We start from the raw sequence: 115343 nt of genomic DNA, 5'->3' as shown, positions 1-115343 counted from the left end.
AGGTCGTCAAATCGGCGCGGGTCATGAAAAAAGCCGTGGCTTATCTGATGCCGTTCATGGACGCCGAAGTCGACGGCAGCGAACGCCAAACCAATGGTAAGGTGCTGATGGCCACCGTCAAGGGAGACGTCCATGACATCGGCAAAAACATCGTCGCCGTGGTGCTGCAATGCAACAACTACGAGGTCATCGACCTCGGCGTGATGGTGCCTGCGGAAACGATTTTAAAAACCGCCCGCGAGCAAAAGGTCGATGTGATCGGTCTCAGCGGTTTGATCACGCCGTCGCTGGACGAGATGGTACATGTCGCCAAGGAAATGCAGCGGCAAGGCTTCACGATTCCGTTGATAATCGGCGGCGCCACCACCTCGCGCGCGCATACCGCCGTGAAGATCGAGCCCAATTATCAGGCGGCGCCGACGATTTATGTCACCGACGCCTCGCGCGGCGTCGGCGTAGTTAGCGCCCTGCTCAGCGACGACTTGAAAGCCGATTTCGTCGAGAAAACCCGTGCCGAATATGAACAGGTACGCGAACGCCATAAAGGTCGGCATGCCAAAAATCCGCAACACAATCTTGAAGCGGCGCGGAAAAATAAATTCAATTACGCCGACCACCAGCCGGTTAAACCAAAATTTCTCGGCACCAAAGTCATAGCCAATTTTCCGTTGGAGACGCTGGTTTGGTACATCGACTGGACGCCGTTCTTCCAGACTTGGGAATTGTCCGGCAGCTATCCGGCCATCCTTAGCGACCACGTGGTCGGCACCGAAGCGACCAAGTTGTTCGAAGACGCTCAGGACATGTTGAAACAGCTGGTGCGCGAGGAATGGTTGAGCGCTAAAGCCGTGATCGGTTTCTTTCCCGCCAATAGCGACGGCGACGACATCGTGCTGTATACCGACGACAGCCGCAGCCAACAACGTGAAGTGTTGCATCATTTGCGCCAGCAAAACGTCAAGGCGCCGGGCCGGCCCAATTACTGTCTGTCCGACTTTATCGCGCCTGTGGGCAGTGGCGTCGCCGACTATTTGGGCGGCTTTGCGGTCACGTCCGGTATCGGTATCGAAACCAAGCTGGCGGAATTTGAAAAAGACCACGACGACTATAGTTCGATCATGCTGAAAGCCCTGGCCGACCGTTTGGCCGAAGCGTTCGCCGAATACATGCATCAGGCGGTGCGCCGCGATTATTGGGGCTATGCCGAAGACGAAGAACACGACAACCATGCCTTGATCGAGGAAGCCTATCAAGGCATCCGTCCGGCGCCCGGCTATCCGGCTTGCCCGGACCACACCGAAAAAGCCAAGCTGTTCGAGCTGCTCAACGTCACCGAGCACACCACGATCGAACTGACCGAAAACTTTGCGATGTATCCCACTGCGGCGGTCAGCGGCTGGTACTTCTCGCATCCGCAGTCGCAGTATTTCAATGTCGGCAAGATCGATCAGGATCAGTTAGAGGATTACGCGCGACGCAAGGGGTTGAAGATCGAAGTCGCCGAACGCTGGTTGGCAGCGCATTTACATCATTAAGATCAACATGCAAAAACGCGTCGAATATCTGCTGGAACGTACCATGTACGCCAGTCGCTGGATCATGGCGCCGATTTATCTGGGTATGACCGTGATTTTGATGGTGTTGGCGGTCAAGTTCTTTCAAGAGCTTTATCATTTTGTGCCGCATATCCTCGAGCTGCCTGATACCGACATCATCCTTAAGCTATTGACCTTCATCGATCTGGCCTTGGTCGGCAGCCTGACTGTGATCGTGATGTTCAGCGGCTATGAAAATTTCGTGTCCCGAATGGACATCGAATCGGATACCGAAAAATTGGAATGGCTGGGCACCCACGATTACGGTTCGCTGAAAACCAAGGTCACTTCATCGATCGTCGCCATTTCCTCGATTCATCTACTAAAAATATTCATGAATCTGCATGCTGCCGAAACCGACAAATTGCAATGGTATGTGATCATCCATCTAACCTTGGTGGTATCCGCATTTTTCATGGGCTATCTGGATAAAATTTCCAAACACTGATGGTCGATTTCATCCTGTTCGGCACCGCCGGTTGCCATTTATGCGAGGAAGCCGAGGCTTTGCTGACTGCGGCTGGAATTGGTTTCGACAGCAAAGACATCATCGACGATGAGCAATGCCAACAACAATACGGCTTGCTGATTCCCGTGCTGCTGCATCAGGCTAGCGGGCAGCAGCTCAATTGGCCGTTCGATCGGATACAATTGACTGATTTTGTCCGGCAAACCGGTTAGGCTCGGCCCGCGTCCTGCATCGCCAGCGCTGCCTGATACAACAGCTTCTTGCGTTGGCCGGTAATCTCCACCGCCAAGGCCACGGCGGTTTTGATCGAACATTCCTTTAACAGCAAACTCAAAATGCGTTGTTGCTCCTCGCTCAGATCGTCTTCCTTTGTGTCGATCTCCCGGCCGGCGACGATGACGACGAATTCGCCCTTGCGCATGTTCTCGTCGGTCTGAACTTTCTCCAAGACCTTAGCTAATTGGTCGTTGACGATGGTTTCGTGCAATTTGGTGATTTCCCGGGCGACGACAATTTGATGCTCGGCCGGAAATACCGTCAGCATGTCTTCCAAGGCGGCCTGGATGCGATGGCTGGATTCGTAAAACGCCCAAGTCGAACTGTCAGCCAGCTTGTGTTCGAAAAAACTGCGCCGAGCCGAGCCGGTGCGCGGTAGAAAACCTTCGAAACTGAAACGGCTGGTCGGCAGCCCGGCCACCGATAAGGCGGCGATCAACGCGCAAGCGCCTGGGATGGGGCTAACTTCGATGCCGTGCTGTCTGGCCAGTTTCACCAGCGGCAGGCCGGGATCGCTAATCATCGGCGTGCCAGCGTCGGATACCAGTGCCAGCGACTGGCCGTCGCGGATTTTGTCTACCAGGCCTTGCGAGGCATGGTCTTCGTTGTGCTGATGCAAGGATTGCAGAGGTTTATTGATGCCGTAATGTTGCAACAGCATTCTGACATGGCGGGTATCTTCGGCCGCGATTAAGTCCACCTGCTTCAATATTTCGACCGCCCGGAAGCTGAAATCGGCCAGATTACCTATTGGGGTGGCAACCACGTATAATTTTCCGTACATCTATTTCTCAGGCCCTATCTATGTCTGATCGCAAATTAGCCGCCATTATGCCGCGTCGTGTTTTAAGCTGCTGGTTTTTCGGCTTGCTGTTGTTAGCCGCTTGCAGTAACGAACCCACCAAAAACAAGGCACAGCTGGAAGTACGGCCGCAGGCCGCCGTCCGCAAGCCCAAACCCGTCGAACCGGCGCGCAGCTACCGGATGCCGGATAATCAAAACAGTCTGCATTTGCTGGACGCCGACACTCGGATTCAATCCGGCGACAGCCAAGCCGCGCAAAGAGCGCTGGACAAAATCAACCCCACCGAATTGCCGCCGGAACAATTCAGTAAATTCAAATTAATCGAAGCGCAAATTGCTTTGAGTATCGGCGATGCCGAACAGGCCCTGAAAAAACTGGAAGGTGCCCGTCCTGCCGTGTTGGTCGATGCCGATCAGATCAATTATTACCAGTCGCTGGCCTTCGTCCACGCGCTGCTGGGCGATGTGGTGCCCAGCGTCAGGGCGCGCCTGAAACTCGGCCGCTTGTTGCTCGCGCCGGAACAGCAAAAGCAAAACATCATCGCGATTCTCGACGCGCTTAGCATCTTGCCGCTGGAAAAACTCAGTTCATCCGCGTCTGTCGCCGACGAACTGAGCGGCTGGATGGCCCTGGCTAAAATCCTGAAGCAGAGAGAGTTACCCGGTTTCGATACCGCCGGGCAAATTCAGCAATGGCGGCGGACTTTTCCGGGGCATCCGGCTAATGCCGATTATTTGCAGGCGTATTTGAGCGCACCGCAAGTCGCCCCGCAGCCGGTGCCTGAGATGCCCGCACAAGGTCTGACGCCAACGCCGGGAGCGACTGTCGCGGTATTACTGCCCAGTTCCGGGCCTTACGCCACGGCCGCTAAAGCCATTAAGGACGGTCTACTGGTTGCGCACCGGCTGGCCGCCAGCGCCGCGCCGCAACTGCCTTTGAAGTTTTACGACAGCGAGAAGGCTGATGTCGCCAGCCTCTATCAGCAAGCGCTGGCCGATGGTGCCAAACAGGTGATAGGGCCGCTGGTGAAAGAGCAAATCCAAAGCCTGGCGCAAACCAGCGAATTAACGGTGCCGGTGTTGGCCTTGAATCATGTCGAAAACCTCAGTAAAGCCAATCTGTATCAATTTGGCTTGAGTCCGATCGACGATGCCGAACAATTGGTGCTGAAAGCCAGACGCGACGGCTACCAAAACGCCGTGCTGCTGACGCCGGACAGCACCCAGGGCACGCGAATTCGTCATTATCTGATGTCTGCCTGGCAGGCGGGTGGCGGCGCGGTAATCGGCATGGAGAGCTACGATCCGAAACAACACGATTTCGCGGCCATCATGAAAAGCTTGCTCGGTGCCAGCGTTAGCGTCAATGGCCAGAAACAGGCGTTGGCCTTGTTCGTCAGCGCCACGCCGGAATTGGCTCGGGAGCTGGCACCGCAGTTGAAATACCAGCAAAGCAATGCGTTGGGGGTGTATGCAATGCCCAACATCTACAGCGGCCGGCAAAATCCGGTGCGGGATACCGAACTGGGTAAGGTTCAGTTCTGCGATATTCCCTGGCTATTCGCCGACGCCTATAGCGGCCCGCTCAGCCAACAAGCCGTGCAACATACGTGGCAAGGCCTGAGCGACAGTCAGGTTAAACTGGTGGCCTTGGGTATAGACGCCTACAACTTGATGGGGCAACTGGGCCAATTGGCGAACGCGCCTTACGCCGGCGCCACCGGCCGTTTGTCGCTAAGCGGCGAGAACCGTGTCGCTCGCAAACTGGTCTGCGCCGAGTTCAAAGCCGGTGTGCCGGTATCGTCGGGTTTTGTCGAATAAGATGTTGTTTGGTAAAGCCAAGCCGGTCCATCTGCAAAAAGGCGATAGCGCCGAGCAGCAGGCCTTGACCTATTTACAGCAGCAGGGCTTGACGCTGGTGTGCAGCAATTTCCGCTGCAAAATGGGCGAGCTGGATTTGGTGATGAAGGATGGTACGGCGCTGGTCATCGTCGAGGTGCGCTTTCGCCAATCGGAGCAATTCGGCGGCGCGTTGGCTAGCATTACCCGGCAAAAACAGGCGCGCATCGTCGCCGCCACCCAACACTATGTCATAATCAACAAGCTGAGCAACGCCTCGATTCGTTTCGACGTGGTCGCCGTGTCGGGCGACAACCGCCTCAACTGGATTAAAAACGCTTTTCAAACCTGAGTATTATGAGTTTACAAGACCGCATCATCGCCCACTTTTCCGACAGCATCCAAACCAAGCAGGATGCGATGGCCAGCCTTTGCGAGCTGATTGAGTTTGCCTCGCAAAAAATTGTCGAGGCTCTGGTGAACGACAAAAAAGTACTGACCTGCGGCAACGGCGGTTCGGCGGGCGATGCCCAGCATTTTTCTTCGGAAATGCTGAATCGTTTCGAGCGCGAACGCCCGGCTTTGCCGGCGATTGCGTTGAGCACCGATACCTCGACCATCACCTCCATCGCCAACGACTACCATTACGACGAAATCTTCGCCAAGCAATTACGCGCCTTGGGTCAGGCCGGCGACATCTTGTTGGTCTACACCAGCAGCGGCAATTCCGGCAATATCATCAAGGCCGTAAAAGTGGCGCACGACCGCGACATGACGGTGATCGCGCTGAGCGGCAAGGATGGCGGCGTATTGGCCGGCGTATTGAACGAAGCCGACATCGAAATTCGTGTACCGTCCTTTTCCACCGCCCGCATCCAGGAAGTGCATCTATTGATCTCGCATTGTTTGTGCGATTTGATCGATCACCAGTTGTTTGGGGGGTAAGCGCGGCTAGGGGCGGCCAAATCCTACTAGTGAACAGGCCGGCTGAGTGCCTTGTTATATGCCATGAAGTTGGTTAAAAACTCGTAGTTTTTTAACAGCTTCTAAGGTTTGATTTCAATCTTGGCGCCGACATTAACCGATTGCCAAACTTTTTCCATATTGTCATTGGAGAGTGCTACACAACCCCTAGTCCAGTTGAAGTGCTGAACTAAGAAAGACGCCCAGCCGAAACCATTTTTCTGCCCATGGATCATGATATCGCCACCTGCAGAAACGCCTTTAACCCTAGCTTGGTCGATGTCTTTTGAGTTTGGATAGGAAATATGTAGCGCTTTGAAGTACGACGAGTTTTCGTTTCTCGCGTCTATTGTGTAAGCACCCTCCGGAGTACGGTTGTCACCCTGTTTTTCCTTGTGTCCAATCGGGTTACGGCCAAACGCCACAGGATAAGCGGCGAAAACTCGACCTTGTTTTTGCAAGTACAACACTTTTTCGGATTTACTAATCGTAATTAGGTCTGCAAACTCGGCGTGAGACAGCACTGGAATTGCAATAAGGAATATGGCTGTGGTCTTTTTCATGATGCAAACGCGGAATGCAAGTGGTGTGCCCTCGAAAACATTAAAGACGAGACATTTAATCAGCAACAGGCTAATCACCGCAAAGCAAAAAGCCCCCATCCACAAAGGCGCGGGTTATCGTCGATGGAAAAAAATGTGCCGAAGCAACAAGCTTCCTCCCAGCACGAGCATTACGGATACCGCGAAACAGGCGGCCAGCCACACTGCAAGTTCGGCATTTGCCGTGGTCTCGGCGCCTTCGAGTCTTAAAAACGCATAGAACGTATTCCAGGCGCTATTTGGTATGACGCGGAGTATGCGATTACCGATTTCGGTCGCATAAAGGGCACGGGCAAGGAGTAGCGTTCCTGAGACGATGATCGCGAGCTTCAGAATCCAGATGGCCAGCCCGATTGGATGCTTCACTTTGTCGCTACTCACAAATCAGGCAACCCTTGTAGCGCCCGGTCCGCTTGGGCGGTAGCGCTGGTCGAGCGTGTCGGTCAAATAGCCGACATCGACGGTTCCGTAGGTCCGGGTCTTGGTATGAGGAATATGCATGGTAGGCTGCGCCAGCAAATAAGTGCGCAGGGCATCGAACTCGCCATGGTATTCGATAGTGATGCAACCGAGGCTGATGCCGCGCGGTCCCTTTGGATGAAGTCGAAATTCACCACGTCGGACGCCTTCCACAAAGGTCGAGTCGTCGATCGTCCCGTCATCACGCCACAGCGCAAACCAAATATCACGGTCGGTGATCCAGTCCAAAATTGGTCCCAGCCTCCCGCCACTTTGACGATCAACGATATGGTAGCGTCCAGGCGGAATGGAGCCATCATTTGGGACATTGCCAGATGTGGGATTGTTTCGATGCGGTCCATTTCCTGAAAAGGCCGTGCAATGCACGCCATCATAGGTAAATTGGGTAAACAACTGACTATTCAAACGGAACATACAACTCGCAATGTGAGGCATGATTCTCTCCATATTTCAACTGATTACGCAAGCTAGCCTGTCCGAAAGAAATGCCACAAAATCTGGGCGGAAGCGGCCCGATTATTGCCTTTCGTAATCTCAATACGACGATACGCGGGCTTTCAGTCTAGAGCCTAACGAATAAGTAAAGTTTCCTTATATTATCCCTGATTACTTTAAACAACACACGCTGAGGATCGCCCTGAACTATTTGTTTTGATATTTCAATAATTGTTGTATAGTTGCCCAATGGATACCCAACTTGCCACCACCATCTTCGAATCGCTCGCTTCCGCTGTCAGGCTGGACGTGTACCGGCTGCTGGTTAAAAACGCGCCCGACGGTTTGGTCGCCGGCGAAATTGCCGCGCAACTGGGCTTGCCGCCCACCAATCTGTCTTTTCATCTCAAGGCGATGACCTATTCCGGCTTGATCAACGTCACCGCCGAGGGCCGCTATCAGCGCTATCGAGCTAATCTGCTGTTAATGCACGATCTGATCGCTTATCTGACCGCCGAATGCTGCACCGGCCATCCCGAGCAGTGCTTCGATGCCGATGCGGTAAACGCTTGCTGCGAACCGACACTTTCTCTTTCATCGACTCAAACGGACTCACCATCATGAACGTGCTGTTTCTTTGTACCGGCAATTCCTGCCGATCCATTCTCGGCGAAGCGACTTTCAACCATCTGGCACCGGCCGGCTGGCGGGCCTTGAGCGCCGGCAGCAAGCCCACCGGTCAAGTGCATCCGCGCTCGCTGGCTTTGCTGGAGCGGGAAGGGATTGCCACCGAGGGTTATTACAGCAAGTCCTGGAACGATTTGCCGGTGACGCCGGATATCGTGCTCAGCGTCTGCGGTAATGCCGCCAACGAAACCTGCCCGGCTTATCTGGGGCCGGTATTGCGCAGTCATTGGGGGGTCGACGATCCCGCTCACGTTACCGGTACGGAAGCAGAAATCAATGCCTCGTTCATGGCCGCTTACCGTATCTTGCGCCACCGCATCGAACAATTTTTAGCGTTGCCGCTGGACGAATTAAAAAACCGGCCAGCACAACTGAAAGCCGAGTTGGACAGGATCGGCGTTTTATTGCCTTAAACAGTCAGGAGCTTATGTTATGACCACGATTCAAGTATTCGACCCCGCCTTGTGTTGCAGTACCGGCGTGTGCGGCGTCGATGTCGATCAGCAATTGGTCGGCTTTTCCGCCGATGTCGATTGGGCCAAGCAACACGGTGCACATATCGACCGCTACAACCTGGCTCAGCAACCGCTGGCGTTTGCCGAAAACCAGCTAGCTAAAAGTTTTCTGGAGCGCTCCGGTGCGGAAGGATTGCCTTTGATACTGGTCGATGGCGAAATCGCTTTGGCGGGCCGTTATCCCAGCCGCGCCGAACTGGCCCGTTGGGTGGGGGTCGTCGATGCGGCGGAAAAGCCGCAGTCCGGCTGTTGCAGCGGCAGTAGTTGCTGTTAACCCGCCCATGAAATTCCTCGACCAGCCGCCGCGCTTCCTGTTTTTTACCGGCAAGGGCGGCGTCGGCAAGACTTCAATCGCCTGCGCCACAGCCATACAATTGGCGGATGGCGGGCGCCAGGTGTTGCTGGTCAGTACCGATCCCGCGTCCAATGTCGGTCAGGTGCTTGGCATCACCATCGGTAACCAGGTGACCGCGATTCCGGCCGTGGCTGGCTTGGCGGCATTGGAAATCGACCCGCAAGCGGCCGCGCAAGCCTACCGCGACCGCATCGTCGGCCCGGTGCGGGGGCTATTGCCGGAAGCGGTGGTGAAAGGCATTGAGGAACAACTCTCCGGCGCCTGCACCACCGAAATCGCCGCGTTCGACGAATTCACCGCTTTGCTGACCGATTCGGCATTGACCGCCGGCTACGACCATATCGTCTTCGATACCGCACCCACCGGCCACACCATCCGCTTACTGCAACTACCCGGCGCCTGGAGCGGTTTTCTGGAAGCCGGCAAGGGCGATGCGTCTTGTCTCGGCCCGCTCGCCGGCCTGGAAAAGCAGCGCAGCCAATACAAAACAGCGGTCGATGCGCTGGCCGATCCGGCGCGTAGCCGCTTGATTCTGGTGGCTCGCGCCCAAGCATCCAGCTTGCGGGAAGTGGCGCGTACCCATGAAGAATTGGATGCCATCGGCTTGTCGCGGCAATACTTGCTGGTCAACGGCATTTTGCCGGAAACCGAAACAGCGCAAGACGCGTTGGCGACCGCCATTTATCAACGGGAACAACGGGCGTTGGCGGAAATACCGGCAGCGTTGCGCGCCATGCCCGCCGATTACATCGAATTGAAACCGTTTAATCTGGTCGGTCTGGCTGCGTTGCGGCAATTGCTGACTCGCGCCGAGCCGGTATCGCTGCATAGCGATGCGATGACCAGCGCCATTCAGGCGCCTAACTTGGCAAAACTGGTCGATGAGATTGCCGCCGACGGTCATGGTCTGGTGATGTTGATGGGCAAGGGCGGCGTCGGTAAAACCACGCTGGCCGCCGCCGTGGCGGTGGAACTGGCTCGGCGCGGTCTGCCGGTGCATCTGACGACTTCCGATCCGGCCGCACATTTGAGCGAAACCTTGGATGGTGCGCTGGATAATCTGAACGTCAGCCGCATCGATCCGCAAGCCGAAACCGAGCGCTATCGCCAGCATGTTTTACAAACCAAAGGCGCGCAGTTGGATGCGCAAGGCCGGGCGCTGCTGGAAGAAGATTTGCGCTCGCCTTGTACCGAGGAAATCGCGGTGTTCCAGGCCTTTTCGCACATCATTCGCGAGGCCGGTAAAAAGTTCGTGGTGATGGACACCGCACCAACCGGGCATACCCTGCTGTTGCTGGATGCTACCGGCGCTTACCACCGCGAAGTCAGCCGGCAGATGGCGAGCGGCACGCATTACCTGACGCCGATGATGCAGCTGCAAGACCCCAAGCAAACCAAGGTGCTATTGGTCACGCTGGCGGAAACCACGCCGGTATTGGAGGCGGCCAATCTGCAAGCCGATCTGCGCCGGGCCGGCATTGAGCCTTGGGCTTGGGTGATCAATAACAGCATTGCCGCGACCGCGGTACATTCCCCCTTGCTGCGGCAACGCGCCGCCAACGAATTGCCGGAAATCGAGGCTGTCGCCCAACGGCATGCACAACGTTATGCGCTGGTGCCTTTATTGGCAGAAGAGCCGGTGGGTGTCGCCCGTTTACTGGTATTGGCCGGCGGCCATCGAATCGACGCATCAATATCCCATTAACCTGGCCGGAGCAATCGCCGTGAAACGCTTTCATATTCACATCGCCGTCGACGATCTCGAAAAAAACATCGCTTTCTACAGCGGCTTATTCCAGACCGAGCCGTCGGTGCGCGAGACAGATTACGCCAAGTGGATGCTCGACGATCCGCGCATCAATTTCGCCATCTCCCATCGCGGGCGGAAACCGGGACTGGATCATCTGGGATTGCAAGTGGACTCGGCCGAGGAGCTCGAGTCGGTGCAACAAGGCTTGGCTGCGGCAGCCTTGCCGATCGCGGCCCAAAAACAGGCCGCCTGTTGTTACGCGACGTCCGATAAATACTGGACGGTCGATCCGCAAGGCATAGCCTGGGAAGCGTTTCACTCTTTGAACCGCATTCCGATGTTTGGTGAAGACGATGTGATTCAGCTCGAATCGGTCTCGTCCTGTTGCCAGCCATCGGATAATACCTAAAGGTTCGCCGCCACCTCGCAGGAGACCACCATGACCCCGCCAAATTGTGCAAAAACCGGCCTGTCCTTTCTCGACCGTTATTTGACCTTGTGGATTTTTATCGCGATGGCTGTTGGCGTGGCTATCGGCTTTGCCTGGCCGGCCGCAGTCAATCAAATTAATAGCGCGGTGTCGGTCGGCACCACCAATATCCCGATTGCCATCGGTCTGATCGTGATGATGTACCCGCCGTTGGCGAAGGTGCGTTACGAGGAACTGGGCGATGTGTTCCGCAATTGGCGAATACTGGGGATTTCCTTGTTGCAAAACTGGATCGTCGGCCCGCTGTTGATGTTTGCGCTGGCCATAATTTTCTTGCGCGATTATCCCGAATATATGACCGGCCTGATTCTTATCGGTCTGGCCCGTTGCATCGCGATGGTGATCGTCTGGAACGAACTGGCGCGCGGCGACAACGAATACGCGGCCGGCCTGGTAGCGTTCAACAGCGTGTTTCAGGTGTTGTTTTACAGCGTTTATGCCTGGCTGTTTATCACCGTGCTGCCGCCGCTGTTCGGGATGCCAGGCAGTTTGGTAGACATTACCATAGTCGAGATCGCCAAGAGTGTCTTTATTTATCTGGGTATTCCTTTCATTGCCGGTTTCACCACGCGTTTTGTGTTGGTGCGCGCCAAGGGACAGGACTGGTACGGCCAAAAATTCGTACCGAAGATCAGCCCGCTGACCTTGATCGCCTTGCTGTTTACCATCGTGGTGATGTTCTCGCTGAAAGGCGATTTGATCGTGCAACTGCCCATGGATGTGGTACGGATTGCTATGCCACTGCTGATTTATTTCGTGGTGATGTTTTTGCTGAGTTTTGCGATGGGTAAAGCCATCGGCGCGGATTACGGCAAGACCGTCACGCTGGCGTTCACTGCTGCCAGCAACAACTTCGAACTGGCGATCGCGGTGGCCGTGGCGGTGTTTGGTATCAATAGCGGCGCGGCTTTTGCGGCCGTGATCGGGCCGTTAATCGAGGTACCGGTGATGATAGGGCTGGTGAATGTCGCATTTTGGTTTGGCGGGGGATTGCCAAAACCGTGACCTCTAGCAGATATTTCAATTAAATCCTGGGTGAATTCCCACATAACTTGTCGTCTTGTTTTGAGTTTGCATGGAAACTAGCTAAAGTATCGACGCCAGACCGATTCGGCAACGTCGATACCCCGAAAAGAGGGTAGATTAAAGTCCAACCAGGAATTTTTACCACCTTGCCACTCATGCCAAATTCCCTGTTACTAGTTCGCCCCCGCCTGGTCTTGGCTATCGCCTTGCTAGTATTGCCCGGATTGCCCCATGCCCAGGAAGATGGCGAGCCATCCTTCGAAGCGGCCGATGAACAGGCTTTGTTGTTCGGCGAGTTGCCCTCGGTATTCAGCGCTTCGCGTCACGAACAACCGGTGACCAAGGCACCGGCATCGGTCGACATCATTAGCTCCGAACAAATCAAACGTTACGGTTGGCGTACCATGGCCGCGATACTGGGCAGCCTGCCCGGTTTTCTCAATACTTACGACCGCGCTTATAACCATGTCGGTGTACGCGGCTTTGCGCCACCGGGCGACTACAACACCCGGATATTGGTGATGATAGACGGTCATCGCGTCAATGAAAGTTTGCAGGATTACGCCGGCTTGGGCCGCGATTTTCTGGTGGATGTGGAGAATATCGAGCGGGTGGAAGTGGTGCGCGGACCGGCTTCGTCTCTATACGGCAGTAGCGCGGTATTCGCAGTCGTCAATGTGATCACCCAGCGAGGGCGCGACTTGCAAGGCGCTCGGCTCGGCGCCGAAGTAGCGAGTTTCGACAGCCACCAAGGACAGGTGAGTTACGGACAAAAGTTCAGTAATGGCATGGAAGGTCTGTTGTCGGCCAGCGTTTATCACAGCGACGGTCACCACACGCTAAATTACGGCGATTTGGGTAACGTTAACAATCTGGACGGCGAACAAATCGAACGCCTGTTCGGCAAACTGGCCTGGGGCGATTTCACGCTCAGCGGCGCTTACCTGCAACGCAACAAATACATTCCCGCCGGTAGCGTCGGCGCCGATCTGGGCGTACAAGGCAGCCACTACCACGACCGGCGGGCTTATGCCGATCTGAATTACCGGCACACTTTCGCAGACGATTGGGAGCTGACCGGCCGTCTGTTCTGGGATGGCTATGAATTCGACGACGATCTCAATAGCATGATCTCCGCACAATTACTGACCAACCAAGACTATTGGCAAGGTAATTGGTTCGGCGGCGAGCTGCTTTTGAGCCACACCTTTTTCGAGAGTCATCGGCTAACGCTGGGCAGCGAATATCGGCGCAATTATCACCAGCAAATGCTGAACTACGATATTCAACCCTATCAAAGTTGGGCGGATAATAAGCTGAACAGCAGCATTGCCGGCATTTTCCTGCAAGACGAATGGAGCCTGCTGGACAACCTGAGTTTGCACGCCGGTGTGCGTTATGATCGCTACGATAATTTCGGCGATACCGCTAACCCGAGGCTGGGCCTGATCTATCAACCCTATGCCGACACCACCGTCAAACTGCTTTACGGCACGGCCTTTCGCGCGCCCAACGCTTTCGAAAGCGTTTATACCTGTTGCCAAGGCGCGTGGCTAGGCAACCCGGCCCTGAAGCCGGAGCGGATAGAATCCTATGAAATCGTGCTGGAACAAAAGCTCAACGAGTATATGGATTTACGTCTCAGCCCCTACTATAACCAGCTTAGCGACCTGATCAACCAAGTCAGCGACGGCGGAACGACCCAATTTCGCAATTTGGGAAACGCCGAAGCGCATGGCCTGGAAACCCAGTTGCAGGGCCGTTTTCGCAATTTCGAAGGTCGTTTCAGTTACACCTATCAGCAAACTCGCATCGCTGGCGCCGAGCAGGCTTTGAACTCGCCAACCCATATGTTCAAACTAAATATTAGCGCGCCATTGTGGCAGGATAAATTGTTTGCCAGCGTTGAAACGCAATATGTGACCGCTCGTGCCAGCGTCGGCGGCAGCAGTGCCGACGATTATGTGCTGACCAATCTGGTACTGCTTTCCCGAAAATGGCTACCCGGCGTGGAATTGAGCGGCGGCCTTTATAACCTGTTTGATGAAGGTTACACCGACCCCCGTTTCATTCCACCCAACAGCAGCAAACCTTTGCCAAATTTAGTGCCTCAGGACGGACGCAATTTTCGGGTCCGAGCCAGTCTTGAATTCTGATGAAATGCAAAGTCGCCAAAGCAGTCATCAGGGACTCGCTTGAGCCGAGAGACTGACATTGAATAAATACCGCATATCCATCGCTACGCGAATATCCGGCAGCCGGGGCGGATCGGCTGGGGCTGGCGTGTACGCCAAGGTCCATGCCGGCCGGCCGACGTTGGCGGGCCGGAGAACCGATGCGGTCACGGCTGCAGGTATATGGCAAATGCTTTTTCGGCGCCGGCTGGATTTGATCTGTGCGGTGTTGATCGGTTGCGGTTTTTCCGCTCGAACCTTGGCTGCAACCGATATTCTAGTATTCCAAAGCCACGACAGCCCACCTTATCAACAGACTTTAGACGGATTTAAAGCAGGCTTGGCCGCGCGCGGCGTGGAGGCCGATTATCAAATCCATATTTTGCATAACGACGCGGGGACGGAAGCCTTTTCGCAACCGTTGCAAAATCCGACGCCGAAACTGATCGTCACGCTCGGCACGCCGGCCACTCGGACGGTGCTGGCCAATGAGCGAACCATTCCGGTCGTCGCCGGCTTGGTGCTGGACACCGAGGAATTGCGGAAAAACCAGAATGCCTGCGGGGTGGGCTTGAATTTTCCGGCGGCCTTGCAATGGAATTGGTTTCATCGCTTGCTTCCGGAGGCAAGACAAATTGCGGTGATTTACGATCCTCGGCACGGCAGCGCCTTGTTTCAAGCGCTGCAACAACAAGCGCGCGCCGAAAATGCCACGCTGATCGCGGCGCCGGCCATGGAACCCGAGGATTTGCCGTCTTTGTTACAAAGCCTGCCGCCGCAGCTGGATGCGATATGGGCGGCGGACGGCACCGCGCCATTCAATTCGGCGGCGGTGCGGGAGTTATTGTTGTATTCCTTTCGTAATCGCACGCCGCTGATCGGCCTGTCGGCACAGTGGGTTAAGGCCGGCGCGTTTTATGCGTTGGACTGGGATTATGCCGATTTGGGCGATCAAGTCGCGGAATTGGCGTCGAACGTGCTGCGCAAAGGCATGTCGCCCGCCGCGCTGACGCCGCAGGAACCGCGCAAGGTGAGGGCCGTCATTAACAGTAAAACCGCCGAACACATGAAGTTACCGCTCTCCGAGCGCTGGTTGCCGGAAATCGCCGAGGTATTTCAATGAAGAGAGTGCTTAATGCCTTACCGATGGCTGCCCGCTTCAATCTGCTGAATACGGCCTTGGTGTTGGTGACGGCGTTGAGCGTGGGATTCATCGTTTCTTACGTGCAATTGGCGCGGCAGTTCGAGGCCCGCCATGAACAAAGCCTGGTGCTGGCCAGCTTACTGGCGGAAACTAGCGAGTATGCGGTTTACACGCGTCAGGGTGGCGTGTTGGACCGCCAGTTGGCGCGCATGCGCGACGTGCCGGGCCTTGCCTATGTGGAGATACTGGACGAACGCGACCGGCAATTGGCGCAAATGAAAGTGTTGGATGTGCCGCTCACCTCGCCGCCGATCCAGGCTCAAGGCCCCCTGACCCTTTGGCAGTGGTGGACCGAGGCCGGGCCGCAAGCTCTGGTGGAAATCGTGCACCCTATTACCAGCAGCGGTTTTCAGGAGGAAGGTGCGCTGTTTTTGGATGTGTCCGCCGATCCTAAAATCATCGGCCAGGTGCGCTTGGCGATGAGCCTGACTTATTTCGAGGAAATCGTCCGGCATTCCTTGTGGTTGGGGGTGGCGGTCGCACTGGCTATTTTGATCATCGGCCTCGGCGTTTCGCTGGCCATGACCGCCCGCATCACATTGCCGCTCAAGAAATTGGCGTTGGCCGCGCATGGCGTGATTCAAGGGCAGGTCGAGCCGGTCAACTTAAAGAGCGGCGGTCCGGAAATGCGCGAACTGGGACAAGCCTTTAACTTGATGACGACCTGGCTGGGCGACTATCGGCTCAAGGTCGAGAGTTATCAGGCCATGCTCGAGCATCAGGCGTATTACGACGAGTTGACCGGCCTGGCCAATCGCACGTTGTTGAAGGATCATCTGCGCCTGACTTTGACGCAAACCGCTCGCCGGCAATGTAGCGCGGCGCTGTTATTCCTCGATCTCGATCGCTTTAAATACGTCAACGACACGTTGGGGCATTCCTTTGGCGATCAATTGCTACAGGAAGTCGCGCAACGCTTGCATCATCAGATCAGGGCGTGCGACACGGTAGCCCGGATGGGCGGCGACGAGTTTGTGATGATACTCAACGATTTGAGCGGCGACCGCGATCAGGCCGAGCACGATGCCGGCCAGGTGGCCGAACAAATTGGCCAGGTGCTGAGCCGGCCGTTCGAAATCAGGGGCCACGAGATCAGCACCAGCTTTAGCATCGGTATCGCGCTGTGCCCTCACGACGCCGACGATAGCGAAGCACTGATCCGCAACGCTGATTGCGCGATGTACGAAGCCAAGACTCGAGGCCGCAACACCCACCGCTTCTACAAACCCTCGTTGCAGCAGCGCGGCGCCCGGTTGCTGACATTGGAAACCGGTCTGAAACGCGCCTTGGAGCAAAACGAATTGGTGTTGCATTTTCAACCCAAATACGATTGCCGCAGCGGCCGGCTGGTCGGCGCCGAGGCTTTGCTGCGCTGGCATTTCAAGGACATGTGGATATCGCCGATCGAATTTATCCCGTTGGCGGAAGAGACCGGTTTGATTCTACCCATCGGCGAATGGGTGCTGGAAACCGCGTTGCAGTGTTTGAACGAATGGCGGCAAACCGGTGTCGTCGATGCCGATTTCCATGTCGGCATCAATGTGGCGCCGCCACAGTTTTGGCATCCGGATTTTGCCCGGCGCACCTTGGAGACCGTTGCCAGGCTGCTGCCAAATGCGCCGGGTGCATTGGAGTTGGAGCTGACCGAAAGCTGTTTGTTGCGGCCCAACGAGGATATTCAGCGCACCTTCGCTACCTTAAGCCAGGCCGGAGTCCGTTTCGCTATCGACGATTTCGGTACCGGTTATTCCAGTCTCAGCTACTTGAAACAATTTCCGCTGGATGTGTTGAAGATCGATCAATCTTTCGTGCGCGATTGTATCGACGACCCTAGCGATGCCACCATCATCCGCGCGATCATCGCGATGGCGCGCGGCTTGGGATTGGAAGTGATCGCCGAGGGCGTGGAAACCCAGGAACAAGCGGCGTTTCTGAAAGAAGCGGGTTGCCATCTGCTGCAAGGCTATCTGCTCGCTAAGCCGATGCCGGCCACGGATTTCGCCGATTTTTGCAACAACTTCCAACATCACTCGATTCCCTGGAAGCGCTAATCCGTGGCTTGGTTGGTCAGCGCTATTCAACTAGCGGGGCCGCCGGGCATGAAATCAGTCCTTGGTCGCCTCGACTTGAATTAATACCTTGACCTCGTCGGCAACCGCCGGCGTATATTTGTCGATGCCAAAATCGGAGCGTTTGATGCTGGCCGTGGCATCGGCGCCGCAGGTGTATTTCAAGCGGATGACATTCATCCCGCAATAAAAGTGTTCGACGTTGAGGTGTACGGGTTTGCCGATGCCGTGCAAGGTCAAAGTGCCGTCGGCGCCGACCAGCTTATCGCCTTGAAAACTGAGTTTGTCGGACTTGAAAGTCATCGTCGGATATTGGCTGCTATCGAAAAATTCCTTGCCGCGCAAATGCTCTTCCAGCTCCGTCAAGCCGGTACTGATCGAAGCGGTATTGACGCTGATGGCTATGCTGCCTTTAGCTGCCGCCGCATCCAATGTCACCTTGCCGCTGGTTTCATTAAAGCGGCCGCGTTGCGTGGAAAATCCCAGGTGGCCGATTTCAAAGCTGGGAAAGGTGTGGTGACTATCGATAGTGTAACTGTCGGCGGCCAATGCGCTAAAGCTCGCCAGGCTGGCGGCAGTTAAAGTACTCAGCTTTCTGATCATGATGATCTCCTGTATCGGGTAAAAATCGGGCAGCACTGCATTATTGCAGAGACTTTGTGATAATAGATTAGGTTTCAATTCTTTCACTCTGGCCATTAGCCGCTCTCATGCAACGAATCCACTACTATTACGCGGCCCTGTTCGGCTTTTTCGGCCTGTTTATATTATTGATGGCCTGGCACACGCTGTTGTCGCCATCGAGCAAACTGCCCACGGCATTGCTGCTGCTAATCTCGGTCGGGCCTTTATTGTTGCCGTTTAAAGGCTTGTTGAATCGGAATCTGAAAAGCTGCACCTGGATGAGTTATTTGAGCCTGCCTTATTTTGCCCATGGCGTCGCCGAAGCCTATGTCAATCAAAGCGAGCGGCCTTATGCGTTGCTGGAAGTGCTGTTCAGCCTGCTGCTGTGTTTCGGCGCCGGATTGTATGTTTATAAGGCTGAAAAGGCCTGAGCGTTAGCGGCATGCAAGTCCCCTTACAGTTCGAGTTTCAGAGCGATCAGACCTTTGCCAGCTTTTTTCCCGGCAATAACGCCGAGATCGTTGCTCAGTTACAGGCATTGGCCACGAATGGTGGCGAACAGCAGATTTTTGTCTGGGGCGACGCCGGCAGCGGCAAGAGTCATTTGCTCCAGGCTTGTTGCCAGCAGGCCAAGCTGGCAGGTAAAGATCCCTTTTATTTGGCGTTTAACGCGAACAATTTGCCCGCTCCAGGTTTATTGGAAGGTCTGGAAGACGTCGAACTGGTTTGTTTCGATGATATTCAACTGATCGCCGGCCACCTCGACTGGGAACACGCGCTGTTCGCTTTTTATAATACGCATAGACAGAACAATCATAAATTGCTGCTGGCCGCCGATTGCCCACCGAAGTTTTTAGGGTTCGATTTGCCCGATCTGAAAACCCGGATGGCTTGGGGGTTGACCTTAAAAATTCAGCCCTTGCGCGACGATCAGTTGATCGAGGCGCTGACCTATAAAGCCCGTTTCCTAGGTTTCGATATTTCGCCGCAAGTCGGCCGCTTTTTGCTGAATCACTATGTCCACGATTTGTCGGCATTATGGTTGTTGCTTGAAAAAATCGACCGTGCCACGCTGGCCGCGCAGCGTAAGCTGACCGTGCCGTTCTTAAAACAGATTTTGGCTGACGAAACATGAGCGACAAGGTTCTGGTGGTTGGGGCCGGTGCGATCGGCGGATTTTACGGGGCATTGTTGGCTAGGGCCGGCGCCGAGGTGGCGGTGGTGTGTCGCTCGGATTACCAGGTGGTCAAACGGCAAGGGTATCGAATCGAAAGCCATGCTTTGGGCAATTGGCAATTCATGCCCGGCCAGGTGTTGCGGGATGTCCGCGAATACCAAGACCAAGCCGATTATTTGCTGTTGTGCACCAAGCTGACGGCCGACATTGATCGGGTTGGGCTAATCCGCGCCGCTGCTTCGAAAAATACCGCGATTGTGTTCATCCAGAACGGCGTCGAGATCGAACCAGAGCTGCAACAAGCTTTTCCCGATAATCTGTTGATCAGCGGCTTGGCGTTTATCTGTTGCAACCGGGTGGCGCCAGGCGTGATTGATCATTTGGCTTACGGCAAATTGGTGCTCGGCAATCTAGCGGACCGGGACGAGCCGGAAACGCCGCATTTGCGCGACTTATTCCAAAAAGCCGGGATCGAATGCGAGATCGGCGCCGACATTGTCACTAGCCGCTGGCAAAAATGCGTCTGGAATGCGCCGTTCAATCCGCTGTCGGTGCTGTCCGGCGGCTTGGCGACTCAGGCGATCTTGCAGAATCAGGAAAATTTTGTTCGCCGTGTGATGCAAGAAGTCTGTAGTATTGCCGCAGCTTGCGGGCATGCCTTGCCGGCTGGTATCGTCGAAGCCAATATTGCCCTGACAGGCGATATGCCACCTTACAAAACCAGCATGCTACTGGATTTCGAACGCGGACACACGATGGAAACCGAAGCTATTCTCGGCAACGCGGTGCGCGCCGCGCAACGGCAAGGTGTAGACTGTCCCTGCCTGCAATCGCTTTACGCATTGATGCAACTCAGGGAGTTGCAAATCCGTTCCATTAGCCCGCTTAAATAAATCACACAATTGACATTCTGTTTTTTTTGATTTTTCGGTTAGAATGTGAAGATTTTCATTGACCTTGTCTTTGAAGAAGCCGTGTGAATTTCGCCTCAGACCTTGCAAAGCGAAGACCGGCCGCATACTTCGCTAGGCTAGCAGCTATGTGATCCACAACCAACCGTGGCAATGGTGCTGGGGTTTAAAAGTTTTTATGTCCATTTTTAGAGTATAACCATGACTGATCTATCGCTTTACAGAAACATCGGCATCTTCGCTCACGTCGATGCCGGTAAAACCACCACCACCGAGCGGATTTTGAAGCTGACCGGAAAAATCCACAAAATCGGCGAAGTGCACGATGGCGCGGCGACTACAGACTTCATGGTGCAGGAGCAAGAGCGCGGCATCACCATTCAATCGGCTGCCACCACCTGTTTTTGGCCGGGTAGCACCAAGCAATTTGAACCACACCGTTTCAATATCATCGACACCCCAGGCCACGTCGACTTTACGATCGAAGTTTATCGTTCCTTGAAAGTGTTGGACGGCGGTATCGGCGTATTCTGCGGTTCCGGCGGCGTTGAACCGCAATCCGAAACCAACTGGCGCTATGCGAACGACTCCAAAGTCTCTCGCGTCATCTACGTCAACAAACTGGACAGACTGGGCGCGGACTTCTACCGCGTCGTCAAACAAGTCGAAGAAGTATTGGGTGCCAAACCCGTTGTGATGACCCTGCCTATCGGCACCGAAGAAAACTTTGTCGGCGTGGTTGATTTGCTGACCCGCAAAGCCTGGGTTTGGGATAACTCCGGCGACCCATTGAAATACGAAATTAAAGACGTGCCTGCGGACATGGCAGAGCAAGTCGAAGAATGGCGCGCGAAACTGATCGATCAAGTGGCCGATCAAGACGACGAAATCATGGAGAAATATCTGGAAGGCGAAGAGCCTACCATCGAAGAAATCAAACATTGCATCCGCAAAGGTACCATCGCGATGGATTTCTTCCCGACTTTCTGCGGTTCGTCTTTCAAAAACAAAGGCGTGCAATTGGTGCTGGACGGCGTTATCGAGTACTTGCCGAATCCTACCGAAGTCAATCCGCAACCTGAGACCGACCTCGAAGGCGTTCCAACTGGCGAACACGCGATTGTCGATGCCGACCGTCCATTGCGCGCGCTGGTGTTCAAAATCATGGATGACCGTTTCGGCGCTTTGAACTTTGTCCGCATCTACTCCGGCCGCATCAAAAAAGGCGACACTCTGTTGAACACCTTTACCGGTAAAACCGAGCGTATCGGTCGTATGGTGGAAATGCATGCCGACGACCGCAACGAGATCGAAACCGCGCAAGCCGGCGACATCGTGGCGTTGATCGGTTTGAAAAACGTGCAAACCGGCCATACCTTATGCGACCCGGACCAACCGGCCACACTGGAACCGATGGTATTCCCGGACCCTGTTATCTCGATTGCGATTTCGCCAAAAGACAAAGGCAGCAACGAAAAAATGGGTATCGCGATCGGCAAGATGGTACAAGAAGATCCGTCTTTCCGCGTCGAAACCGACCAAGAATCCGGCGAAACCATCATCAAAGGTATGGGTGAGTTGCATCTGGACATCAAAGTCGACATTTTGCGCCGTACCCACGGTGTAGATGTTAACGTTGGTAAACCACAGGTAGCTTATCGCGAAACGATTACTCAACGCATCGAAGACAGCTACACCCACAAAAAACAATCGGGCGGTTCCGGTCAATACGCGAAAATCGATTACATCATCGAGCCAGGCGAACCAGGCAGCGGTTTTATATTCGAATCGCAAGTGACCGGCGGTAACGTACCTCGCGAATACTGGCCTGCGGTTGAAAAAGGCTTTAAAGCCAGTATCGACAAAGGTGTTCTGGCAGGCTTCCCTTGCTTGGACTTCAAAGTTATCTTAACCGACGGTGCTTTCCACGCGGTTGACTCCTCGTCCATCGCTTTCGAAATCGCCGCCCGCGCCGCGTATCGTCAATCGATCCCAAAAGGTAATCCACAATTGCTGGAACCCATCATGAAAGTTGACGTATTCACCCCGGATGCGCACGTCGGTGACGTGATCGGCGACTTGAACCGTCGCCGTGGCATGATCAAATCCCAAGATGCAGGCATTACCGGTGTGCGTATCAAAGCCGACGTACCGCTGAGCGACATGTTCGGTTACATTGGCGATTTGCGCACCATGACCTCCGGTCGCGGCCAGTTCTCGATGGAATTTTCACACTACACCGCTTGCCCACGCAATGTGGCGGAAGAAGTGATTAAAGAAGTTAAAGAACGTAACAAAGATAAATAAGCAGTACATGGGCTGACCATGTTCGGCCCTGACACTACTGAGTATTGCCGATCAGCCACCTGCCGCGTTAAGCGGCAGGTGCATTTTTAACCATAAAGTTTTCGCCATGCACGAAAACTTGTTCATTTACCTAACCTTGGAAGAACAATATGGCTTTTGTAATCACCGAAAACTGCATCAAATGCAAATTTACCGACTGTGTTGACGTTTGCCCAGTCGATTGCTTTCATGAAGGTCCAAATTTTCTGGTTATAGACCCCGACGAATGTATCGATTGCACTCTGTGCGAACCCGAATGCCCTGCTAACGCTATCCACGCCGAAGACGAATTGCCCGAAGGTCAAGAACACTTCGCGGCGCTGAACGCGGAACTGGCAAAACAATGGCCTATCATCACCGAAGTGAAAGACGCGCTGCCGGATGCCGATGAATGGAACGGCAAGTCAGGAAAATTTGCGTTATTGGAAAAATAAAGTCTGCTCCCAACAGACGCATTGAGCCAACGTTTTCTTTATGAAGATCGCGTTGGTTCAACTCTCCTCCTTTAGGCAACGTTAGTTGCTACCCGCGCATCAATTCAAGCGATAGCGCTTGCTTAAACCAATTACCCTTCAGATTAGAATTTCCCTGGTTTACTTGAAATAGACCTTGAGGGCATCTCTGCGCAAAATCTATTGATAATCTGACGCGGCAGGGGGCGTGCGCTTTTATTGAAGGGGGTGCGCTTGGGCGATATCTTCCGCGGTTTTGGGGATGGCAGGCGATAAACTGGTCGTGAGTAGCGAGACCGAAACGTCGCGGGGAAAATAGCGAATTGCGATAAATCATCCCTGCCTGGATAAAAGCGTTTTGTGCGCGCTTTTATCCAGGTATTCCCTGGCCTCATTGTTTTCCATGTTCACGGGGGAGAGAACTTAACATCCTTGATGCCGGCCATATTATAGCAATAGGCGTGCCAATGCATTTAAGGTAGGCAATTCAAGGGATAGGCAAGAGGGGAATGGCAGGACTTTATTAAACTATGTTAATTAAATTAATCTAACGGATGTTTTGAGTTATATGCCGCATACCCAGGTAATTGGTAAAGGTCCGATCGAATCGAGGATAATAGCCACATTTCACAACGCCTTTATCGACCTTGAAGCACTCTCGTCATCCGGCTCGCTATCGCCAATTATCGCTCAGATCTAAATCCGGCATTTCATTGCCGCACGTCTTTAAACGTGGCCTGACGTATGCCGTGTTGTTTTTTGTGCTTAGTTCGTTGCTATTGGTTGGAGTATTGCGATTTATGCCGACGCCGACTTCGGCTTTCATGCTGCATCAGCATATCGACGATCTGGTCGAGGGTAAGAGCTATCGGGGTGTCGAGCAACGCTGGGTTAGCCGCCAACATATTTCGCCGCATGCCTTTGCCGCAGTGATCGCTTCCGAAGATCAATTGTTTTATCAACACAACGGCTTCGATGTCGATGCGATCGGCAAGGCTTTTCGTCAGTATCTGCGCGGCGGCAAACTGCGCGGCGCCAGCACGATTAGCCAGCAGGTGGCGAAGAATCTGTTTTTGAGTCCGGCTAAAAATTTCGGCCGCAAGGCTCTGGAAATCTGGTTTACGCTGCTGATCGAGACCCTATGGAGCAAGCAGCGTATTCTGGAAATGTATCTGAATATCGCCGAATTCGGCGATCATTTATTTGGTATAGAGGCGGCCAGTCGCCGCTATTTCGGTATTTCCGCCCGGCAATTGTCAGCCAGTCAGGCGGCGCTGTTGGCCGCTACCTTACCGAACCCGATATTGTTGAAAGCTAATCAACCCAGCGCCTATTTGCATAAGCGCCAGAGCTGGATTTTGGGGCAGATGCGGGCACTGGGGGATTAATCGTCTGCGCCCTCATCGTTCCGCTCGTCTTCCTCAATTTGAGGCAAGCCGGCTGCATCGGCAATCAGCTCTTTCAGATATTTGTATAGCAAGCGCGCTGACTTCGGCGGCTTGGCTTCCTTGGCTTCTTTTTGCGCGTTGCGTTGCAATTGGCGGACATGCTGACTGTCTGCGGCCGGATATTCTTCGATCAGTTGCGTTAGTTGTGCATTGCCGCTGTCGGCCAATAATAGATCGCGCCAGCGTTCCGCCTGATGATGTTCTCTGACCGCATGAGCACTGCGGTTTTTCATCCGCGCCAATTTTTCCTGGATAGCTTCGGTATCCAGCTTTCTGAGTTGGGCGGTGATGTATTTCAACAAGCGCTTCCTGGCGGAATTTTGGCCCATTTTGCCGGCGTCACGCAGTGCTTGCTCTATATTTTCCGGTAATTCGAATTCGGCGATATGGGCGGGTGATAAGCTGCAAATTTCCTCAGCTATCGCAAAAATCGCGGCAATTTCTTTTTTAATACGGGTTTTGTTGGGGCGTATCGCGTAATACTCGACTTCCTCACCCTCGGTTTCGCCCTCTTCGCCTTCGGTTTCGTCGTAATAATCTTCTTCTTCGTATTCGTCTTGGTAGTCTTCTTCTTTCATGTCAAACCATTGCTATTAAAAAAAGCACGAACATCACGACCATCAAAATAGGCACGATGACGCTGGGCCAATCGGACGGTGTTTGTTTGCTACGTGCTAGTGCGGCTTTAATGCCGGGCTGCATCCAGAACAAAAGCAGCAGCGCCAGGGCGCCGAGTATCAGGTTTTCCCAGGTTGACAGCATGATTGGCCCGCTTTGTTGTGAGTGAGGTGGTGGTCGCCGAAGCGGCCATGCGGCATTTTAACAAACCTTGCCGACCAACAAGGCATTGCTTATTGCGACAATTTAAAAGTTTTTCTCGGCATTGATCGCTAAGCGTTTATTGTGACTGGAAAAAAACCAGTTAACCACAGAAGCTGTGGATAACTTTGTGGATTAAATGTCGAAAGTCGCTGTCATTCCCCGGTAATACTGGCTTCGGCTTAAATTGTATAAGATTTAATCAGACTGATTATTTTTTATAAAACAATGACTTATATTAATCCCTTTCTTTTCAATAAGTTATTGTGTCAAGGGTTTTTATAAATTTTCCTCAACTTTTTTATTGTGCATAACCTGTTTTGCCTCAGAACAAATTTGCGGTTAAACCGGCTTTTTAACGAAGCTCTGCATGGAGCAGGTTCTACGGGGTCAACAAATTTGCGATAATAGGCGGTTTTTAAAAAGAGTCGTTTCATGTGGTTTAAAAATCTTGCCGTCTATCGCTTTTCCGAGCCGTTCACCCTGACCGCCGATGGTTTGGAGCAAAAACTGCAACAGCAGCCGTTTCGCCCTTGCGGAAGTCAAGACGAATTCAGTTTCGGTTGGACTTCGCCGCTAGGCAGGGCTTCGGATGCGTTGGTTCATGCCAATAACGGTTTCCTGATGCTGTGCGGTAAAAAAGAAGAGAAAGTCGTGCCTGCTTCGGTGATCAACGAGATGCTGCAAGAGCGAATCAGCGAAATCGAAGAGCGCGAAGCCCGCAAATTGCCGGCTAAGGAACGCAGTCGCATCAAGGATGAATTGATATTCGAACTGTTGCCGCGGGCGTTTTCGTTTTCGCGTAAAACCTATGCCTATATCGACAGCCAGGGCGGTTGGCTAGTGGTGGATGCGGCGTCGGCCAAAAAAGCCGAAGACTTGCTGAGCCAATTGCGTAAGTGCTTGGGTTCGCTGCCGGTCGTACCGCTGACAGCCACCGCCAAACCGGCTAGCGTGATGACGCAATGGCTGATCGACAATACCTCGCCCAAAGACATCCTGATCGAAGACGAGTGCGAGCTGCGCTCGCCGGAAGAAGAAGGTGCGATTATTCGATGCAAGCGTCACGACTTGGCTTTGCCGGAAATTAAAAATCATCTGGATAGCGGCAAACAAGTCATTAAATTGGCGATGAGCTGGGCCGAACGTATCTCGTTTGTGCTCGACGAGAGCCTGGCTGTCAAGCGTCTGAAGTTTCTCGATCTCATTCAGGAACAATCCGCCGACATCGAAGCATTCGACGAAACCGAACAGTTCGACGCCGATTTTTCTATTATGACCGCGGAACTTGCTCAGTTTTTGCCGCGTCTGCTTGAATTATTTACTGCCGAAGGTGATGCCTGATGAAAACCCGATTGTTATCCAGTCTGTTACTGAGTGCCAGCACCTCGGTATCGGCGCTGACGTTGGCGCCGCCGGATCGGCCAGGCGATAGCCTGATCGGCAATCCGCCTCACGAGGTTAAATATGTAGCCGCCAAACAGGAAGATACGCTGATCGATATTGCGGTGAACTTTAGACTGGGGCAGGACGAAATTGTATTGGCTAACCCTTTTGTTGATCGTTGGTTGCCACGCGAAGGTACGCAGGTCAGAATCCCGAGCAGCTTTTTACTGCCCAATGCTCCACGCCAAGGCATCGTGATCAACTTGCCGGAAATGCGTATTTATTATTTTCCCGACCCTAGCAGGGTCGTAACCTATGCGATCGGTATCGGCCGGGAAGACAACTGGAAAACGCCGCTAGGTAAAACCCATGTGGCCGCTAAAACCGAAAATCCTTCGTGGACCCCGCCGAAGTCGATCATCGCCGAGCATTTGGCCGAGGGCGATGTATTGGAGCCTTATTATCGGCCAGGTCCCGATAATCCGCTGGGTTTGTTTGCGTTTAAACTCGGTATCCCGGGTTATCTGATTCACAGTACCAACAAAACCAATGGTGTTGGCATGCGAGTCAGTCACGGCTGCATTCGGATGTATCCGGCCGATATCGAGCAGTTTTTCCCGATGGTTAAAGTCGGCACACAGGTCAATATCGTCAATCAATCCATTAAGGTTGGCTGGTATCACGACACGCTGTATATGGAAGTTTATCCGGAAATGGAAGAAACGCCGGCTACCTATGAGCAGCGCTTGCATTCGGCGCTGAGCTTGATCGAGCAGGCCAATGGCGGACAAATGCCGGTGATTAAAGGGGCGGTGTTGAAAGCGGCGGTCGAAAAAGCCACCGGTATTCCCGTGGCGATTTACGAGCGTCCAGCTCAAACGCCGCCTGTCGTGCAAAGCCAGGCAGTTCCAAACTAGCGGCAATAAAAAAGCCCGTGGCCTTTCGGCTCACGGGCTTTTTAAAATCAACAACAGCAGTAATGCTTATTTATGTTGTGATTTTTTGAACATACGGTCCAATTTGCTGTTGGTATCTTGAGCATATTGGGCAGCACGGTTTGCAGCAGCTTCAGCAGCAGCAGCTTTAGCAGCAGCTTCAGCAGCAGCAGCTTTAGCAGAAGCAGCGTCAGCAGATGCAGTAGCAACTTTACCTTCCAAAGTGCCTACTCTTGCGTCCAAAGCTTCCAGGTCTGAAGTGCTTGCGCAACCGGTTGCCAAAGCTGCAATTGCAACAACTGCTGATAATTTAATAGCTCTCATCATGGTTTTCCCCTTGATTGTGGTTTCAAAAAATAAAAAATGAAAAACGGTGGTAATTGTCCAACATTTTTTTGGATTATACCAACATTATTTCACTGTTACGAGTGTCCCTTTTTCTACCCATTGGCTTAACTGATCGATTTGATCGTTAGTCAACGCGATACATCCATGTGTCCAATTCATGGATCTGTGGATGGACAGACTACCGCTGCCCAAACCATGAATACCGATTTGCCCACCGAGATCGGTATTTTGCGGTGGAATTTGTCCAGAGGAATGCGCTCTGGCAATCGCCTCGTAAGTATCGAGATCGATTTTGCCTTTCTTCAAGGCATTGTCCGCGTTATCGACGTTGGGATAAGTCAATCCGAAGAACTTCCGAAAAGCACTTCTCTCGTTAATCCAACCAATTCGATAGTTGCCTAACGGTGTGATGTCGTCGCCGCGATGATTTTTCTCGCCGGCGCCATTACGGCCGATAGCAATGTTTTCTAATACGGCGACGGTCTTGCCACCTTTTCGGACTTCCATGCTCTGCGTTTGCGTATCGACTAACAACCAAACGTCTTCACCGGCAACGCTACGCGCCGATACAGCACAGCCCATCACAATCAAAACACCTAATAATTTTTTCTTTAGCATCGCAATCTGTAAATAATCAAAGTTTTGGTGTAATTTAACCCTTTCCAAACGTGGTATTACAAAGGGTAGCATATGACAAGAACAATCACCAAAACCACTCCCTACGACGATCAAAAACCTGGCACATCGGGTTTGCGTAAAAAGGTTAAAGTCTTCCAACAACCCAAATATCTGGAAAACTTCGTCCAGTCCATCTTCGACAGCCTGGAGGATTTTCAGGGCCAAACTCTGGTGATTGGCGGCGATGGCCGCTACTTTAACCGCAAAGCCATCCAGATTATCATTAAAATGGCGGCGGCCAACGGTTTCGGTGAGCTCATTATAGGTCAAAGCGGCCTATTGTCCACTCCCGCCGCATCCAATATTATCAGGAAATACAAAGCCTTCGGAGGCATTGTTCTATCGGCTAGTCATAATCCCGGCGGTCCCGAAGAAGATTTTGGTATCAAATACAATATCGGCAACGGCGGACCTGCTCCTGAAAAGTTTACCGATAAGCTTTACGAGAACACCAAAACCATCACCGGCTATAAAAAAGCCCGCTTCGGTGACGTTGATCTGGACACGATCGGCGAAGTCGAGAAGGGCGGCGTGAAAATTCGAATTATCGATTCGGTCGCCGACTACGCCGAATTGATGGCCAAGATTTTCGATTTCGAGTTACTCAAACAAAGCATCCATAACGGCTTTATCACGCTACGCTTCGATGCGATGCACGCCATCACCGGTCCTTATGCCAAGCATATTTTGGAAGACACTCTGGGCGCGGCACCGGGCTCGGTGTTTAATGCGGTGCCGCTGGAAGACTTCGGCGGCGGTCATCCCGACCCGAACATGGCCCACGCCCACGAGCTGTGCGAGATCATGTTCGGCGCTGACGCTCCCACTTTTGGCGCGGCGTCCGACGGCGACGGCGACCGCAACATGATCATGGGCGCCAATATATTTGTCACTCCCAGCGACAGTTTGGCGATCATGGCCGCCAACGCCAAACTGATTCCGGCATACGCCAAGGGCATCAGCGGCGTGGCTCGTTCGATGCCGACCAGTCAGGCGGTCGATCGGGTTGCCGACAAACTGAGTCTGCCTTGTTACGAAACCCCAACCGGCTGGAAATTCTTCGGCAATCTGTTGGATGCCGACAAAATCACCATCTGCGGCGAAGAGAGCTTCGGCTCCGGTTCCAACCATGTCCGCGAAAAAGACGGTTTGTGGGCGGTATTGTTTTGGTTGAACATGATTGCCCGCAAACGCGAGTCCGTGGAAGACATCGTCCGCGGACATTGGCAAAAATACGGCCGCGATATTTACTGCCGCCACGATTACGAAGCTGTCGATTCGGAGATAGCCAACGGCATTGTCGAACATCTGCGCGCTCAGTTAAGCGGCCTGCCTGGCAAAAGCTGGGGCGATTACGAAGTTAAATTCGCCGACGAATTCAGTTATACCGATCCGGTTGACGGCAGCGTCAGTAGTAACCAAGGCATCCGTATTGGCTTTGTCAACGGTTCGCGTATCGTCTTCCGTTTGTCCGGCACCGGCACGGTCGGCGCCACCTTACGGATTTATCTGGAGCGTTACGAGCGCGATGTACGCAACCACGATCAGGACGCGCAACAGGCATTGGCTGAATTGATAACCATTGCCGAGCAACTGTGTGAAATTAAAAAACGCACCGGCAGAACCGAGCCTGACGTAATTACTTAATCCATACCCAGCCATACAAAGCCGTTGGGCCTAGCTTAAATGCTTGACCTAACGGCTCTGCCCGTAAGCATCCCGCAAAATCTGCTCCGCACTGCGTCCGGCCTCAGCCAAAGCTTGGGCGCGCACTATGGACAATCCCAAACCATGTCCGGCACCGATGCCTTGAAACCCCCACGCCTGGTTTCCGACGTTTTGCACGGTATCGGGACAGGACGGTAGCTTTAGGGTGTTACGGAACACTTCGCAACTAATTGCTTCCTCGTTGTCCGGATAAGTCAGCCGGATGAACAATGCGCCATCCTTTCGGCGCTCCCGGCGAATCTCCAGAATCTGATTTTCCGCAAAGATATGCTGCAACTCGTTGGCCGAAATTTGCCGTTGCCAGCGTTGATCGCCGCCGTTTGCGAACGGCAACCAATTCAGTCCCGTTTCCACTGCTAATTTGTCCAGCAGCTGCATTAACTCAATATCGATACGGCTGCTACGGCGCGGCTTATCGCTAGGCAGTTCGCCGAGAAACACCATACAGTGAGTGGTATCGCATAACGATCCCGAATCGGCGTGCCTGTGACTGCCATGGCTACCGTTCCAAGCGATGACGGCGCGCATCGCTTCGCGGCCGCTGCCGGTCAGGTTTTGCGCTTCGGCCGCCAATACGCTATCGACATAAGTCTCGACATCGGTTTCCAATACCGTTGGCCCATTCCCGGCTGTCTGCCGCAAGATGCCGCTGACCAAACGCTCGGAACGGCTGCCGCGCGCGGTAGACACAATATGAAATTGCCCGCAAAGCGTAAAACGGCCAAGCGAGCCATCCAGTTCCGGACAATCGGCTCGCGCTTCCCAGCTGGCGGGATCAGTGGGCGTCAATAATCTAACCCGAACCGTAGCAAAGCGCGCCGGATAGTTTTGTTGCCAGCTTTTTAAAACGGGCGCGGCTTTACTCAACACCGCCGCGCCGCTCATGCCACGCTGGCGAAATATCGCCAGAAACACCGGATGCGTTGCCGGCCAGGCCAGCAATAGATGGCCGACCAAGGGTTGGCCGTCACTCGTCGACACCGTGCCGGTTTTCGCCAAGGCTTGCAGTTGCCGCAGCAGTTTTTTATCCGCTGCGTTTTGGCCGAATAAGGTTGAGCTGGGCGCTAGACCGTTTTGGCTTAGGCCGCGGAAATATTCGGGCTTGGAAAGCAAGGCCGCACGCATCGCCAGCGCCAATTCCGGCAAACTGGATTGCAATGCGAAATCGCCGTCGGCGTTTCGTTCGCCCAAATAGGTTCGCCAAGTTTGTCGATCAGCAGGCGTAGTCTGAACGGGAAGTTTTTGTTCCCGGAACGGCGACAGTAATAATCGATAACGCTCGGTTTGAAAATATTCGTGGCGTTGCGCCAGCTTGTCGGTATCGCTAGCGGCCAATTCCGAGCTTAATACTTCAGGATTCGCGTGCTTCAAGGCTGCCGCGTAGGGGATTTTCAATAAGGAGCCGGGCGGCTGGCGGCTGTCGATATCACCGCCGCGTTCCAATATCCGGCCGGACAATAGGCTCATCAGCAGATAAGCGTGGCCGCCTGCTTGGTCAAACGCCCCTCCCAGCAGCTCGCTGAGTTTTGCCGATTGCGAGCACGGCTCCTTAGGCCAGCCGGCATCGACCACCAAGCGTCCTAACAAGCTTCTGTCGTTAGCATCCAGTTCGGCGCCGTGGCTGATACGGGTTTTCATACCTTGCAGCTCCGCGTCGCTCGGCCAAGCACTGGGTTCCAGATCGGCCAACTCGCCGCTGAAATGCATCGCGGCGGCCTCTTCTGCCCAGCCCGGCATACGGCCGCCGCAGCTGCGATGGCTAACTTCATGAAACAACTCGTGGCGAAGATAGATGGTTTCGCTTAGAGCGCCTTGTGGATGTTGGCGCAGGTAAATACTGCCAGGTCGCCAGCCACCGGCATGATGGCCGCTGAAATCGCCGCCGGTCAAAGCCGGGAACACCCGCACCGGATCATCTTCGCTAGGTATCCGATAGCCCTGCGCGGCCAATTCGCTGAGTGCGGTTGTTGCGGCTTGCGGCAATTCGGTTTGCTGCGCGAACACACCGAAAAACAGAACGGCGGCGCCGATGTCAAACAGGCGCAATGATCTGCGGCGCAGGGTTAATCGCGTAGACATACGGATTTTTGGTGGTTAACGAAGGGCATATAAACCTTTAAGCTTGCGATCCGACGGCATATGTGAGGAGGGAGTTGAAGGGATTTTACGATTTAGTTTGACAATCGGTCGAATCAGCCTAGAATGGGTTCCAGCTAGAAAATACGATTTACCCTTTGTTTACCAGCTCGATGTCTCTTCTGTAGTTCTTCGTCCTTGTTTTTCATTAAGTAATTTCCACATTTACCAGCGTTACCCGCCTTACTTTTGCTAAGGCTTTATCTAAAATTTTTATAGGACTTATTATGTCTACAATGACAACTGGCGTCGTAAAATGGTTTAACGCAGACAAAGGCTTCGGCTTTATCGAACAAAAACAAGGCCCTGACGTTTTCGTACATTTCAAAAACATTCTGAACCCTAACAACAGCTATAGAACGCTGGACGAAGGTCAGCATGTGCAATTCAAATTGGGCCGCGGCCCTAAAGGCCCACAAGCCGAAGAAGTAACCATTATCTAATAACTTCTAGCCGTGGTCGTCATCCGACACCCACGGCTTTTCTGTTAGATACAGTGGAAATCGTATCACGGTTTCCACTACCTCCGCTTCGGTGAGGTAGGCGTTAAAAAGCCTTTGCATAGGCCGTATTCTTTTTTCCCATCAACACCGCTTCCTATATCCCTTCCAGCTTTGCTAGAATACTCAACTGCCTTAACCGGTAGCTAAATCGGAGTGTAGCTCAGCTTGGTAGAGCACTGCCTTCGGGAGGCAGGGGCCGGAGGTTCGAATCCTCTCACTCCGACCAACTAATAATCTTACGGAATCCAACAAAGCGCTGAAGCCCACAAGAAACAAGGCTTCTCGGGTTTTTTATTGTCCAGTAACATCTCTCAAAAATCAGTAACAACTTGCTTTTTACGCAGTAACAATTACAGTAACCGCCAGAATTACTGTTTTTACTGCCGGAGTTACTGCAATGGCAAAAGAGTTACTGAGCGACGTTACTGTTCGCAATGCCAAGCCCACCGATAAAAATCAACGCCTTAACGACGGTAGCGGCCTCTATTTGCTGATCAAACCCAACGGGGCCAAGTGGTGGCGATTTGATTACACATTCGCCGGCAATCGCAAAACCTTGTCGTTAGGCGTCTACCCCAAAACTGCACTATCCGATGCCCGGAAAAAGGCGACCGAGGCGCGCAACAATGTTGCAAATGACATTGACCCTAGCGACAAACGCAAAGAGAAAAAAACAAGTCCAGCAGATCGAAAACGAAAACCAAAAACGCATCGACGCCGGCTTGCCGGTAATCGGTTCATTTGGCGAAGTTGCGCTGGAGTTCTTCGAAAAGAAAATGCAAACCAAGTCAGACAGCCACCGGAAACGCACATGGCGAGTTATTGATAACGATTTAATGCCCTGGCTCAAACATAGGCCAATTAATGAAATTAAGGCCCCGAAGTTACTCGACGTGCTGCGACGAATCGAAACCCGTACCGTTGAAATGTCGCATCGCGCATTGCAAGCCAGCGGGCAAATTTTTCGTTATGGCGTTGCGACTGGACGTTGTGAGCAAGACATTACCCAGTCACACAAGGGCGCATTAGCCAGCAAGCAGACCACACATTTTTCAGCGCTCACCGACACTAGACAACTTGGCGGCCTACTTCGCGCGATTGACGAATACAGCGGTTCATTTGTCGTTAAGTCGGCGCTGATGCTCGCACCTTTGGTGTTCGTGCGGCCTGGCGAACTGCGCGGCCTGGAATGGCAGCACATCGATTTTGATACGGCTGAGTGGCGTTACTTAGTCACTAAAACCGATACACAACACATTGTCCCTTTATCGAGGCAAGCGGTTGATGTATTACGCAATCTCTACCCATTGACCGGCGGCGGACGCTTTGCCTTCCCTTCCGCCAGAACGCCCAACGGTAGCCGCTCCATCTCGGACATGGCGCTTTTGGCCGCTTTGCGGCGCATGGGCTTTGATAAATCTGAAATGACCGTGCACGGGTTCAGAGCAATTGCGCGAACACTGCTCGATGAAGTTCTGGGCTTTAGATTGGATTTTATCGAACATCAACTGGCCCATGCCGTGCGCGATCCCAACGGGCGAGCCTATAACCGAACGGCCCACTTGGAAGAGCGGCGGAAGATGATGCAAAGCTGGGCGGATTACCTGGGCAGCTTGAAGGCTGGCGCGCAGGTTATACCGTTTCCTGCAACGGCTTAGCGGCGAGAATCGTCATGCCGTCGTGGTTATTATTCGTGCTGATCGGTACTTTGGGCGGCGTTGCGTCCGGCTTGTTTGGCGTTGGCGGCGGCATAGTGATTGTTCCTGCGCTTATTTACTGGGCCGGATTTTCGCAGCACATGGCGACAGGCACCAGTCTGGCGGTCTTATTGCCCCCGATAGGATTGGCGGCAGTGTTTGAGTATTACCGGCATGGCAACGTCGATGTTCGCGGCGGCGGTTATTCTGGCCGCCATGATGTTTGTCGGCGCATGGTTTGGCGCCTATCTCGCCAACCACATATCAGGCCCCCATCTGCGCCTGATGTTCGGTATTTTCATTTGCTGCCTTGGCGTCTATTTGATTTACGGCGCCTTGAAGCGATTGGGTTGGCTATATCGAATTTAACCGGATAGCCCGACGGGGCAACAAGCGGGATTCGTCCCCCGTTTCCGGTTAATCCTTTCTTTGACGGCAATACTTTTGACGGGGTGTTAATTGAAGCCATTAGATCGCTGGAAATTTGTTCACGAAATCAGTTTGCATGAAGCGACAATGCTGATACTTGATATTGAGCCACATCGATTTGATGAACCAGAGGATAAATTTAGCTCAGAAAGATACGATCAAATTCGGGGTGCATTACAAAAGGATATCGAAACTGGAAAATTGCAAAATAACAATCCTGCAAAACCTCATAGCCCTAACAGTTTTGAACCATTTATTTCACTTAATAATTTGAAGTGCTGGATAGGTCAAAACGATATTACCGCCCCTTTTTTTGAACGACTCCGAACCTCAAAACCTGTAACCACTAGCGACTTAATTAGCCTGGTAACGCTGTCAAAAGCTATTGCGTCATGGTACACAATGAAAATTTCAGAGGCATGTGACTGGATTCTTAACACTATTACCGAATTATCTATCTACGGGTTGTGGCCGTCGTCTCTTCCTGAAAAGTTAGAACAAACAGGTAAGTTGAGGGATATTATTCTTGAATTGATAAACTCGAGATGGTGGGATAATCCGGAAAATATGCATATAAGATTTACTGGCTATGACATTACCTTAAATGAAATTGCCGTTCTGAAATCCGAGGCTTTTCTTCTGTTTGACTTACCATTTCCAGAAATAAACGATCTTTTACAAAAGATCGAACATGATGAAAACCAGTCAGATATTGGTAATGCTGATGTTTATGTTTCCAACATCAAGCTAGTGCTTAATTGCATAAATTAACGATTGTATTTCTTAACTGAGCACCTTTGACTTCGCGTTTACGCCAAACAAAAGGGTTAGCATTGTTATTGTAGACCGCAACAAAATCTTTGATGGCTTGCGTCAACTGTTCAATGCTGCTGAAACTGGCACCGTGCAGGGCTTTGCGCGACATGATGCCGAACCAAATTTCCACTTGATTCAACCAGCTGGCTGAAGTGGGCGTGAAATGGAAGTTCACATTGGGATGCGCAGCAAGCCAATCATCGTTTTTCTTGTGCGTACAATAGTTGTCAAGAATGATATGGACCTCTTGAGAGGTAGGCACCTCGGCGACCACTTCATCAAGAAACTCCTGAAAATCTGGTCGCTTCTTGGTGGCGGTTGTTTTGGATTGAATAGCGCCGGTCGCAACGTTTAAAGCGGCAAAAAGATTGAGGGTGCCGTGGCGCTTATAGGTGCTTTTTAAACCGCGAACAATCTTGCCGCTGCTGGTATGGACAAAACCACTTGGCCTTTCTATGGCCTGAATTGACGGTTTTTCGTCGATGGAAATCACCAGCGCGTTACAGGGCGGATTAAGATATAGCCCGATTATATCGGCCGATTTCATGGCAAACTCAGGATCGGTACTGACGCACCATGAACGATGGCGCTGGAGTTGGATGCCTTCTTTGCGCAATAGTCGCCAGACGGCATCATCGGAAACACCCAGCATTTGCGCCAACGATCTTCCATCCCATGTGGACAATCCAGCCGGTGGCGGCTGTTCAAGTTGCCTCAGCAGCCGGGTACGTAATTCTGGTACGGGGTATCGTGGTGGCTTCCCAGATCTTTGCCGATCACGAAGTCCTTTCATGCCTTCAGATGCAAACCGTTTGCGCCACACAGCCACCGTCCCCGCCCTGATATTAAGCTCAGCAGCAATTTCGTCATTGCGCTTCCCTTCAAGACAGCGCGTCACAATCTTTGCTCGCTCTATCATGCGAATCTCATCGGTTCGGCTGTTGATTAATCGCTCCAACTCTCGGGAGCCTCGAAATACCGGCAAAATTGCCGCAGGTTCTGGGTATTCAGTTTATGCTCAAAGCAGAAAACAGATTTGGCGCCTTATTTTCGCCCTGTTTGGGGCTGTTTTTATCCTGAAATCGCCATTTTTGACGATTTCAGGCGCACTTTGCCCGTCAGAAGGCAAAAGCAGGCTTAATGCCGCCAGTCCTTAAACTGCAGAGGCGACGTAAATTATAAGTGGCCACCTTGAAGTTCAGTTGTAACGTGGCGCGAGCTAGCCCAATACTACGCAAGCCTTTGCCACCCATCTGTTCCAAGCTGGCAAACACATGCTCAACCCGTGCACGGGTTTTGGCAATCCGCGTATTGCGCCGCTTTTGGCAGTCGGATAGCGGTTTGCCTTTGGCCGCCTTGCGTTGGATATGCACCCGAAGACCTGACGCTTTGATTCGCGCTTCACGTTCTTTGTCCACATAGCCTTTGTCAGCATACAGTTCGCGGCCGGTATTAAAAGTGTCCAGCACCTCATCCAGATGCAAGGTATCGTGCTCGCTGGCCGTGCTGACTTTAACTTTACGAACCAGTTTGTATCGCTTATCCACGTTGGCTGACAACTTGTATCCGAAGTACGATTTGCCATGCTTTTTTGTCCACATCGCATCGATGTCTTTTTGCCGACGCTTGGCAGGTGACCAGTCGATAGGCATGGCCTGCTCTTCGATCAGGGCTTTCTCGCCTTTAGGCCGATGCTGCTTGGGCGCGGGCACGATGCTGGCATCAATCATTTGGCCACCACGCGCCAGATAGCCGTGCTTATCTAGAGTCTGCTCAGTAAATCAGCTGTGGCAATGACGAGCAAATCGGGTCGGCCAAGTTAGAATGGGTGCGCAGATTCCAAATCTTTTGTTTCCAGGCGCGCACGATCATTTGCAGTAACCCGACCAGGCGGCATTGACCGAGGGCAAAAAAGATCCCTTGCAGGACCAGCAGGTTCATCACCAAGAAGATGGTGTTGATCCAGGCGAACGAGGTGTTGGCGCGCTTGGCGCGGATGTCGGTGAGACGATAGCCGTTTTTACCTTGGCCGAATTTGCCTTCGATGGGGATGCGCTGCAGGTATTCCTGCCGGCGCTGTTCTTTGTCGTGTTTGAGTTGCTCCCGGTTGGCCTCGGTTTCGCGTTTGGGGCGGCCGAGCGGTTTGCCGGCAAAGCGGATACCGTGTTGCTTCAGGTAGTCGCGGTTGGCGCGCGTGCCGTAGATCGGATCGGCGAGCACCCGTTCCGGATAGTGGCCGTAGCGCGCCAAGTACGCTTCGACTTGCGAGACCAGATCCAGTCCTTCGTGAAAGGCATCCCATCGCAGGTGATCGACATGAGCTAGGCCTTCGCCGCTCAGGCTGACGCTGAGTTTGGCGCCGAATTCGACCGGCTTGTCCAACTTGCCGCGCACCATCGGCCGCACATAGGGTTGACTGATACTGACGATGCGGCGGTCGCAGCGGCGGGTCTGGTTTCGATACATGTCCCATTGTTGCTGGTACAGATGCTGAATCACCCAGTAGCGATGCAGCAGCCAACCCGGCAACGGCAGCGGCGAACCCTGAGGGATGGGCGCCAAGAGTTGTTCGATGTGGCTCAGGTTGCGGCGCAGATATTGCCACTGTTGCTTGATGCCTCGGCGTAGCACTTTCCGGCCGGGGCGCTTTTGTTTGGCGACGGCCAGATACGCACTGCGGGCTTTGTGGCGATAAGTCCTGGGTTTGTCCGTGACCTTCAGGCGCTTGCACAGGGTGTCGATGATCCGTTCCGTTAATTCCCGCGCTTCGTTCAACAGGCTCAAATCGGTGGGAAAGCGGATGGCTTGTTCGACCACGGTGGCATCCAGAATCAATTGGCCGCGCGGGGCGGCCGGTGCTTCCGGCTCCGGTGCCGATGGGACACCGTCTTTATCGGCAAAATCCAAGGCCGCTTCGGCCGCCTCGGGCTGAACCTCAGCTTCAGGCGCGGTCACGCTAGCCGCGGCCTTCGGCTCAGACGCAGCGGGCGTTGCCGCGGCCGGCGGCGTTTCCAGTTTGGTCGGGGTCGGCTTTTGCCCCTCGTGCGCCTCGATGATGGCGCGGTGAAAGCCTTCGAACACGGCTTCGCCCATGCGCTTGCGCACTTCGACCAATAACGACGGCGCAAACGGCGCCGCCGCTTGGTAGCCGGGCAAGCCGACGAAGTATTGCAGGTACGGGTTTTCCTGGATTTGCTGGACGGTTTCCACGTCTGACAAACACAGTTTGTGCTTGATGATCACCGCGCCGATTACGCGCCGCGCGTCTTTCAGCGGCCGGCCCCGGTCCGCCCTCATCCCTTGGTAATAGCATTCCGCCAGTTCGTCCCACGGGATGCACTCACTCAGTTTTACCCAGCGATTGTGTTTATCCAGGGCTGTCTCGAACGGCCAGTCGAATTCAGCTATCGTCAGTTGTTTTGAGCTCGTGGTTCGAATCATGGCTGCACGGTTTTTGAGGCTAATGGCATGTTTTTCGTGCAGCAATTATACCAAAATTCCTCAATAACTACGCTTAATCAATGGGTTATATTTTCTGAGCAGACTCTATCTAATTCCCGATTCGCGGCTTCAAAGATCGTTTCACTGGCTCCCGCCGCCATCAGTCGCTCACGGAATGTCCAGAACGTGGTGCGATCGGGGATCTGGCTGCTGTGCCTTAGCCCGGCAAACCGTTGGAAACTCAAACGATCCAGCAATTGAAATTCCAGTTGTTCGTCGCTGAGGTTGTACAGTTGCTGCAATAACAACGTACGAACCATGATTTCGGTCGGAAACGGCGGACGACCGCCGCGCTCCCGACTGGGTCGGGGTGCCGCTGCATCAATCGCAGCTGCTAAGGCGGCGAAATCAACATGCTCTTCCAGGATTTGAAGAACATCACCTAACTTGTTCAGCTTGGTTTCTCGTTCTTCGGCGGCAAACAGGCTTTCTTTGATCATGGGCTTTAGAATCCGTTGGATGATGCGACTATTTTCTCATGGGTGCCGGTTTTTCGAGGTGCCCTCTCGTCGATCTTTGTCTGAGCAACTGATCGATATAGCTACCCGCGCCATTGCTTACTCCGTTTTATGTCGATAACGGAGTTAGTATATTAAAATCGATTAATTATGCAATTAAGCACTAGATGCCACTGCCGAGCACATATCCAATGAACTAAAAGTACTCAATAAAGCGGCTTTTGAGTTTTGGAGTTCTGCCGATCCGGACGACAAAACTACCCACCCAACAAATGAAGAAGTTTCCAATTGGTTAAAGCGACAAGGCTTTTCTGATATTTCTGCTAAGCAAGGGGCCGTAATTATTAGGCCCGAATGGGCAGCAAGCGGCAGGCGGCCAACAAAATAGCTACACCCTTTAAACCCAGTAATAGCATGGCTTTGAGCTAATAGACACAGCAGTTTTTTGCAGTATTACCTGAAACCATTTCAGCTATTCAACACATATTGCACCCAATAAGCTAACCCCGTCATTCACAAGATGGAGTTAGACAAAATGCAAAACCCACAATCCGCCATCGTTTTTGGCTATCTGAGAATCTGGCAAATCGTCGGCGATCGTAAACGCGGCATTGAGCCGTTATTGCCGGTTGGCCGCTCAACCTTTTTGGCCGGCGTCAAATCCGGCAAATACCCCAAACCCGTCAAACTAGGCGAGAGAACCACCACCTGGAAGAAATCGGATATTCTGGCATTGCTGGATAGCGTGGACGGTGCAGCATGAAAGGGGATATTGCTAACACTGGTTCCAATACCCTAGGCCTGATCATCGATGGTGCAACCCATCAAATCAGCGTGGACAGTCGAGTCATTGCCAAGGAGTTTGAACGCGAGCATAAAAGCGTACTTAGAACACTTGATGATTTAATCGCCGACGGCACCGTCTCACAGCACGAATTTGTGCCGCGAAATTATCAAAAACGCGGCAAGGAATATCGCTGTTTTGAACTCAACAAAGCCGGCTGTTTAAAAGCCATGCCGTTTATCGGCGGGCGTAAATCGCGGGAAGGTCAAAAGCGGCTGGTCGATGAGTTTTTGCGATTGGAAAATCAACTGAATCGGCAAGCCAAAGAGCGCGAAACCCTGGCCTATCAGGTGGCGCGACTATCTGGCAAGGACAGTCGCGGCATTCTGACCGATGCCATTCAACAGTTTGCTGACTATGCGCGCGAGCAAGGCAGCCAGAATGCCGACCGCTATTTTGCCAATATCACCCAGGCCATTTACAAGGCGCTGCTCATCATCGAACCGCAGGCGACCGAAATCAGAGAGCTATTGACGGCGGTGCAGCTCAAAACCTTGGAACTGGCCGAGCTGACCGCCGCCCAGACCTTGACCGAAGGCATGGAGAGCCAACAGCCTTACAAAGCCATTTACCAAGCCGTGAAAGCGGCCCTGGATGGTATTGTCGGTGCTAAGGTTAAGGTTCTGGGCGGTTAGGCATGGCGGCGAGGCAGTCTAAAAAGCCCTACATCGCCCAAAGCGTGGAAATGATCCGTTCTGCCGCTTACCTGGATTTAAGCGGCAATGCGGTGAAGTTGCTGATCCTGATGCATACCCATTGGCGCATGTACGAACCCATCGCCTACAGCATCACCGAAGCTCAGAAACGCATCGGCTGTTGCCGTGGCAAGGCGCACGAAGCCTTTAGAGAACTGGAAAGCCACGGCTTTATCAAGCTGATGCTGGAAGGCCATTTCAGCAAGCAATTAGCGAGAAAATGGCGGCTGACTTTCCGCGAGTTCAACGATCACAAGCCAAGCGATGAGTGGCGGAACTGGCAGTCACAAAATTGATTTGCTTATTCATAATATGAACGCTTCATGCCGTATGCTGAACAAGTCATGCCGTATAGTGAACATGTGTTCATAATATGAACGAAAAACACCAAAAATCAATAACTTAGCTTGTTGAAAAACAGCCTTGGGTGTTCACTATGCGGGATGTATCTATTATTTAGAGTCTGCTCAGTAAATCAGCTGTGGCAATGACGAGCAAATCGGGTCGGCCAAGTTAGAATGGGTGCGCAGATTCCAAATCTTTTGTTTCCAGGCGCGCACGATCATTTGCAGTAACCCGACCAGGCGGCATTGACCGAGGGCAAAAAAGATCCCTTGCAGGACCAGCAGGTTCATCACCAAGAAGATGGTGTTGAACCAGGCGAACGAGGTGTTGGCGCGCTTGGCGCGGATGTCGTTGAGACGATAGCCGTTTTTACCTTGGTCGAATTTGCCTTCGATGGGGATGCGCTGCAGGTATTCCTGCCGGCGCTGTTCTTTGTCGTGTTTGAGTTGCTCCCGGTTGGCCTCGGTTTCGCGTTTGGGGCGGCCGAGCGGTTTGCCGGCAAAGCGGATACCGTGTTGCTTCAGGTAGTCGCGGTTGGCGCGCGTGCCGTAGATCGGATCGGCGAGCACCCGTTCCGGATAGTGGCCGTAGCGCGCCAAGTACGCTTCGACTTGCGAGACCAGATCCAGTCCTTCGTGAAAGGCATCCCATCGCAGGTGATCGACATGAGCTAGGCCTTCGCCGCTCAGGCTGACGCTGAGTTTGGCGCCGAATTCGACCGGCTTGTCCAACTTGCCGCGCACCATCGGCCGCACATAGGGTTGACTGATACTGACGATGCGGCGGTCGCAGCGGCGGGTCTGGTTTCGATACATGTCCCATTGTTGCTGGTACAGATGCTGAATCACCCAGTAGCGATGCAGCAGCCAACCCGGCAACGGCAGCGGCGAACCCTGAGGGATGGGCGCCAAGAGTTGTTCGATGTGGCTCAGGTTGCGGCGCAGATATTGCCACTGTTGCTTGATGCCTCGGCGTAGCACTTTCCGGCCGGGGCGCTTTTGTTTGGCGACGGCCAGATACGCACTGCGGGCTTTGTGGCGATAAGTCCTGGGTTTGTCCGTGACCTTCAGGCGCTTGCACAGGGTGTCGATGATCCGTTCCGTTAATTCCCGCGCTTCGTTCAACAGGCTCAAATCGGTGGGAAAGCGGATGGCTTGTTCGACCACGGTGGCATCCAGAATCAATTGGCCGCGCGGGGCGGCCGGTGCTTCCGGCTCCGGTGCCGATGGGACACCGTCTTTATCGGCAAAATCCAAGGCCGCTTCGGCCGCCTCGGGCTGAACCTCAGCTTCAGGCGCGGTCACGCTAGCCGCGGCCTTCGGCTCAGACGCAGCGGGCGTTGCCGCGGCCGGCGGCGTTTCCAGTTTGGTCGGGGTCGGCTTTTGCCCCTCGTGCGCCTCGATGATGGCGCGGTGAAAGCCTTCGAACACGGCTTCGCCCATGCGCTTGCGCACTTCGACCAATAACGACGGCGCAAACGGCGCCGCCGCTTGGTAGCCGGGCAAGCCGACGAAGTATTGCAGGTACGGGTTTTCCTGGATTTGCTGGACGGTTTCCACGTCTGACAAACACAGTTTGTGCTTGATGATCACCGCGCCGATTACGCGCCGCGCGTCTTTCAGCGGCCGGCCCCGGTCCGCCCTCATCCCTTGGTAATAGCATTCCGCCAGTTCGTCCCACGGGATGCACTCACTCAGTTTTACCCAGCGATTGTGTTTATCCAGGGCTGTCTCGAACGGCCAGTCGAATTCAGCTATCGTCAGTTGTTTTGAGCTCGTGGTTCGAATCATGGCTGCACGGTTTTTGAGGCTAATGGCATGTTTTTCGTGCAGCAATTATACCAAAATTCCTCAATAACTACGCTTAATCAATGGGTTATATTTTCTGAGCAGACTCTAGGTAGGTGCCATTTAATTTACCCCGCTGAAAATCTTGGAAACGGAACGATAGCGAAGTGAAGATTTTTAGTCCGCGATAGCCGTAGCGCCGGGCGGGTTTTCGTAGTGAAGCGGAGAAAACCTGCAAGGCATCGCGAAACGGCGTCAAGTCATGCGAGAGCCAATGTTTCGACCCCTTGTTGGGTCGAAACGAGGTGGCGCGGACGAATCGGGGCCGCCGGAGGCATAAGCGGTCGCGTAATTTTTGCCGCTTGATTGGGCTGGGATGCCCAAAACAAGCTTTCGCAAAAATAGCGACTCCCCGAAAATTGGGCAGGTCAGTTTCCTCTGGACCTTGCTCGTCATCGTGTTATGCCTTTGAATCGCGTCCAAACATGCTGGGTTGCGGTATGTAATGCAAAAAAGGCTAAACCGTAACTGATCGGCCGCAAGGGAACGCTATAGCGAGGAAATGGAGCGCCGATGATGTGTATAGCGATGAAATAAAACGTCACTACGGCCAACAACATTGCGGTTGTATTCTTTCGGGCCTGGAAAATGGCGATACAGGCGCCGATTACCCCCAGAAACATCAAAAAAGGATGAAATGCCTTGGCAACCGTATGGGTGATAGCGAATAGCTCTTGGTCGAAATAAGGCGAGTAGGTCGGAGCGAATATAAACGCATCGCCGACGCTTTCCGTGAGATTCCAGGAAAAAAATTGAATGGGCTTACCAATCAAAAGCCACGCTAAATATCGTCTAGGTTCTTGCTGAAATTTTTGGCCAATTATTTCCAGGATCTTGCCTGTATTACCTTCTATTTCTTGATTGGCCGGATCGTAGCGATAAGGATAGCCATACGTTTCTGGATGATTTTCGTACATCATGTTGATGTACATGCCATGCTGTAGAAAGTTTGCCGTCAGCGCAGGATCCGAAAAACGACCGGTTTCCACGACATTACGCGCGGACCAGGCGCCGGCCGCCAATATCACTGGCAACACCAAGTAGGCCACGCATTTCCAGTGTGGGCGAGGTACATAGCGAAACCACGCCAAAAGCGCCGCCAGATAAGCCAGGATCAAATATTGGCTGGTCGGGCGTACCAAAAAGCTAAGCGCTAACAGCGTACCAGCTAGAAGCGCCCAGCGAAAATGTGCCGATCGCATGGCTCGCTCTAATATCAGTAAATGGGCGCCGAGCAGAAATGTGAATAGCGACTCGGTCAGAAGGTAGACCGAAGCATTGATTAAATGCGGGCAAATAGCGGTCATCAAGCCGGCGGCTAACGCCCATCCCGTCGGTAAAAACCGGCGATATAGCAATACATAGATAATGACAGTCAAGACGCCAAGTGCTGCTTGAACAAACAACACCTTGGCTATGGGAAAAGTCTCGTTGTCCGTCCCCACAAAAAGGCTTAGCAAAAATGGATAACCCGGTGCGCGCAATGCATCCGGGGCTGGTGCTGCCGCTGCGGCCTCGGGCCAGATATGGGAATAGACCCCATAGGTTTTTAGGTTAAAGGCATAGGCTAAATAATCCTTGGTATCGCCCCGGATGAGACCATCTATGCTGGTTTGCGATACGACTTGAAAAAACAGGATAGTGGAAAGAACGGTAATGCCGGTCAGGCCAGCCCACCAAAACGGTTTGCATCGATTGCTAAATAAAGACATGTCGCCTATTGGTTTCAAAATTGAAAAATATCGCTGTCGGAAACCCAGCGGCCAAACCAAATTAGATTCCCGGTAACCGAAACGAATACGAGGTTAGCAAGAAAAAACGAGAATGATTGACGTAAGTCGACTAAGGGTACGATTCTTAGTATTGACAAATAGCCAGTCAAATCAGCCTGTTTGTAAATTGCCCCGCTTTGCAACAAGCTAGCATAGCGAAAAGATCATGCCTTCGCGGGCGAGAAGCATTTCAAAACTTAGGGGGCTCGCATGACTACATATATCCAGAAAAATCGCCTCCAGCTCATCATCACTCCGCGTCGGCTCATGGTGCGTCAAAAACAACTGCTTAACGCCCGCTTGCGCCGCGAAATTCATCGCCGAGTGATAAGTGCCGTGGCCCCAGCCGTGTTTGCCGGCGTACTCGGCATCGGTGTAGGAACTATCCATGATCAATGCGTCGACGCCGGCCATTGCCGCGATGACTTCTTCGCGCTTTTGCTCGATTAGCTCTTGCATGGCCGGATAACCCGGATGATTGGCCTGATAAGGATTCAGCGGCGGTTCGTAATCGCCGGTAAAAAACAAGGAGCTGCCGTCGCTGTCGTCGATCCGATAACCGAAGTTATATACCGGGTGATTCAAGACTGTCGGCGTCACGCGGACGCTGCCGACACTAACCGTCTGGCCGGCTTTTAGCGTGAAATAACGCACCTCGGCCTGCAATTGCGCTTCACTGATCGGAAAATAGCTATGCTGCAATTGCACATGCATGGCCCGCTCTATGCCTTGATGGGTCAGGGGTTCCAGGCCTCCGTAGATATTGATGCAATTGCCGGCCTTGAACATGGGCAGAAAAAACGGCAAGCCCTGGATATGGTCCCAATGGGTATGGGTGATTAGGATATGCGCCGTCAGCGCTTGTTTCGGCAAACTTTGCGCGAGTGCGTGAATGCCGGTGCCGGCATCGAGAATGATCAAATCGCCGGCACTGCTGGTGATTTCGATACAGGTCGTGTTGCCGCCGTATTTGACGGTACTCGGCCCCGGCGTGGCGATCGAGCCCCGCACTCCCCAAAATTTGAATTTCATTGCTCGATAATCCTGTCGCCTGATTAGTGCGCTTCGTCCCAATTCTCGCCGCTACCCACTTCCACCAGCAATGGCACATGCAGTTCAGCGGCGCCGGACATGATGCCGCGGATGGTTTCGACGTGATCCGTCAGCTGCGCTTCTGCCACTTCGAACACCAGTTCGTCGTGTACTTGCATAATCATCTTCACATCCGGGCTATCGGCAGTGATCCAGGTATCGCAAGCCAGCATCGCCCGCTTGATGATGTCGGCGGCGGTGCCCTGCATCGGCGCGTTGATAGCAGTGCGTTCGGCGTATTGGCGCATCGCGGCATTACGGGAGTTGATCTCCGGCAAATACAGGCGGCGGCCGAAAATGGTTTCGACATAGCCTTGCTGTTTCGCCAGTTCACGCGTGGTGTCCATATACTGTTTCACGCCGGGGTAACGGCTGAAGTATAGATCGATATACGCCTGGGCTTGATTGCGCGGCAAGCCCAATTGCTGCGCCAGACCGAACGCCGACATGCCGTAAATCAAACCGAAATTGATGGCCTTTGCAGAGCGGCGCAAATCGTGAGTGACTTGCTCCAGTTCCACTTCAAACACTTCCGCCGCGGTGGCGCTATGCACATCCACGCCTTGCGAAAACGCTGCCAGCAGGCCGGCATCGCCGGATAGGTGGGCCATGATGCGCAGTTCGATCTGCGAATAGTCGGCGGCGACGATTTTATAGCCGGGCGGGGCGATGAAGGCCTGACGAATCTTGCGGCCTTCTTCGCTACGAATCGGAATGTTTTGCAGATTAGGATCGGACGACGACAAGCGCCCGGTGGCGGCTACGGCCTGATGATAGGAGGTATGCACCCGGCCGGTGCGGTCGTTGACCTGCTGCGGCAGTTTGTCGGTGTAGGTGGATTTGAGTTTGCTCATGCCGCGAAAATCCAGAATCAGCTTAGGCAAGGCGTAATCCACCGCCAGTTCTTGTAACACCGATTCGTCGGTGGAGGGCTGACCTTTCGGGGTTTTCTTCAATACCGGCAGATTCAAACGGTCGTACAAGATTTCCTGAATCTGCTTGGGTGAACCGAGGTTGAACGCGGAACCTGCCAGATCGTGGGCCTGCTGTTCGATGCCTATCATCCGGTTCGCCAATTCCAGGCTCTGCTGGGCCAGCATCGCGCTGTCGATCAGCACGCCGTTTTCCTCGATCCGCGCCAACACGCTGATCAGTGGCACTTCGATCTCGTTGTACAAAGCCCACAAGCGAGGATGTTGTTGCAATTGCTCGGACAAGGTTTGATGCAGGCGCAGGGTGATGTCGGCGTCCTCGGCGGCGTATTCGCTGGCTTGTTCGATGGCTACTTCGGCGAAGCCGATCTGCTTGGCGCCCTTGCCGGCTACGTCTTCGAAATGAATGGTCTCTACGCCCAGATAACGCTTGGCCAGATCGTCCATATTGTGTTTGGTCGCGGTACTGTTCAACACGTAAGACTCCAGCATCGTGTCGTGTTGGATGCCGCGCAGCGCGATGCCGTGATTGACCAACACATGGCTATCGTATTTCAGGTTTTGGCCCAGCTTGGCTTTGTTTGGGTCTTCCAGCAATGGCTTTAAAGCGTCCAATACGGTTTGCCGGTCAAGTTGGGCCGGTGCGCCGGGATAATCGTGCGCCACAGGCAAATAAGCGGCCTGGCCGGCTTCGACTGCAAACGACACGCCGACGATTTGCGCATCGCTGTAATTCAGACTGGTGGTTTCGGTGTCGAATGCGAACAACTCGGCTTGTTTGAGCTTATCCAGCCAGGCATCGAAATCGGCTTGGCTGAGGATGGTTTGGTAATCCCTCGCTAGCGCAGCTTTCGGCTCCTTCTCTCCAACGGGAGAAGGCTGGATTGAGGATTCCGAAGAATCGTTTTTTGCATTTCCCCTCACCCCACCCTCTCCCTCTGGAGAGGGAGTTGAGCCATCGCCGTTCAAGGTTTTCAGCCAACTGCTAAAGCCCAAATGGCCCAGTTGGTCTTTAAGGGAGGCAATGTCCGGTGCCTTGCGCTTTAATTCGTCCAGACTGTAATGCAAGGCCACGTCGCATTTGATGGTGGTCAGCTCGCGAGACAGCGGCAACTGGCCCAAGGCTTCGCGCAAATTGTCGCCGATCTTGCCCTTGATCTCGTCGGCGCGGGCGATCAAATTGTCCAGCGTGCCGTATTCCTGCAACCACTTGGCGGCGGTTTTCGGCCCGACTTTCGGTACGCCGGGAATGTTGTCCACCGCATCGCCCATCAGCGCCAGATAATCGATGATCTGCTCCGGCTTTACGCCGAATTTGTCCTGCACACCCTGAATATCCATGCGGGTGTTGGTCATGGTGTTTTCCAGGGTGATTTGCTCGTTCACCAACTGCGCCATGTCCTTGTCGCCGGTGGAAATTATCACCTCAAAGCCTTGTCGAGCGGCGTTCTGCGCCAGGCTGCCCAGCACGTCGTCCGCTTCCACGCCGTGTTCGATAATCAACGGCAAACCCAGCGAGCGAATCAAGTCGTGCAAGGGCGCAATTTGCACCCGCAGATCGTCCGGCATCGGTGGTCGATGGGCTTTGTATTGATCGTACAAATCGTGGCGAAAAGTCTTGCCCGGCGCATCGAACACCACGGCAAAATAGGGCGTGCCGTAATCGTTGATCAGCTTGCGCAGCATGTTGGAGACGCCGTAAACAGCGTTGGTCGGCTCGCCCTGCGCATTGGTCAGCGGTGGCACCGCGTGAAAGGCGCGAAATAGAAACGACGAGCCGTCGACCAGGATCAGTTTGTTAGGAGCGGAATCGGACATGGAGAGTCAACAAGCAACAGTAGGGTTGGCGCAACGATACAGGGCCTGGCAGCCTGCTGCAAGCGCCGATGAATATGTTATTTGACGGCGACATGAACCGCTGCAGCGAGAGATAGGCAGCATGCATGCGGATTCAAAATCTACCGGAACTCTTGCTCTCAAGGGCTTTTGTTTTAGTTATTACGCTACTGCCTGCCAGTCTGGTCCCGTTCGGGCTGATCGACCAAAGCCGCGATCACCAAGTCGCCGCTGACATTCAATGTGGTGCGGCACATGTCCAGAAAGCGATCCACGCCCAAAATTAAACCCATGCCTTCGGCCGGGATGCCGACCTGCTGAGTCAGGATCATAATCAACGGCAGCGAACCGCCTGGCACGCCGGCCGTGCCGATCCCGGCCAGTATCGACATCAACACCACCTGTACCTGCTGCGCCAACGTCAAATCGATGCCGTACACCTGCGCCAAGAACAACACGGTGATGCCTTCGAACAGCGCGGTGCCGTTTTGATTGGCGGTGGAGCCTATCGTCAGCACGAAGCGCGCGACTTCCGGCCTAAGATTTAATTCCTGTTCGGCCAGTTCCAGCGAGCGTGGCAAAGTGGCATTGGACGAGGCGGTGGCGAAAGCGTACAGATAAACCTCGCGGCATTGCCGAAAAAAAGCCCAAGGCGCGATGCGAGTGAACAGTCGTAACAGCAGGGTGTAAACCACGCCCTGCTGTATCAGCAGGCCGGTGACCACGATCAGCACATAAAAACCCAAGGAAAATAATATGTGATGACCAAATTTGAAGGTCGATTGAAACACCAGCGCAAACACCGCCGCCGGCGCGAACTTCATCGCAGTATCGACCACCAGCAGGCAGGCGGCATAGGTTTCTTCCAATAACTCTACCCAACGCGACGGTTTGCCTCCCGTGGTGACGGCCAGCGCCGCGCCGAAAGCCAAGGAGAAAAACATCAAGGACAGCATCTCGCCTTCCAGCGCCTGAGTCGCGCTGGCAAACGGATTCTTGGGAATAATCTCCAGCAAGGATTGCACCACCGGTTTGGCCTGAGCGACGTTTTGCTGGATTTTATGCACGCCTGAGCTGTCGCCCAGCATCTGCGAAATATCCAGACCATTCCCCGGCTGAGCAATATTGACCAGCGAGATGCCGATCACCACCGACGCCGAACTGGCCAGCACGGTAAAAAGCAAGGTGCGCTTTGCAACCCGTGCCAAGCCGTGATGATTGCTGAGCTGATAAACCCCCAGTATCAGGCCGCTCATCACCATCGGCACCACGATCATGAAAATCAGCCGCAAGAAGATTTGGCCGATGGGCCCCATCAAATAAAGGTTAAATAGTTGCAATGCTTCCGAGTCGGCGAAGCCATGACAAATTAGCCCGGCTACGGCGCCAAGCACTAGACTCAGCAGTAATAGATGATGGTTTTTCATGGTGAATGTGGAAGAAGTTGTCTTAATCGTCTCGATCTTAGGTCTTTTCCGAGGATTTTGGAATTTTTCGGCGTGATATGTTCGGCAAGTGGCAACTGGATACCGAGTTGAATGATTGGTTCGATGCGGATAAATCGTATCGACTGAATCTTGGCTTACGCATTACTGCAAACCGGGGCTTGGGAATGCAAAACCGCTAACGCCGCATCGCTCGTTGCGCCTTACGCTTTTGCAACCAGCGGATCACTCCGGTGACGAACAGCGCCGGGCAAGCCAGGCCGGCAATAAATACCAGAATACGCCCGGTCATGCCGAAGGCCTGGCCGGAATGCAGAGGCCATTGCCAGTGAGTGAATACCTCGCCAGCCGTGGCTGTCGGCAGACTGGGATCGTCCAGATCCAGAATCTTGCCTGTATAGCGGTCGATGACGGTACAGCGGCGTTGCAAGATGCTACCGGGCGCATCGACGCCATCTTGGCATACCATATAGGTTTTAGTCGGCTCCGCCGCTCCATAAATCCAGTGCGGCCGGCCATCCGGATACTGTTGCCGTGCGATAGCCACTGCTTGATCCATGCCAATCGCCGGCGCATTCTCCGCGGGCGGCGTGGAATGAAACCAGTAACGGTAAGTTACTGGCGAGAATAGTTCGAGTACTGGCACCACATTGTGCGGCAATACCATATAAACGCCGGAGAACAGCACCGGTATCATTACTAGAGCGGTGTAAAAGCCGCTGACCTTGTGCAGGTCGTAATTGAAACGCACCTTGCCGGCGCCGGCCTTGAAAACTAGCGCCTGGCGCCATTTTCCGGTCAGCGGCCACCAGACGATCAGGCCGGTCAAAGTGGAAATAATCAATAACGCCCCGGACACGCCGACCACCACCGTGCTGACCTCGTTGGGCAGCAGCAAGGCGTAATGCAATTCAAACATCAAACCGATAAAGGTGCTGGGCAGCCAGTCGCTGGAACGGCCCTGGAGCTGTTTGCCGGTGACTTGCGTCGTGTAAGGATCGACCGCCACCAGCCAGCGTTCGACGCCATCCGCACTCGAAACGGTAAAGTTCAGCTTGAAGGCGGCCTCAGCGTTGCGCGGATACGTGGCGAAATTATGCTTGGCTTGTGGCGGCATCGCTTCCTTGCCAGCCGAGAAAATCTCCGCCAGTGGCCGATATTCTGCATGCGCCGTTGGCTTTACGGTCAGCATATCAGGATGCAGCCATTCGTCGATTTCCGGATGAAACACCAGAATGCTACCGGTGATGCCGTAGATAGCCAGTAGCAGGCCCAGCGTCAGTCCTAGCCAGAGATGCACGGTCAGCCAGCGCTGGCGGCGGAGTTTTAAACGGGGAAGGCTAGGATTTTGCGGTTCTTTTCGAACCGTGGAAGCAGGTTGATAGAGATTTGTGCTCATGCTTGTAGCCCGAAAGGAACCTTGAAAGTTAGGAAAATAGAGTTGGCTAAGCCGGCCGCAACTTTGCCCGGAAAGCCTCTTTGTTGAATAAGACGTTCCGGCACCGAAAAATCCCACACCGGCTTGGTTGGCCGGACGGGATTTGTAATCAATGCCGTTTAAGGTATACCCAAAGGCACAAGAGTCGCTGCGCGTAAGGGTGACGATAGGAACCTCAATCCACGTGGGCTAGACTTCACGGCTTTGGATTTGCAACCCAAGGCCGATCCGTGAAACTCGATCGGATGAATTCGAAGTCTTTATCCCTCCGAATACGCTTCGCTATTCGGAGCTACAATGTCTGAACCATCCGGACGCTAGAATTCCAAACGGATCGAACCCATGAAATTGCGCGGTGCACCCGGCTGAGTCAAATAACCGTTGAATGCAGATGTTTCATAAATGGTCTTGTCCAGCAGGTTATTGACATTAAGTTGCGCCGTTACTTTTGACTGCCCCACGTTCCAGGCATAACCGATCAGGGCATCGACTCTGACATAGCCCGGCATTTGCCAATTATTCAAATTGTTGCCTTGGCGCTCGCCAACCATATACGCGCCGGCGCCAACATTCAGGCCACGTAAAGCGGGATCTTGAAATGCGTATTTGGCCCAGAAGCTTCCTGAATTTGCCGGAACGTTCCAAAGTTTGTGACCTTGATTGCCTCTGTTATCTTGAGTGATGACAGCGTCGGTATAGGCGTAGGTCGCAATCAAATTCAGGCCTTCGGTAATCTGCCCCGATACATCCACCTCTATACCGCGGCTGCGGGCTTCGCCGGTTGACACGGAAAACCGGGGGTTTACCGGGTCCTGCGTCGCGATGTTTTGTTTGGTCAACTCGTAAAAGGCAACGGTGGTCATCAGCCGCTTATCGAACCATTCGGTTTTGAATCCCACCTCGTGCTGCTGAGCGGTTTCGGCATCGAGCGGTTTGCCGTTTGATGCCAACGCGCTATTCGCCCCGCCTAGAGATTCGACGTAATTTCCGTACAGCGAAAGCCAGGGCCAGGGTTGATAGACCACGCCCACGCGCGGACTGAACGCCTCGTTTTTGACTTCGGTCTCATTGTTTCTGGCGGTTTCGATGGAAGTCGAGGCCGCACCGCTGCTGCGCGTTGCCCAATCGTAACGTCCACCGCCCATGATATGTAACTTATCGAACAGAGTAATCTGATCCTGAAAGTAGGCGCCGTACCAATATTGCTCTAAGGTGCTGAAATCATTGAAACCCTGGCTTGCGGCGGATGGAACCTGTCCGTAGACCGGATTAAAAATATCGACCACAGGCCTATGGCTGGCGGGGGCAGGAGCACCGAAAAAGCCCTGCCCTTCGAAGTCTTCCCAAAAGTAATCGAATCCCGCCAACACTCGATGCTCGGTCCCTAACAGCTTGAATTTGCCGGTGAGGTCGACATTTGTCGCGACGGTATCGGTAATGTCGATCGGCCTATCGGACACATTCCGTACCGCAGTGCGATTATTGGCGGGATTAACCCGACCGGGAAAAAAGGATGAATTATTTATTTGGTAATCCAGTTTGTAGTAGTGAAAGCGATGCTGGATTTTCCAATCATCATTGAATTGATGAGACCAATCGAACCCGATCAAAAACTTGTCGAATACCGATTTTTCATTGTCCGACCCAAACCCATAGTAGCGGCTTATAGGTACATTGGCAGGACGATTGCCCAGCACGGGCAAGCCGGTGTAACTGGTGCGCTCGTCGTAGAGATATTCCAGGTTCAAATTGATTTCGGTGCGGTCGCTGGGTTTCCATGCAATGGATGGCGCGAAAAACACCTGTTCCTGATCCGTTTTGTCGATAAAAAAGTCGTTGTTTTGGTAGGCCAAATTGACTCTGTATAACAAGGAATGGTCCTGGTTGATCGGCCCGGTCGCGTCCGCCGTGGTACGAAACATATCGTACGAACCAAACTGCTGTTCCAATGCGTAATAAGGAGTATCCAGCGGTTTTTTGGTAACAATGTTGATCAAGCCGCCGGGTTCGATCCGACCATACGCAGCCGCGGCCGGACCTTTAAGAACTTCCAAGCGTTCCAGATCGGCAACCTCCTGCACGGCACGCCGGATGCGTAATCCGTTACGATAAACCGTGGTCGCGCCATCGGTCAGAAAGCCGCGTAACTGAAAGCCTTCGTACATCGGGTCGGTCGACCAGTTTATGCCGCTGACGTTTTTCAGCGCATCCTTGAGACGAATCGCCTGCTGGTCTTTTAATATTTGCTTGGGGATGACCTGAATCGACATTGGCGTCTCCATAATCGGCGTGTCGGTTTTTGTGGCGGCGCTGGTATTGGGTAGGCGGTAATCGGCGTTATACGGATTAGCGGGATCGTCAGCGGCATGGCCGGTCACCGTCACCGCCGGCATGGTCGCCGCCGACTGCGGCTCTACCGCTGTCATTTTCTGTAGCGTTACAGTGTTGCCGCTATTGAATTGATATGAGATTCCGGAACCCGCCAGTAGACGTTTCAGCGCTGCTTCCAGCGAATATTGGCCGCTGACACCCGGCGAATTAAGCCCCTTGACTAGTTCCGAGTTGTAAACGAATTGCACGCCGGACTGTTCGGCCAGCGCGCTGAGCGCGGAATATAAAGGTTGTGGAGCGATGTTGAAGCTGCGGCTTTCGCTGTTGGCGGCGCTGGTGCTTTCGGCCTGGAGGGGTAATGGCGCGGTCAATGTCATTAACCCCAAATAAAGCGGCAGCGTGGTAATGCCAAGCGAACGGCTAAGCCGGGTTTTGTCTGTTCCGATGACTGGAATTCCTGTTTTTCTCATATTTTTCTGTCCTCAGTGATGATGTGTTCAAGCTGAGAACGTCTGGCGGCAGTCGAAGCCGTACAAATGATGACGCGGCAAATTGTCGCAGGTTGGGCGATTCGCCTCTATAGGGGGCTCAGCATTATTGGGTAACAATCAGGACTGCAAAAACACAAGTGGACCCGCATGGATGATCTTGATAGGCAACGTCTGTTGCAACGCCTCCAGCCAGGCATCGATTTGTTTGATGTCGACGGCGATGTTGACTTCCCGTTCCGCCAGTTTGTCGTCCAGCAGCTTGATCTGACCACGGCGGTAGCGGTTGATTTCGGCGATGACCTGTTTCAACGGCACGAAGTTCATCAGCAAGCGGCCCCGGCGCCAGGCGTCGGCGTTGCTTAATTCCACTGATTGTAGATTACCGAGCGATTCGGCATTAAAAGCCAGCTGTTGTCCGGGCTGTAAGGTGGCGCTGTCGGTTTGCGCGCCTTCGGACGAAGGCCGGCTGGTGCGGACCCTGCCTTGTAAAAGAGTCACGGCGCCGGCCTTGCCGTCGTAACGGACGATGAAGCGTGTGCCCAGGGCTTCGGTTGTCGTCGAGCCGGCGCTTACCCGGAACGGCCGGCTACTGTCGTGGGCGACCTCGAATTCGGCTTCGCCGCGCAGCAGTTCGACCCGGCGCTCGTTACCGCTAATCGACACATCGATGGCGGTGTCGGTATTCAGATGCGCGACGCTGCCGTCGGCCAGTGTGATCGAAGTTTGTTCGCCGATGTGGGTGCGGTAATCGGCCAAAGGATGCGTCAGGTAATCCGGATAAAAACCAGTAACCACCGTTAAAGCCAGCGAAGCGGCGGCGGCAAGTCCCAGGCCGCGTCGCGCGATTGTAGTACGGCGACGTTTCGCGGCAAGTTCCCTGCGGCGTTGCCGGTCGGCCAGCAACGGGGCGGGCAGTTGTTGCCACAGCTTGGCGATGTCTCGATAGGCTTGTTCATGCTCCGGGCTTTGCCGCCGCCAGTCTTCAAACTCGATGGCCGCATCGGGTGCTACTACCGCACCGGACGTCAGGCGAACATGCCAGGCAACTGCTTCTTGCCTTATCTGTTCGCGGATTTGCTGTGTGGATTCGGTCATCGGCGGCTTGATGAGTGGGCTCGGATAATTACTATAACGAACAGGAGGGCTTGAAGCCACACTATCGATCGACGAATAAACGGCAATGATTCAAGGCCCGGGCCAGCTGTTTTTCCACCCAACTGGTGGAAATTTTAAGCTGCCGGGCAATCTCGGCGTGGCTCAAGCCTTCGACTCGGCTCAAGTAAAGGATTTCGGCGCACTGGTCGGGCAATTCCGCCAGCGCCGATTGCACTTGTTGCAGTTGATCCTGAGCCTGAGCAACTTGCTCCGGTACCGCAGAATGGTCGATTTCTGTTTCGTCGCCCAGATATTGATCAAGCAGTTCGCTACGGCGCTTTTGGGTGCGGATATGATCGATGGACAGATTGGAGGCCACGGTAAACAGCCAGGCCACAACCTCGTTCTCGCTGCTAGGTGGCGGCTTCAGCAGCATCAAGCGCAGGTAGATGTCCTGAACCAGATCGGCAGCCGTATCCTGGCAACGGATGCGCTGATGCAGAAATCGCTGGATTTGCGGGCGGCTGGTTAGAAAAATCTGGTAAATGTCGTGTTCTGAAAAAGCCATGCGCGGGTAAGTCAGGCTAGGATCGGCGTTAATTGTGGCAATCAGTACAGCAGGATTTGTGCCATAACCGGGCTTTTCTCGCTGTGTAACGCTTCGGTCCTTGAAAAGTAGAGGCTAACCGCAAGAAGAATTTAATAAACTGTGTGAAATGCCGCATACATCGTTCCCACGCTCGGGGTGGGAATGCAGCCTGAACCGCCCTGCGGTTCGAGACGCTGGAGCGCCTCCTAACTGGGTTCCCACGCAGAGCATGGGAACCATAAAATTGGTTCCGTGCAGGTGTGTTACCGAGTGCTGATCTGGGACTGGCATTCCATTTCTAACATACCCGGAAACAGCGAGGATTAGGTAAATGGATTACGAGCCCCGACCGACTCATGGATTTTTTGAGTAAACCTAGCTTAAAACTCAAGCCGAATCGAGCCCAACACAGTTCGCGGCGCGCCTGGATAAATGCCATTGCCTGTGCTGTTTGAAGCACTATCGTAGTAGTTTTTATTCAGCAGATTGTCGATGTTAAGCTGGGCGGTGAATTTGGTTTTGCCAATGTTTAGGGTGTAACTGGCTAACAGATTGATGGTCGCATAGCCCGGCAGTTGGAAAGTATTCGAGTTATCTCCCTCCCGTTGGTCGCGAACCAGCACACCACCGCCGAATTTAAGTCCACGCAAATCGCCGCCTAAAAACTCATAGGTATTCCAAAGACTGGCTATGTTGCGCGGCACATTAAACAGACGGTGTCCTTGGTTTCCAAGGGTGATGTTGCCATTAACATCCTGCCCAGTGTCCTTGGTGATTTGGGAATCAATATAAGAATAACTGCCGATGACATTCCAGCCAGGTAGCACCTCGCCCGCTACATCCAGTTCTATCCCCTGATTGCGAACTTCGCCGACAGCGGTTTGAAAACCACGCAGTGCATTATCAGGGTCAGGATCGGTGACAGCGATGTTTTGTTTAGTAATATCGAACCAGGCGAGGGTGGTGGAGAGGCGTTTGTCGAACAGTTCGGTCTTGATGCCCGCCTCAAATTGTTGCGCGGTGGTGGCCGGCAAGGCGATGCCATTGGCATTGATACCGTTCGTCGAACCAAAGTTCTCTACATAATTTCCATAGACACTGACTTCGGGTATGGGTTGATACAAAATACCAAAGCGGGGATTGACCGCTTCCTGTTCGGTGTTGCTATAGGTATTGGTCTGGTCTCCAGATGAACTGAAGGTTTGTGACTCTGTAAACCTTGCCGTGTCGTATCTGAAACCCGCCAACAGATGGACATGGTACGGAAGCTCTATCTGATCCTGTGTGTAGAATCCTCCCCATTCTTCCGTAAAAGCATTGTGTCCAAAATTGAACGGGTTGTTAATGCTACCGCCGAATCGGCCGGCGTTCAGGTCTAAGCCCGTGTGCTGCGGATTGTAGGCGTCAATTTGTAAATACGGTGTAAAGAAAAAGTCAGTGCTGTGGTCAAGGCGCTGATAGTCTCCGCCAATCAGCACTTCGTGTTTAATCCCCCAAGTACTAAATTTTCCGAGCATATCTAAGGTGGTGTAATAGTTATGGTCGTCGCGCTCATCACGAAAAATCCCTCGGTTCACTCGACAGCCTGCGGGGGTGCAGTTACTTGGATTTACGGGACCATTGACGTTAACAGTAGGCAGCGTATTGGCCTTGGGCAGGAAAATAGCATCGAAACGGTGACGTAGCGTCCAGTTGTCGTTAAACGCATGCGACCAATCAAAGCCCACATTGAAGGTTTCACTTTCATCCCATTGTCCCTTTTCTCCCAGATTGCGCTCACGCGGCAAATTGACCGGACGGTTGCCTATAGCAAACAGCCCCATGTCATGGGGATCCTTGCTGTGTTGGTATTCCATGTGGAAGTTTGCCTGAGTCTGGTCGCTGATCGTCCAATGGAAGGTCGGGGCAAAAAATACCCGGTCGTGCTCAAGGAATTCCCGGAACGAACCGCTATTTTCATAAGCCAGATTGACACGGTACAGCAAGGACTTATCGTCTGTCACTGGGCCCGTGGCATCCGCCGTGGTGCGGTAAAAATCAAACGAGCCAAATTGCTGTTGCAAGGAATAATAAGGCGTATCCAATGGCCGCTTGGTGACGATGTTGACCATACCGCCAGGCTCCATGCGTCCAAAAAGTATGGAGGCCGGCCCTTTGAGCACTTCAACTCGCTCGACGTTGGCCATTTCGCGCGGGCCATTGACCACAAAACCACCATTGAACTTGCCGCCGTCACGGTAAAACTCAAAAGTTTCAAAGCCGCGTACAAACGTGGCGCTTTGTCCGCCAAATCCACCAGATGCCCGGCTGGAATACGTACCGCTGACATTTTCGATAGCCCTCTCCAATCGCACAGCCTGCTGGTCTTGCATTACCTGCTTAGGTATGACCTGCACGGAAAAAGGTGTTTCCATGATCGGCGTGTCGGTCTTGGTGGCGGTCGTGGCGTTGGGACGGTTGTAGTCGGTGTTATAGGGATCGGTGGAATCATAGACTGCTTTGCCGGTTACATTAACTGGAGCTAATGTCGTCGCCGATTGAGGCTCCACGGTATTGGCTTTTTCCAGCGTCACACTGCCGGACCCCGTCTTTCTCGGCACGAGGCCGGTGCCGCTCAGCAATTTTCGCAAGGCCTCTTGCGCGGTAAGCTGGCCGCGCAACCCCTGGCTATCCAGACCACGCACCAAGTCGGCATTGAACAGCACCTTCTGGCCACTGGTTTCTGAGAATTGCAGCAACGCATCGGATAACGAGCCGGCGGGAATCGAAAAGTGGAGCGATTGTTCGCTTGCCGCGTTTTCCTGCCCGGCAAGCGTGGGTTGCGGATTGGCAGCCAGCAGCAGAATGCCGGCGCAGATGCCGGAAATGGCAAAGCTAATCGGCCTATGCTTGCTGATTAATATTGCCGAGGCTTGTTCTGGTTCGTGGCAATCAGCGTCCGCTCGGGCTACTGTGGGTCTGCTTATCATCTGTTCTCCAATTATCGAGTCCGTGGAAAAGTTGGCTTCCTTCTATTTGCTGACGCAAATCAGGTTGCTTGGAGATAAAGACGACGTAGCTTAGGCAGGGTATCCATTCCCTGCTGAGATTTTTTTGCTGGTTGGCTTGATTCAGGGCGGGCGAATACCCTAAAGGGTTTAAGTCAATGTGCCCGTACAGCAATTCGCAATTGCCGGCGAAAATTATTTCGCCGACAGCAACTCGGTACGGCGGATCGTTGGTATGGTGGATTCGCGATAGCAAACCGCCATAAACTTAAAGGTAACGGCGGTTTGCGATCGCGAAATTGCCCCACGCCACTGAGGTATTGGAGTTAGGTTGACGATCCTTCCCACGTTGGGGCATGGGAAGGATACGTTATTCACTTCAGTAAACGGACACCGTCGCCGAGGCCCGCAGGCTTGGAAGCGCCGAAGGCATTTATTACACTAGCCTTGCCGTCGTGAGGAAAGTCGTCGGGAGGGAGCTTGCTCACGGCATCGATCCACACTTTCGGTTGGGGGCGGTTGTAATACCAGCCGAACATCGAAGGACTAAATACCTTATGCAAAACCGTTCGTTCGGCCTTCATCAATTCCCGCAATATTCGCGCATCCAGCTCAGGTTCCGTAAAAAAATACAGGGCGACGATCGCACCAAGGCAAAGTTCTTGTTGATCACTATCTTCTAAAGGGCAGCTAGAGACGATGGTTTTTAGTGTTCGATCCAAGGCCTTGTTCGGCTCCACTGCCAGCAACCGCCGCTTGCCATCCGTCGCCTTTGCAACAAGGTCAAGGCAAGTCTTTACCCGATTGCTTTCGCAACGATGGAGTTCCTCTTCGCTAGTCGGGAAATCCACCGCGTATTTCGCCAAATAAATGCGTCTATAAGCATCGTCCAGCGAATCGGTTTCACAGGCGAAAACCGCGAGCAATCCTACTAATGCCAGAAGTGTGGCTAGGCTTGATTTCTTGACTGGGTTCACTGGCGGCAACCTCAAGGGTATTTGGTCCAATCGGGAGCACCTCTGGGTGTCGGCGTGGTCTCCAGACGGGTGATTACAGCATCTGGCGCACCGAAAATCCCCGCAAAAGTGATGCTTGATTTCGCCCCTTCGCTAGGTACTGCGAAGGTAACATGCCATGAACTTGCGAAATCAGCCGTTGCACAGCCATAGAATTTGGACGGTCTGTTTGGATCGGCGATGAACCTATCCTTGATCGCCGTTTGTTTCGGAATGTCCAGCGTCAGTACCGTCGACTGATCCGTCCAACTCGCTTCACATTCGGAATTGTGAGTCAATTGCAAGATCAGTCCTCCAGGCGTTGCGTGGCCCGAATACCACACCCTACTGATTGACTTCGAGGGAAAGGAGGCCAAATAGTCCCAAAATTCCTGAGGTTTATTGATGCCCTTATAGGTAATTCCGTATCCTCTGGCGAGGTTCTTAATACGCTCAACGTAGCTGGAGGCTCCTTTACTGATCACGTTATCGGCTGCTTTCTTCCTGACCTTGTGCAAAGCTTTACCGGAGAGCGCCTCTTGCGCACCTTCCCAAAAAGTAATCTCGGAGTCATCCAACCAGCGCACACTATAAGCCGGCTCGTACACCACCCAATGCACATTCTCAGCCCTTTTGTGGTAGAGGTCTTTCTCGGCGGCAATCTGGATGGGATAGAAATAGTTGAGCCAGATCTTGTCGTGGCCCGGGTCGCAAGACTTAAATGTTCCTGGACCGCCTATCAAAATTATGAAATTTTCCACGTTTCTACACTCTTCTCACTTTGGATCGGCCATTTCGGGGTTGGGGGTTGGGGCGAGTGGTTTCGGTGAAGCTGGTGTCAGTTGTTGGTGCGATTCTCGATTTCATGTATGTGACGTAGGCCTTCCTTACGGAAATAGTGCCCAAAAACGAATGCAACTACCAGGAGCACCAAAAAGACGAAGTACGAAGGGCTACGCATGAAGTTCCAGATATCCGCAAATGAAGCATTTTTTCCAGTTCCATCAAGCGCGCCTTTCAGCAGGAACGTCATCGGCGCGATAGTGAACAGAAGCATGATTCCCTTGAATATTCCGACCCCAACGTCAATTAATGACTTGCCGAAGGCCTCTCTTGCTTTGGGGTTGTACTCTTCTGGTTTCATTGTGTTTCTCCGCGTGATGGATGAGGTATGAAGACAGTGGAACACCTATCGAATGATTGGGCCCACACAGCTTGATACTTAGCTACTAAACTAGGATTATTTGCCTGTATATCCAGTTTGCGCATCAGTATAGAAACTAACCTGGGTGTGTCAAGCCAGCGCTTTGTCCAACGATACATGAGCCCGAAGAGAGGGGTGTATATGGCGGCAATGCCGTAAGTGACGCGCACAAATCGAGACCGATGCGTCCCCATTTCCTATAGCACATCACCTTATCGAGTTTCATCAATCGTTGGGAGGCTAACAGTCTATTTCCGCTTGAAAAAAATTTTCAATACGGTGAATTTTTTTGTCGGGATGAACCATGTGTTGGTGAAATGAGAAAACCACCGACGGCGAGCTGTGTGTGGGAGAACCGCCCGCACGGCTCGGAAGGCTTTTGTCCTTTCGACCCCTAGCATCTGTTAAAGGCACAATTTATTTCGCCGACAGCAGCACCAGATGGTCGGTGATTTTTCTAACCTTAACCGGCAAACTTTGTTCGATGGATTGCAGTGCGACGTCGGTATCGGCGATGCCGAATACACCGGTGATCGGCAGGTTTTTGAGCGCATCGCCTACCATGACGATTTTGCCGGGGTGGTAGCGATTCAGCTCGGCGACGATTTCCGCCAGCGGTTTGTCCTGAAACACCATGCGCTGCTGGTGCCAGGCGGCGGCGCGTTGTAGGTTGACGTGGGTCGGGGGGCTGATGCCATCGGCGCTGAACTGCAGTTGCTCGGCTTCCGCCAGTCTTTCCTTGATCTCGCCGCTGGCGCTGGTGACTTTGACGGCGTGTTCGAACACCGTGACGCTGGCTTGCTGATCCTGCAGTTTAACGTCGAATGCGGTGCCCAAGGCTCGCACCTCGCCGGCGTCGGTTTTCACCACGAACGGCCGCTTGCTGTCGGCGGCCACCTTAAAAAAGGCCTCGCCTCGATGCAAGGTAAGCAACCGCTGCTGTTCGGAAAAATCCACCGATACCGCGCTGGCGGTATTCAGCAATACGGTCGAGCCGTCGGCCAAGGCGATTTGCCGTTGTTGGCCGGTGGCGCTGCGATAGTCGGCCAGATAAAAATCCAGTTGTTGGTAAGCGATGCTCAGCGTCAGCAACAACGATGCGGCCAGCGCCAAGCCGGTCTTGAATGTGCGTCGTGGCGGTTTGGATGCATTGGCTCGGCTAAACGCCAGCACTTCGCCCGATTCGGCGCCGATATCCGCCAGCGTCAGGCCATCCAGGCCGGTCCAGAAGCTATTGACCGCCTGCCAGGCCGCGGCATTTTCCGGGCATTCGGCCAGCCAATCCTCAAACTCGCGGCGCTGTCGGTCGCTGAGCAGATCGGAGCTTAACTTTGCCTGCCAAAGGATGGCTTGCTGTTCGGCCTGATGTTGTGGGGTATCGGATATGGAGTTGATCACGCGGGTTTTACGATGAGACGTTGCAGCCCTGTCTTAATATCCATTCCAAGTTTGGCCTAAGGTATTGTGAACGATTGTCGGGCATACGGCCAGCCGGATTACGCCTGGTGGTCATTGGCGTTTTCCAGTTCCAGCATGCGCCGCCGGCAATGTTCCAGGGCCTTGACGATATGCTTGAGCACGGTATTTTCGGCGATGCCCAGCTTGCGCATGATCTGCGAATAGGAATAGTGTTTGAATTTGTGCAGGATGAACACTTCCCGGCAACGCGGTGGCAATTCCGAGATGGCCTGTTTCAGATGAGCAAGCTGTTGCTGGCTGTAGAGTTGCCGTTCTACGCCGGGCGTGGCGTCGGCATGGTCGAACAGTTCCTCCTCGTCGGCATATCTTTCCTGCTCGCGCTTGGTTTTGCGCAGATGATCGATCGCCAGGTTGCCGGCCACCTTGTACAGAAATGCGCGAGGGTTATTAATGCGGTTTTCCGATTCGAACTGCGTGAGCCTGAAAAAAGCATCCTGCAGAATGTCGGCGGCGGTCTCCGGGCAGTTGACGCGATGCACTAAAAAGCCCAGCAATTCGTCGCGATGCTGCTGTATCAAGTCTGTGGCAAAATCCGGGGAAAATTTGAACACTGGCCAAACGCCTATGGTTGCGATCGTCATCTAACAGCAAATCCGATGCCATTGCTTGGCAAGCATAGGTTTGGCCAAAGGCGCATGACGTGGAGGTCAATTTGGCAAGCAGGCTCGGCGCAAAAAATAAGGCATATCACGCAGTTGATTATGAGATATGCCACACCAGTTCCTGCTTCAAAATAGAAACTTCCCATCCCGGCTTGGTATCTCGCAGGCAAGTTGGTGGCTGGAGTCGTAATGCTCCGCAACCCAGAAGATAGGCGACGTGGCCGTTTCAGCGGCTACGGCACCTATCCAAGCCAATGACTAAGAAAATATCAGAATCGGTATTCCACGCCACCAAACACCGAGCGGGTTGCGCCGGGATTGAACTGCTCCAAATCGGCGCCGCCAGCATTGCCTAGTACCCAAACCGAGGACGCATAATGTTCGTCGGTCAAATTTCTGCCATCGACGAACAACTTCCAATGTTTGCCGTCGTCCCATCCCATCCGCGCACCCAACAATGCATAGGGCTTGGCGGCCAGGGTGTTGGCGAAGTCCGCATAATTGGAACTGACGATGCGGGCGTTGGGGCCGATGTAAAAGCCGCTGGGATGCTGGTAAAGCGCTTCGACGAAGGCATTGTGCTTAGGTATGCCGGGCAAGCGGTTATTGCCAAGCGCGGGGTCGTTGTCAAACGTAAAATCATTCCATGTGTAGTTTCCGCTGAGTCGCAGGTTGTCGCCGGATGCCACCAGATTTAGCGGCAAAGTGGTTTCCAAGCCGAGTTCGACACCGCGATGCAGCGTCGTACTATCAGCGTTGGTGGAGGAAAACGCCGTTGGATTTCTGGGATTGGAAACAATCAAGTACTCGTTGTTGACCCATGCCTGGTAAAAAGCCAAGTCCCATTTCAAGCGCTGGGCTTGCCCGCGCGTGCCGATTTCCACGGTGCTGGCGGTTTGCAGATTTCTCTCGGGTTGGAGATAAATATTGGCAAGATCGGCCATTTTTGGCGGTTCGGAGCTGCGGCTGACATTGCCGTAAATTTGCGCTTCGTCGGTGGCTTGCCAGGTAAAGCCCAGTTTAGGATTGGCTGTGAAAAAATCTTGATTGGCCTGATTGCTGGGTCTGGCGGCACTGGCTACATAGCCCTCGTAACGCTCGTAATTCACGTCGCGATAATTTAATTGAATGCCGGCTATCAAGGTAAACGCGTCGGTCAAACTCAATTGATCTTCCATAAAAGCTTCGACATTCAGCCAGCGGTCGCGCTCCGCCGTCAACAACGGTCCAAGCTGCCTGCCAACGACGCCGTAGTTTTTATCGTTGATAAATTGCCATTGGGTTAGACCACCCCATATCACCCGGTTTTTTAAACCCAATAATTGACCGTTGAGTTCATGCCGCCAATTGAAGCCGACATCCTGCCACTGGTCATGATTGCCGCTATCGGTATAGTCGTAACGATAGTTATTGATCGAATAATAAGTGCCGATATCGAAGCGGTCGCCGCCATTCAATTTTACCGAATGTTTCAGATCGAAGCGGTAGGATGAAAAGCCGTTAGGCAGGGACCAATCGTTGGCGTTTTGTTGCGGATTTTGGTCGATTTGCCGCTTGCTCAGCGATGCCGGCCATAAAAAATTATGGTTTTGCGCATCGAAATACAAACGGGTTTCGTGATTTTCGTTCCAGCGATAGCCGATATTGCCATGTCCCAAAAACTGCTCTTGATGATTGTTTTCCCGGGGCGTATCGGTATTGACGTAGGAAAACGTGCCGAAAACATCCAGGCCGTTTTCAAACGCTTTGCCGCCGCTGAAATACGGGCGGTAATAATCGTTAGTCCCCCCGACAATCCCGATTTTCAGCGGATCGGCGGTATATCCGGTCGGCGTGATGTAATTGATGGCGCCGCCTAGATTGCTGCCGCCATATTCCAAGGCATTGGCACCGCGATAAACCTCTATATGATCGATGGCGTAAAGATTGAGCGCCTCGACATCGAAAGTGCCGTTGGCGTGGGTAAACGGCATGCCGTTGCGCAGGACTTTGATCCCGCGAATCGGCGAAATATCGGAATTGCCGTCCGAACCGCGGATGGAGATGCGCGATCCGCCGGTCGCACCAGCGCTAATATCGCCCACATAAACACCCGGCGCCGTCGCCAAGGCATCGCTGACCGACAATGGCGCGCCTTCCGTGATCCGTTCGCCATTAATCACCGTCGTTCCACCGGACACACGATTCAGTTTGGCTTGTGATTCTTGAATGGATGGCGTGGTTAAGCTGGGGCTATCTACACCAACGGTTTGTCCGATCACCGTCATAGCCGGTAACGTGGTAGCGCCGGATTGCGGCCCGATATCAGGCGCTTTTTCCAGTGTCACTGTCTTGTCATTGCTGTAACGGTAATTCAAGCCGGAGCCATGCAGTAGTTTTCGCAAAGCCTGTTCCGCCGTGTAACTGCCTTTCAGTTCGGGCGTTTGAATTTGTTCGTCGATGTCGCTTTCGTACAATACCTGCAAGCCGGTGGTGGCGGAGAAGCGGGTCAGCGCGCCGGCCAACGATTGAGCGGGAATGTTGAAAGTGATGGTAGCCTGCTCGCCCGCGAGGGTAATCGCGGGAGCCAGCAAGCCGGCGGCCGCCAGCAGCATTAAACGGCCTGTGATCGGGAAATGCATCGGTCATTCTCCTTGATTGATGAACAGTGTCATCAACCAAGACGATGCGGTCCTGAGCTTACCCTTAGCGGCAAGGAAAATAATTTTAGGCGAAAGGCGAAAGGCGAAAGGCGAAAGGCGAAAGGCGAAAGGCGAAAGGCGAAAGGCGAAATTTCAGCTTTCGTCTTTATTCGAGCATCTCACTCAATACAACAACACCAAGCCGCCCGGCACGTTGACTGTTTGCGCATGCAGCGTGGCTTTCAGCGCATCCACCACGGCATCGGCATCGCCGATGTTGAACACACCGCTGACGATGCGTTCCGCCAGGACCGGTTTGACGGCGACGATACGGCCATTGCGATAGCGATTGACTTCCGCAAGCACTTCAGCCAATGGCTGACGCGCGAAAACGACCTGGCCGCGACGCCAGGCGAAGGCATCGTCGCTATCGACTTTATGTACGGCCTGAATTTGGCCATCCCGGTAATCGACTTGCCGACCGGCATTTACCAATGTCGATGCGCTGTCTGCACTCACTTCAACCGTGCCTTCATTGACCGAAACCCGTAAATCGTCAGCCCGTTTTGCCACGCTGAACGCGGTGCCCACGGCGCGAGCGTCGGCGCGGCCACCGTCGACGATAAAAGGCCGGGCCTTGTTGGAGGCCACCTCGAAATACGCTTCGCCGCGTAGCAATTCGATACGGCGCTGCTGGGGGGTAAAAGAAATCACCAAAGCAGTATCGGTATTTAGTGTCAACCGCGAGCCGTCTGCCAGGCTGACCTTAAGTTGCTGGCCGGGAGCGGTATGGTAATCGCTTTGCCAATTTTGCAACTGTGCCGGTAAATACCAGGTTATCGATAGCCACAATAAACTCAGACAGGCTAGGGTCGCAATACGCCGGGTAAATCGTCCTCGCCTGCTGGCCGAGCATTTGGCTTGATGGGTAAGCGCGGGTTTTAAACGATGAGGAAAGAGAGGATTTGGTTCTGGGTTCAGTTTCGCAAGATCGTTCCCTTTCGGATCGGTGGATGCCGGCGTTTCGGTCTTTAAACGTTCCTGCACCCGCTCGGCCGGCAATTGCAACACACTCCACAATTTGCGAGTGCTCTCATAGGCATTGGCGTTTTGCGGATCAGCCCGATACCAAGCCTGAAAATGACTGCGCTCTGCATGGCTGACATCGTCGGCCTGCAAGCGGACAAACCAGGCGCTGGCCTGATCGGAAACCGACGTGGATGATGTTGGGCTGGGCTGCTGCTGGGACATGAAAAAAGATCAAACCATTAAGCGCGAGCAGCCATGATGCCACGTTTTAAACAGCTGGGTAAGATGATTCATAGGGGGTGAATCAACACAATTCGATGCGTTGTTTCAGCAGTTTCAAGGCCTTGTGCATGTGACTTTCCACCGTGCGCGGTGAAATATTCAACTCGGCGGCAATTTCCGAGTAACTTTTGCCGTCCACTCGACATAGCAAAAACACGGTGCGGCACTGCGGCGGTAACGCGTATATAAAGTTTTCGAACAATTCCATTTGTTGTTGCCCGGCCAGGATGCGGTCGGGTTCCGCTTGCTGACAAACAATTTCCTCGCTGAGCGAGCCGCCGTCGCGCTTATCGCGTCGGGTCATGCTGCGTAAATGATCCAAAGCTAGATTATCGGCAATCCGGAACACGAAGGCGCGCAGGTTGACGATCTCGCCATCGCCGGGGTGGCGGGCCACGCGCAGATAAGTCTCTTGAATCAAATCGGCGGCCGTTTCCGCGCAACTGACTTTATAAGTCAAAAATTGCAGCAGTTCGTGTTGATGACTTAAAAAAGCTGTCAACAAATGGTGTTTGCCGGTGGTGGTCATCCGCGGGAATAAAGACATTCAAGAATCGACTCTTCAGCAAATTGCAGACCAGCAAGCCAACGCCACTCTGTACGGCAGTCGTTATCGGTTTTGGAGCAGACCTAGAGCGGTATGTAGGCAAGCGTCGCGATGAAAAGTTAGGCGATATGCCGTATTGAATGCGTCATATCGCCTATTTTCCGTAGCCATGAAATGCGGCAGGTTGGCGTTCGGTGCGGATTGAAAGCGTGATAGTTATCGCCAGGGGGGCGTCGCCGGCCTGGACCGCAGGGCTTTCAGTCGCGAACAGGGTTTAGGCGAGGAAGTAAGCTTTTGGCTGGCATGAATCTGGCTGTGTTTTTAGTTCCCAACACACGGCAATAGAGCAAGCGCGCAGCATGAGCCTGGATATTAGTACGCTGTATCAGATGCACCACAAGGCGTTATTGCATCATTTGCTACGCATCGTCAAATGTCCGGAAACCGCGCAGGATCTGGTTCAGGAAAGTTACATCATCCTGACGCGTAGCGCCGCGATTGGTATCGAGCATCCGCGCGGCTTCTTATACCGCACCGCCAGCAACCTGGCGCTAGATCATCTACGTCACCATAAAATCGTCGAACGCCACCAGCAGGTCGCGCAACTGGACGAAGAACCCGAACATGCAGGCGCGGAAAGCGAGATAGCCGACCAACAATGGCGAACGTTACTCTATCAGGCCATAGACGAGTTATCGCCGCGCAGCCGCGACATCTTTATTCTCCACAAGATTCGCGGCATGAGCTATCGGGAGGTGGCGCGGCTACTGGATATTTCCGAAAGCGCGGTGGAAAAACACATCGTCAAGGGTTTGATGCATTGCCGCAATCGCTTAGGCGAGCATTCTAGCCGTCCTTATCAGTCTAACTGAGGTGTTTTAGGGCATTAAACGTCTTATCGATATTCCCGCCGTTTTGCGCGGTTGCCGATTTATAATGCCCCATGACTGAAAACGCCTCTTCATCTGCGTCAACCGACCCGGACGCCATTGCCGAACAAGCCATGACCTGGTTTGTGCGCCTGCGCGCCGATACGGTAACGGCGGCGGAACGCAGGCAGTTTCAGGTTTGGTGTCTGGCCAATCCGGCGCATCGTCCGGCCTATGATGACACCGCCGCCTTTTGGGATGACATCTATTTTAGCCAGACACTCGCCGCGACCGGATTGTCACCGCAGACCCAAGCCGTGCTGCCAGGGCGGTATTCCCGTAGCCGGCGTATCGTGAAACCGTTGCTGGCCATTGCGGCCTGTATCGTACTGATTGCTGTCGTTTATCGGCCGACCTTAGACTGCTGGCAGACCGATTACTGCACCGGCGTCGGAGAGATCAAGACCGTACATTTGGCGGATGGCAGCCAGGTGACGCTGAATTCGGCCAGCGCCATCAACGTCAATTTACGCAACGGTCTACGCCAGATTCAGCTGACGCACGGCGAAGCCTTCTTCGAGGTGCAACGCGATGTTCAGCATCCGTTTCTGGTGGAAGGGCATTACAGCAATACCAAGGTGCTTGGCACTCGGTTTGTCGTCAGGGAAGATGCCGGCAGCGACAGCGTCACGGTCGTTAGCGGCATGGTGGAAGTCAGCCGCAACCGGCAAAATCCGGCGATATTGAACGCCAATGACAGCATCACCGTCGATGCCGAGCGCAGCAGCGAAGTACGTCAAGTGTCGTTTAACAGCGCCACGGCCTGGATGAAAGGCAATGCCTTATTCGACAATACGCCGCTAAGCGAAGTCGTTGCCGAGCTTGGTCGTTATCGGCGCGGGAGTGTGCTGATCAAGAATGAATCTTTAAAAAACCTGAAAATCAGCGGCCGTTTCGATATCGCCGATACCGACAAGGCGCTGGAGTCGCTGCAACAAACCTTGCCGATCCGAATTTATAAGATCACACCATGGCTGGTGGTGATAAGTTGATTTATCCAAAAATCGCTACGATTTTATAACCATCACGCCCATTGCCAATTCGATCAAATAAAAAAATTTCCGTCCAAGCTGAGGAAAAATTCTAGTCGCCCGTCTCCATTGCAACCCCAAGGTTTAGGGACACGTTTCATATCAGCAATGGAGAAGTTAATGGCACCTCGTTCATCCCGCAAAACCTCTATCGGCAACCGGCATATGTCCATCAAGCTCTGCCCTTTGTCGGTGGCTATGATCTCGGCGCTCGGTACGCCCATCGTGATCGCCGCCGAGCAAAACATCGCCTTCAATATCCCGCCGCAAGCGCTGGGCAGCGCGCTGAATGCCTATGCCGATACCGCCAATATCCAACTCAGCTATCCGGCCGACCTGACGGCCGGCCTTAAATCGCCGGGCGTTTCCGGCCAATACACCACACAGCAAGCCTTGCAAAAGCTGTTGATTGGCACGGGAATCGTCACCCGTACCACGGCAAACGGCACGATAACATTGCAAAAATCGCCTGACTCGCAAGCCGATGTCTCAACGCTGTCGGCGGTAACCGTGTCCGGCGATCGCGCGTACAGTGATGCCGCTGACCCTTACAGCAAGGACTATGCGACGACCAAGGCGTTTGCCGCCACCAAGACCAATACGCCCATCATCGAAACCCCAACTTCGATTCAGGTCATAGCAAGAGCCGTGATGGATGATCAGAAATCCTCGCGGGTCAAGGATGCCTTGGAAAACGTCAGCGGCGTGCGGGCCCAACCTTCGCTGGGCAGCAGCGTCGGCTATATCGTTCGCGGCTTCAGAACCGGTAATATTTATCGAAACGGCTTGTTGATGAGCGAAGGTACTTTCGGCGACCTGGACTCGGCCAATCTGGAAAACATCGAAGTGCTCAAGGGTCCTGCACAGCTTTACGGCCGCACCGAGCCGGGCGGCCTGATCAGCCTCACCACCAAAAAAGGTCTGGATACGCCTTACTATTCTCTGGAGCAGCAGTTCGGTTCTTACGATTTGTACCGCACGCAATGGGATGCCGGCGGTCCGCTGACCGACGACAAATCCTTGGTATACCGTTTTTCCGGCGCCTATCAAAGCAATGATTCGTTCCGGGATTTCGTATCCGTGGACCGGATGGTATTCAACCCCAGCATTACCTGGCTGCCCAGCGCTGCCACCGACGTAACGATCGATATCGAAGGCACCGAAAAAACCGCGCCGGCCGATTTTGGCATCCCCTTCATCGGTAACCGTCCCGCGGCGATTCCAATCAGCCGCAATCTGGGCGATCCGAACACGCCGCTCGGCGAACAATCCAGCGTCAAAATCGGTTCCGAAATCAATCATCGCTTCAATGACGACTGGGCGATACACAACCGCTTCCTGGCCAGCCTATCGGACGGTACGACCACGTTCGTCAATCCGGCGCCAGCGTTCAATGCCGCTGCGGCGTTGAATCAAACCACCGGACTGATGCAGCGCAATATCTTTCAACAAACCAGCGAGCAGGAGCATTACGCGACCAACCTGGACCTCACCGGCAAATTTCGCACCGGCGACCTCAAGCATGATGTGCTGCTTGGCTTTGATTATTACCGCAGCTTCGACTCCTATGGCGGCAACGGCAAATGGAAGGAAGCCGACCCTGCTCTGGCAATCAATATTTATAACCCATATCCCAGCTACGGCATTTCGCGGGCCGCGTTCGATAATTCATTGCTGACTTCCAATACCTTCGGCTCGCCTGCCAACGGCGGGATTGGCAATCGCGCCAAGCTCTTCAACAGCTGGTATGGGGTTTATTTTCAAGACCAAACCACTTTCTGGGACAAGTTACACATCATGGGCGGCGGCCGTTACGACTGGACCGAAACCGGCCGCGGTAATGGCTTTAATTTTTCCGACGCCGCCGGGCGAGTGAACGAGTTCAAAAAGGAAGATCAAGGTTTCAGTCCGAAAGTGGGAATACTCTACGAAGCGATGGATGAACTGAGCCTGTACGGCAACTGGACTACCTCGTTCGGCGCCAACAATGCGCCATCCGCCGATGGTAAGACCTTCGATCCGCAAATTGGCGAGCAATTCGAGGCGGGCATCAAGACCCAGTTGTTCGATCAGCGGCTGCTGGCTACCTTGGCCTATTATCATTTGAGCAAGGACAACATTCTGGTCAACGATCTGAGTACAGCCGATCCTTTCGACAAAATCGCCAACCTGCAACGCAGCCAGGGCATAGAGCTGGATATGACCGGCTATCTCAGCAACCATTTCAGCCTGATCGGCAGCTATGCCTTTACCGACGCGCGCATCATCAAGGATTACAGCGGCGGCACCCAAGGCAATCGCCTGAACAACGTGCCGGAGCATTCCGGCAGCCTATGGCTCAAGTACGACATGAACGGCTATGCGGCTCGGGATGGTTTCAGCGCAGGCGTTGGTGGCGTTGCCGCCGGCGCGCGCGAGGGGGATAACACCAATACCTTTCAGATGCCGGGTTATGTCAGGATGGATGCCTTCGTGGCTTACAAGCAGAAAGTCGGTGGATCGCGGGTCACCGCGCAATTCAATATTCGCAATCTGCTGGATAAACGCTACTACGAATCCACCGATCCCGATTCCAACGTTGCCCCGGCCTTGGGTGTCTATCCCGGCGCACCGGTCACGGCGATAGGCTCGATTCGGGTGGAATACTAATCGGCATAGCAGCCTGCCCTCATCCCGACTGGGGGCAGGCATTTCCATCCATAACCGCATTACTGTTAAGCCAAATTATCAGATGAGTTTTTTCACCCGACCCAAGGTCAATCGATGAATAATATCGGAATTTTATCCAAACTTGTCGCCGGACTTTTTCTATGCGGCTTGCACGGCCAGGCTTCATTTGCCAAGCCGCCGCATCCGTTTTCGGCGCGAGAATTATCCTTACCGACCACCGGCATCAGCCAGCAACACCATCTCGCGCAAACAGCAGACGGGCAGTTAATCGTCAGTTGGGTGGAAGCCGACGGTGAAACCAGTACCGCCAAGTTCACCATTCTGGAAAAACAGGGCTGGTCGCTGCCGTTAACCGTGGTCAAGGTGGACGGTAAGTTGGCCGATCCGCCGGTGGTGCTGGGGCTCAGCGACGGCAGCCTGGCGGCGGCCTGGATGCCGTATATCAAGGATGCGCCGGACCGCTACGCGGCGGACATCTATCTGGCCAGATCGATCGACGGCGGCCTAACTTGGAGTACGCCATTAAAACCCTACGCCGATGCCGCGCGCATCTACGACGCACAAATGTCTTTGGCCGCCCTGCCGGATACCAGGATAGCATTGGTCTGGACCGACATGCGCAACGCCGGCCATGGTCCCGAGCACAAACAAGACAACCGATTCCAATTAATGGCGACCGTGGTCGACAAAAACTGGCGCGCCAGCCCGGAGATTATTCTGGATAACGATGTCTGCTCCTGCTGCCGCAGCTTTACCGACGCGCAGGGCGAACAGCTGGTGACGGTCTATCGCGACCATGCCGCCGGCGAAATCCGTGACATCAGCGCGGTGCGCTGGCAAGCAGCCGGCAATCCGCGAATCGCCGGCGTTCATGCCGACGGCTGGGTGATCGGCGGCTGTCCCAGTAACGGGCAGTCCGTCGATATGGCGACGCACGGCACAGTCGTCGCCTGGTTTACCGCCGCTGACGGCAAAGGTCGGGTAAAAACGGCTTTCTCCAACGACGGCGGCGCGCATTTTGAGCTGCCTATCGAACTGGATGCCAATGCCAGCGGTTATGCGAATGCTCTGATGCTGGACGACGGTTCCGCTCTGGTCAGCTGGCGCGGCCGCAATGGGCCAGAAGATGAGCTACGGGTTGCCAAGGTGACAAAAAGCGGTTTGGTTAGCCGGCAAACCACGGTTTATCGAGGGGGCTTTCCGAAATGGCCCAGCAAATATCTGGGCATGGTCCGCGTGGGAAAAGAAGCCTATGTGGCTTGGACCGATCCGGTACATAAAAAAGTGAGACTGATGGCTTTAACCGTCGAGTAGGGATATTGGTTATCGACTGTAGCCAATATTCGGATCGTTCAGACTAAAAGATGCCGAGCCGGATCGATACGCCAGCGCGAGGGCGCTTCAAATGTGACGATTCGGTCTATGCCGTCGGCTTTGGATAAGTCGCAATCCCGAGGCGGAATGTAGCTATGCGTCTTGCTGTTGAAGATCAACCTGACTTTGGGGTGCAGCAAATCATCATGATTTTGCTCGACCACGACCGCCAAATAACCGCTTTCCAGACGCACCAGGGTGCCGACCGGATAAATGCCGATGGTGCGGATGAAATGGTGGACCAGCGGCGTATTGAAGTGATGTTCGCTCCATTCCAGCATCTTCTTTAGCACTTCCGTTGGCTCCATGCCGCTGTGATAAACGCGATTGGAGGTCAGTGCATCATAAACATCGACGATAGCGGCCATCTGGCCATAGAGGCTGATGGCGTCCCCTTTGATTCCCAAAGGATAGCCGCTGCCGTCATGCCGCTCGTGATGTTCGGCGGCGATGCTGATCGAAATCGGCGATAAGTCGGGGGTATTTTCCAAAAGCGTGCAACCGTAATCGACATGCTTTTTCATGATGGCGAACTCGGTTTCGCTGAGCTTGCCGGGTTTGTTCAAAATCTGCTCCGGCACTTTCATTTTGCCGATGTCGTGCAACAATCCGCCTATGCCGACCAGTTCGATGCTGGCTCGATCGATCTCCATCGCCCGACAGAAACTAATCAACAGCGTGCTGACCGCAACCGAATGCTGAAACGTATATTTGTCGGCCTGTTTGATTTTCAGCAGGCTGACGATGGCGTCGGGGTTACGAAAAATCGAGCCGGTAATGGAGGCAATGATGGGTTCCAGTTTTTCTACTTCGACTTGTTTGCCCATCCGGCAATCGAGCAGAACGGTATTCACGATGGCGCTGGCTTCGCTAAAGATGCGCCGGGCCTTGACCAGCTCTTCCGGCATGGCCACCTGTTTCGGAGCGGTGGGTGTCAGGCTTTGGCCCAGGCTCTGCATTTTGGCTTCCAACTGTTGATGCACTTCTTCGGCGCTGAGCGCTTCCGGCATATCCAGTCCGCGACTGGTATCGATGTAAACGTAGCGTATGCCGGCAGCGATTATTTTTTCGATCTCGCTGCTATTTTTCACCAAAAAACTGTTGCGCAAAAACGTGTGTTCCATCCAGCCGCAATTGAGGTCATGGATGTACATGTCGGGGCAAAGCTCGGAAACATCGATTTTTTTGATCATCAGTCTGTTTGCTGCCGATATGGGAAAGGAGGCAATAAGTTTTCTATATAGGCTTTATTGTGCCCTACGGGATTCTTCCGGTCTATAAGCGCCGGGCAATGGTGGCTACCGACCCGATCTCGAGTTTCGAAAAATTAAACCCGGAAACGTTCGGCGCTTTTATCGGCATGAACGGCGATTTGATAGCTCGCCTCGCCTTCGACATCGGTGGCGCGGAGCTTGATGAGCTTGATCGATTCGCCGGCGTTGTCGGCGATAGTTAACCCCCGAAACCGACTACAACGCCGGCTTATCGTCCTTTAACATGGGCAATAAGCCGGCGGCATCGGTTTTGAATTTATTTGTTCCGATCAACAAAACGATCGCGTCGAACTGGTTGATGGTAGCGATCGATTTAAGGTCGGCCTTTAGCCGTGTGCGGCGCCTTCTTTGATCTGTTTTTCCAAATTTTCGTGTGCGCGTTCCAACTTGGCAAATACCCTGAGGATATCGGTGGCTGACAAAATACCTACCAATTTGTCCTTTTCCACCACGGGTAGCGCACCGACCCGATGTTCGGCCATCATCGCCGCCGCTTCCGATGCGGGCGTTTCCGGGGTGACGGTGTAAACGCCGCGATGCATGATATGGACGACTTTTTGCGAGACGACATGCAGTTGCGTGTTGTCCTTACTGGTCTCCACCGCGTTGGAATTGCTTTTGGGTCCCAAGGCCTTGTACAAATCACGATCGGAGACGATACCGACCAGTTTGCCCTTTTCGACCACGGGTAGATGACGAATTTTCTCGTAATGAATTAAAAAAAACACCCGATCGATCAGATCGTGTGGCTCCACGGTAAATACTTTGGTAGTCATCAACTCTGCGACATGCATGGTGTTCTCCCATAAAAATGGCTGTAAGAAAGTAAGTAAATTCTGACGTCATAGTCGAACTATCGCCGGGCAAAATCAAGCAATATAAAACCGCGTATTCAATTTTTGGGGAAATTGCTGATAAGGCTGGCGCAGGCCAGGTTTTCAGTCGGCATCGGCCTAATAAAGCGTTCCGCCCAAATCAAGGTAAGTCAGATAAAGCCGCATATCGAACTCCAATTGGTGGTAATCCGGCTCCATGTGCTCGCATAGTTTATAAAAGGCCTTGTTGTGCTGTTTCTCCCGCAAATGCGCCAGTTCGTGCACGACGATCATTTTTAAGAATTCGGCTGGCGCAATTTTAAAGATCGATCCGATGCGGATTTCATTTTTCGATTTTAAATTGCTGCCCTGAACCCTGGATACAATCGAATGTAATCCCAAGGCCTGATGCAACACATCGATTTTGTCGTCGTAAACGACTTTGCTGAGCGGATTGGATTGACGCAGAAATTGATTTTTAAGGTCCATCACATAAAGGTAAAGTGCTTTATCGGTCTTTATGTCATGAGGCGAAGGGTATTTTTTCAGCAGTACCGCAGCCAGTTTATCGCTATCGATAAGCCGGTGCACTTGCCCGGTGATGTTGGGCGCATAGCCGGCAAGGTATTTTAGAGGGCGCATTGGCGGGTGCCGAACGCAAAGATTTGCACAAGCCGGATGTTTAATCCCATGGTGGCTCGTTGCCATCATAGGCGATGAAGTTTTTATCGCTGGATCGGGTGGTCCCGCCAACCTCGCCGTTGCCGGAAGGCGTTTGCGCCGCCGGTTTAAGTGGGGATTTAGACGGTGCGACCAAAACCACTGCGTCGGTTTGCCATTTGCCAAAAAGCGCTATGTCCTTATTGGCAGGAGCATACCATTTCTTGTTGGCAGCATCCCAGCGTGCGCCGAGCGCTTTTGCCGCATCCTTTTCGGCGTAGGGTACATTCAGGTAAGTCTTCGCGTCTGCCATTTACTACAGTCTTGGATCAAAATAGATTTCATGCATCCGGGTATTGTAAATCATTGCTTACGCAAGCGAAGCGGATAATCTGGCTTTAGCTGGCAAAACACTCGGCTCAAAAGGCTCGGCGCCTTGCAAATGGTCAACCCAAACGCGCGGAAAAAATCAGTTGTCGTGGTTTTTCCGGTTCACATTGATGTTGCTGGCGAAGGTAGTCGCCGCAAATAATGCCGATGAAATAATAAACTCACCCGATATAAAGCCGATAACGCCCGTCACAAAGGTTAGGCCCGTCAAAATGTCTCTTTGTAAGTTAGTCATTTTCGATTCCCGAAGTAATTCACGGACTTAGACTATATGCTAGATTTTATTTATTAACAATAATGCAAAAATGACATTTATTGATCGCTATAAAGAAACAATGCGGGGTTGCCTGGATCGCGTAGGCTGCCGCTTACGCAGTTGAGTCATTGACTCGCCAAAACACCGCAACGCAATTTATCGACAAGGAGTCTGAAATCTGCGCCAATCTTCAACGGTATCGACATCCCATTGTTTGGGAAGCTGATGCAGCTTAAGCCCGGCTGCTGTTGACCGAAGCCGGGTTTCTGCCATCACGGCATCACTGCCCCATGGCATGTTCGCAAATAATCCGGGTTGAGGCTGGTTCATGCCGATCAATACATAGCCGCCATCTTCGGCAGGTCCGAGCACTAAATCAGCGCCGTGGCTCAACACTTCAAAAGCCTGCTGTAAATCTGCGCCGGTCAGACTGGGGCAATCGCAACCTATCAATACGGCATGCCGATAATCTCGCAATGCCTCGACAAAAGCCGCATGCATTCTTTCGCCCAAACCGGCGCCGGATTGCAAGTGCAAGGTCAGCGGGTAATCTGCCGCGCATTGTTGAAAAAAGTCATGCTCAGTATCCGGCGCACAATATAACCGTACGTCGCACAGGGCTTGCCGAAAGGCCCGATCCAGGGTGAAGCGCGTTAGTACCATATGCGCGGCCATGGCCTGTTCGGCGGTCAACGCCGGTTGCAAGCGGGTTTTGACTTGACCTGGTTGCGGTGCTTTACAAAAAATGAGCAGCACGCAGTCGGGAAACAGAACGCTCATGTTGCTTAACGGTCGCGTAGACGTCGAAACGGCAATACCAACAAGCCCATCAATCCCAGCTCGGCGTTGTCGCGAAGCTCGTATAAACCTATCGTCATCTCGGTCTGCGGCGATTGCGCCTGCGGGCAATAGGTTTTAAACAAGCGGTCCCAACAAGATAGCGAGAAGCCGTAGTTACTGTCGGTTTCCTGGCGCAGCGCGGAATGATGAATGCGGTGCATGTCCGGCGTCACCAGTCCAAAGCGCAGCCAACGCTCGACCACAGGCGGCAGCCCGACATTGCCGTGATTGAATAAGGCGCAGCCATTTAAAATAACCTCGAAAGCAATCACCGCCACAGGCTCGGCGCCGAGCAAAACCACCAGCGCCACTTTGTAGAACATCGACAGCATGATTTCCAAGGGATGAAAGCGTACGGCGGTGGTGGTATCGAATTCCAGATCGCTATGATGTACTTGATGCAAGCGCCAAAACCAGCGCCAGCGATGCGCGGCGATGTGTTGGGCATAGATCGCCAGGTCCAGTAGCAACAGGCTCAGTGCTATTGATAGCCACTGCGGAACCGGCAACGCATGGAACAAACCGAGCTGTTGCTCGGCGGCCCAATTTGCCGCCAACCAGGCCGCCGCGCCGATGCTAATGCGCATGACTCCGACATTCAGCACCGCCAGACCGAGATTGACCGGCCATCGTTGTTGTCGGCTCAGGCTTAAACGGCGCTTCGGGCGGTAAAGCTCCCAGGCCGCCATCAATAAAAAAATCCCCAGAAACACGGCAAAGCGGACGATTGCTTCCATCATTGTCTCCGATAATAACTGGCCGCCAACTGGTTGGGGTCGGCGCCGAAAAAGTAGCGTAACCGCAAGTCCCACATCAACAGGATAGTCTTCAGGACGCCATGTTGTTGCCAACGCCGTGCCGAGGTGGTGACTTTCGCTTTTGGACAGCAGGGTTTACCCAGTTTTTTCAACGCAGCGCTGATCGCAATATCTTCCATCAGCGCGATTTCCGGAAAACCGCCTGCCGCCTGGAAGGCGCCGCGCGTGATGAATAGGGCCTGATCGCCGGTGGCGATGCCGGTCAGCCTGGAACGCCAGTTCATCATGAAGGCAATCAATTTAAAAATGGCTTGAGGGCTATCGAATTGCACATCGAAACGTCCCCACATGCCGCCCGCGTCTATCGCCTTTAATATCAGCTCGATGGCGTTGTCCGGCAGTCGGGTGTCCGCGTGCAGAAACAAAAATACCTCGGCCGCGGCCCGGGCTGCGCCGGCGTTCATTTGTCTGGCCCGGCCGCGTGAGCTATGAAAGACCTTATCCACTAGGGGGTTGGCGATGGATGGACTATCGTCGTCGCTGCCGCCATCGACCAGTAACAGTTCGCAATGCGGTCTTAAAGGCTGTAAGACTTGCAATTTACCAGCGAGTTGTTCGGCCTCGTTGACGACAGGAATGATAATGCTCAGCGCCGGCTTCATCGGCTATGCGCATCCAGAGCACCACCGCAACTGCTGCCCTGGCCGGCGGTACAGCCGTAGCAATGCGCGGCCGTGGCAATCGCCTTGCCGTCCAATGTCGCCCCATTCAAGTCGCCGATGTGCGGCCGCGCAGATGACCATGCGGCCAAGGGCATGGCTAGCATCTGATTAAAATCGCAGTCGTAGACATAGCCTTGCCAATCGATGCTGATGGTATTCAAACACATCAAGCCATCGAGGTTTTCGACCCGGAAGCTATTGCGGAGCAGTTGCAGATAGGCATCAAATCGGCCCTGGCTGATCAGCGTGCTGCCAAAACGCTGGATTGGCATATTGGCGATGGCAAACAAACGGTTAAAGACAATGTCGTAATTCTGGTTTAGATGTTTTTTGTAAGCCTGTTCCAGATTGTTTTGATCCGGTGGCAATACCGCATCCTGCGGGTTAAAGACCAGATTCAGCTGCAATGAGCTGTCCGGTCGGCCGTAACCCAGCCGGTTCAAATGTTGCAACGCCGCCAGACTATCCTGGAAGACCCCCTTGCCGCGCTGTTTATCGACATTTTCCTGTAAATAACAGGGCAGCGAGGCAACGATCTCCACTTGCTGTTCGGCTAGAAATTCCGCCAACCCTGCGTAAGCCGGTTCTTCCAAAATCGTCAGATTACAACGATCGATGACTTTGATGCCCTTACTGCGCGCTGTCGCGACCAGAGCGCGAAATTGCGGATGCATTTCCGGCGCGCCGCCGGTCAAATCCAGGGTTTGAATCTTGGCGGTTTCGGCAAAAGCCAAGACCTGCTCCAGAATGGCCGCGCTCATCGACTCGGTGCGCTTCGGCCCCGCATTGACATGGCAGTGCACGCAACTGAGGTTACAGAGATAACCGAGATTGACTTGCAGAACTTCCAGCGGCTTGCGGAAGATGGCCGGGAAATCGCTGTCGGCCAAAAACGGACGGGTGTCGTGCATGTTTAATCCTTAGAAAACCAGATGTCGCCATAATAGGCCAAAGCCTGACCGTTGCTGTTGTCGGTATCGGTCATCAATGCCACCGCATCGATGTGGCGGATGTCTTCGCCAAACAAGGTTTGCAAATCGGCCCTGATATTCCGCTTTTCGTGAAGCCAGACCTGCAACGGTGCCTCCGCACCGCGCAGCGCCAGCATCATTGCATGATCGCCGGCGAAAGCATTGGGCCATACCGTATCTTTTGCCGTGTTGCCGGCCCAGACATAATTCACGGCCTTGGTTTGCCAGAATGCCCAACTACTCTTGACCACCACATAAATGCGCGCAGCGTAATCGTCGCCGGCCTTGCTTTGTTCGTTCAGCCCGCTCAAACGCTGATCGATACGCCAGGACCAGTTCAGAAACGGGGTTTGTTGCAGGTAGATGCGTCGCTCCTTGAACATCCCGGAACCGGCCGCCCGGCTTTCGGCTTTTAGCGCGACGATGCCATCCACGCTCTGTAAGCGGTATTGGGTTTGGCCTTTAAAACTTTTCTGTTCCCAATCATCCAGACGATGGGCGCTGAATTCGCCTATCGGTAAAGTGTCTGCAGCCAATAGCTGACCACTCCATAACGCTAAGCCGAGCATTATTAGTAATTTCACTGTCAAATTCCCATTAAAACTGCCGGCTTAATCGCCAAACCGATGCGGCTGCAAATGTTTCGACAGCACCGGGATCAAGGACAAGCCGCCCAGCAAGCTCAAAGCCAGCAGCACTTGCCAGGAAAACAGCTGATCCAGCCTGTCGATATTGCCCAGCGATTGACCCAAATTGGCGAAGATGAAACTGCCCGGCATGATGCCGATGAAGGTGGTTACGACATAGGTGCGTAGCGATATGGCGGTGAATGCCGGCGCCAGATTCACGAGCCAGAACGGGAACAGCGGCACTAGGCGCAGGAACAGCAGATAGTTGAATGCGTCTTCGTGAAAACCAGCCAGCAGTTTTTGCGATAGCGTGTGCCCTTGCAAACGCTGTCTAGCCCAATCCGCGAATAAATAGCGCGCCAACCAGAATATCGCTGTCGCCCCCAGCGTCGCGGCAATCACGATCAATAGCGTACCGATCCAGCGCCCAAACAGGAAGCCTAGCAACAGCGATAACGCCGTGCCGCCCGGCAGGCTTAAGGCGGTGGACAGGGTGTAAACGAGTCCGCAAGCCAGTAACATGGCCAGGTAATGCCGGCCGGTAAAGTCGGTGAGCGCTTGCCGGTGTTCGCGGATATTATCCAAGCTTAATAGCCGGTGGCCATCGAACAAAAAAAACGCGATTATGGCAAGCGCCAGCAGCCAGAGTAGATGTTGTTTTTGCATGTCCGTTCTCCTTAGAATGAATGGGAATGCGGTTTGGACGTGTTCGGTGGGCATTCGTTCTGCCCGATGATTATCGCCCACCGAATCGATGCCGCTACGCTTATCCCCGCAAGCCGAAAATCCATTTAAGCCATTGCTTGCGCTTGGGTGTCAGCGACTCTTTGAGCCGTTGATCGGCAACCCGGCGATTAATCTGCGCCAGCGTCGGGTAAATATGAATGGTGTTGCTCAAATCGGCGGCCTGCATGCCTTTGCTGATCGCCAACACATATTCGGCAATCAATTCTCCGGCTTGCGGGCCGACGATGCAGGCACCCAGCAGTTTGCCGCGCGGTGTGGTGACGATCTTGGCCAGGCCGGCGGTTTCGCCCGCCGTCACCGCCCGGTCGATGTCGGCGAACGGAAAGCGATAGACCCGATGTTTGATGCCTTGCTGTAAGGCTTCGCTTTCCGATAGCCCGACGCGGGCCAGTTCCGGATCGGTATAAGTACACCAGGGAATGTTGCGGGTCTGAACCTTGCTCGGCCAATGAAACAGCGCGTTTCTCAAAACCACGCCGGCTTGGTGTTCGGCCATATGCGTGAACAAATAAGGGCCGGCGACATCGCCGCAGGCATAAATGTTTTTATTGCTGGTGCGCAACCGGGCATCCAGCACTAAGCGGCCATTTTCCAGCGCGACGCCCGCCTGTTCCAGCCCCAGGTTTTCCAGGTTCGGCTTGCGGCCCGCTGCGATCAATAAATGACTGCCGCTCAGCCAATATCGACCGTGTTGGGGATGCTCCAGCAGCACGCGGGTTTCGCCATTCTCGTGTTCGAGTTTCAGGACTTGAATGCCTAGATGCAGCTCGATGCCGTCCTGTTTAAACTGATGATGAATCACCGCGCTGACATCTTCGTCCTCGCGTGGCAGCAATCTGGGCGCCAGATCGAACAATGTCACCCCACTACCGAGTCTGGCCAAGCTTTGCGCCATTTCGCAACCGATAGGCCCGCCGCCCAGAATCAGCAAATGCCGAATCGGCCCGTTCACGGCAAACAAGGTTTCGTTGGTCAAATACGGCGTATTTTCCAGGCCTGGCAAGGCGGGGACCGCCGGGCGGGTGCCGGTGGCGATCACAAATTTTCTGGCACGCAAGGTTCGAGCATTGACGACAAATTCATCGGCACCGGCAAATTGACCGGCACCGAAAATTACCTCCACGCCCAATGCGGCAAAGCGTTCCGGGCTGTCGTTAGGCTCGATCTGTTCGATCACACTTTGCACCCGTTGCATCACCAGCGACAAATCGATGGCCGGCGTGTGTGCGGCGATGCCGAAGCGGTTGGCATCGCGCATGGTTTGCGCCACCTTGGCGCTGTGAATCAAGGTTTTGCTTGGCACACAGCCGTAATACAGACAATCGCCACCCAGCGCCCGTTTTTCCACCAATGCCACTTTTGCGCCCAGCGTCGCCGCGCCGGCGGCTACCACCAAGCCGGCCGCGCCACCGCCGATGATGCATAAATCGTATTCTGTCGCGCTGGTCACGTTCGCCTCCAGTGATGGGTTATGGCTGTTGGTCGTGATAACCTGGAAAACCTTTCAGGCAATTTAGAATTGGGTTCGTTCCCGAATCCCAAGCGATTCAGATCGGCAGGGTAAATTGATAAATCAAAAACTGTTCGTCACGAGTCCAGCCAGCAGCTTGATAGAGCGCTTAGCGGTATTGCTCAACGCAATCAGTGCGCCTGTTTCGCGCCGGTCTCCACCAAGGCGGCCATAGACTGTAAACCACTGGCCTGCAAGCCGGCAATCAGGCTGGCCTGATTCTGCGGCGGTTGATTCTGGCTCACCTTCCATTTGCCGGTTAGCCGGGTGATGACCATTTCCACGCCGACAATAGCCGCTAATAAACTGTCGGTGAATTCGGCGGGTGCATCGGCCACCGCCCATGGCTCGGGAAACGACGCTTCGTTATGCCTGGTCAGCATCTCAAGTTGCGCGCGCAACCAGAGCGTGTCGTCCACGACACGTACGCAACCATAGGCGTGCACCACGCTGTAGTTCCAGGTCGGCACGACTTTTCCGGTTTGTTTTTTGGTCGCATACCAAGAAGGGCTAATGTAGGCATTGGGGCCATGGAAAATGGCCAGAGTCTCGGTCGTACCGGTAAAGTCAGCCAACACCGGATTAGCGCGGGCGACATGGCCGCGCAGCGTACCAAACGGCCCTGGCGACTCGGATAAATGCAGCGGAATGTGATTGGCGTTCAAGCCGTCCGAGGATAATGTGACCAATGTGGACAAGGGCTGCGCACGGATCAGTTCGTGCATCGTCTCAACGCTCGGTTCCTCGAATTGTTTGGGGACGTACATGCTCATATCTTGGCTGGCGAATAGTATCCGGGTCCTTCGTGCTTTGCTCTACAGGCGAATCATGGTGGGTTAGCGCGCGGTGACCTGGTTCGAGCGATGCTGCTCGATGCCATGCACGATCACGCTGTTGCCCCACAACGCCGATATGATGGCGCTCGCGTCATCGGCCGCTGCACTTGAGATAAATCTGGCCGCCGCCGGGCTGCTGCGAAGCGAGGATACGCGCTGGTCTCCAAGACGCCGCGCCACTTCCTTCGCCACTGCGGTGGCGGGGTCGACGATGGCAACGTCCGGGCCGGCGATCTCCCGAATGAGTTTGTTAAGAAATGGATAATGAGTACAGCCGAGCACCAGTGTGTCGGCTCCGGCTTCCAGCAGCGGCGAGATATAGCGGATCAGAAGGGCGCGGCTGGTATCGCTGGTCAATTCAGCTTTTTCGACCTGCTCCACCAATCCTGGGCAGGGCTGTAACAGAATTTCAATGTTTTTACCGTGGGCTGCGCAGAGCCTGGCGACGCTTGGGCTTGCCAGTGTCTGGCTGGTGGCCAGTACGCCGACCACGCCGGACCTGGTGCGTTGTGCCGCCGGTTTAATGGCCGGCTCCATGGCAACCACGGGTACCGGACACCATGAGCGAAGTTTTTCGATAGCCACCACGGTGGCCGTGTTGCAGGCGACCACCACTGTCTTAACGCCATATTCGAGCAGAAGCTCGGTAATCTTGGTCGCCCGATCCGCGATAAAACCCGCATCCCTGTCGCCGTAGGGCGCATAGCCGGAATCGGCCACGTACAGCAAGCTTTCCGCGGGGAGTTCGTCGCGGATTGCGCGCAGAACGGATAATCCTCCTACACCTGAGTCAAATACGCCAATCGGGGCGTCGTTGCGAAGGCTTTTCATGGTTTTTGCAGTCTGTGAATGTTCGGAGCGATTAGTGATTAATTCGCGAATGGCTATATTGCGCTGCACTATATCACTATCGCCGCTTATCATTCGATACAAGGCTGGCAGATCAGGGCTGGCGACTACGCAAATAATTTTCGTTAAGGCGACTGGCTTCCTGGGCTGCCGGCCGCGCGTAAACTCGCCCCACATAGTCTTCAAACAGCGGACGTTTTTCGATGGTGCCAAACATCATGCCCCAGCCCAGCTGCGAACCCACATACACGTCAGCTGCGGTAAATTGCGCGCCGCAAATATAAGGTCCGGGCACCAGCGCTTTTTCGACCGCGGCGATGGTTGCGTCGTAACTGCCAAAGCCGACGAAACCGCTCTTGCCCTCGGGCACCTGCCAACTCAGCGCCTTGGCGGTAACGGCCAGTTCCAGCGGGCCCGCCGCGAAAAACAGCCAGCGAAAATAGTCGGCACGTGCTGGATGGTTGGCCGTAGGCATCAGGTTTGCCTTCGGAAAACGATCAGCCAGATAAGCACAGATGGCGGCAGTTTCCGTGACCAAAGCATCGCCGTGTTTCAGGGCCGGCACCTTGCCCATCGGGTTTACGGCCAGATATTCGGCGCTTTTCATGGCGGGTCCGAATTCCAGCCAAACTGTTTCATACGGTTCGCCGATCTCTTCCAGCATCCAGTGGGCGATACGCCCTCGTGATTGTGGATTGGTATAAAACACCAAATAGCTCATTGTGTGACTCTCCTTGGCTGAATGAATTGCGCTAATCGGAGATAGGCGGATCTTTTCGTTTGCTCACCGATTCCCAAAATTTACGATTTTTTGTCCAACCGGGTTGGCAAGTCGTCAACATATCGGCGGGCGGCCTTGCGGATGAACCGGGTTTGGGATTGGAAGTTGCGGCAGCGGGAACACATCAGCAGATGCACAGCAACCGCCAAACGTTCGGTCAATCTCAATGGTTTGTCCAGTGCCTGGGACACCAAGGCGGTAATTTCTCGACAACTACGCATGTTGTTTATCCTTATTTGGCATGATTGAACCAACGCAATTCCAGACATTCGCGCAATCTCAATCGGGCCCGATGCATACAAACCCAGTAATTGGCTTCGCTGATTCCGGTTTCCTGACAGACTTCCTCGGCTGCCAGCCCAACCAACTCCCGCAACATGAAGATTTTGGCCAGTTTCGGCGGCAGATTGTTATGGCAAAGCTCGTAGACTGCCCAGAACTCCTGCTGCTTTAACGCCGCTTCCGGGTCGGACCAGACCTTTGGGCCGCCGTTCCAGTGACCGTCGCCGATAAAAAACGCGTCGATGTCCAAATCTGCATCGTCATCATGGCTATCCACCGGCTCGAATGCGGAAATAGTGGTTTCCCGGCCCTGTCGTCGCCAGTGATCGGCGATTTTATGCTTAAGAATACCGATCAACCAGGTTCGCAAGCCGGAATTGCCTTTGAAATTCGATGGTGATTGCAAGGCTGCCAGCAGTGTATCTTGCACGGCGTCGTCGGCCAATGTGCTGTCGCGTAATTGCAATAGTGCATAGCGAAACAGTATCGGTCGTTGCGCGGCCAGGGTTTGTTCACGCAAACGGTCGCCAGTGCTGTGCGCCACCGAATTCAACAGCAGGCACCCTCGGCAGCCACCGCTTCGCCGCGCGGCGCCGGTGCACAATCGAACAAGCCGAAATGCCGGGATTGATCGCCCAATACTTGAAAGTGCTCGGCATAGCGGGTGGCGGCCAGCATGTCGGCGGTATTGCCGCACACCCGCAGCGGCCGGCCGGTTTCGAAATGATGATGGTCGTCCAGATCGAAGGCATGCGGATGTTCGGCGATGCTGCCCAGATAGCAAGCCACCTGGCCATAATCCTCGCAGCGGTCTTCCAGCTCCAGTTTGAAGGCGCGCACCGTCACCGATTTGAAATTGACCATGCCGATCTTGGCCGCCACTTCCGGGTCATCCAGGCTGATGGCGTTTTGTTTCACAACCCGCACGTCTGGGCAACCCAGGTTCTGCAAAATCCTTCTAAAGTCTTCCCAATATAAGGCCCCGCCCAGACACTCGCCCAGCAACACAGGGTCCTGGCGCAATTCGGCCGGAATCCGCCGGTCGGCGAACACATCTGAAAAATACAACTCGCCGCCGGGTTTCAAAACCCGGAAGATTTCCGCCAGCACCTTGGGTTTTTCCGGCGACAGATTGATCACGCAGTTGGAGACCACCACATCGATGCTGTTGTCGGCGATGCCGACGGCCGCCAGATTTTCGATATGGCCGTGCAGAAATTCGACATTGGAGTAACCGAATCGATCGGCGTGCCAAGCGCGGTGTCGCACCGCCACTTCCAGTTGCTCGGGCGTCATATCCACGCCTATCACTCGCCCCTGCGGGCCGACCAGTTTCGATAGCAAATAGCAATCGCGGCCGCTGCCGCAGCCCAGGTCCAGCACGGTTTTGCCAGGCAAGGCTGGCGGCAGCGGCGAACCGCAGCCGTAAAAGCGTTCCAATACTTCCGGATGCAAGCCGGCTAATAATGCTTTCAAATAACCGGGCATCGCGTCGATCGTGCAACAGGCGCTGGTTTTCAGATCGTTGCTGGATTGCAGCACTTGGCCGTAATAATGACGAACCGATTCGCTGATCTCGATACTGGTGTCCATGAAATCCTCTGTCAACTGAAAATATTAAAACCCGCTGGTAGCGGAATAGATAAGGGCTGCGCATAGCGCCGCGCAGGGCAGCGTCAATAGCCACGACCACAGAATCGACACGATCGTTCCGCCATTGGCCTGACCACCGGCCAAACCGATGCCGAACAAGGCGCCGACCGAAACATGAGTGGTCGATACCGGTAGACCCAGATTGCTGGCAAAAAGCACCAGCGCGGCGGTGGTCAGATTGGCCGACAGGCCTTGGTCGTGACTGATACGAGTAATTTTATGGCTCATGGTTTCCGCTACCCGCCGGGCATGCAATAAACCGCCCAACATCATCGCCACCGCCACAACGCCGATAATTGTCGGCGCATGGAAGCCGGGCGCCAGTAACAACAAAGCGGCAATTTTAGGCGTATCGTTCAAGCCTCGGGCAAAACAGACCGCGCCGGCGCCGCAAAAATGCAAGGTATCGATCAGCCCGCGGGTATCGATGCCGATGAGCGGCACGGCATTGCTTTGCCGACAGTCATTCTGTCTGCCGACCAGGAAGGCCGGCGTATTTAGCGCTACGGCGCTAGCGGCAGCATGCGATACCGGCTCATTGACGGGTTCAAGGCACAGGCAAATAGCATCATCGCCGGCCGTGCCGGACCGCGATGCCATCAAGCCGCGAAACAGCAAGGCGGCCAGCAACAGGGCCAGTACCGGACTTAGCAACAAGGGCAGTACAAACTGTTTCAGCAAGGGCGCGAAACTGATGTCGCCGCCGGTTGCCAGTAAACTGCCACCCAACATGGCGCCCAACAAGGCGTGTGTGGTGGACACCGGAAAACCCAGCCGGGTCGCCAAAATCACCGTGCTACCAGCGCCGCCGGCCACGGCCAACATGAACGGCGGTGCTTGAATCAGCGCATCGGGCGCCAGCCCTTTTCCGGAAAATTTGATTAACAATGTCTGCGCCAGAAACAGCGCGCAGATCGAGCCGGCCAAAGTCGTCAGCGTGGCCCAGGCTAAAGCGGTTCGATAGGTCGCCGCGCCGCTACCGAACAGCGACGCCACGCCCTTGAAATTGTCGTTGGCGCCGTTGGCATAAGCCAGGAAGCAAACGGCGCTCAATAGTAGAACCAGCATCATCGATGACCTCCTTTGCAACATTATTTGCTTGATGAGTCGAACGACGCCCGTAATCCTTACAGAACATTTGATAGTTTTATCATTTAATGCCGGAGAAGAGAATGAAAACCGGTCGCGGTTCTTGCTTGCTGATTCGACCAGGGCAGTCTGACGGAAAATAGCGGTTAAACCAGTTGTTCCGGCCCGCTCGGTAGGCGCCTAGGCTTCCGGTCCGCCGTACCCGCACCCGGATTTATCGCTTGGCATAGCGCCAGGTCAGGCAGCATAGCCCGGCGTTGCTGCCAGTTTCAGTCCCAATCAGCTGGTTATGGCGATGCTGGCGGCTGTTGGTTACGCCTGTAGCGTTGCCATATCGATCACGAATCGATATTTCACATCGCTTTTCAGCATCCGTTCGTAAGCGTCGTTGATCGCTGGCATCGCGATCAATTCGATGTCGGAGACGATATTGTGTTCGGCGCAGAAATCCAGCATTTCCTGGGTTTCGCGGATGCCGCCGATCAAGGAGCCGGCCAATGTCCGGCGCCGGAAGATCAGGTTGCCGACATTGGGCGACGGATGCGGCTCGGACGGCACGCCGACCAGACACATCGTGCCATCGCGCTTCAGCAAGCTCAAATACTGATCCAAATCGTGCGGCGCGGCGACGGTATTCAGGATGAAGTCGAAGCTTTGCAAATGTTTAGCCATCGCCTCGGCGTTTTTGGAAATTACCACGTCATCCGCCCCCAGCCGTCGGGCATCGGCTTCCTTGCCCGGCGAGGTGGTGAACAGCACCACTTCGGCGCCAAAAGCATGCGCAAACTTGACGCCCATATGGCCCAAACCACCCAAGCCGACGATGCCGACTTTGTCACCCTTGCCTACTCGCCAATGCCGTAGCGGCGAATAGGTGGTGATGCCGGCACACAGTAACGGCGCGACCGCCGCCAGATTCAAGTTGTCGGAAACATGCAATACAAAGCCTTGGTCGACGACGATTTGGTTGGAATAACCGCCATAGGTTATTTTGCCGGTATGTTTGTCCGGGCTGTTATAGGTGAATACCGTATCGGCGCAAAATTGTTCCTGATGGTCTTGGCAATCAGGGCATTCGCCGCAGGAATCGACCATGCAACCCACGCCGGCCAGATCGCCGATCTTGAAACTGGCGACTTGCGAGCCGACCTCGATGACCTTGCCGACGATTTCGTGGCCCGGCACGATCGGAAAGGTGCTGCCGTTCCATTCGTTACGGGCCTGGTGCAAATCACTGTGGCAGACGCCGCAATACAGAATCTCGATGCGCACATCGGTCGGGCCCGGCTCGCGGCGTTCGAAATGAAAGGTGCGCAACGGCGTTTGGGGGTTGTAAGCGGCATAGCCGTAGCTTTTCAGCATCTCGGGTTCTCCTGGCGTGAATGATGTTAAATATGAAGGGCTTGCCGGCTACTCGCAGCCGCGCATGACCGTCGAGGCGACTTCATGCGCGGCCCCTCGCTTTAAGATACTGTCGTAAAAGGTAAGTTGGGCTGAATACAATGAAGCCCAACATTTTGATTTTGTTGGGCTTCGCTCTGCCCAACCTACATTTGACTTTTACGACAGCCTCTCTAATAAAGAGGGGGTAGAGGGATTTATTTAAACAAATTCCCTTCAATCCTCTTTATGCCCTGCGGGTACTTTTACAAAGGGGGAAGTGAATCGGTGCTTCATTTTTACCACAATTCGACTGCTTTATTAAACCGATGCGCACCGGTACCCGCCCGACGCTGTATATAGTTGCCGGTGGCGGTATCGGGTGGCACGGTCTTTTATCGCTGCGATGAAAGGCCTAGAGTTTTCGGAAATATCTGGTTGGCCCTGCCCCGGCCTGGGCTACAGCATTTCGGAAATACGTCCGGCCGCTCTTTTTACATCAAGAAAGATCAGTCCCAACTTGGCGGAAGCCTTGGTCAGAACGGTGAGTACCCCTTCCGTACCGGCATACGTCATTAGCACATAACCAGAGGCGCCTTTAATCAGCACCTGCTCCAACTCGCCTCTTGCCAGTTCCTGCGCGGTACGGTCGCCCAAGGATAACATCGCGGCGCTCATCGCTCCCACTCTGTCTTCATCCATTGAAGCCGGCAATACCGAAGCCATCATCAAGCCATCGGTGGATATTACGCCACTGGCTTCAATATCGGCCGATGAGCCATTTAATTCCGTCAAAATAGACACTAGTAAATCTGAACGCATGGTGAACTCCTTATTTGTCTCTGTAGGCCAAGGCCAGATTGGTGAACAATGTGCGACTCATGCCGGAAATCTTCAAAAACTTTTCCAGCTCTTCCGCCAAGCTGGAGGCTTGATAGGATTGCTGCATGACCAATAAGGAAAATCCGGTTACCGCATTAACGGCGGCAATGATTTGCCCGCAACGTTGTTTGTCATCGCCGAAGGTGTCGACGATCAGGCTGAACAGCCGATTATTGATTAAGGTCATTGCCCCAGCCATGAATTCGACAGGCAACTTAACTTTGACGTGCACATCACCGACCTTGAACATCTGCGCGGTGAAATTTTTATCGAATGGACCTGTAAATAGACCTTCCATCCATAGGCCATGGGTTTTTTTCAAACTCTCAACCCGGCCTGCCAGAAACGTGGACGCTTCCGATATGTTGAGCAGCTGTTGATAGAACTCGTCGGTAACGGCTCCCAAATGCGGTTTGATTTGCGGCCCTATCTCGACTAACAAGGCTTCCTTGTCAGCCGTCAAACCACTAAACGATTTACCATATACGGTAAGCTTCTCAAAATCCTGCGACATTACACACTCCCCTCATGAACGTGAAGTTAATGTGGCCGGCTATGAGTTTATTGTTTTTGCCCCGGCCACATGGTCTTGCTAACGTAAGCCAGCGCCACAAGCATATACCAAGTCTTTTAGTCGGTATTTTTCGTCATTGCTTATTTATGGGTTCTGAGAATTGCTTCGCAATGTAGAATATTTACCTTGTTCGGGGCCACAAAACGAGATCGTTACTGGCTTTGCGCCGAATATTGCCTGATCTGCGCACTGGACAAGCGCATCATTCGCCTGATTGTTCGCCGCTTTGAAATTGCTAGAATCCGGGAAACGATTAATGAGGTAACAGCTCATTGCACGATAGACTCTGTTATGCTCGTTTTTAAATTTATAGCCTCTTTGTAAGCCTAATGAATCACGAAGTCATTGCCTCTCGAATGGAACACATCGCCATGGCGACCGGTATCGTCGCTGGTATATCAGCTGCCGCTGCATCGGTCGCCACGCCGACGGGGTTAACGGCTTTTGGTGTATGGTTGGGCTTGGTAGATGAGCCTCTCATTGTGACAGTCGCCCCGGTCCTCGATAAATTGGCCACCGTAAGCGGCGTGATTTCCGGTATTTCGTATTTTTTTGCCAGGCGGAAAAATACGAAACTTGAGAAGCGGGCAAGGCCGGATAATTCGGCGCAGTCCGACTGAATCAGGGAGCAGAGCTTTGTCTCTGAATTGCCTCAATACTGCTCCCAAAGCTCCGGCCTTTCTTGGTTCGTTGGTAGACGATTTCGCTTTCAAAACTTGGATCAGGTATTGAGGATGGCTCTTTTATCCGTCAAATATACCCAATCCTGGTCCTCCTTGATTTTCAAAGCCGTTAGCTTTTTCCCCGCGCAGATTTCGCTGATGGATTCCCCGCTAGCCGGGTCGTAGCAAATGCTGTGCATGGAACATTGCAAATAGCGCCCCGATTCGTCGAATATGTTGCCATCCTCACAATCCAAAGCCTTGGGCATGTGCGCGCATTGGTTCAAATAACCATAAATCGTCCCTTTAAAGCGCACCAGGATTGCCTGTCGCGTCTCGCCTCGATATTGGACGTTAAACGAAAACTTACCCAATTCGGCGATTTGTGCGGTTGGACAAATGGGAAAATGTTGCTTCACAGTCATGACGATTATCCTCCATCAGCCCAGCAAGCAAATGGCGCACCATAAAAAGCTTGGTACTCAATAAAAACTGATTTGCCGAGACGGGTACTTTGGTGCTCGGCGAGTCAGGCTAAACTCCCTACGCCATTCTGACGGTCATCGGCGATGGCAGGGAAGTGGTGGCCATCCTAATTGGCGACGAGGCAATGCGCCACCGCGCGATACCGGAAGGGATCATGAAGGGGATGATATGTTGCTCGTTATCTTAACCGCCATCGGTTGCGCGACAATCCAACACTAACCAGCCTCTGCCGCCAAATTGGGGTAATCCGTGTATCCCGTCTTAGCCGGCTGTGACCCAGCACCATAGAAAGTGTCTGTATGATAGGGGTTCAATGCCAAATTGAGTTGCAAACGTCGGACTAAATCAGGATTAGATATATAGTCTTTACCAAACGAAACAGCATCCGCTTCGCCGGCTGTGAGTACCTGTTGGGCTGTTTCCCGATTGAATCCTTCGTTGGCAATCAGCACGCCACCGAAACGTTTTTTCAAGGCCGGACTGATGCGGTTTTCCCCAAGCGATTCGCGGGTGAAAATAAAGGCAATGCCACGCTGGCCTAGTTGTTCTGCCACATAGCCAAAAGTGTTCAAGGGGTCGGAGTCGCCCATGGTATGTGCGTCTCCCCTGGGAGCGAGATGAACGCCGACTCGCCCCTTGCCCCATACCGAAATGGCTGCATCGGTGACTTCAAGCAACAAGCGGGCGCGATTTTCTACCGAACCGCCATAAGAGTCATTTCTTTTATTAGTGCTATCCTGCAAAAACTGGTCAAGTAGGTAACCATTGGCGCCGTGAATCTCCACGCCGTCAAAACCTGCTCGCTTGGCGTTTTCCGCCCCATTACGGTAACGCTCAATGATGCCGGAAATTTCAGCAATCTTTAATGCTCTTGGCGTTACATAGTCCCGCAAGGGGCGCAGCAGACTGACATGTCCCAATGGCGCGATAGCACTGGGGGCAACGGGTAGTTTGCCGTTAAGGTAATCTGGGTGAGACACTCGCCCAACATGCCAAAGCTGTAGAAAAATTCGCCCGCCGGCGGCGTGAACAGCGCGAGTCACTTTGGTCCAGCCTTCGATTTGCGCATCCGACCAAATACCCGGCGTATCGGGGTAGCCCACACCTTGCGGGGTAACACTGGTGGCCTCGCTTAAAATCAGCCCGGCATCCGCTCTTTGCGCGTAGTATTCGGCCATAAGGGCATTAGGCACTCGTCCGGTGCTGGCGCGGCAACGCGTCAAAGGCGCCATCACAATCCGGTTAGGTAATATTATGTCGCCCACTTTGATAGGGCTAAACAAACTGCTCATACATTCTCAGTGAGCAGCAAGAGCTTCGTCGATAGAAGAGAGAATCTCGTTCTGATCAAATTGTTTGTTGCGAATTTTCACCTTTTCCGTCACTAGGTCTGCTAAATGCAACTGAACTGCTTCATCAACAAAGTTGGAAATATCCCCTTTTTTCATCCCTGTTCCAGCAAGATAGGTTCTTAGCGCAACATCAGTAGATTCAGGTACGACAACTGACCATCGGACGCTGTTCATTGTAAGCACCTTATGTTTAGTTTAGAGCGATGAACTGATTATATGAGCTTATGTGTTTATACGCACAATGCTTTTGAATTGCAGCATCACAATTTTTAGGACTTTAAGTAACACAATAGTATTCTGTAACATAGCAAGTCATTGATACCGCAAGCCAAGGGCGTGGTAATAAACGGTACGGATGTAAAAGCCGGCAGCCTTGAAAGCCAAATTGCTAATGGCTTTCCAGTTTTCTTAAGGCGCCAGTAAGAAACCCGAAATAGAGTGCAGGCTCCCTAAGCCCTTGAAGATGATCGTAATGGACACTACACCCACCATACCTGCTAATCAAAAGCCCAAGTCGTCAAAACAAATCTACATTGCGACCGACGGGTCGTTAAAGTCTTGCATCACGGGGCCGTTACTTGAGCTACCCTTCGACTTTCGAGAGTGGCCGAAATCGGATACCGGCAACGTTGTCCTGTTGTTCAACAAAGCCGCTTAGGCACGCCGCAAAAAGGTTTTTTCGATCCGTTACTGCACGGATGCTTGATTGACGATGGTGATGTGCACGCCGATAGAGGCTGCAAGTGCTTAATGGCCTGATTGAGTTGTTCTGACCCGATAATGCAAGTAATAGCCGTCATACAAGCCATTTTTGTGGCGACCTTAACTTCCAGACAAAGCTACTGCCTGTCAGATCAGGTTTGAAGTTTTACAGCAAATACACCGTTTTCCCGGATTAGAAAACAGCTCGAAATCAGTGAGAAGATGGCATTTCAGGGCTACGCCACGCTTCTGCGACCATTTCGATCAGTTCGCTCGCGAAGAGCCGTATGAACTGAAAGCCAGCGATCAGCAATATGGCAGTAGAAAAAAGCAAAGTTAGTGCGACTAGTAAGACTTTCATATGGCCCTCCATCAAACTCGTAATGTTGACGATGGCGCATTTTTTCAGTTTCTGTTGAAATATCAAGTCGATACGCCGCAACAACCTGTTGCGCGATCAGAGTGATTTTGTGAAAACTCAAAGCCTTAGCAGGCAAAGTTCAGGTTAAATATTTTTTCAGCGACTCAGGCAAAATGCGCTGATATTAAGCTCAACCAAGGCAGCGGCGACATGGAGTCCATTTCAACAACCGCTACCACCTCAATGCACTACCAAAAGTTGGCCGCCACCAAGTAAATCGCCGCGATTTCCAACACGATTGGCAGCACGAAAAAGTAAGGGCATTGCTCTTTGATCGTCAGCACGGATTCTCTCACCCTGCTTTTCTTAGCCGTGATTGAACGGGTCGCACTAGACGCTACGTAAAAATTTTCCGTTGGCGATGAACTAACGCTATTGATGAAGTAATTGTCATCATCGAAGATTGAATCAAACAGATCGTCCAGCTTTCTTTGGTTGTCGAATAAGCCGTTTAACGCATTTCTATCTATAGCTGCAGCAGACATGACACAGACCTCCGTTTTGTTCGCTTGGGATAAAGCATAACGAGTTGTCGAACAATAATCCGTGACGAATGTCATGAAGCACAGCACTGCCCCAATACAAAAACTAACGAAAACACTGGGCTATTTTGGCAGTTGCACGAAACCTTGCTCATCCAAGGGAAAGAAGGGGTTGTAACAAACTTCCCAGAGAAAGCCATCGGGATCGGCAAAGTAGCCCCTGAAACCACCCCATGACGCCTTTTCTGCCGCTCGAATCAATTTGCCGCCAGCAGCCCCACCGCTTCTAACAAGGTTGCTTCGACTTCGACTTCGGCTTCCGACGCAACGTTGTGAGCCAAGGCAAATCCAGTGAACCCCGAGCCCTCTGGCGACACAGTCGCATCATCAGCTATAGTCATCAGAATGGAGATCATATTCGTGAAGCTATGGAAAAACTTGAGCAGCGCTATCGAGCAGGAGAAGAGAAGTAACGATAGTTCCTGCAAACTCTTTGCACAATTACACCGGAATTACACGGACAGGATTTTGAGCATAAAAAAAGCAGCCCTAATTTCTCAGTAACCGCTTGATTTATTTATCATTTAAATGGTGCCGGCAATAGGAATCGAACCTACGACCTTCGCGTTACGAGTGCCATAATTATATTTTAACTTATTGATTTTAATAAACTTAAACAAATAGCTCTCACGTTGCAAAGCCTATTTGTGCACATTCGGGTTTATATAATTTACCCAGATTTTACCCAGCAATTCTCTAATGCAGCAGATTTAGAGAACTGCGCGCCATGCCTTGCAGGTTGTATTATCGGACTGAGGTCACAACGTTAATGCAACTGATTTTACCTATCGAGTTTCTCCAAAAGCGCCCAAATAGCCAGCCCCTGGGCCTTTGGGAATTGGGGGTCTATAAAGCAGTCGTTGAAAGGCTCCCCAAACGGCCAAGTACTGACTTTTACGTTGCAGTCATGAGTGACAGCACTTGAATAGATACCTGCCAGTCAGTTCAAGCTATAAAAGTTTGATTGCAAGTCCAGTCCCGTACTTCACGTTCGTTCCTTGAAGACGCATTCCGCCATGCTCAACAATAGTTGATATTCCATTGTATCCGTTGGAACGCAATTGTTCATGGCCACCTCATGAACAGTGGCGAGTTGCTTATTGTCAATAAGCCGCCCCGGAGTATCTAGCACGACCGCTGTACCAATAGTCCGTTGGTCTGGGTTCGATTGCCAATATGACTTGTATTTTTCAATGAATGCGCGGTTATGGTTAAAGGCTTTTTGACCAAGTTCATTTGGGTCACGACCTTCCAAGAGGCCTAGCTTTTCATTGACAGTTTTGCCAATTGAAAGTGCTAGCATTCCTCGGGCATTTAGAGGGTTTTCTGACTTCACATATCGCTTATGCAATTGTTTTAACCCCTCCTTGATCCGCTTCTGAATCTTATGTGGGGACTTTAGTCGCTTGCATTCGACAAAGAAGGTAAAATCATCAAGCAACACCCGAAGATCTGCTTCGTGCCCAAAATCGACGACAAGCCCAGCACTTACAAATTTCGCCGCTATTGACAATTCAAAACTGAAATCACGGCCTGATCTGTGTTCTGAGTCAAGAACATATAATTCATGGCCTTTTAAGGCATCTTTAAGGCGCGATACCAACTCCGGAGAGCTTTGTCCGTTCAATCCATCGTAAATGCGATTTAGCTCAGCTACTTCATGGGCCGCATTTACCCATGTCTCTAAGGTGTACTCTTCATAGAAAGCATTCAGTGTATCTGCAAGCTGATGCTTGGCAAGTACCTCGAACAAATCTTTGTATCTGCCAATACGTGTTCGTGAGTACGCAATTCCGAGCTCCTCCAGCCAAACACAGGCCTTGTCGAGCTTTGCCAATACTTCGATGTATGTGTCAGATGTGTAATAGTACGTCAGACGGAATCTCCAAGAGCAAACAAAATGTCAGCCATAAACCTATAAGCAGTCATATTCTAGATTAAAGCGATTGTCGCTTATGGGTCGATTGCGACAATTCGCCATTTCCAAAAACAGTCATTCACTACTGGAGCAATCCTATCGGAACATGGATGCCGGATTTATATCTGAACAGATAAAGGTCTATTCAATCGTAACGCGGTAAGGCGGATCAGATTTGTAGGGTGGATTCGCCGATAGGCAATCCACCATAACTTTGCGGCCTGTGGCGGTTTGCTATCGAGACCGTGAAAGAATCCAAAATCGCGAACAATTCTATTTTGTAATGACTGTTTTTTAGTGGGCTGATCTTCATAAGGAACAAAATTCCAGCCTTAGCAGAGCGGCAGTTGCCAATTAAGCCTGATTTTCAGCCTTATTTAGGCAAAAACCTGGTTTGTTTCGCCATTCCCTAGCCGCTGAGCGCAGTAATCCCTAAAGGCCGCCACACCGAGTATATTCAGCACTCGGGTAAAGTTGTAACACAAGGCCATTAGGCTAAATTCACCTCGGCATTTTTCGAGCCCGCGCATCAGAAAATGGTGCATGCCCGCTCGATGCTTGAGGGTACCGAAGGGGTGCTCAACTAAACTGCCCCGCTTTTTCATGATTCCTCTTGCCGCTTTCATGTGCTCTCTGTGTTGATCAACAATAGCTTCATGCTCCCAGCGCTCGAGTTTTTTGTAAAAGGCTTTTCCCCCTAAACACTGGCTACGTAAGGAACAGTGATTACAGGCTGACCGTTTACTTTTATAATTCCATACGTTTCTATTGCTTTGTTCGCGCGGCTTACCGTACCGAGCCAGTCGCTCACCTTGAGGACAGTGGTAGCAATCGTTTTCGGCATCGTAAATAAATTGGTCGCGCGTCAATCGGCCCTCTTCCACGGTAGGACCACGCCTTTGGGGGATCGGCACATAAATTTCAATGCCTTGTTCACGGGCCTGTTTAATTTGCTCGCCGCTGTAATAACCGGAATCGGCCAGTCCAGTGAGATGTTCCGACTGCAAGACGGCTTGAGCCTTTTCCAGCATCGGCATGAGTTGCTGGGTATCGTTACCATCCTGGGTCACCTCTACTGCTACCAACAGTTTGTGTTGGCTGTCCACCGCAATCTGAACGTTGTAACCGGCCGTGGTTTGACCGCGCTTCGTCAGCAAGCGGGCATCCGGGTCAACAGTCGAAATTTGGCGGTCTGGCGAGGCGTTTAGCTGATTCTGCAAGGCTTTTTTCTCGGCTTGCTTCGCTTTAATACGTGCAATTTTGTCAGCTAAGCTCTGCTCGTCAACCAAACTGCCAAGGCCTGCTTTGTCGTCAGTGGCGTCTTGTTCGGCCAATTGTTGCTGGTATGCCTCGATTTTCTTGTCCAGTTCCGCCAGTTGTTGTTCTAGTTTTTTAGCGGTATAGATACTGTCCTTGCAGGCATCCGCCTTAAAGAAACTACCGTCGACAGCCACTTCGTCCCCCGCAAATAAGTTGAGCTGTTTACAGAGCAGAATGAAATCTTTGTTGATCGCCTTTAAGGCAACGCCGTTGTCTTTCCGAAAGTTAGCGATGGTTTTATAACTGGGCCGTAGGCTATCAACCAACCAGATCACCTCAAGATTACGAGCTGCCTCGCGCTCCAGCTTACGGCTACTGCGTATCCCGTTCATATAACCGTAGAGATAGAGCTTTATCAGCAGGCTTGGATGATACGCCGGTTGCCCGGCTGTCAGACCTGAATGGCTCTTTTGGATTTCCAGGTTCACTAAATCGAGCGTGACCACGTAGGCATCAATCGCGCGTACCGGATTATTCTCGGATACATACTCATCCACGCTGGGCGGTAGCAGCGATGATTGGGAACGGTTTTGTCCTACCTTATAATTCCGGTTAGCCATTTTCTTTTTTAATCAATTGGATAGTCAGGAATATTATATCTGGCACGTCGGCTGAATACTTTCACAGTCTCTATCGCGAAACCGCCCTACACTTTAAATGACAGCTTATTTGTCCTTTCTTGTCATTTCAAATTAATCTTCATTGTCCGTAATGGGTCGGTTTGACTCAGTGACGAACGGCAGCTATCGGGTATCGGAATTCAATGACGGCTTTCGGGTGATGAATCTGAATAGCTGGCAGTCGCAAGGCGACCCAAAACGGCCTGTCGCGCTTCTCCAAACCGGCCAGTCAGTCAAACCCAGATTCTGCAAACTGGAGGGCTACAAAGCAGCCGTTGGTGACCTCACACAATCGGCCACTTTCCTGCCACTGAATACCCCAAAAATTATGGAAATTGAATGCCTGTTATCTGCACAAAACCTGACACCGACTTTGTACCCTTAATAAAGAATTGTGTTTTATGCAATACACAAATTAATTCAATAAATTATAAGTTTTTAAGCTGGGGATGATTTTGGTAAGGAACGAGAAGTTTGAGAATAGTTATCCTAATTAAGGTTGTAAGCCCTAACCCCTTTAAACGCCATAATCGGACTTTCGATTTAGTTTTGTCTAACTTGTCATTTTTTAAAAACCTATCCGCAGACTTTTCAATACTTCTGCCACTTCGGGTTTTGCGGCCGATGTGGGTGGGAATATAGCGCAGATTGTGCGACGAATTTCCGGATCTGACAGATAACGAACTCGAATCTTATCTGCATTTTTGGTGATGGTGAATTCCGGCATTAGCGCAACACCGATTCCGGCGCGTACCATACTCAGTATCCACTCTTCGCTATTACTTCTATAGGCAGCATATAGATCGACCTGTTGACCCTGACAAATACTCCTAAGTGTTTCCCGTAACTCACAGTTCAGGCGATCCAGGTAAGGCTCGGTTTGTATGGTCGCTAAATCAATTTGTTGCAGTTGATTGAAACGGTGTTTGTCGTTGAAGACGACGACATAGCGTTCTTCGTACAGCTTTAAAGACTGGTAATGCCCTGCCGGTAAGGCTGTTGGTGCGCTGATAACTAAATCCAGGCCATCTTCATCAAGTTGATTCAATAGATTGCATTCACTGTCGACGACTAATTCCAGTTCTACATGTGGTCGTTCTTGCTGAAAGTCAGCGAAGAATGGACTTAAATGGTGTGCGGCAATTGTCGTCATCACTCCGATGCGAAGTGGCACAGTATTTAAGCGGCTGAAACGCACAGCCTCAGCTTTGACAGCTTGCGTCTTGCGCACTATTTCACGTATAGAAGGTTCGACCAAACGTCCTAAAGCCGTCAACCGACATCCGCTGCGGTCTCGGCTAAATAGCTCACCGCCAAGTTCTTCTTCCAATTTCTTAATTGCTTGGGTCAGCGAGGGTTGGGCCACATAGGTTGCTTGTGCAGCGCGAGTGAACGAACCTTTATCGCAGACGGCGAGAAAATAGCGAATTTGTTGCATTTCCACAGTTTGCCCCTTTTTTGAATAGGAAAAACCTATTGTTTCATAGAAAATTGGTATTTTACTATTTACCTAACTCATTATTTAATATAAACGTCCAATCAAATAAATATTCAATATTCCTATGAAAACTGCAAAATTAATCGTAATGTACCCTACGCCAACAGATTTAAAAACTTTTGAACGTCGTTATGCTGATGAGCATGTGCCGATGGCTGTCGAAAAGCTGGCCGGCAAAACACGATTTGTCGCCTCATTGATTCTTTCCAATGTAGACAAATCTGCAGCGCAGTTTCATCGAATTGCCGAGGTTTATTTTCCATCGCTCGCCGAATTACAGGCTTGTCTGAATTCACCAGGCGGTCAAGAAACAGCTCAGCATGCCGTTGAGATTTCTAGCGGTGGTGAGCCGTTGTTTCTGATCTCCGAGGTGGAAACCTTTGATTTCTAATCCGACCATCGGATTTAACATAATCACAGTGGAGGCAAATCAATGTCTAACTCAATCAACAAACTAAAAAAGGTGGCTTATAAGCGCATTAGGTGGCTGGGTCTGCTGCCTGCTGTCTTTTTGGTTGGATTAATGCCGACTATTGTCCAAGCGCATCGCGGGACGCCTGACGAGGCCGATGCTTGCGTTACGAGGGTTGGTTTTGAACGAGTCCATTTCACGGCCTATACCCCAACTCTGTCAGGGGATCGGGAATATTGCAGCATCATTCCCGAAATCGGCCCAACTAATTTGGTGTTCGACTACGAAGGTAAAAGTCTGCGCAATGTCAGCGTGGAATTCGAAATCACCAAAGAACCTGAAGGGCAAAGGGTTTTTTATCAGCAGCCGAAAAAAGTTAAAAACGGCACTTTCGATAGTTTGGTCGATTTTAGTCAGTATGGTGCTGGTAATTATTTGGCTCACATCGCTATTGTCGACAAGGATAAGCGTCTTGATACTCATATTCCGTTCTCTGTTGGCCTGGAATCGGTTCCGGGAAAAAGCTATATGCTGCAGATTGTGATGATCGGAAGCTTGTTGTTGCTGGCTTATATATTACTGAAGTTAGCGAATAAGGAAGCGATCAATCACTCACCTGAGACATGATCGAATGGTACAGGCGAGTCAAACGAACTTAGGGGAATATAACTATGAATATGACTCAATTAAAGGTTTATTTTTTAAGAATTAATTCTTGGCAGAAAGTGCTATTCGGGTTACCATTATTAGTAATGGTTGTCATGCTTTTGATGGATCATAGTGGCGACTCGGTACAATTGGGGCAAGCCGTGTATCGGCCTGAGATGCTGCAACGTCTTTGCAAAGCTGATCAACTCAGTGGAGACGCTGGAGAGACTTATGGCGAAGAAACCGAAAACGGCATCAAATACAATGTCCGCACACCAGCCAATTATGATGCATCCGTTGCCCACCCACTATTACTGGTATTTTCTCCGGCAGGATCGAATCGGGCTAAAACCGAAAAAACAACTGGATTCACTTTTCCTGCTACCCAAGCCGGTTTCATCGTGGCCTATGCGGATCATCCGGAATTGTCGCCCAGCACTACCGTAGAATTAGGCACCATTCCCAGCTTAATGGCTAAAAAGTGGTGTATTGATGAAAAACAAGTCTATGTTACCGGACATTCCGATGGAGGGACTTCGGCGATGGCATTAGCATTTATGACTGGCACACGACACATCCCACGTGCCATTGCGCCGAGCGCAGCAGGGGTTGCGTATGATGATTTACGCGACCGAAGATGCCCTGAACCCTTGCCGGTTATGGTTATGCACAGCAGCAAGGATCGCCTGTTTCCTGGTTATGGTCAGCAAGCGGTGGGTTGGTGGGCGGCTTGTAATAAATGTGATCCTATTCCGGATAAAATCGCAAATGGTTGCTTCTCTTATTCAGGGTGTGCCGGGGGCGTAAAAACGTTGTACTGTGAAGGTGATCAAATCCATTCACATTGGCCCGAGCGAAGTCAGGATATCATCGAGTTTTTTGTGTCAGCGACTCAAGTTAGCCCACGGGGGGCAAAGTGAAATTTGCTCTATATGAATCGCAGTGGGTGCAAAGGTATCCATTCAATTTTAAAGGTATTAGTTTATGGAAAAATATGAAGGAAGTTGCGCGTGTGGCACTATTAGATATTTTTTTGAAGGCGAACCTATTAATTCGGCATTCTGCTACTGCAAGGAATGTCAAGTGCATACTGGTTCGGATAAATGGTTCGTGTTATGGGTGCCAAAAGATAAATTCTCTTTCACAAAAGGTTCTCCTTCGTCGTTTACGCGGAAAGGTGATTCCGGGGAAAACGTCAATTATCAGTTTTGTGGGGCTTGCGGCACAACCTTGTGTGCTGAAATAACTGCAGGAGATTTTTATTCAGTCGCAGCCTCAACATTAGCTGGCAACAAAAACTTATCTCCCAAAATGGCAATTTATACTGCTTCAGCTCCAAACTGGGCAGTGTTTCCAGAAGGCGTACCCAAATTTGCTGCCTTGCCTCCTGATTTTAGTGCTTAAATGCCTAACAAGTCAGTCAAAAGGACGCGCCGCCCGTTGGCGGTTTTGGAGTTTCAGTTTGTGAATGGTGCAACGCGGTGATTCAACTAAAACCGTATACACAAACCTGTATTGAACAATGAGAGACCAAATGAGAATTTTTTTGGCAGCCGTAATTATTATTTCTTTCGCAGGTTCTGCATTAGCTCAGGAAAAAATCGATCGCATGCGCGCTGTTACCATGGAATCGTTTACGCCGGATACTGTGAAGTGGAATGACGAACGGCTACTCCCTAAAGGCGCCAAAAGTGTAGTTCTAGTTGGTGACCCAAACAAAGCAGGAGTTTTTATCGTTTGGCTGAAATTTCCGTCCAATTATCCGATTCCACCGCATATACACCCATTTACAGAAGAAATTACAGTCCTGCGCGGCAAATTAGGAAATGGTATAGGTGAAACATTCGACACAAATAAGGGCGAGATGCTTAAAGCAGGTTCCAGTTTTGTGCTACCCGCAGGTCACACCCATTATGTCTGGACAACTGATGAGGAAACAGTCATCGAGCTAATCGCCACTGGGCCATGGGGTATTACTTATACCAATCCTGCCGATGATCCACGCAAGAAGAAATAGCGCGTAGGTAGAGTGAACTTGCGAACCACAACAAAATTTAAATCAAGCGTAACCCGATGCTCCATAACGTTTCACCACTGAGCTTTGCGTTGAGCGGCATGATTAACCAATGCTTTAAAAGGGGGGCATTTATATGGGAGACTCAGTGAGCTCAAATCATAAAATCTGGGGTACGACCACTTCGAGGGATTATAAGCAAACTAGGATCGCAGGATGGATTGGTACTGGATTATTCGGCTCTCACAGATTTCCCGTGGTTAACCACAACCGATAGCGCGCATAAACAGCCTAAGATCACTACATATAGTGTCTACCACGGCAATTCTTGGAGAGCCGATTATTCATGGCGCTCAAGCGGGACGGTCGCTATCGCGCCCGCCCCTTAGCTTTACGTTGAGCGCTCAAATGACGACCAATGGGCATCCCAGCACCGAGCGATTGCAGCAACTCAATCGCATGTATCGCACGATAAGCCGTTGTAACCGCTACATGATCCGAGCTGAGGACGAGAAAACTCTCGCACAGGATTTCTGCTCGGTGATGGTGGAAGAAGGCGGCTATCGCATGGCCTGGGTGGGGTAAGCAGAAAGCGACGAGGCTCGAAGCATTCGCCCTATCGCTTACGCTGGACTCGAAAGTGGCTATCTCGAGAATCTGAATCTCACTTGGGCCGACACGGATCGCGGGAGCTGACCAGCCGCCCGCTGCATTCGCGAGCAGACCATTCAGGTGACGCGGGATATCGCCAATGATCCGCAGTTCGTGTTCTGGCGCGAAGAGGCCGCTAAGCGCGGCTACGCCTCGTCAATCGCATTGCCGCTAACGATCGGGGCGGGAACAATTGGCTTCCTCGGCATGTATTCGGAGCGCGGCGACGCGTTCGACGAGGAGGAAATCGGGCTACTCACGGAGGCCGCGGACGATCTGGCGTATGGCATTACCGCGCTACGCAAGCATCGCGAACACGATGCTCTGCAAGAGAGGCATCTCACCCAGATCGAGGCGCTGAATCGCCTTATGGACGCGACTGTGCAGGCCCTTGCAACTACGGTGGAAGTGCGGGACCCCTACACTGCCGGCCATCAGCGTCGTGTAGCGAAGCTGGCGGTGGCCATCGCCACGGAGATGAGGTTGCCGCCCGAGCGGATTGAAGGCTTGCAATTGGCGGCAGTGCTTCATGATATAGGCAAGATCCATGTGCCCGCGGAAATTCTCGCCAGCCCCCGCAAGCTCACCGCAGCCGAGTTCGAAATCATCAAGACGCACCCCACAGTCGGTTACGACATTCTCAAAGACATCGACTTTACGAACCCGGTGGCCCGGATCGTATTGCAGCACCACGAGAGGCTGGACGGTTCAGGGTACCCGGCCGGCTTGAAGCAGGAGCAGATCCTGCTCGAGGCGCGTATTCTTTGCGTGGCCGACGTGGTGGAGGCTATGGCGTCGCATCGCCCCTATCGGCCGGGCCTTGGTGTCCCCACAGCCTTACATGAGATCTCGGAGCACAAAGGGCAGATGTACGATTCCGACGTCGTAAGCGCTTGCGTAGGCCTATTCCAGAGCAAGCAGTTCGAACTGTAGGCTGCGACGACAGTCGAGACTCGCCGACGGCGCCCAAGCATCCGTTCAACCACGACGGGCCGAAAGTGGCCCGCGGCTTAACGGTACGTTGGTAGGTAAGAAGAAGGCGATGATCCAGCTCATCCACGTCGAAATTGCCGGCTTCATCTGTGCCACAGTTTTTGGAGTAATTTGGGCTCTTGACCCGACCGGGAATTGGGAGCCTTTGACTGCACTTTGCGGGCTCATTGAGGTCGGTACAGAATTTGCGAGCTTCGCCTAGTCTGCGCTACAAGTGATAAGGGCGGGCGGCCTAAAACGGCTGAACAACGGATTGTCCAGGCGATGGCGAACCTCTGCCAACCGATGAACCGTGAGTTGAGCGGCTCCTTTTCCGTTAGGTGCTTACCAGCTATTAACGGAACGATATCGCTGACTGTCTTTGGCCGGTGATGAGGCAGTGATAATGTCAATTTGCTAGCCGAATATCGGACAGCCGATTGGGTTACATGATGCCTTAATTATTAAAATGGGATAGCTACTCCGAGCGGCGGCTTTTGGCCGTTTGGTTGAGGTCGCAAACGGCGGCTTTGTAGGGTGCGCCGTGCTAAGGCGGCGTTATTCCAGTGGGTGAGAGGCCCACCCGGCTAGTGCTCCGGCCGGAAGCAACCGAAGCAGTCAGGGAGGTAACGAACTGGCTGAAGCCTTCGGTGAAACTGTCACGATATACGGTGACGGTGCGAGTGTGCAGGCCGTAATGCGAATGAACGCTGAGCAAGCCTCGAAAAAGCCAATGTGCAGGCTGACCCGACTCTACAATCGGGGAAAGCTGATACGCCTGGGGGAATTGAGCAAATGACGATCCCAGGTGCTGCACCGGGGTAGTGGCGACAGCATGTACACAAGGAATACGCGCGCAACACGGGAAGCCCTTTAGCGTGGCCCGCGATGGCCAACCGGATGCCCGTGAGGGACAGGCCGGGCGCTTTGGGGTGGCGGAGAGGTTCGTAGTACCGAGGAAGCCTGGTAATGCGGGTGGAGGGAAGGGACCTTAGTTCAAGATCAACGCAACAAGTGGAAAAGGACGGGAGATTGGGCAACCTATCAACTCCGATAAGAGTTCAGAAACTACAGATGGCGTTACACGCAAAAGCGAAGGCTGAAGCCAGTTATCGTTTCTACGCGCTGTACGACAAGGTATACCGAGAAGATATCTTGGCGCATGCCTATGCCCAGTGCCGCTCAAACAAGGGAGCACCCGGTGTGGATGGTCAGGATTTCGAGGATATTGCGGCGTATGGCGTTGACCGGTGGCTCGGCGAACTGGCGCTTGCGCTTAGAGAAGAGACCTATCGGCCGGAGCCGATCAGACGAGTGTTTATACCGAAAGCCAATGGTAAGCTCAGACCGTTGGGAATTTCAACGTTACGAGATCGGGTTTGTATGACCGCAGCGATGCTGGTACTGGAACCGATTTTCGAAGCGGATATTCCTGATGAACAGTATGCTTACCGTCCGGGTCGCAATGCCCAACAGGCGGTAATTGACGTGGAAGAGCGGCTGTTTCGAGGCCGACCGGACGTCGTTGATGCCGATCTGGCGGACTACTTTGGAAGCATTCCTCATGCCGAATTGTTAAAGTCGGTGGCGCGTCGTGTGGTTGATCGACGGCTGCTGAACTTGATCAAGCACTGGCTGGAATGCGCTGTCGTAGAATCCGACAAACAAGGTCGGAAGACACGGACGACCGAGGCCAAGGATAATCGCCGGGGCATTCCTCAGGGTTCACCCATTTCACCCTTACTGGCCAATATTTATATGCGCCGGTTTGTGTTGGCGTGGAAGAAACTGGGATTAGAGCAACGCCTGGGCAGTTGTATCGTGACCTATGCAGACGATCTGGTGATACTGTGCCGCCGCGGGAAAGCTGAACAAGCTTTACAGTGGTTGCGCGCAATCATGAGGCAGCTGAAGCTCACGGTTAACGAAGAGAAGACACGAATCAGTAAGTTTCCGGAAGACGAGTTTGATTTTCTGGGTTATACGTTTGGGCGGCTGTATTCGGCGCGTACTGGCAAGGCTAGATTAGGCCAGCGACCGTCGAAGAAGAGTATCCAACGGATGGTGAGTACCGTTCGTGAACTCACAGCGCGCCAAACGACATGGCAAGAAACCACACAGGTGGTTGCGAAATTGAATCGTTCATTACGCGGATGGGCGAACTACTTCAGTGTAGGAACCGTGACCAAAGCGTATCGGACGCTCGATAATTACACCGCAGTGCGGTTGCGCCGGTGGTTGCGACGTAAGTATAAAGTCAAGGGCCGACGAGGCGGGACCTATCCACTCCCGCATCTCTACGGCTATTTCGGACTTGTCCGCTTGACTGCGCTGGGACGTGACCAGCCGTGGGCGAAGGCGTGATGTCTTGTCCGAGAGCCCAGTGCCTGAGATAGGCTCGCTGGGTTCGATGAGGGGGATGTGGAAACGGGGCTATGGTTCGGCTATTGAGGCACCGCCAAACGAAAGAGGCGGAAACAGATATGCTAAACCCAACGCTACCGCGCCACATCTCTACTCTACCCTCCAGTTCCAGAATCTGGCTTCGGCCGACTGGCGGCTTTGGAGAAGCGCGAGTGGCAAAAATGGGTCGATAGCGTCGAACAGATCATTAAAAACAATTTCACCAAACCAGCGTCATTTTTTTAGTATCCGCCGTTTTTGAAGTAATTCGTCTCGCTGTTCTGCCCAAAAAATGCTGGCGTCATGCTCCGATATATTTCCATCTACTGTCAATTGGCAAAGCCCAATGAAATAGGCATTGAGTTTGATGATTCCTTCGTCTTTGGGGTATTGACTCAAGAGGTTTTTATGTTTTTGTCGAGCATCGTCATTGCAAAACTCATTGGGGAGTGGAGCGAAATCGATATTGTCACCGCCTCCAATCGCTGCTGTGGCGGATTCGGTCAGGATTATTAGCAAACAGAAAATTACCCTTTTCGTCACGGACTGCTCCTCGGATCAAATTGTCATTTCATTCTGCATTGAAACGATAGCAGCATAGTCTCTGTTAAAGCAAAATCTGTCATATCTTGAAAAGTGGCTCATGATTTTCTACTTCACTTTTGGCTCAATACATCGAATATCGTCGTGTCTAGGATTATTCACCCCAATCGTCGACCGGCGTTGTAACCATATTGGCGTAAGCTGAGTTTTCAAGTAAGTCATAGGCATCATCTGTATTGGAGGTTATGTTGAGCCAGTCGTGATAACACCCTGACGGCATGATCACTGGAATTCGCTCATGAATGGGCTGCATTAGCTCATTAGCGGCTGTGGTAATGATCGTGCAGGAATACAGCGTTTCGACTTCGTGTTGCCACTGTTCCCATAAACCGGCAAAGACGAATAGCTGATTGTCCTGATGATGAATATGGAAAGCCTGTTTTCCGGATTCCAACTTTTGCCACTCGTAAAATCCTTGTGTAACGATCAGGCAGCGCCGTTTTTGAAATGCGGCCCGGAAGGATGGTTTTTCGCGAATCGTTTCCGCGCGGGCGTTGATGAGATGGTGACTGTTTTTGGTATCTTTCGACCAGGACGGCACCAACCCCCAGAATAAATTGACCACTTTCAGTGATTTGTCTTCCAACTCGACAATACAAAGGATTTTTCGCGCCGGCGCGATGTTGTAACTGGGCTGGTATTTTAGCAGGCGTGAGAGTTGGAAATGCTCCGCAATCTCTTCAGGTGAGGCTGTTAGCTGAAATCGTCCGCACATGCTTTTCTAATCCACTCTGGTTTACTGCCAACCTTGTAACCATTGCCCTGTATCGGTCAGATCTCGCCAAGGCAGAATAAAGCTGCGGTGCGAATAGATCGCTTGCAACTCGATGTGTTCTAAAGGCGCATCCGGCAATTCGGGCTTGATCAGCTGGGTGACCAGAAAATGCTTTTCCATGTTTTTGGGCATTGTGGTAGTCAATTTGCTCAACAGCAATTTGTTCGGATTCAAGCGACTTTTAGTTGAATCAGGCATCGGAATGTCTCCTGCGGATGGCTTCATGGGGTGGCGTTGAACGTAAATGCACGACCTGAGTTTTCTTTAACGCCTTGACCAAGGTCATATAGGTATCGCGATCAAATGCCGGTCTGCCTTGCTCCAGCAGTTTTTGGACGTCTTCGTCACTGTGCGCCGTCCCGAGATAACACCAATGATCGATGACGTGCAAATCGTCTTCCTCGCGAATGCCGATGGCGCCGGGATAAGGCCAACTGGCCAGCTTAAGTTTGCTCATGGCGGTCAGTAAGCGCGTGGCGTGTTCCAAGCCGGATTCTTTGCCGACGCAGGCACCTCGGCAGCGTTTGAGTTGATGAGCAAAGCACGGTTTGCCGCTGCCAATCTTTTCAAGACCGAGCACACCCAGGCATAACTGATGTTGTTCGGCTAAATTGCGTAAGGCCTTCTGGGCATCGCGCTGATTGCTGTAGAGACCGTAGAGATTGTCCTGCGTGCCAAAATCCAGATCGTTGGCCCAGGTCAAACGCGGCAACAACTGGTCCTGCTTCTGATCCAATTGCCAGGCACACAGCGCATTTTTACGCCGCAGACGTTGGTTATGCACGGGTGTCATTTGTTTGATCAGCTTGGCTTCGGTCAATAATGCACCCAGTTCACCGCCGGTTTCAATCCAGTCGATACGCTTGGTTTGCTGCGACAAGCTCATTTCCTTGGCTTGGCGATGATCGGCAGCGAAGTGCGAAAGCACTCGCTGTCTGATGTTGACACTTTTGCCGATGTACAGCGGCAGTTCGTTTTCACCATAGAACAGATAGACGCCGGGGCCTTCTGGCAATTCATGAACGAGATTCGGATCCAGTTGTGACGGCAGACTGGATCGCTGCACCAGGTTTTTAACCGTGGCTTCGATGGCATCGGCAGCAAACTGCAGATGGGCATGTTGCCAGAATTGATGAATCAGTTGGGCATCCGCTAAAGCACGGTGGCGATCCTTGGCTGTCAGTTGATGGCGTTCGATCAGGCTATCGAGATTGTGCTGGTGATGCTGCGGATACAGTGCCCTCGATAGTTTTACCGTGCATAACACCTGCGGCTTAAACACCATGCCAACCCGTTTGAATTCATTTTTTAGGAACCCATAATCGAACCTGGCGTTATGGGCGATGAACAACCGGCCTTGCAATAAGGCATCCACGTCCTTGGCCACTTGTTCAAAGGTGGGTGCATTTTTGACCATGGCGTTGCTGATGCCGGTCATCTGTTCGATGAACAACGGAATGCGCATTTGCGGATGCACCAGTTGGCTCCATTCCCGCACGCCATCGTCATCCACCAGGACAATGCCGATCTCGGTAATACGGTCTTTGGTGGCAGAGCCGCCGGTGGTTTCCAGGTCGACAAAAGCTAAGGCTTGCATGGTGGAGTCCTAACGGTAACTGCGCATCTGGCCCACCAGTACGCCTTGAATGCTGACTTGCGACGGATGGAAACGCATGGCTTCCATGCTGGAGTTGGCGGGAATCAATAACACCTCATCCGCTGTCTGCTCGATGTACTTCAAGGTGGCCTCCTGGTTGTCGATCAGTGCGACCACAATTTCACCGTTCTGGGCGTGACTACGTTGTTCGATGACAACCCAATCGCCATCCAGTATGCCGGCTTCGATCATGGAATCCCCCTTAACTTTGAGCACATAGCACGATTGTTCGCTGCGAAGTTGATCAGGGACACTGATCCATTCGGTATGCTCAATCGCCTCGATCGGTTTGCCGGCGGCAATGCTGCCAACCAAGGGCAAAGCGTGGGGCAGCTGTTGGCCAGATTCACGCAATGCCAAGGCCTTCCCCGTTAATCGAACCCCTCGACGCTTGTGCCCCATGGCTTCGACAAAACCGGCATCGATCAATCCCCTTAGGGTCAAATGTAACGAGCCCCGCGACTTCAAGCCGAGTGCCTGACATAGTTCATTCAACGACGGCGGCCGTGGAAACTGTGTCTGGTTGTCCAGCAAGAAATCCAAAATAGCCTGTTGTTTTCGGGTTAAGGCGCTCATACGGCAAAAAATAAGGTTCAACACATTGAGAACAATCATAGAACGTTTGCGATTTCGATGGTAGTCTTATGTCATCAATAGTTTGTAATTCACCGTGATACCCATGACCGAATCATTGCCATTTTCGATCCTTAACCCCTCACAACCGTTACCCCTAATCCGTGACGGATTGGATTGGTTTCATCTTGCCAAGCCGGGAAAAAACCGACGACTGCCGCTGTTCATCAGCAAAGTGGCCGCGGGTTTTCCATCGCCGGCCGATGATTATGTGGAAAAGACCTTGGATTTGGAGGAATTACTGATTCAAAAGCCGGCGGCGACTTTTTTTGTGCGAGCCCAAGGTGATTCCATGTTGGGTGCCGGGATTCATCCCAATGACATTCTGGTTGTCGACCGCTCCAAGGAACCGATGCCCGATAAGATCGTGATCTGCGCGCTCAACGGAGAATTGACGGTCAAGCGTCTGATGGTTACTGACGGTCAATGGCGTTTGAAAGCCGAAAACCCCGCATATCCAGATATTCCCTTAACCGATGATCTGGAAACTGTATTCTGGGGGACGGTTACCAATGTCATCCATCCTGTCTGATCATGACGGAACAAGCACTCATCTGTCTTGTCGACTGTAACAATTTTTACGTGAGTTGCGAGCGGGTGTTCCGGCCGGACCTCAATGACAAACCGGTTATGGTGCTCAGCAATAACGACGGTTGTGTAGTGGCGCGTAGCCAGCAGGTTAAAGATTTAGGCATCAAAATGGGTGTGCCTTTATTTCAGGTCCAACATTTGGTCAATCAGCATCAAATCCAACTGTTTTCGTCGAACTATACCTTGTATGCGGACATGTCGGCGCGGGTGATGAGCTTGCTGGAAGAATTTACGCCGCGCATGGAAGTGTATTCCATTGATGAAGCGTTTTTGGATTTAACCGGCGTGTATCCTTGTTATCAAGATCCGATTGCCTATGGCCAACGTATCCGCAAGACGATTGCTCGGCAAACCGGCATTCCGGTGTGTGTGGGTATGGGACCGACCAAGACCCTGGCCAAGCTGGCCAACTTCGCCGCCAAGAAATGGAAGCAAACCGGCGGTGTCCTCGACCTTACCGACCCCGTCCGTCGGGAAAAGCTGATGAAAATCGTTCCGGTAGATGAAGTCTGGGGAATTGGCCGGCAAACCACAAAACGTCTTAATCAATTGGGCATTCAAACCGTCTGGGACCTGACCATACAGCCTCCTAAAACCATCCAGGCGCAATTCAACGTCGTGGTCGCCCGTACGGTGATGGAACTGAACGGTACGGCCTGTCTTGATCTGGAAGACGTGGCAGCGGACAAGCAACAAATCGTCTGTTCACGGTCGTTCAGTCGTAAGCTGACGGAGTTGGACGAGTTAAGTCGAGCCCTGTCGGAATACTGTACCCGAGCGGCGGAAAAGCTACGTCGGCAACAGTCAGTGACCGGTTGCGTCAGTGTGTTTATTCGCACCAATCCCTTTGCGGTTCAAGATCCCCAGTACCAGCGATCGGCAACCGTCAAGTTGGATGCCGCCACCCAGGATACCCGAACGATTATTCGCGTCGCACTGTCGAGTTTAACAGCCATCTACAAACCCGGCTTTGGCTATCAAAAATGCGGTGTCCAACTGAGTGCGATTCGGCCTGCAGCATCCCCCTCGCAGTTCGATCTCTTCGACTTGAGCTGCGAGGGTACGCCGCCCGATAACACCATACTCATGCAAACCCTGGACACCATCAATCGACGATTCCCCAAAGCGGTCACGATCGCGTCATCGGGCTTCGATAACAGTTGGAAACCCAAAGCCGAACGCATTTCACAACGCTATACTACCGATTGGCGAGAATTGGTCATCGTTCGCTAACTGCATGACTCAGCATATAAAGAACGTTTGCGGCTCCTCTGGTTCCAATTGCCTAGACATCGATTCACAATAGTGTTGGAAATTCCCCGTGAATTCGATGGCAGGAAGAAGATTGTTGTCAATCATGTGAGGAATATTGAGATCGATCAGAAGTTCGTTGATGTCTTCGAATTCTGTCTTAGCGTCATCGGTTCTCAAGAGCGGCCAAACGTAAACGGTTGACAGTGCTTTATCATCATCAAAAAAAGCCGCCCGTATTTCCGTGGGTATGCCATCGACGCCGTGTTTACTGAGCAGGACTTTTGACACGGGATAATCTTGGGCTTTCATAATTACCTTGTAGAAGATATCAAGCCCATTGAGTAAATGGATCCCGCGCGAGGCGGCAATACTGAGCGGATTGGGTTTTTCAACAGCCCAGACAGTGTGCCCGGTTTGTTCATCCATCTCGTCTTCAAAGGCTACTGACCATTCTTCGGCAAATCCGCCAAAGGCATCCGATTTGGGCTGTTCACAAAAAAGGGGGGTTAATGCCTGATCGCTAATCACCACACCCACCAGGAATCGCAAAATGAGGTCCGCCTCCGGACTCTCCGAGGGGTTCATAACAAAAGAACGGCGTGATTCCGATGTTGAAATTTCGCCTTCGGCTTGCTCGATCAATTGCTGGTTGATCTGGCGAATTTGGCTAGGTAACCAGTTGAT

114 protein-coding genes, 1 tRNA gene and 4 pseudogenes (2 of these 119 only partly in view) are annotated in these 115343 nt (G+C 52.8%); 51 read left to right on the top strand and 68 right to left on the bottom strand.

Annotation, left to right across the window (positions count from 1 at the left end):
• The 3 genes in view from metH to QZJ86_RS20465 are tightly spaced (at most 7 nt apart) and all read left to right on the top strand, a layout consistent with a single transcriptional unit that may run on beyond the window.
• Positions 1 to 1535: the final stretch of a methionine synthase gene (gene metH, locus QZJ86_RS20475; RefSeq protein WP_301935434.1), read on the top strand. 2140 nt of this gene lie to the left of the window's left edge; only the last 1535 of its 3675 coding nucleotides appear in the window; its start codon lies beyond the left edge, outside the window; the stop codon is at positions 1533 to 1535.
• A 7-nt stretch (positions 1536 to 1542) separates the two neighbouring features.
• Complete coding sequence (locus QZJ86_RS20470; protein ID WP_301935433.1) at positions 1543 to 2043, top strand: TIGR00645 family protein; 501 nt, start codon at positions 1543 to 1545, stop codon at positions 2041 to 2043.
• The gene (locus tag QZJ86_RS20465; RefSeq protein WP_301935432.1) at positions 2043 to 2276 is read left to right on the top strand and encodes a glutaredoxin family protein; all 234 of its coding nucleotides are present in this window, start codon (positions 2043 to 2045) and stop codon (positions 2274 to 2276) included. Before QZJ86_RS20470 ends, QZJ86_RS20465 begins: the two co-directional genes overlap by 1 nt.
• Here QZJ86_RS20465 and rsmI read toward each other — a convergent pair.
• The gene (rsmI, locus tag QZJ86_RS20460; RefSeq protein ID WP_301935431.1) at positions 2273 to 3124 is read right to left on the bottom strand and encodes a 16S rRNA (cytidine(1402)-2'-O)-methyltransferase; all 852 of its coding nucleotides are present in this window, start codon (positions 3122 to 3124) and stop codon (positions 2273 to 2275) included. The genes QZJ86_RS20465 and rsmI overlap by 4 nt on opposite strands.
• A 20-nt stretch (positions 3125 to 3144) precedes the next feature.
• Here rsmI and QZJ86_RS20455 point away from each other — a divergent pair, with 20 nt between their 5' ends.
• Genes QZJ86_RS20455 through QZJ86_RS20445 form a run of 3 tightly spaced genes read left to right on the top strand, consistent with a single transcriptional unit; the run spans position 3145 to position 5928 of the window.
• Positions 3145 to 4965, top strand: coding sequence for a penicillin-binding protein activator (locus QZJ86_RS20455; RefSeq protein WP_301935430.1), 1821 nt, complete (start codon positions 3145 to 3147; stop codon positions 4963 to 4965).
• A 1-nt stretch (position 4966) separates the two neighbouring features.
• A complete protein-coding gene (locus tag QZJ86_RS20450; protein ID WP_301935429.1) occupies positions 4967 to 5335 on the top strand; it encodes a YraN family protein in 369 nt (122 codons plus the stop codon).
• Between the two features lie 5 nt (positions 5336 to 5340).
• A complete protein-coding gene (locus tag QZJ86_RS20445; RefSeq protein WP_301935428.1) occupies positions 5341 to 5928 on the top strand; it encodes a phosphoheptose isomerase in 588 nt (195 codons plus the stop codon).
• Positions 5929 to 6029: 101 nt separating this feature from the next.
• Here the strand turns inward: QZJ86_RS20445 and QZJ86_RS20440 are convergent, their stop codons facing one another.
• The 3 genes from QZJ86_RS20440 to QZJ86_RS20430 form a co-directional block, all read right to left on the bottom strand.
• Positions 6030 to 6509, bottom strand: a complete 480-nt coding sequence (locus QZJ86_RS20440; RefSeq protein ID WP_301935427.1) for a L,D-transpeptidase family protein — start codon at positions 6507 to 6509, stop codon at positions 6030 to 6032.
• Between the two features lie 114 nt (positions 6510 to 6623).
• Positions 6624 to 6929, bottom strand: a complete 306-nt coding sequence (locus QZJ86_RS20435; protein WP_301935426.1) for a hypothetical protein — start codon at positions 6927 to 6929, stop codon at positions 6624 to 6626.
• Between the two features lie 3 nt (positions 6930 to 6932).
• A complete protein-coding gene (locus QZJ86_RS20430; protein ID WP_301935425.1) occupies positions 6933 to 7463 on the bottom strand; it encodes a DUF2778 domain-containing protein in 531 nt (176 codons plus the stop codon).
• Between the two features lie 249 nt (positions 7464 to 7712).
• Here QZJ86_RS20430 and QZJ86_RS20425 point away from each other — a divergent pair, with 249 nt between their 5' ends.
• From QZJ86_RS20425 to QZJ86_RS20385, 9 genes are all read left to right on the top strand, one after another.
• On the top strand, positions 7713 to 8087 hold the full coding sequence (locus QZJ86_RS20425; protein WP_301935424.1) for an ArsR/SmtB family transcription factor: 375 nt from the start codon (positions 7713 to 7715) through the stop codon (positions 8085 to 8087).
• On the top strand, positions 8084 to 8563 hold the full coding sequence (locus QZJ86_RS20420) for an arsenate reductase ArsC (protein WP_301935423.1): 480 nt from the start codon (positions 8084 to 8086) through the stop codon (positions 8561 to 8563). The genes QZJ86_RS20425 and QZJ86_RS20420 overlap by 4 nt, the downstream gene beginning before the upstream one ends.
• A gap of 19 nt (positions 8564 to 8582) precedes the next feature.
• Positions 8583 to 8939, top strand: coding sequence for an arsenite efflux transporter metallochaperone ArsD (gene arsD / locus QZJ86_RS20415; RefSeq protein WP_301935422.1), 357 nt, complete (start codon positions 8583 to 8585; stop codon positions 8937 to 8939).
• A 7-nt stretch (positions 8940 to 8946) separates the two neighbouring features.
• Positions 8947 to 10725 carry an arsenical pump-driving ATPase gene (gene arsA, locus QZJ86_RS20410; protein ID WP_301935421.1) on the top strand — a complete coding sequence of 593 codons (1779 nt, stop codon included), beginning with the start codon at positions 8947 to 8949 and terminating at the stop codon, positions 10723 to 10725.
• The gene (locus QZJ86_RS20405) at positions 10664 to 11179 is read left to right on the top strand and encodes an ArsI/CadI family heavy metal resistance metalloenzyme (RefSeq protein WP_455429802.1); all 516 of its coding nucleotides are present in this window, start codon (positions 10664 to 10666) and stop codon (positions 11177 to 11179) included. Before arsA ends, QZJ86_RS20405 begins: the two co-directional genes overlap by 62 nt.
• Before the next feature lie 30 nt (positions 11180 to 11209).
• Positions 11210 to 12265, top strand: a complete 1056-nt coding sequence (arsB, locus tag QZJ86_RS20400; RefSeq protein WP_301935419.1) for an ACR3 family arsenite efflux transporter — start codon at positions 11210 to 11212, stop codon at positions 12263 to 12265.
• Between the two features lie 176 nt (positions 12266 to 12441).
• The gene (locus QZJ86_RS20395; RefSeq protein ID WP_301935418.1) at positions 12442 to 14442 is read left to right on the top strand and encodes a TonB-dependent receptor plug domain-containing protein; all 2001 of its coding nucleotides are present in this window, start codon (positions 12442 to 12444) and stop codon (positions 14440 to 14442) included.
• 58 nt (positions 14443 to 14500) lie between these two features.
• Positions 14501 to 15583, top strand: coding sequence for an ABC transporter substrate-binding protein (locus QZJ86_RS20390; protein WP_301935417.1), 1083 nt, complete (start codon positions 14501 to 14503; stop codon positions 15581 to 15583).
• Entirely contained in the window at positions 15580 to 17715 is a 2136-nt protein-coding gene (locus QZJ86_RS20385) for a putative bifunctional diguanylate cyclase/phosphodiesterase (protein ID WP_301935416.1), read from the top strand. Before QZJ86_RS20390 ends, QZJ86_RS20385 begins: the two co-directional genes overlap by 4 nt.
• A gap of 54 nt (positions 17716 to 17769) precedes the next feature.
• Here the strand turns inward: QZJ86_RS20385 and QZJ86_RS20380 are convergent, their stop codons facing one another.
• Positions 17770 to 18336 carry a YceI family protein gene (locus QZJ86_RS20380; protein WP_301935415.1) on the bottom strand — a complete coding sequence of 189 codons (567 nt, stop codon included), beginning with the start codon at positions 18334 to 18336 and terminating at the stop codon, positions 17770 to 17772.
• 107 nt (positions 18337 to 18443) lie between these two features.
• On the opposite strand from QZJ86_RS20380, the gene QZJ86_RS20375 reads away from it, so the two are divergent.
• From QZJ86_RS20375 to mtgA, 6 genes are all read left to right on the top strand, one after another.
• The gene (locus tag QZJ86_RS20375) at positions 18444 to 18788 is read left to right on the top strand and encodes a DUF2069 domain-containing protein (protein WP_301935414.1); all 345 of its coding nucleotides are present in this window, start codon (positions 18444 to 18446) and stop codon (positions 18786 to 18788) included.
• A gap of 11 nt (positions 18789 to 18799) precedes the next feature.
• Entirely contained in the window at positions 18800 to 19492 is a 693-nt protein-coding gene (gene hda / locus QZJ86_RS20370) for a DnaA regulatory inactivator Hda (RefSeq protein WP_301935413.1), read from the top strand.
• Entirely contained in the window at positions 19489 to 20427 is a 939-nt protein-coding gene (locus QZJ86_RS20365) for a ketopantoate reductase family protein (protein WP_301935412.1), read from the top strand. Before hda ends, QZJ86_RS20365 begins: the two co-directional genes overlap by 4 nt.
• 219 nt (positions 20428 to 20646) lie before the next feature.
• Positions 20647 to 22752, top strand: coding sequence for an elongation factor G (gene fusA, locus QZJ86_RS20360; RefSeq protein WP_301935411.1), 2106 nt, complete (start codon positions 20647 to 20649; stop codon positions 22750 to 22752).
• Between the two features lie 149 nt (positions 22753 to 22901).
• A complete protein-coding gene (gene fdxA, locus QZJ86_RS20355) occupies positions 22902 to 23225 on the top strand; it encodes a ferredoxin FdxA (RefSeq protein WP_036272611.1) in 324 nt (107 codons plus the stop codon).
• Between the two features lie 665 nt (positions 23226 to 23890).
• The gene (gene mtgA / locus QZJ86_RS20350; RefSeq protein ID WP_320415833.1) at positions 23891 to 24631 is read left to right on the top strand and encodes a monofunctional biosynthetic peptidoglycan transglycosylase; all 741 of its coding nucleotides are present in this window, start codon (positions 23891 to 23893) and stop codon (positions 24629 to 24631) included.
• Here mtgA and yjgA read toward each other — a convergent pair.
• Positions 24628 to 25269, bottom strand: a complete 642-nt coding sequence (yjgA, locus tag QZJ86_RS20345; RefSeq protein ID WP_301935410.1) for a ribosome biogenesis factor YjgA — start codon at positions 25267 to 25269, stop codon at positions 24628 to 24630. The two genes, mtgA and yjgA, sit on opposite strands and share 4 nt — an antisense overlap.
• A 1-nt stretch (position 25270) precedes the next feature.
• A complete protein-coding gene (locus tag QZJ86_RS20340) occupies positions 25271 to 25453 on the bottom strand; it encodes a hypothetical protein (protein WP_301935409.1) in 183 nt (60 codons plus the stop codon).
• 492 nt (positions 25454 to 25945) lie between these two features.
• Between QZJ86_RS20340 and rdgC the strand changes: the two genes are divergently transcribed.
• Both rdgC and QZJ86_RS20330 read left to right on the top strand, forming a co-directional pair.
• Positions 25946 to 26854: a recombination-associated protein RdgC gene (gene rdgC, locus QZJ86_RS20335; RefSeq protein ID WP_301935408.1), complete on the top strand. Its 909-nt coding sequence runs from the start codon at positions 25946 to 25948 to the stop codon at positions 26852 to 26854.
• Positions 26854 to 27813 (top strand): L,D-transpeptidase family protein, encoded by a 960-nt coding sequence (locus tag QZJ86_RS20330; RefSeq protein ID WP_301935407.1) that lies wholly within the window; start codon positions 26854 to 26856, stop codon positions 27811 to 27813. The genes rdgC and QZJ86_RS20330 overlap by 1 nt, the downstream gene beginning before the upstream one ends.
• A gap of 66 nt (positions 27814 to 27879) precedes the next feature.
• Here the strand turns inward: QZJ86_RS20330 and QZJ86_RS20325 are convergent, their stop codons facing one another.
• Both QZJ86_RS20325 and QZJ86_RS20320 read right to left on the bottom strand, forming a co-directional pair.
• Positions 27880 to 28158, bottom strand: coding sequence for an Lpp/OprI family alanine-zipper lipoprotein (locus QZJ86_RS20325; protein ID WP_062328725.1), 279 nt, complete (start codon positions 28156 to 28158; stop codon positions 27880 to 27882).
• 84 nt (positions 28159 to 28242) lie between these two features.
• Positions 28243 to 28797 carry a L,D-transpeptidase family protein gene (locus tag QZJ86_RS20320; RefSeq protein ID WP_301935406.1) on the bottom strand — a complete coding sequence of 185 codons (555 nt, stop codon included), beginning with the start codon at positions 28795 to 28797 and terminating at the stop codon, positions 28243 to 28245.
• A gap of 72 nt (positions 28798 to 28869) precedes the next feature.
• Between QZJ86_RS20320 and QZJ86_RS20315 the strand changes: the two genes are divergently transcribed.
• Positions 28870 to 30504, top strand: coding sequence for an alpha-D-glucose phosphate-specific phosphoglucomutase (locus tag QZJ86_RS20315; protein ID WP_301935405.1), 1635 nt, complete (start codon positions 28870 to 28872; stop codon positions 30502 to 30504).
• Positions 30505 to 30552: 48 nt separating this feature from the next.
• On the opposite strand, the gene QZJ86_RS20310 is transcribed toward QZJ86_RS20315, so the two are convergent.
• Positions 30553 to 32664 (bottom strand): hypothetical protein, encoded by a 2112-nt coding sequence (locus QZJ86_RS20310; RefSeq protein ID WP_301935404.1) that lies wholly within the window; start codon positions 32662 to 32664, stop codon positions 30553 to 30555.
• Between the two features lie 293 nt (positions 32665 to 32957).
• Here QZJ86_RS20310 and QZJ86_RS20305 point away from each other — a divergent pair, with 293 nt between their 5' ends.
• The 7 genes and pseudogenes from QZJ86_RS20305 to QZJ86_RS20280 all read left to right on the top strand — a co-directional run bounded on the left by QZJ86_RS20305 (position 32958) and on the right by QZJ86_RS20280 (position 36121).
• Positions 32958 to 33164: a cold-shock protein gene (locus QZJ86_RS20305; protein ID WP_301939047.1), complete on the top strand. Its 207-nt coding sequence runs from the start codon at positions 32958 to 32960 to the stop codon at positions 33162 to 33164.
• A 209-nt stretch (positions 33165 to 33373) separates the two neighbouring features.
• Positions 33374 to 33450: transfer RNA gene (locus tag QZJ86_RS20300), tRNA-Pro, on the top strand.
• A 171-nt stretch (positions 33451 to 33621) separates the two neighbouring features.
• Positions 33622 to 33834 (top strand): annotated as a pseudogene (locus QZJ86_RS21645) (Arm DNA-binding domain-containing protein); the annotation flags it as partial.
• 16 nt (positions 33835 to 33850) lie between these two features.
• Positions 33851 to 34882 (top strand): tyrosine-type recombinase/integrase, encoded by a 1032-nt coding sequence (locus QZJ86_RS20295; RefSeq protein WP_301935403.1) that lies wholly within the window; start codon positions 33851 to 33853, stop codon positions 34880 to 34882.
• 14 nt (positions 34883 to 34896) lie between these two features.
• Positions 34897 to 35055 (top strand): annotated as a pseudogene (locus QZJ86_RS20290) (TSUP family transporter); the annotation flags it as partial.
• Positions 35056 to 35080: 25 nt separating this feature from the next.
• Complete coding sequence (locus tag QZJ86_RS20285) at positions 35081 to 35290, top strand: TSUP family transporter (protein WP_301935402.1); 210 nt, start codon at positions 35081 to 35083, stop codon at positions 35288 to 35290.
• 90 nt (positions 35291 to 35380) lie between these two features.
• The gene (locus tag QZJ86_RS20280; protein ID WP_301935401.1) at positions 35381 to 36121 is read left to right on the top strand and encodes a hypothetical protein; all 741 of its coding nucleotides are present in this window, start codon (positions 35381 to 35383) and stop codon (positions 36119 to 36121) included.
• Here the strand turns inward: QZJ86_RS20280 and QZJ86_RS20275 are convergent.
• From QZJ86_RS20275 to QZJ86_RS20260, 4 genes and pseudogenes are all read right to left on the bottom strand, one after another.
• Positions 36105 to 37154 (bottom strand): IS630 family transposase, encoded by a 1050-nt coding sequence (locus QZJ86_RS20275; RefSeq protein WP_301939045.1) that lies wholly within the window; start codon positions 37152 to 37154, stop codon positions 36105 to 36107. The two genes, QZJ86_RS20280 and QZJ86_RS20275, sit on opposite strands and share 17 nt — an antisense overlap.
• 130 nt (positions 37155 to 37284) lie before the next feature.
• Positions 37285 to 37926, bottom strand: a pseudogene (locus tag QZJ86_RS20270) (IS5 family transposase); the annotation flags it as partial.
• A 13-nt stretch (positions 37927 to 37939) separates the two neighbouring features.
• Positions 37940 to 39607 carry an IS5 family transposase gene (locus QZJ86_RS20265; protein WP_301670507.1) on the bottom strand — a complete coding sequence of 556 codons (1668 nt, stop codon included), beginning with the start codon at positions 39605 to 39607 and terminating at the stop codon, positions 37940 to 37942.
• A gap of 77 nt (positions 39608 to 39684) precedes the next feature.
• Positions 39685 to 40107 carry a transposase gene (locus QZJ86_RS20260; RefSeq protein WP_301935400.1) on the bottom strand — a complete coding sequence of 141 codons (423 nt, stop codon included), beginning with the start codon at positions 40105 to 40107 and terminating at the stop codon, positions 39685 to 39687.
• A 553-nt stretch (positions 40108 to 40660) separates the two neighbouring features.
• Here QZJ86_RS20260 and QZJ86_RS20255 point away from each other — a divergent pair.
• The 3 genes from QZJ86_RS20255 to QZJ86_RS20245 are packed head-to-tail and all read left to right on the top strand — an operon-like array spanning position 40661 to position 41960.
• Positions 40661 to 40888, top strand: a complete 228-nt coding sequence (locus QZJ86_RS20255; RefSeq protein ID WP_301935399.1) for a helix-turn-helix transcriptional regulator — start codon at positions 40661 to 40663, stop codon at positions 40886 to 40888.
• Positions 40885 to 41604: a Rha family transcriptional regulator gene (locus QZJ86_RS20250; RefSeq protein ID WP_301935398.1), complete on the top strand. Its 720-nt coding sequence runs from the start codon at positions 40885 to 40887 to the stop codon at positions 41602 to 41604. Before QZJ86_RS20255 ends, QZJ86_RS20250 begins: the two co-directional genes overlap by 4 nt.
• A gap of 2 nt (positions 41605 to 41606) precedes the next feature.
• Positions 41607 to 41960, top strand: a complete 354-nt coding sequence (locus QZJ86_RS20245) for a hypothetical protein (protein ID WP_301935397.1) — start codon at positions 41607 to 41609, stop codon at positions 41958 to 41960.
• Between the two features lie 171 nt (positions 41961 to 42131).
• Here the strand turns inward: QZJ86_RS20245 and QZJ86_RS20240 are convergent, their stop codons facing one another.
• The 18 genes from QZJ86_RS20240 to QZJ86_RS20155 all read right to left on the bottom strand — a co-directional run bounded on the left by QZJ86_RS20240 (position 42132) and on the right by QZJ86_RS20155 (position 68623).
• The gene (locus tag QZJ86_RS20240; RefSeq protein WP_301935396.1) at positions 42132 to 43799 is read right to left on the bottom strand and encodes an IS5 family transposase; all 1668 of its coding nucleotides are present in this window, start codon (positions 43797 to 43799) and stop codon (positions 42132 to 42134) included.
• Positions 43800 to 44248: 449 nt separating this feature from the next.
• On the bottom strand, positions 44249 to 45568 hold the full coding sequence (locus tag QZJ86_RS20235) for a glycosyltransferase family 39 protein (protein ID WP_301935395.1): 1320 nt from the start codon (positions 45566 to 45568) through the stop codon (positions 44249 to 44251).
• A 207-nt stretch (positions 45569 to 45775) separates the two neighbouring features.
• Positions 45776 to 46660 carry an MBL fold metallo-hydrolase gene (locus QZJ86_RS20230; RefSeq protein ID WP_301935394.1) on the bottom strand — a complete coding sequence of 295 codons (885 nt, stop codon included), beginning with the start codon at positions 46658 to 46660 and terminating at the stop codon, positions 45776 to 45778.
• 23 nt (positions 46661 to 46683) lie between these two features.
• Positions 46684 to 49470 carry a DNA polymerase I gene (polA, locus tag QZJ86_RS20225; protein ID WP_301935393.1) on the bottom strand — a complete coding sequence of 929 codons (2787 nt, stop codon included), beginning with the start codon at positions 49468 to 49470 and terminating at the stop codon, positions 46684 to 46686.
• Between the two features lie 185 nt (positions 49471 to 49655).
• Positions 49656 to 50915 carry a dicarboxylate/amino acid:cation symporter gene (locus QZJ86_RS20220; RefSeq protein ID WP_301935392.1) on the bottom strand — a complete coding sequence of 420 codons (1260 nt, stop codon included), beginning with the start codon at positions 50913 to 50915 and terminating at the stop codon, positions 49656 to 49658.
• Between the two features lie 196 nt (positions 50916 to 51111).
• Positions 51112 to 52332 carry a PepSY-associated TM helix domain-containing protein gene (locus QZJ86_RS20215; protein WP_301935391.1) on the bottom strand — a complete coding sequence of 407 codons (1221 nt, stop codon included), beginning with the start codon at positions 52330 to 52332 and terminating at the stop codon, positions 51112 to 51114.
• 356 nt (positions 52333 to 52688) lie between these two features.
• Positions 52689 to 55172 carry a TonB-dependent siderophore receptor gene (locus tag QZJ86_RS20210; RefSeq protein WP_301935390.1) on the bottom strand — a complete coding sequence of 828 codons (2484 nt, stop codon included), beginning with the start codon at positions 55170 to 55172 and terminating at the stop codon, positions 52689 to 52691.
• Between the two features lie 138 nt (positions 55173 to 55310).
• Positions 55311 to 56288 (bottom strand): FecR family protein, encoded by a 978-nt coding sequence (locus tag QZJ86_RS20205; RefSeq protein WP_301935389.1) that lies wholly within the window; start codon positions 56286 to 56288, stop codon positions 55311 to 55313.
• A gap of 61 nt (positions 56289 to 56349) precedes the next feature.
• The gene (locus tag QZJ86_RS20200; protein ID WP_301935388.1) at positions 56350 to 56856 is read right to left on the bottom strand and encodes an RNA polymerase sigma factor; all 507 of its coding nucleotides are present in this window, start codon (positions 56854 to 56856) and stop codon (positions 56350 to 56352) included.
• A 401-nt stretch (positions 56857 to 57257) separates the two neighbouring features.
• Positions 57258 to 59615 (bottom strand): TonB-dependent siderophore receptor, encoded by a 2358-nt coding sequence (locus tag QZJ86_RS20195; protein ID WP_301935387.1) that lies wholly within the window; start codon positions 59613 to 59615, stop codon positions 57258 to 57260.
• A 623-nt stretch (positions 59616 to 60238) separates the two neighbouring features.
• Positions 60239 to 60841, bottom strand: coding sequence for a hypothetical protein (locus QZJ86_RS20190; protein WP_301935386.1), 603 nt, complete (start codon positions 60839 to 60841; stop codon positions 60239 to 60241).
• An 11-nt stretch (positions 60842 to 60852) separates the two neighbouring features.
• Positions 60853 to 61620: a hypothetical protein gene (locus QZJ86_RS20185; protein WP_301935385.1), complete on the bottom strand. Its 768-nt coding sequence runs from the start codon at positions 61618 to 61620 to the stop codon at positions 60853 to 60855.
• 77 nt (positions 61621 to 61697) lie between these two features.
• Positions 61698 to 62003 carry a hypothetical protein gene (locus QZJ86_RS20180; protein WP_301935384.1) on the bottom strand — a complete coding sequence of 102 codons (306 nt, stop codon included), beginning with the start codon at positions 62001 to 62003 and terminating at the stop codon, positions 61698 to 61700.
• 477 nt (positions 62004 to 62480) lie between these two features.
• A complete protein-coding gene (locus QZJ86_RS20175) occupies positions 62481 to 63461 on the bottom strand; it encodes a FecR family protein (protein WP_301935383.1) in 981 nt (326 codons plus the stop codon).
• A gap of 98 nt (positions 63462 to 63559) precedes the next feature.
• Positions 63560 to 64093: an RNA polymerase sigma factor gene (locus tag QZJ86_RS20170; RefSeq protein ID WP_301935382.1), complete on the bottom strand. Its 534-nt coding sequence runs from the start codon at positions 64091 to 64093 to the stop codon at positions 63560 to 63562.
• A gap of 320 nt (positions 64094 to 64413) precedes the next feature.
• A complete protein-coding gene (locus QZJ86_RS20165; RefSeq protein ID WP_301935381.1) occupies positions 64414 to 66765 on the bottom strand; it encodes a TonB-dependent receptor domain-containing protein in 2352 nt (783 codons plus the stop codon).
• A 183-nt stretch (positions 66766 to 66948) separates the two neighbouring features.
• Positions 66949 to 68016, bottom strand: a complete 1068-nt coding sequence (locus QZJ86_RS20160) for a FecR family protein (RefSeq protein ID WP_301935380.1) — start codon at positions 68014 to 68016, stop codon at positions 66949 to 66951.
• An 82-nt stretch (positions 68017 to 68098) separates the two neighbouring features.
• Complete coding sequence (locus QZJ86_RS20155; RefSeq protein ID WP_301935379.1) at positions 68099 to 68623, bottom strand: RNA polymerase sigma factor; 525 nt, start codon at positions 68621 to 68623, stop codon at positions 68099 to 68101.
• Between the two features lie 359 nt (positions 68624 to 68982).
• On the opposite strand from QZJ86_RS20155, the gene QZJ86_RS20150 reads away from it, so the two are divergent.
• The 4 genes from QZJ86_RS20150 (at position 68983) to QZJ86_RS20135 (ending at position 74567) form a co-directional block, all read left to right on the top strand.
• The gene (locus tag QZJ86_RS20150; protein ID WP_301935378.1) at positions 68983 to 69495 is read left to right on the top strand and encodes an RNA polymerase sigma factor; all 513 of its coding nucleotides are present in this window, start codon (positions 68983 to 68985) and stop codon (positions 69493 to 69495) included.
• 71 nt (positions 69496 to 69566) lie between these two features.
• Positions 69567 to 70544 (top strand): FecR family protein, encoded by a 978-nt coding sequence (locus QZJ86_RS20145; RefSeq protein WP_301935377.1) that lies wholly within the window; start codon positions 69567 to 69569, stop codon positions 70542 to 70544.
• Positions 70545 to 70703: 159 nt separating this feature from the next.
• Entirely contained in the window at positions 70704 to 73232 is a 2529-nt protein-coding gene (locus QZJ86_RS20140) for a TonB-dependent siderophore receptor (protein ID WP_301935376.1), read from the top strand.
• A gap of 114 nt (positions 73233 to 73346) precedes the next feature.
• Positions 73347 to 74567, top strand: coding sequence for a sialidase family protein (locus QZJ86_RS20135; RefSeq protein WP_301935375.1), 1221 nt, complete (start codon positions 73347 to 73349; stop codon positions 74565 to 74567).
• Positions 74568 to 74605: 38 nt separating this feature from the next.
• Here QZJ86_RS20135 and QZJ86_RS20130 read toward each other — a convergent pair whose 3' ends face one another.
• Positions 74606 to 75820 carry an HD-GYP domain-containing protein gene (locus QZJ86_RS20130; RefSeq protein ID WP_301935374.1) on the bottom strand — a complete coding sequence of 405 codons (1215 nt, stop codon included), beginning with the start codon at positions 75818 to 75820 and terminating at the stop codon, positions 74606 to 74608.
• Positions 75821 to 75879: 59 nt separating this feature from the next.
• On the opposite strand from QZJ86_RS20130, the gene QZJ86_RS20125 reads away from it, so the two are divergent.
• A complete protein-coding gene (locus tag QZJ86_RS20125; protein ID WP_301935373.1) occupies positions 75880 to 76083 on the top strand; it encodes a hypothetical protein in 204 nt (67 codons plus the stop codon).
• Between the two features lie 144 nt (positions 76084 to 76227).
• Here QZJ86_RS20125 and QZJ86_RS20120 read toward each other — a convergent pair whose 3' ends face one another.
• The 21 genes from QZJ86_RS20120 to QZJ86_RS20020 form a co-directional block, all read right to left on the bottom strand.
• Positions 76228 to 76695: a CBS domain-containing protein gene (locus QZJ86_RS20120; RefSeq protein WP_301935372.1), complete on the bottom strand. Its 468-nt coding sequence runs from the start codon at positions 76693 to 76695 to the stop codon at positions 76228 to 76230.
• Positions 76696 to 76854: 159 nt separating this feature from the next.
• Positions 76855 to 77358, bottom strand: coding sequence for a M48 metallopeptidase family protein (locus tag QZJ86_RS20115; protein WP_301935371.1), 504 nt, complete (start codon positions 77356 to 77358; stop codon positions 76855 to 76857).
• Positions 77359 to 77398: 40 nt separating this feature from the next.
• Positions 77399 to 77689 (bottom strand): DUF5710 domain-containing protein, encoded by a 291-nt coding sequence (locus QZJ86_RS20110; RefSeq protein WP_301935370.1) that lies wholly within the window; start codon positions 77687 to 77689, stop codon positions 77399 to 77401.
• Between the two features lie 156 nt (positions 77690 to 77845).
• Positions 77846 to 78001, bottom strand: a complete 156-nt coding sequence (locus tag QZJ86_RS20105; RefSeq protein ID WP_301935369.1) for a hypothetical protein — start codon at positions 77999 to 78001, stop codon at positions 77846 to 77848.
• A gap of 177 nt (positions 78002 to 78178) precedes the next feature.
• Positions 78179 to 78802, bottom strand: a complete 624-nt coding sequence (locus tag QZJ86_RS20100) for a TIGR04282 family arsenosugar biosynthesis glycosyltransferase (protein WP_301935368.1) — start codon at positions 78800 to 78802, stop codon at positions 78179 to 78181.
• A 5-nt stretch (positions 78803 to 78807) separates the two neighbouring features.
• Positions 78808 to 79602: a sterol desaturase family protein gene (locus QZJ86_RS20095; protein WP_320415832.1), complete on the bottom strand. Its 795-nt coding sequence runs from the start codon at positions 79600 to 79602 to the stop codon at positions 78808 to 78810.
• Positions 79599 to 80282 carry a TIGR04283 family arsenosugar biosynthesis glycosyltransferase gene (locus tag QZJ86_RS20090; RefSeq protein ID WP_301935367.1) on the bottom strand — a complete coding sequence of 228 codons (684 nt, stop codon included), beginning with the start codon at positions 80280 to 80282 and terminating at the stop codon, positions 79599 to 79601. The genes QZJ86_RS20095 and QZJ86_RS20090 overlap by 4 nt, the downstream gene beginning before the upstream one ends.
• Positions 80279 to 81253: an arsenosugar biosynthesis radical SAM (seleno)protein ArsS gene (gene arsS, locus QZJ86_RS20085; protein ID WP_301935366.1), complete on the bottom strand. Its 975-nt coding sequence runs from the start codon at positions 81251 to 81253 to the stop codon at positions 80279 to 80281. Before arsS ends, QZJ86_RS20090 begins: the two co-directional genes overlap by 4 nt.
• Before the next feature lie 2 nt (positions 81254 to 81255).
• Positions 81256 to 81897 carry a DUF3047 domain-containing protein gene (locus QZJ86_RS20080; protein WP_301935365.1) on the bottom strand — a complete coding sequence of 214 codons (642 nt, stop codon included), beginning with the start codon at positions 81895 to 81897 and terminating at the stop codon, positions 81256 to 81258.
• A 27-nt stretch (positions 81898 to 81924) separates the two neighbouring features.
• Positions 81925 to 82608 carry a TVP38/TMEM64 family protein gene (locus QZJ86_RS20075; protein WP_301935364.1) on the bottom strand — a complete coding sequence of 228 codons (684 nt, stop codon included), beginning with the start codon at positions 82606 to 82608 and terminating at the stop codon, positions 81925 to 81927.
• A 100-nt stretch (positions 82609 to 82708) separates the two neighbouring features.
• Positions 82709 to 84139, bottom strand: a complete 1431-nt coding sequence (locus QZJ86_RS20070; RefSeq protein WP_301935363.1) for a dihydrolipoyl dehydrogenase family protein — start codon at positions 84137 to 84139, stop codon at positions 82709 to 82711.
• 191 nt (positions 84140 to 84330) lie between these two features.
• The gene (locus QZJ86_RS20065; protein ID WP_301935362.1) at positions 84331 to 84966 is read right to left on the bottom strand and encodes an FMN-binding negative transcriptional regulator; all 636 of its coding nucleotides are present in this window, start codon (positions 84964 to 84966) and stop codon (positions 84331 to 84333) included.
• Between the two features lie 69 nt (positions 84967 to 85035).
• The gene (gene murI, locus QZJ86_RS20060) at positions 85036 to 85866 is read right to left on the bottom strand and encodes a glutamate racemase (protein WP_301935361.1); all 831 of its coding nucleotides are present in this window, start codon (positions 85864 to 85866) and stop codon (positions 85036 to 85038) included.
• Between the two features lie 112 nt (positions 85867 to 85978).
• Entirely contained in the window at positions 85979 to 86605 is a 627-nt protein-coding gene (locus QZJ86_RS20055) for a glutathione S-transferase family protein (RefSeq protein WP_301935360.1), read from the bottom strand.
• A gap of 80 nt (positions 86606 to 86685) precedes the next feature.
• The gene (locus tag QZJ86_RS20050; RefSeq protein ID WP_301935359.1) at positions 86686 to 86886 is read right to left on the bottom strand and encodes a zf-HC2 domain-containing protein; all 201 of its coding nucleotides are present in this window, start codon (positions 86884 to 86886) and stop codon (positions 86686 to 86688) included.
• A gap of 11 nt (positions 86887 to 86897) precedes the next feature.
• Entirely contained in the window at positions 86898 to 87467 is a 570-nt protein-coding gene (locus tag QZJ86_RS20045; protein WP_301935358.1) for a sigma-70 family RNA polymerase sigma factor, read from the bottom strand.
• Positions 87468 to 87496: 29 nt separating this feature from the next.
• Entirely contained in the window at positions 87497 to 88540 is a 1044-nt protein-coding gene (locus QZJ86_RS20040; protein ID WP_301672286.1) for a methyltransferase domain-containing protein, read from the bottom strand.
• Positions 88541 to 88564: 24 nt separating this feature from the next.
• Positions 88565 to 89671, bottom strand: coding sequence for an inorganic phosphate transporter (locus QZJ86_RS20035; RefSeq protein ID WP_301672285.1), 1107 nt, complete (start codon positions 89669 to 89671; stop codon positions 88565 to 88567).
• A gap of 330 nt (positions 89672 to 90001) precedes the next feature.
• Positions 90002 to 91051 (bottom strand): NAD(P)-dependent alcohol dehydrogenase, encoded by a 1050-nt coding sequence (locus tag QZJ86_RS20030; protein ID WP_301672284.1) that lies wholly within the window; start codon positions 91049 to 91051, stop codon positions 90002 to 90004.
• A gap of 477 nt (positions 91052 to 91528) precedes the next feature.
• Complete coding sequence (locus QZJ86_RS20025) at positions 91529 to 91891, bottom strand: roadblock/LC7 domain-containing protein (protein WP_301672283.1); 363 nt, start codon at positions 91889 to 91891, stop codon at positions 91529 to 91531.
• Between the two features lie 10 nt (positions 91892 to 91901).
• Entirely contained in the window at positions 91902 to 92465 is a 564-nt protein-coding gene (locus QZJ86_RS20020) for a protoglobin domain-containing protein (RefSeq protein ID WP_301672282.1), read from the bottom strand.
• A gap of 389 nt (positions 92466 to 92854) precedes the next feature.
• Here QZJ86_RS20020 and QZJ86_RS20015 point away from each other — a divergent pair, with 389 nt between their 5' ends.
• On the top strand, positions 92855 to 93145 hold the full coding sequence (locus tag QZJ86_RS20015) for a hypothetical protein (RefSeq protein ID WP_301672281.1): 291 nt from the start codon (positions 92855 to 92857) through the stop codon (positions 93143 to 93145).
• Positions 93146 to 93246: 101 nt separating this feature from the next.
• Here QZJ86_RS20015 and QZJ86_RS20010 read toward each other — a convergent pair whose 3' ends face one another.
• From QZJ86_RS20010 to QZJ86_RS19980, 7 genes are all read right to left on the bottom strand, one after another.
• Entirely contained in the window at positions 93247 to 93612 is a 366-nt protein-coding gene (locus QZJ86_RS20010) for a Rieske (2Fe-2S) protein (RefSeq protein ID WP_301672280.1), read from the bottom strand.
• A 276-nt stretch (positions 93613 to 93888) separates the two neighbouring features.
• Positions 93889 to 94965: an alkene reductase gene (locus tag QZJ86_RS20005; RefSeq protein WP_301672279.1), complete on the bottom strand. Its 1077-nt coding sequence runs from the start codon at positions 94963 to 94965 to the stop codon at positions 93889 to 93891.
• Between the two features lie 6 nt (positions 94966 to 94971).
• Positions 94972 to 95199: a ribbon-helix-helix domain-containing protein gene (locus tag QZJ86_RS20000; RefSeq protein WP_301672278.1), complete on the bottom strand. Its 228-nt coding sequence runs from the start codon at positions 95197 to 95199 to the stop codon at positions 94972 to 94974.
• 1137 nt (positions 95200 to 96336) lie between these two features.
• Positions 96337 to 96708, bottom strand: a complete 372-nt coding sequence (locus QZJ86_RS19995) for a hypothetical protein (RefSeq protein ID WP_301672277.1) — start codon at positions 96706 to 96708, stop codon at positions 96337 to 96339.
• A gap of 179 nt (positions 96709 to 96887) precedes the next feature.
• On the bottom strand, positions 96888 to 97118 hold the full coding sequence (locus QZJ86_RS19990) for a VOC family protein (protein WP_301672276.1): 231 nt from the start codon (positions 97116 to 97118) through the stop codon (positions 96888 to 96890).
• 557 nt (positions 97119 to 97675) lie between these two features.
• Positions 97676 to 98527 carry a hypothetical protein gene (locus QZJ86_RS19985; RefSeq protein WP_301672275.1) on the bottom strand — a complete coding sequence of 284 codons (852 nt, stop codon included), beginning with the start codon at positions 98525 to 98527 and terminating at the stop codon, positions 97676 to 97678.
• Positions 98528 to 98985: 458 nt separating this feature from the next.
• Complete coding sequence (locus tag QZJ86_RS19980) at positions 98986 to 100488, bottom strand: IS1182 family transposase (RefSeq protein WP_301672274.1); 1503 nt, start codon at positions 100486 to 100488, stop codon at positions 98986 to 98988.
• A gap of 169 nt (positions 100489 to 100657) precedes the next feature.
• On the opposite strand from QZJ86_RS19980, the gene QZJ86_RS19975 reads away from it, so the two are divergent.
• Positions 100658 to 100933, top strand: coding sequence for a hypothetical protein (locus QZJ86_RS19975; RefSeq protein ID WP_301672273.1), 276 nt, complete (start codon positions 100658 to 100660; stop codon positions 100931 to 100933).
• Positions 100934 to 101116: 183 nt separating this feature from the next.
• Here QZJ86_RS19975 and QZJ86_RS19970 read toward each other — a convergent pair whose 3' ends face one another.
• Complete coding sequence (locus tag QZJ86_RS19970) at positions 101117 to 101992, bottom strand: LysR family transcriptional regulator (protein WP_301672272.1); 876 nt, start codon at positions 101990 to 101992, stop codon at positions 101117 to 101119.
• 118 nt (positions 101993 to 102110) lie between these two features.
• Between QZJ86_RS19970 and QZJ86_RS19965 the strand changes: the two genes are divergently transcribed.
• From QZJ86_RS19965 to ltrA, 8 genes and pseudogenes are all read left to right on the top strand, one after another.
• The gene (locus QZJ86_RS19965; protein WP_301672271.1) at positions 102111 to 102437 is read left to right on the top strand and encodes an EthD family reductase; all 327 of its coding nucleotides are present in this window, start codon (positions 102111 to 102113) and stop codon (positions 102435 to 102437) included.
• A 42-nt stretch (positions 102438 to 102479) separates the two neighbouring features.
• Positions 102480 to 103085, top strand: coding sequence for a hypothetical protein (locus QZJ86_RS19960; protein WP_301672270.1), 606 nt, complete (start codon positions 102480 to 102482; stop codon positions 103083 to 103085).
• A 44-nt stretch (positions 103086 to 103129) separates the two neighbouring features.
• The gene (locus QZJ86_RS19955) at positions 103130 to 104026 is read left to right on the top strand and encodes an alpha/beta hydrolase family esterase (RefSeq protein WP_301672269.1); all 897 of its coding nucleotides are present in this window, start codon (positions 103130 to 103132) and stop codon (positions 104024 to 104026) included.
• A gap of 64 nt (positions 104027 to 104090) precedes the next feature.
• Positions 104091 to 104510, top strand: coding sequence for a GFA family protein (locus tag QZJ86_RS19950; RefSeq protein ID WP_196436534.1), 420 nt, complete (start codon positions 104091 to 104093; stop codon positions 104508 to 104510).
• A 130-nt stretch (positions 104511 to 104640) separates the two neighbouring features.
• Entirely contained in the window at positions 104641 to 105123 is a 483-nt protein-coding gene (locus QZJ86_RS19945) for a cupin domain-containing protein (protein WP_301672268.1), read from the top strand.
• 705 nt (positions 105124 to 105828) lie between these two features.
• Positions 105829 to 106044: pseudogene (locus QZJ86_RS19940) on the top strand (GAF domain-containing protein); the annotation flags it as partial.
• 96 nt (positions 106045 to 106140) lie between these two features.
• Positions 106141 to 106704 carry an HD-GYP domain-containing protein gene (locus QZJ86_RS19935; RefSeq protein WP_301939041.1) on the top strand — a complete coding sequence of 188 codons (564 nt, stop codon included), beginning with the start codon at positions 106141 to 106143 and terminating at the stop codon, positions 106702 to 106704.
• 1113 nt (positions 106705 to 107817) lie between these two features.
• On the top strand, positions 107818 to 109107 hold the full coding sequence (gene ltrA, locus QZJ86_RS19930) for a group II intron reverse transcriptase/maturase (protein ID WP_301672267.1): 1290 nt from the start codon (positions 107818 to 107820) through the stop codon (positions 109105 to 109107).
• 273 nt (positions 109108 to 109380) lie between these two features.
• Here the strand turns inward: ltrA and QZJ86_RS19925 are convergent, their stop codons facing one another.
• The 5 genes from QZJ86_RS19925 to lexA form a co-directional block, all read right to left on the bottom strand.
• Complete coding sequence (locus tag QZJ86_RS19925; protein ID WP_301672266.1) at positions 109381 to 109689, bottom strand: hypothetical protein; 309 nt, start codon at positions 109687 to 109689, stop codon at positions 109381 to 109383.
• A gap of 154 nt (positions 109690 to 109843) precedes the next feature.
• Entirely contained in the window at positions 109844 to 110464 is a 621-nt protein-coding gene (locus QZJ86_RS19920; protein ID WP_320415831.1) for an SOS response-associated peptidase, read from the bottom strand.
• A gap of 21 nt (positions 110465 to 110485) precedes the next feature.
• Entirely contained in the window at positions 110486 to 110722 is a 237-nt protein-coding gene (locus QZJ86_RS19915; RefSeq protein WP_301672265.1) for a TIGR02450 family Trp-rich protein, read from the bottom strand.
• The gene (locus QZJ86_RS19910) at positions 110715 to 112121 is read right to left on the bottom strand and encodes a 3'-5' exonuclease family protein (RefSeq protein WP_301672264.1); all 1407 of its coding nucleotides are present in this window, start codon (positions 112119 to 112121) and stop codon (positions 110715 to 110717) included. Before QZJ86_RS19910 ends, QZJ86_RS19915 begins: the two co-directional genes overlap by 8 nt.
• 9 nt (positions 112122 to 112130) lie before the next feature.
• The gene (gene lexA / locus QZJ86_RS19905; RefSeq protein WP_301939039.1) at positions 112131 to 112757 is read right to left on the bottom strand and encodes a transcriptional repressor LexA; all 627 of its coding nucleotides are present in this window, start codon (positions 112755 to 112757) and stop codon (positions 112131 to 112133) included.
• A gap of 103 nt (positions 112758 to 112860) precedes the next feature.
• On the opposite strand from lexA, the gene QZJ86_RS19900 reads away from it, so the two are divergent.
• Both QZJ86_RS19900 and QZJ86_RS19895 read left to right on the top strand, forming a co-directional pair.
• On the top strand, positions 112861 to 113346 hold the full coding sequence (locus QZJ86_RS19900) for a LexA family protein (RefSeq protein ID WP_407081627.1): 486 nt from the start codon (positions 112861 to 112863) through the stop codon (positions 113344 to 113346).
• A gap of 2 nt (positions 113347 to 113348) precedes the next feature.
• Positions 113349 to 114638: a Y-family DNA polymerase gene (locus tag QZJ86_RS19895; protein ID WP_301672263.1), complete on the top strand. Its 1290-nt coding sequence runs from the start codon at positions 113349 to 113351 to the stop codon at positions 114636 to 114638.
• A gap of 9 nt (positions 114639 to 114647) precedes the next feature.
• Here the strand turns inward: QZJ86_RS19895 and QZJ86_RS19890 are convergent, their stop codons facing one another.
• On the bottom strand, positions 114648 to 115343 hold the 3' portion of the coding sequence (locus QZJ86_RS19890; RefSeq protein ID WP_301672262.1) for a ubiquitin-activating E1 family protein. The gene runs 444 nt beyond the window's last position; the window shows 696 of its 1140 coding nt (coding positions 445–1140); its start codon lies beyond the right edge, outside the window; it ends in the stop codon at positions 114648 to 114650.

The sequence above is a fragment of the Methylomonas montana genome (assembly GCF_030490285.1).
GTDB lineage: Bacteria > Pseudomonadota > Gammaproteobacteria > Methylococcales > Methylomonadaceae > Methylomonas > Methylomonas montana.
The sequence above is the reverse complement of the archived record's forward strand: the minus strand, read 5'-3'. Positions and strand labels throughout refer to the sequence as shown.

Bases quoted from the DNA above. Each gene is read 5' to 3' on its own strand.
- QZJ86_RS20120 (WP_301935372.1), bottom strand. From the start codon at position 76,695: ATGCATGTCGCAGAGTTGATGACTACCAAAGTATTTACCGTGGAGCCA.
- QZJ86_RS20395 (WP_301935418.1), top strand. From the start codon at position 12,442: ATGCCAAATTCCCTGTTACTAGTTCGCCCCCGCCTGGTCTTGGCTATC.
- QZJ86_RS20015 (WP_301672281.1), top strand. From the start codon at position 92,855: ATGAATCACGAAGTCATTGCCTCTCGAATGGAACACATCGCCATGGCG.
- QZJ86_RS20470 (WP_301935433.1), top strand. From the start codon at position 1,543: ATGCAAAAACGCGTCGAATATCTGCTGGAACGTACCATGTACGCCAGT.
- QZJ86_RS20035 (WP_301672285.1), bottom strand. From the start codon at position 89,671: ATGATGCTGGTTCTACTATTGAGCGCCGTTTGCTTCCTGGCTTATGCC.
- QZJ86_RS20110 (WP_301935370.1), bottom strand. From the start codon at position 77,689: ATGGCAGACGCGAAGACTTACCTGAATGTACCCTACGCCGAAAAGGAT.
- lexA (WP_301939039.1), bottom strand. From the start codon at position 112,757: ATGAGCGCCTTAACCCGAAAACAACAGGCTATTTTGGATTTCTTGCTG.
- QZJ86_RS19950 (WP_196436534.1), top strand. From the start codon at position 104,091: ATGGAAAAATATGAAGGAAGTTGCGCGTGTGGCACTATTAGATATTTT.
- QZJ86_RS19910 (WP_301672264.1), bottom strand. From the start codon at position 112,121: ATGCAAGCCTTAGCTTTTGTCGACCTGGAAACCACCGGCGGCTCTGCC.
- QZJ86_RS20445 (WP_301935428.1), top strand. From the start codon at position 5,341: ATGAGTTTACAAGACCGCATCATCGCCCACTTTTCCGACAGCATCCAA.
- QZJ86_RS20145 (WP_301935377.1), top strand. From the start codon at position 69,567: ATGACTGAAAACGCCTCTTCATCTGCGTCAACCGACCCGGACGCCATT.
- QZJ86_RS20245 (WP_301935397.1), top strand. From the start codon at position 41,607: ATGGCGGCGAGGCAGTCTAAAAAGCCCTACATCGCCCAAAGCGTGGAA.
- QZJ86_RS20255 (WP_301935399.1), top strand. From the start codon at position 40,661: ATGCAAAACCCACAATCCGCCATCGTTTTTGGCTATCTGAGAATCTGG.
- QZJ86_RS20220 (WP_301935392.1), bottom strand. From the start codon at position 50,915: ATGAAAAACCATCATCTATTACTGCTGAGTCTAGTGCTTGGCGCCGTA.
- QZJ86_RS20000 (WP_301672278.1), bottom strand. From the start codon at position 95,199: ATGAACAGCGTCCGATGGTCAGTTGTCGTACCTGAATCTACTGATGTT.
- QZJ86_RS20295 (WP_301935403.1), top strand. From the start codon at position 33,851: ATGTTGCAAATGACATTGACCCTAGCGACAAACGCAAAGAGAAAAAAA.
- arsS (WP_301935366.1), bottom strand. From the start codon at position 81,253: ATGCACGACACCCGTCCGTTTTTGGCCGACAGCGATTTCCCGGCCATC.
- arsA (WP_301935421.1), top strand. From the start codon at position 8,947: ATGAAATTCCTCGACCAGCCGCCGCGCTTCCTGTTTTTTACCGGCAAG.
- QZJ86_RS19960 (WP_301672270.1), top strand. From the start codon at position 102,480: ATGTCTAACTCAATCAACAAACTAAAAAAGGTGGCTTATAAGCGCATT.
- QZJ86_RS19895 (WP_301672263.1), top strand. From the start codon at position 113,349: ATGACGGAACAAGCACTCATCTGTCTTGTCGACTGTAACAATTTTTAC.
- QZJ86_RS20250 (WP_301935398.1), top strand. From the start codon at position 40,885: ATGAAAGGGGATATTGCTAACACTGGTTCCAATACCCTAGGCCTGATC.
- QZJ86_RS20075 (WP_301935364.1), bottom strand. From the start codon at position 82,608: ATGCAAAAACAACATCTACTCTGGCTGCTGGCGCTTGCCATAATCGCG.
- QZJ86_RS19900 (WP_407081627.1), top strand. From the start codon at position 112,861: ATGACCGAATCATTGCCATTTTCGATCCTTAACCCCTCACAACCGTTA.
- QZJ86_RS20340 (WP_301935409.1), bottom strand. From the start codon at position 25,453: ATGCTGTCAACCTGGGAAAACCTGATACTCGGCGCCCTGGCGCTGCTG.
- QZJ86_RS20020 (WP_301672282.1), bottom strand. From the start codon at position 92,465: ATGTCGCAGGATTTTGAGAAGCTTACCGTATATGGTAAATCGTTTAGT.
- QZJ86_RS20155 (WP_301935379.1), bottom strand. From the start codon at position 68,623: ATGTCTTTATTCCCGCGGATGACCACCACCGGCAAACACCATTTGTTG.
- QZJ86_RS19945 (WP_301672268.1), top strand. From the start codon at position 104,641: ATGAGAATTTTTTTGGCAGCCGTAATTATTATTTCTTTCGCAGGTTCT.
- QZJ86_RS20005 (WP_301672279.1), bottom strand. From the start codon at position 94,965: ATGAGCAGTTTGTTTAGCCCTATCAAAGTGGGCGACATAATATTACCT.
- QZJ86_RS20200 (WP_301935388.1), bottom strand. From the start codon at position 56,856: ATGGCTTTTTCAGAACACGACATTTACCAGATTTTTCTAACCAGCCGC.
- QZJ86_RS20090 (WP_301935367.1), bottom strand. From the start codon at position 80,282: ATGAAGCCGGCGCTGAGCATTATCATTCCTGTCGTCAACGAGGCCGAA.
- hda (WP_301935413.1), top strand. From the start codon at position 18,800: ATGCAAGTCCCCTTACAGTTCGAGTTTCAGAGCGATCAGACCTTTGCC.
- QZJ86_RS20115 (WP_301935371.1), bottom strand. From the start codon at position 77,358: ATGCGCCCTCTAAAATACCTTGCCGGCTATGCGCCCAACATCACCGGG.
- QZJ86_RS19955 (WP_301672269.1), top strand. From the start codon at position 103,130: ATGAATATGACTCAATTAAAGGTTTATTTTTTAAGAATTAATTCTTGG.
- QZJ86_RS19920 (WP_320415831.1), bottom strand. From the start codon at position 110,464: ATGTGCGGACGATTTCAGCTAACAGCCTCACCTGAAGAGATTGCGGAG.
- QZJ86_RS20230 (WP_301935394.1), bottom strand. From the start codon at position 46,660: ATGAAATTCAAATTTTGGGGAGTGCGGGGCTCGATCGCCACGCCGGGG.
- QZJ86_RS20330 (WP_301935407.1), top strand. From the start codon at position 26,854: ATGAAAACCCGATTGTTATCCAGTCTGTTACTGAGTGCCAGCACCTCG.
- QZJ86_RS20095 (WP_320415832.1), bottom strand. From the start codon at position 79,602: ATGATGGAAGCAATCGTCCGCTTTGCCGTGTTTCTGGGGATTTTTTTA.
- QZJ86_RS20050 (WP_301935359.1), bottom strand. From the start codon at position 86,886: ATGCGTAGTTGTCGAGAAATTACCGCCTTGGTGTCCCAGGCACTGGAC.
- rsmI (WP_301935431.1), bottom strand. From the start codon at position 3,124: ATGTACGGAAAATTATACGTGGTTGCCACCCCAATAGGTAATCTGGCC.
- QZJ86_RS20375 (WP_301935414.1), top strand. From the start codon at position 18,444: ATGCAACGAATCCACTACTATTACGCGGCCCTGTTCGGCTTTTTCGGC.
- yjgA (WP_301935410.1), bottom strand. From the start codon at position 25,269: ATGAAAGAAGAAGACTACCAAGACGAATACGAAGAAGAAGATTATTAC.
- QZJ86_RS20425 (WP_301935424.1), top strand. From the start codon at position 7,713: ATGGATACCCAACTTGCCACCACCATCTTCGAATCGCTCGCTTCCGCT.
- QZJ86_RS19995 (WP_301672277.1), bottom strand. From the start codon at position 96,708: ATGACATTCGTCACGGATTATTGTTCGACAACTCGTTATGCTTTATCC.
- QZJ86_RS20025 (WP_301672283.1), bottom strand. From the start codon at position 91,891: ATGCGTTCAGATTTACTAGTGTCTATTTTGACGGAATTAAATGGCTCA.
- fdxA (WP_036272611.1), top strand. From the start codon at position 22,902: ATGGCTTTTGTAATCACCGAAAACTGCATCAAATGCAAATTTACCGAC.
- QZJ86_RS19965 (WP_301672271.1), top strand. From the start codon at position 102,111: ATGAAAACTGCAAAATTAATCGTAATGTACCCTACGCCAACAGATTTA.
- QZJ86_RS20380 (WP_301935415.1), bottom strand. From the start codon at position 18,336: ATGATCAGAAAGCTGAGTACTTTAACTGCCGCCAGCCTGGCGAGCTTT.
- arsD (WP_301935422.1), top strand. From the start codon at position 8,583: ATGACCACGATTCAAGTATTCGACCCCGCCTTGTGTTGCAGTACCGGC.
- arsB (WP_301935419.1), top strand. From the start codon at position 11,210: ATGACCCCGCCAAATTGTGCAAAAACCGGCCTGTCCTTTCTCGACCGT.
- fusA (WP_301935411.1), top strand. From the start codon at position 20,647: ATGACTGATCTATCGCTTTACAGAAACATCGGCATCTTCGCTCACGTC.
- QZJ86_RS20235 (WP_301935395.1), bottom strand. From the start codon at position 45,568: ATGTCTTTATTTAGCAATCGATGCAAACCGTTTTGGTGGGCTGGCCTG.
- QZJ86_RS20165 (WP_301935381.1), bottom strand. From the start codon at position 66,765: ATGCATTTCCCGATCACAGGCCGTTTAATGCTGCTGGCGGCCGCCGGC.
- QZJ86_RS20135 (WP_301935375.1), top strand. From the start codon at position 73,347: ATGAATAATATCGGAATTTTATCCAAACTTGTCGCCGGACTTTTTCTA.
- QZJ86_RS20315 (WP_301935405.1), top strand. From the start codon at position 28,870: ATGACAAGAACAATCACCAAAACCACTCCCTACGACGATCAAAAACCT.
- QZJ86_RS20420 (WP_301935423.1), top strand. From the start codon at position 8,084: ATGAACGTGCTGTTTCTTTGTACCGGCAATTCCTGCCGATCCATTCTC.
- QZJ86_RS20305 (WP_301939047.1), top strand. From the start codon at position 32,958: ATGACAACTGGCGTCGTAAAATGGTTTAACGCAGACAAAGGCTTCGGC.
- QZJ86_RS20450 (WP_301935429.1), top strand. From the start codon at position 4,967: ATGTTGTTTGGTAAAGCCAAGCCGGTCCATCTGCAAAAAGGCGATAGC.
- QZJ86_RS20325 (WP_062328725.1), bottom strand. From the start codon at position 28,158: ATGATGAGAGCTATTAAATTATCAGCAGTTGTTGCAATTGCAGCTTTG.
- QZJ86_RS20240 (WP_301935396.1), bottom strand. From the start codon at position 43,799: ATGATTCGAACCACGAGCTCAAAACAACTGACGATAGCTGAATTCGAC.
- QZJ86_RS20430 (WP_301935425.1), bottom strand. From the start codon at position 7,463: ATGCCTCACATTGCGAGTTGTATGTTCCGTTTGAATAGTCAGTTGTTT.
- murI (WP_301935361.1), bottom strand. From the start codon at position 85,866: ATGAAAAGCCTTCGCAACGACGCCCCGATTGGCGTATTTGACTCAGGT.
- QZJ86_RS20105 (WP_301935369.1), bottom strand. From the start codon at position 78,001: ATGACTAACTTACAAAGAGACATTTTGACGGGCCTAACCTTTGTGACG.
- QZJ86_RS20030 (WP_301672284.1), bottom strand. From the start codon at position 91,051: ATGCTGAAAAGCTACGGCTATGCCGCTTACAACCCCCAAACGCCGTTG.
- QZJ86_RS20040 (WP_301672286.1), bottom strand. From the start codon at position 88,540: ATGGACACCAGTATCGAGATCAGCGAATCGGTTCGTCATTATTACGGC.
- QZJ86_RS19915 (WP_301672265.1), bottom strand. From the start codon at position 110,722: ATGCCTGATTCAACTAAAAGTCGCTTGAATCCGAACAAATTGCTGTTG.
- QZJ86_RS20100 (WP_301935368.1), bottom strand. From the start codon at position 78,802: ATGAGCGTTCTGTTTCCCGACTGCGTGCTGCTCATTTTTTGTAAAGCA.
- rdgC (WP_301935408.1), top strand. From the start codon at position 25,946: ATGTGGTTTAAAAATCTTGCCGTCTATCGCTTTTCCGAGCCGTTCACC.
- QZJ86_RS20310 (WP_301935404.1), bottom strand. From the start codon at position 32,664: ATGTCTACGCGATTAACCCTGCGCCGCAGATCATTGCGCCTGTTTGAC.
- ltrA (WP_301672267.1), top strand. From the start codon at position 107,818: ATGGCGTTACACGCAAAAGCGAAGGCTGAAGCCAGTTATCGTTTCTAC.
- QZJ86_RS20205 (WP_301935389.1), bottom strand. From the start codon at position 56,288: ATGACCGAATCCACACAGCAAATCCGCGAACAGATAAGGCAAGAAGCA.
- QZJ86_RS20180 (WP_301935384.1), bottom strand. From the start codon at position 62,003: ATGAAACCAGAAGAGTACAACCCCAAAGCAAGAGAGGCCTTCGGCAAG.
- QZJ86_RS20215 (WP_301935391.1), bottom strand. From the start codon at position 52,332: ATGAGCACAAATCTCTATCAACCTGCTTCCACGGTTCGAAAAGAACCG.
- QZJ86_RS20150 (WP_301935378.1), top strand. From the start codon at position 68,983: ATGAGCCTGGATATTAGTACGCTGTATCAGATGCACCACAAGGCGTTA.
- QZJ86_RS19980 (WP_301672274.1), bottom strand. From the start codon at position 100,488: ATGGCTAACCGGAATTATAAGGTAGGACAAAACCGTTCCCAATCATCG.
- QZJ86_RS20465 (WP_301935432.1), top strand. From the start codon at position 2,043: ATGGTCGATTTCATCCTGTTCGGCACCGCCGGTTGCCATTTATGCGAG.
- QZJ86_RS20455 (WP_301935430.1), top strand. From the start codon at position 3,145: ATGTCTGATCGCAAATTAGCCGCCATTATGCCGCGTCGTGTTTTAAGC.
- QZJ86_RS20140 (WP_301935376.1), top strand. From the start codon at position 70,704: ATGGCACCTCGTTCATCCCGCAAAACCTCTATCGGCAACCGGCATATG.
- polA (WP_301935393.1), bottom strand. From the start codon at position 49,470: ATGTCCGATTCCGCTCCTAACAAACTGATCCTGGTCGACGGCTCGTCG.
- QZJ86_RS20055 (WP_301935360.1), bottom strand. From the start codon at position 86,605: ATGAGCTATTTGGTGTTTTATACCAATCCACAATCACGAGGGCGTATC.
- QZJ86_RS20260 (WP_301935400.1), bottom strand. From the start codon at position 40,107: ATGATCAAAGAAAGCCTGTTTGCCGCCGAAGAACGAGAAACCAAGCTG.
- QZJ86_RS20065 (WP_301935362.1), bottom strand. From the start codon at position 84,966: ATGTACGTCCCCAAACAATTCGAGGAACCGAGCGTTGAGACGATGCAC.
- QZJ86_RS20440 (WP_301935427.1), bottom strand. From the start codon at position 6,509: ATGAAAAAGACCACAGCCATATTCCTTATTGCAATTCCAGTGCTGTCT.
- QZJ86_RS20160 (WP_301935380.1), bottom strand. From the start codon at position 68,016: ATGTCCCAGCAGCAGCCCAGCCCAACATCATCCACGTCGGTTTCCGAT.
- QZJ86_RS20365 (WP_301935412.1), top strand. From the start codon at position 19,489: ATGAGCGACAAGGTTCTGGTGGTTGGGGCCGGTGCGATCGGCGGATTT.
- QZJ86_RS20320 (WP_301935406.1), bottom strand. From the start codon at position 28,797: ATGCTAAAGAAAAAATTATTAGGTGTTTTGATTGTGATGGGCTGTGCT.
- QZJ86_RS20130 (WP_301935374.1), bottom strand. From the start codon at position 75,820: ATGATCAAAAAAATCGATGTTTCCGAGCTTTGCCCCGACATGTACATC.
- QZJ86_RS20385 (WP_301935416.1), top strand. From the start codon at position 15,580: ATGAAGAGAGTGCTTAATGCCTTACCGATGGCTGCCCGCTTCAATCTG.
- QZJ86_RS20210 (WP_301935390.1), bottom strand. From the start codon at position 55,172: ATGAGAAAAACAGGAATTCCAGTCATCGGAACAGACAAAACCCGGCTT.
- QZJ86_RS19935 (WP_301939041.1), top strand. From the start codon at position 106,141: ATGGACGCGACTGTGCAGGCCCTTGCAACTACGGTGGAAGTGCGGGAC.
- QZJ86_RS20010 (WP_301672280.1), bottom strand. From the start codon at position 93,612: ATGACTGTGAAGCAACATTTTCCCATTTGTCCAACCGCACAAATCGCC.
- QZJ86_RS20265 (WP_301670507.1), bottom strand. From the start codon at position 39,607: ATGATTCGAACCACGAGCTCAAAACAACTGACGATAGCTGAATTCGAC.